The sequence below is a fragment of the Pseudomonas sp. B707 genome (assembly GCF_022496685.1).
Taxonomy (GTDB): Bacteria; Pseudomonadota; Gammaproteobacteria; order Pseudomonadales; family Pseudomonadaceae; genus Aquipseudomonas; species Aquipseudomonas paraglycinae.
The window spans coordinates 1-114,556 of record NZ_WTVE01000015.1; the positions used below are offsets into that span (position 1 = coordinate 1).

Below are 114,556 nucleotides of genomic sequence, written 5' to 3' on the forward strand. Positions count from 1 at the left end.
TCGAACCTGTGACCGCTCGGTTCGTAGCCGAGTACTCTATCCAGCTGAGCTACGAGTGCATTTTGTGTTTTTAGACCAGATCACAACTGGTTGAAACCGAGTCATCTGCATCGCTGCAATTGACTCTTAAATGGTGCACTCGACAGGATTCGAACCTGTGACCGCTCGGTTCGTAGCCGAGTACTCTATCCAGCTGAGCTACGAGTGCATTTGTTGCGCCGCATTATAGCCCGTCTAATCTCTATTCCAACCACTTTTTCTATAAATTTCAATAACTTACAGAAAAAGCCAGATTACAACGTACTAAGCAAATAATGGCGGAGAACGGGGGATTCGAACCCCCGACACCCTTTTGAGGTGTACTCCCTTAGCAGGGGAGCGCCTTCGGCCACTCGGCCAGCTCTCCGCAACACGGGGCGTATATTAACCACCTTCTTCCCCGTTTGCAAACATAAAAATCGATAAAAATTAATGGCTTGGTTCTTCGTCCTTCTCTTTCTTTATACGCAGATAGATTTCTTCACGGTGCACGGCCACCTCTTTCGGGGCGTTGACGCCGATACGCACTTGATTTCCTTTAACGCCGAGCACGGTCACGGTGATTTCGCCATCACCGATAATCAGGCTTTCTGCGCACCGACGAGTCAGAATCAGCATACCTTTCTCCTCACGCGAATCATTTCAGGGACAACAGTCTGCAAAAAAAAGGCACCCGACCTACAACCGGAGCGATCGTAGCCCTACATGCCTGAGTATTGACCAGCGCGAGCAAAAGAACAGTTCAGGGCCCACGCCATTCAAAAAATAAAGGGCGCGGTCAGACCGCGCCCTTCAGACAACGCATCACTCGCCCTGACGGGCCGGAGCGTCGAGTTCGAAAGCCGTGTGCAGGGCGCGCACGGCCAGTTCCAGGTACTTCTCTTCGATCACTACGGAAACCTTGATTTCCGAGGTCGAGATCATCTGGATGTTGATGCTTTCTTTTGCCAGGGATTCAAACATGCGGCTGGCCACGCCTGCGTGGGAACGCATGCCGACGCCGACGATCGAGACCTTGGCAATCTTGGTGTCGCCAACCACTTCACGGGCACCGATCTCGCGAGCGGTGTTTTCCAGCACGGTCTGCGCAGACTGGTAGTCGTTGCGGTGCACGGTGAAGGTGAAGTCGGTGGTGTTATCGTGCGCGACGTTCTGCACGATCATGTCGACTTCGATGTTCGCGGCACTGATCGGGCCGAGAATCTTGAACGCCACGCCCGGGGTGTCTGGCACGCCACGGATGGTCAGCTTGGCTTCATCGCGGTTGAAAGCGATGCCGGAAATGATCGGCTGTTCCATGGTTTCCTCTTCATCAATAGTAATGAGGGTGCCCGGACCCTCCTTGAAGCTGTGCAGTACGCGCAGCGGAACGTTGTACTTGCCGGCGAACTCCACCGCGCGGATCTGCAGAACCTTGGAACCGAGGCTGGCCATTTCCAGCATCTCTTCGAAGGTGATCTTGTCCAGACGCTGAGCAACCGATACCACACGCGGGTCAGTGGTGTAGACACCATCGACGTCGGTGTAGATCTGGCATTCGTCAGCCTTCAGCGCAGCGGCCAGCGCCACACCGGTGGTGTCGGAACCACCACGACCCAGGGTCGTGATGTTGCCGTGCTCGTCGACGCCCTGGAAACCAGCGACCACCACCACGCGACCTGCTTTCAGGTCACCGCGAATCTTCTGGTCATCAATCTGCAAGATACGCGCTTTATTGTGCGCGCTGTCCGTCAGGATCCGCACCTGGTTGCCGGTGTACGACACCGCCGGCACACCGCGCTTGATCAGCGCCATGGCCAACAGGGCGATCGTCACCTGCTCACCGGTGGAAACGATCACGTCCAGTTCACGTGGAACCGGTTGATCTTCGCCACTGATTTGCTTGGCCAGATCGATCAGACGGTTGGTTTCGCCGCTCATTGCAGACAGCACAACCACCAGGTCATCGCCGGCATCGCGGAATTTCTTAACCTTGTCGGCGACCTGCTCGATTCTCTCGACAGTGCCGACCGAGGTGCCTCCAAATTTCTGTACGATCAAAGCCATTTCAAAGCCGCCTCTGCCCATGAAGGGCGCCCAATAATCACTCAAACAGCCGCCGGGCCCGCCACTAGACTGCGGGCCCGACGGGCCGTCTTATAAACCCTGCTCGACAAATGGGACGGTCAGCGCCAGTGCGCCATCCAGTGCGCCGGCGTCGACACCGCCGCCCTGCGCCATGTCCGGACGACCACCGCCCTTCCCGCCCACTGCCGCAGCAGCCTGTTTCATCAAATCACCGGCTTTGAGTTGGCCAGTCAGGTCCTTGGTTACGCCTGCAACCAGTACGACCTTTTCCTCATGGACACTGCCGAGCAGGATCACTGCGCGGCCGAGTTTGTTTTTCAGCTGATCGACCAGCGCCAGCAGCGCCTTGCCGTCCTGACCATCCAGACGCACGGCCAGCACTTTCACGCCCTTGACGTCCACGGCCGAAGCCGACAGATCGTCGCCAGCGGCAGCAGCGGCCTTGGCCTGCAACTGCTCGAGCTGCTTCTCAAGCGCACGGTTGCGCTCCAGCACAGCCGACAGCTTGTCGATCAGGTTGTCGCGGCTGCCCTTGACCAGGCTGGCCGCTTCCTTGAGTTGTTCTTCAGCAGCGTTCAAGTAAGCCAGCGCCGCAGCGCCGGTGACCGCTTCAATACGACGCACACCCGATGCCACACCGCCTTCGCTGATGATTTTCAGCAGGCCGATGTCGCCGGTACGGTTGGCGTGGATACCGCCGCACAGTTCGACGGAGAAATCACCGCCCATGCTCAGCACGCGCACGGTGTCGCCGTACTTCTCGCCAAACAGCGCCATCGCGCCCTTCTGCTTGGCGGTTTCGATGTCGGTTTCTTCGGTTTCAACGGCGGAGTTCTTGCGAATCTCGGCGTTGACGATGTCTTCCAGCGCCTTGATCTGCTCAGGCTTGATCGCTTCAAAGTGGCTGAAGTCGAAACGCAGGCGCTGACTGTCGACCAAAGAACCTTTCTGTTGAACGTGGTCGCCCAGCACTTTGCGCAACGCAGCGTGCAGCAGGTGAGTGGCCGAGTGGTTCAGCGAAGTGGCGTGACGCACGTCAGCTTCGACGTGGGTTTCCACCGGTGCGCCAACGATCAGGCTGCCCGACGCCAGTACGCCGTGGTGCAGGAACGCGCCGCCGGTCTTGGTGGTGTCGCGCACGTCGAAACGGCTGTTGCCGGCCTGCAGGTAACCGCAATCGCCGACCTGGCCACCGGATTCGGCGTAGAACGGGGTCTGGTTCAGCACCACAACGCCTTCCTGCCCTTCACTCAAGACGTCCACGGACTGGCCATCTTTATAGAGAGCAACGACTTTCGCCGAACCGCTGGTGGCGTGATAACCGGTGAACTCGGTATCGACGTCAACCTTGACCAGGCTGTTGTAGTCCAGACCGAACGAGCTGGCGGAACGTGCACGGACGCGCTGGGCTTCCATTTCACGCTCGAAACCGGCTTCGTCGATGGTCAGGCTGCGCTCGCGGGCGATGTCCGCGGTCAGGTCCATCGGGAAACCGTAGGTGTCGTAGAGTTTGAACACCACGTCGCCTGGAACCACGTCGCCTTTGAGCTCGGCCAGATCCTGCTCGAGGATTTTCAGGCCCTGCTCCAGGGTCTTGGCGAACTGCTCTTCTTCGGCTTTCAGTACGCGCTCGATGTGCGCCTGCTGGGATTTCAGCTCCGGGAACGCTTCGCCCATCTCGGCCACGAGTGCGGCAACGATCTGATAGAAGAAGCTGCCCTTGGCGCCCAGCTTGTTGCCGTGACGGCAAGCGCGACGGATGATCCGGCGCAGTACGTAACCGCGACCTTCGTTGGACGGCAACACGCCGTCGGCAATCAGGAAGCCGCAGGAACGAATGTGGTCAGCCACGACTTTCAGCGACGCCTGAGCGTCATTGGTGCAGCCGATGGCCTTGGCCGATGCGGCCAGCAGGCTCTGGAACAGGTCGATTTCATAGTTCGAGTGAACGTGCTGCAGCACGGCACTGATCCGCTCAAGACCCATGCCGGTGTCCACCGACGGGGCTGGCAGCGGGTGCAACACGCCATCGGCGGTGCGGTTGAACTGCATGAATACGTTGTTCCAGATTTCGATGTAACGGTCGCCGTCTTCTTCTGGCGAGCCCGGTGGGCCGCCCCAGATGTCGGCGCCGTGATCGTAGAAAATCTCGGTGCAAGGACCGCACGGGCCGGTATCGCCCATGGTCCAGAAGTTGTCGGAGGCGTATGGCGCGCCCTTGTTGTCGCCGATGCGCACCATGCGCTCGGCCGGCACACCGACTTCCTTGGTCCAGATGTCGTAGGCCTCGTCATCGCTGGCGTAGACGGTGACCCACAGTTTTTCCTTCGGCAGGTTCAGCCACTTCTCGGAGGTCAGGAAGTTCCAGGCGTAGGTGATGGCATCACGCTTGAAGTAGTCGCCGAAGCTGAAGTTACCCAGCATTTCGAAGAAGGTGTGGTGACGGGCGGTGTAACCGACGTTTTCCAAGTCGTTGTGCTTGCCGCCGGCGCGCACGCATTTCTGGCTGGAGACGGCGCGGGTGTACGCGCGCTTTTCCTGGCCCAGGAAGCAGTCCTTGAACTGGTTCATCCCCGCGTTGGTGAACAGCAGGGTTGGGTCGTTGCCCGGAATCAAAGAGCTGGAGGCTACACGGGTGTGGCCTTGCTCTTCGAAGAAGCGAAGGAAGGCTTCACGGATTTCTGCGCTTTTCATTAGGTTCTTCCACGGAGGCTGCGGCCAAAGGCCTGTACGAAACGTCAACAGACGAAACGACGGCAAAGGGCCGCATTATATCGGCCCTGCGCGCGGGGTACAGCGTGTTTATACGATAGAAACGGTCAATTGGGTGGCTAACGCTGTCACTTGCGCGAAAACTCGACGAATGTCGCGATCACTTGCTCGATTTGCGAGCGATTGACGTCCATGTGCGTGACCATCCGCAGGCGGGCGGCAGCGCTCAATTTGATCCCGCGCTCGGCAGCGAAAGCCTTGATCGCCTCGGCACGGTCGCCCATCTGCACGTAAACCATGTTGGTCTGCACCGGCTCGACGCTGAAACCGGCCTCGCGCAGGCCTTCAGCCAGATACTGGGCGTTGGCATGGTCATCCGCCAGACGCTCGACGTTGTGATCCAGCGCGTACAGCCCGGCCGCCGCCAGCAATCCAGCCTGACGCATGCCGCCACCGACCATTTTGCGCAGGCGCCGGGCCTTTGCAATCAACGCCGACGAACCGCACAGCACCGACCCCACAGGCGCGCCGAGGCCTTTGGACAGGCACACCGAGACCGAATCGAAATATTGGGTGATTTCCCGAGCATCGACCCCGAGCTTGACCGCCGCGTTGTACAGCCGCGCGCCGTCCAGATGCAGTTGCAGGCCGTTGTCCCGAGTGAACTGGCGGGCCCGGGCCAGATAGTCCAGCGGCAACACTTTGCCCTGCATGGTGTTTTCCAGCGCCAGCAGGCGCGTACGGGCGAAGTGGAAATCGTCGGGCTTGATCGCCGCGGCCACCTGATCCAGGTCCAGCGAGCCGTCGGCCTGCACTTCCAGCGGCTGTGGTTGAATCGAACCGAGTACCGCTGCGCCGCCGCCCTCGTACTTATAGGTGTGCGCCTGCTGACCGACGATGTATTCGTCACCGCGCTCGCAGTGTGCCATCAGGCCCAGCAGGTTGCTCATGGTCCCGGTCGGGACGAACAGCGCGGCGGCGAAACCCAGCCGTTTTGCCAGTTCGGCTTCCAGACGATTGACCGTCGGATCTTCGCCATACACGTCATCGCCGGTGTCGGCGCGGGTCATCGCGTCAAGCATGGCGGGGGTCGGTTGAGTGACGGTGTCGCTGCGAAGATCGATAACGCTCATGAACCTGGCCTCAAGTCAGCTGGGGAAATCCCTTTACGAAGGTGAATTACTGCGGGCACGGCGCGGATTAATCAACCCTCGCGCAAGGAAAAGTCGTTTCCTGTGCTTCGAAAAATCCGATGGCAATCATCACAAAGGCGCAATGCACAGCCCGGCAATCTGTGTTAAAAACGCTGCGCCGCCCGATAAAGGGCGGCGAAACGTTCTCAGGGCGGGGTGCAATTCCCCACCGGCGGTAATTGCGCGCAATGCGCATAGCCCGCGAGCGCTTGGTGTCAGGCACGGCAAAAACCGTGAGCGGCGGCAAGGTCAGCAGACCCGGTGTGATTCCGGGGCCGACGGTCATAGTCCGGATGAAGAGAGAACGGGATTGACGCCAAAGGGCCGTCCGCCGTGTTCGCGCGAGCGTGCGTACCCTTGAATCCCTTTCGATTCATAACGCCCTGTTTTTCACACAAACAGGAGTCAGAACATGCAACCCACCGCTATCGACAGCAAAAGCAAACACACTCACGGCGAGCGCGTCGCGTTCATCCAGGCCTGCTGGCACAAGGAAATCGTCGACCAGAGCCGTAAGGGTTTCCTCGCCGAAATGATCGCTCAGGGGTATCAGGAATCGGACATCGATTTCTTCGAAGTCGGCGGCGCCTTTGAAATGCCTCTGCACGCCAAGCTGCTGGCCAAGACCGGTCGTTATGCCGGTATCGTTGCCGCCGCCCTGGTGGTGGACGGCGGAATCTACCGTCACGAGTTCGTTGCCCAGTCGGTCGTCAGCGGCCTGATGCAGGTGCAGCTGGAAACCGAAGTGCCGGTGTTCTCGGTGTCGCTGACCCCGCACCACTTCCATGCCGGCGAAGAACACCAGAAGTTCTTCTTCGAGCATTTCGTGCACAAAGGTCAGGAAGCGGCGAAGACCTGCGCCGATACGTTGCAGAAAGTGCGTGCATTGCGCCGCACCGAGCCGCGTGCTGTAGCGGTCTGATGCAATAACGATCTCCCCCGCGCGCGGCGTGGGGGAGGTTCAGTTTCAGGCAAGATTTTCGTCAGTGGTCGGCACGATCAGAATGCCCGCCCGCAGGCCGTTCTTGACCTTGGGGTTGGGGAAGATGATCCGCGCGCCCTGCTCTTCGATGATCCAGCGGGTATTGGCCAGGTCTTCGGCCAGCACATAACCCACATCCAGTTCCGAAAAGTTTTCGATGTCCGCCGGCAGGTTCAGGCGGAACGCATCGCTGTGCTTGATGATTTCCCGTGCCACGCTGAACAGTTGCAGACCGTCCAGGCCCTGCTCTGCCATTTCCGGCTCAGTGCCTTCGATGATCTGCTTCAGGCGGGTTTCCAGCAGTGACACATTGACCCCGGCGTTCTGCCCGAACGGCCGCGCCTTGCCCAGCTCAAGCGTGAAGGACTCGGCCCCCAGCTTGTCATAGGTGTAGGAGCTGAACACGATCGACGGCTTGTTCTGCAACAGCACCGCCTCCATGCCGGCCGCGCGCAGGCGGGCCAGCTCAAGACGGGAATGCTGGCGACCTTCCTTCCACGGATACAAGGCGAACTGCTCGATTTTCGAACCGCGAATTGCGGTGTGCAGGTCGTAGTGCAGGCGCTGACGGTCAGGAAGGCTGAAGAAGCTTGCCGCCAGACGTTCCAGCTCGCAGGCGCGCAGGGCTTCGGAACCGCTGCTTTGTTCGTGACGGCCGTTGAACAGCCGATTGACGTCCTGCTCGACGAAACGTTCGCCCTTGCGAATCGCTTCCGGGTTGCCGAACAGGAACAGAATGCGTGCGCGCGGCTTCAGATCGCCGCGAGCGATGTCATGCAGCAACCGGTCGAGCAATTCGATCGGTGCCGTTTCGTTGCCGTGGATGCCTGCCGACAGCAGCAGGTCCAGACCATTGTCGCGTGCTTCGGGTGGCCGGACTTCCAGCGCACCCTCGCTCAACCAGCGCATGCGCACGCCTTCGACAGTCAGTTGAGTCTTCTCCGCCGGTTCGCGGCCGGCGAGGGTCAGTTCAAGCAGTTTGCCGAGGGCGAGCATAGAGCGGTTTCCTTAGTGGTCGTGATTGCAATCCGGGCCGTGCACGTGGCCGTCATCGTCGCCGAGGTCAGCCGGTTCCATCTCCAGTTGCAGACTTACCAGATTAGTCGCCAATGGGCGCAACAGCAGGTTGGCGTACTCTTCGTCGCCCTCTTCGACGTCCACGCCGATCAACAGTTGGCCGCGGCCGTCCTGCTGGATCCACAGCTCTTTGCCTTGCCACATGACCGCGACGCGGGTGCAGGAAGTTTCCAGTTGCTTGCCGTCGGTGTCTTCAAGGATCAGCCGCAGGGAATCGCTCATGTCTTTTTTACGCTCTGTTGGGGAGACAAGCCGCGCGCCACGTTCAGGCGGCGCGCCGGCCATCAATTGATCTGGAATGGATAAACCGCGCCCAGTTTAAGGATTTGCGTCAGTTCATCCAGTGCCGTCCGGCATTCAAGCAGCAATTGCGGATCCGCCAGATCACTTTCGGTCAGGCGGTCGCGATAGTGCTTTTCAACCCATTCGGTCAACGAACCGTACAACGGGGCGGTCATGATAACCCCTGGGTTGACGGCCGCCAGCTCGGTTTCGTTGAGCGCGACACGCAGACGCAGGCACGCCGGGCCACCGCCGTTCTGCATGCTTTGCTTGAGGTCGAAGACTTTCACTTCACGGATCAGGCCGCCGGAGCTGGTCAGGCCTTGCAGGTAATTCCACACGCGCTCGTTGCCACGGCACTCTTCCGGCACGATCAGCAGCATCGAACCGTCAGGACGCGACAGCAACTGGCTGTTGAACAGGTAGGAACGCACCGCGTCGTCCACGGTGACCGCCGAACGCGGCACGCAGACCGACTGGAAATTGCCGCCAACCTTCGCCAGTTTGGCTTGCAGTTCGGCCAGCATCTGATCGGTGTCGAGGAACGCGTCCTCGTGATAGAACAGCACCTCGCCGTTGCCCACCGCGATCACGTCGTTGTGGAACACGCCCTGATCGATCACCGCAGGATTCTGTTGCGCGTAGACCACGCCGTCGTCACGCAGACCGTGCAAACGAGCGACCGCTTGCGACGCTTCGAGGGTCTGACGCGCCGGGTATTTCTGCGGCGCCGGGTAGCGGGTGTCGAACGCACTGCGACCGAACACGAAGAACTCGACACCGGCCTCGCCGTACTCACGGCAGAATCGCGTGTGGTTGGCCGCGCCTTCGTCACCGAACTGCGCCACCGCCGGCAATGCGGCGTGGTGCGCGAAGTGCTGCTGATTGGCGAACATCGCGCCCAGCACGCGACTGGTGGTCGGGTGCTCGATACTGCGGTGGTATTTGCAGTTCAGGTTGGCGGCGGTGAAGTGCACGCGACCGTCAGCGGTGTCGGCACTCGGGCTGACCGTGGCGGCGTTGGCCACCCACATGCTCGACGCGGAGCAACTGGCGACCAGCAGCGGCATCGCTTCTTTGGCGGCACGCTCGATCACCTGAGCGTCGGTGCCGCTGAAACCCAGACGGCGCAAGGCAGCCACATCCGGACGCTCTTGCGGTGCGAGAACGCCCTGCTGAAAGCCCATTTCCATCAGCGCTTTCATTTTCGCCAGGCCTTGCAGCGCCGCTTCCTTCGGGTTCGAAGACTGCTGGCTGTTGCTCTGGGATGCAACGTTGCCGTAGGACAGACCACCGTAGTTATGGGTCGGCCCCACTAGACCGTCAAAATTGACTTCATAGGATTTCATCAGCGAGGCTCCACGAGAATCTGTTGTTATAGGCTTCAGTAACTATTCTTTGAGACCGCGGCGCGGCCATCGCCAGCAGGCTGGCGATTAGCATCACGCCATCTTCACGCCAGGCGTCAGGGTCGCCGGCAACACCAGACTTGGAGTTTCCAGCGAGGCCACCGGGTACGCGCAGTAATCCGCCGCGTAGTAGGCGCTGGCGCGGTGGTTGCCCGAAGCGCCGACACCGCCGAACGGTGCGCTGCTCGCAGCACCGGTCAGTTGCTTGTTCCAGTTGACGATCCCGGCACGGCTTTCCAGCCAGAACTGCTGGTAGCGCTCTTCGGAATCCGACAGCAGACCTGCGGCCAGGCCAAACGCAGTGTCGTTGGCTTCGGCAATCGCGGCTTCGAAATCGGTGTAGCGAATCACTTGCAGCAACGGGCCGAACAGTTCTTCATCGGAACGCTCGGCAACCGCCGTCACATCCACGATGCCCGGGGTCAGCAGCGCCGACTGCGCCTGCGGCTGCGTCATCGCCAGCAGCGACACCGCGCCGTTGGCCAACAGATGCGCCTGGGCATCCATCAACGCTTTTGCCGCGCCAAGGGAAACCACCGAGCCCATGAACGGCGCCGGCTGCTGATCGAACGCACCGACCTCAATGGTCGAGCTGACTTCCACCAGACGCTTGAGCAGGCTGTCGCCCCACGCGCCTTCCGGCACCAGCAGACGACGGGCGCAGGTGCAACGCTGACCGGCAGAAATGAACGCCGACTGAATGATCGTGTACACCGCGGCGTCGAGGTCGGCGACCTGATCGACCACCAGCGGGTTGTTACCACCCATTTCCAGCGCGAGGATCTTGTCCGGGCGACCGGCGAACTGCTGGTGCAGGTGATTGCCAGTACGGCTTGAACCGGTGAAGAACAGACCGTCGATGCCCGGGTTCGCCGCCAGAGCGATCCCGGTTTCGCGGGCGCCTTGCAGCAGGTTCAGCACGCCGGCCGGCAGACCGGCTTCGATCCAGCACTTGACCGTCAGCTCGGCGACTTTCGGGGTCAGCTCGCTTGGCTTGAACAGCACGCTGTTACCGGCCAGCAGCGCCGGCACGATGTGGCCGTTCGGCAAATGACCTGGGAAGTTGTAAGGGCCGAACACCGCGACCACGCCGTGGGGCTTGTGGCGCAACACGGCGGTGGCGTCGCCCAGCGGGCCGCTCTTCTCGCCGGTACGTTCGCGGTAGCTCTGCACCGAGATCGCAATCTTGTTGACCATGCTGGTGACTTCGGTCGCGGCTTCCCACAGCGGTTTGCCGGTTTCCTCACCGATGGTGCGGGCCAGCTCGTCAGCGTGGTTTTTCAGCGCAGCGGCGAACGCTTCGAGCACGCTGATGCGATCTTCCAGGGTACGACGGGCCCAGCCCGGGAACGCCTGACGCGCAGCCTGCACGGCCGACTCGACCTGAGCGGCAGTGGCGCCCTCCCCCGACCACAGCACTTGCTGGGTCACCGGGTTCAGCGATTGAAAGGCCTCGCCCTGACCGGCCAGCCACTCACCTGCGATGTATAGCGAATTCATTATTTCGACTCCCGGGCAGCAGACAACGCCACGGCGCGAACCTGATCGCCAGCGTTGAGTTGAAGACGTTTGGCGGTCAGCGGATCGACCACCAGCGTGCCGGCGGCCAGACGGGCCGGCGCCGCCGTGATGCGGCAGTCTTCGCGTTTGCGGTTATGGATGATGAACGGCGTGGCGTCGTCGCCCGGCGTGCCGATGGCCAGCACCAGCGCTTCGCTGTCACGCACCGCGCGGATCTTGCTGGTCTCGCACTCGATGGCCGGGCCGGCGTCGAAGATGTCGACGTAACCCTGATAGCTGAAGCCTTCGCTCTTGAGCATCGCCAGCGCCGGCTCGGTGTCCGGGTGCACCTGGCCGATGACGTTGCGCGCGTCCGGCGACAGGAAGCAGGTGTACAGCGGGAATTTCGGCATCAGTTCGGCAATGAACGCCTTGTTGCCGACACCGGTCAGGTAATCGGCCTGGCTGAATTCCATCTTGAAGAAATGACGACCCAGGCTTTCCCAGAACGGCGAGCGGCCGGCGTCATCCGACACGCCGCGCATCTCGGCGATGATCTTGTTGCCGAACAGTTGCGGGAATTCGGCGATGAACAGCATCCGCGCCTTGGACAGCATGCGGCCGTTGAGGCCGGTGCGGTAATCGGCGTGCAGGAACAGCGAGCACAGCTCGGAGTTGCCGGTCAGGTCGTTGGCCAGGAACAGCGTCGGGATCTCGCGGTAGATGTTCAGTTCCTGCGAGGCGCTGACGGTCAGGCCGACACGGAAGTTGTACCAAGGCTCGCGCAGACCGACGGCGCCGGCGATGGCGGAAATCCCCACCACGCGACCGTTGTCGTCTTCGAGCACGAACAGGTAGTCCGCGTCGCCACGGCCGGCTTCACCGCGAAAGGTCTTCTCGGCCCAGCCGACCCGGTGGGTCAGGCGCTCTTCGTTGGCCGGCAAGGTGGTCAGGCCGGTGCCAGTGCTGCGGGCCAGGTCGATCAGAGCGGACAAATCGCTGCTGCGTACGGGACGAACAATCATGCTATCTCCTCAAACGGGCCGCCGTGGCCACCCGTGAAACTCGCTAAGGCGTTAAACCGCCACCAGGCGCACGCTGGCACCTTCACCGACGCCCAGGGCTTCGGCCGCTTCCAGATCCAGGGTCACCGGTTTGCCCGGTGCGTAATCCAGCTCCAGCAATACCGCGCGGTAATCCTGCAACTGGGCGTTGGCCACCAGATACTGGCGACCGGCACCTTTGACCGGCTCACCAATCTTCACCGGCACCACGCGGCTCTGGGCGATCGAACGGATCCCCGAAACACGCGCATGCAGGGTCGGGCCACCGTCGAAGATGTCGATGTAGTGATCGGTCTCGAAGCCTTCGCGCATCAGGATGTCGAAGGTGATCTGCGCACGCGGGTGTACCTGGCCCATCGCTTCCTGAGCGGAGTCCGGCAGCAGCGGCACGTAGATCGGGTAATGCGGCATCAGCTCGGCGAGGAACGTCCGGCTTTTCAGGCCACACAGACGCTCGGCCTCGGCGTAGTTCAGGTCGAAGAAGTTGCGACCGATGGCGTCCCAGAATGGCGAGTCGCCGTTCTCGTCGCTGTAACCGACGATCTCGGTCACCACCGAATCGGCGAACCGCTCAGGATGGCTGGCGACGAACAGCAGACGACCACGGGAGTTGAGCTCGGCCCACGGCGACCCCACCAGCTCGCGCTGCACGTAGAAACTGGTCAGCAAGCTGTTGCCGGTCAGGTCGTGGCACTGCGAAAGCACGTGGATCTTGTTGTGGATCTTCAGCTCGCGGGAAGCGTGCACGAAGGTCTCGTTGCGAAAGCTGTAGAACGGCTCGGAATAACCGGCCGAAGCAACGATTGCCGAGCAGCCCACCAGTTTGCCGGTGGCGGTGTCTTCGAGGACGAAGAAGTAACTCTCTTCGCCGTTGAAGCTCACTTCGGCGGCAAACGAAGCTTCGCTCGCAGCGATCTTGTCGCTCAGGCGTTCAACGTCATCCGGCAAGGAAGTGACACCAATCGGGCTGTCCGCAGCCAGACGCTGTACCTCGCCCAGATCAGCCATTTGCGCGGGGCGCATCACCAGCATGGTGTCACTCCTTTCTCTACTTCAGGTCGGCGAAAGCGCCGACTCGGGAAAAAAATGCCGGGCAGGCCCGGCACAGGAAAATGGTCCCGGCGCCTGTCGATCACGACAGACGCCGGGCGGTCTTGCATGAATCAGGCTTGGGTCAGTTTCGCCGCAGCACGTTCGAAGCGATCCAGACCGGCGTCGATGTCTGCATCTTCCACCACCAGGCTCGGGGCGAAACGGATTACGTCCGGACCAGCCTGCAGAATCATCAGGCCTTCTTGTTCAGCGGCGTTGAAGATGTCCTTGGCCTTGCCTTTCCAGGCATCGCTCAGCACGCAACCGATCAGCAGACCGAGACCGCGCACCTGGGTGAACAGGCCGTACTTCTCGCCGATCTGTTGCAGGCGGGTCTTGAACTTGTCGTGCTTGGCGTTGACGCCGTTCAGCACCTCAGGGGTGTTGATCACGTCGATCACCGCTTCGGCCACGGCGCACGCCAGCGGGTTGCCGCCGTAAGTGGTGCCGTGAGTGCCGACAACCAGATGTTTGGCCAGCGCTTCGGTGGTCAGCATCGCGGCGATCGGGAAACCGCCGCCCAGGCTCTTGGCGCTGGTCAGGATGTCCGGAACCACACCGAAATGCTGGTAGGCGAACAGGTTGCCGGTACGGCCCATGCCGGTCTGCACTTCGTCGAACACCAGCAGCGCGTTGTTCGCGTCGCACAGTTCACGGGCACCTTGCAGGTAAGCCAGCTCGGCCGGCAGCACGCCGCCTTCGCCCTGGATCGGCTCCAGAACGACCGCGCAGGTCTTGTCCGAAACAGCGGCTTTCAGCGCCGCCAGATCGTTGTACGGCACGTGAGTGATGCCGGTGATTTTCGGGCCGAAACCGTCGGAGTACTTCGACTGGCCACCGACGTTCACGGTGAACAGAGTACGGCCGTGGAAGCTGTTGAGCGCGGCGATGATTTCGTACTTCTCGGTGCCGAAACGGTCGAACGCGACACGACGGGCCAGCTTGAAGGCGGCCTCGTTGGCTTCGGCGCCGGAGTTGCAGAAGAACACACGTTCGGCAAAGGTGGCATCGATCAGCTTGTGCGCCATGCGCAGGGCCGGCTCGTTGGTGAACACGTTGGACACGTGCCACAGCTTGTTCGCTTGCTCGGTCAAGGCACCGACCAGCGCCGGGTGCGCATGGCCCAATACGTTGACGGCGATGCCGCCGGCGAAGTCGATCAGCTCGCGGCCGGCCTGATCCCAGACGCGGGAACCGGCGCCACGCACCGGGATGAAAGCGGCAGGCGCGTAGTTGGGAACCATAACCTGGTCGAAATCGGCGCGTTGTACCGCAGCGTGCTCAACGGACATCGGAGTCTCCTGATGAGGGCCACCCGCCTGAAACTGGCGAGCGATGGGGGGATTGTAAGGACAGTTTTGTGCCCGGCCTTGTCGCCAAGCGACAACTTCTTATAGCGCAAACCCCGGTTTTTCCCGGGTTTACGGCAATGCGACATATAGCGTCGCAAAGGCGCAGTTTAAACTGCCGCCAGCCATTTCAGCAGGCCTGCGAGCATATCAATTGCGACGGGATGGCCTGTCATACATATGTACCACCTGACACAAGATGCATTTTGCTCTGCTTGAGCTCTTTTTCGACGCTCAAGGACGCCAACGATGCCATCCACCACCGGGCAATCGCCCGCCAGTTCGCCCACGCCCGGTGCGACCGCACAAAACCCCGCTTCCCACTATGAACCGCTGGTGAACGCGATCCCCGAATGGCTGGGCAAGGCGTCGCCCGCGCGGCGCGCCGCCTTGAAGAACAGCCATCGCGCCCTCCCCGAACCGATCAAGTCAGCACCCGTTGATCAACATCAAGCGCTCAGAAACGCCATAACGCAGCACATGACCGCGCAGAACGCTGTCGATCAAATGCTCGAACGGGTACAGAACGCCAGCACCTTCGCCGAGCCCATCCTCACCGAGGCGCTGAAAACGCGTTTCGACCTCGAGCTGAACGTCAAGGAAACCTTCCTGCAGTTGTACATCCCGGTGAAGGCCGCAGGCATTACCACCGGCGCCCGGACGTGGACAGTGTCGCTGCTGGACGCGGCACTGCATAACTTCGAGGCGGGCGAAACAGAACCCGGGGCCTACGCCAGCGGCTCCTCGTTCATCACCCGCCCGACCGGGACCGGACAATTCGAGACACTGGCGCCACTTAATGCAGAACCCGGCATTCCTGCCTTCAGCCGACTGTGCCGGGAACTGGATATCGGTGCCCGCTACAAAACCTACCTGGAGGAAAGTCTCGCGCTCGCCAACCCGGTGGCAGCTTCGGTGCTGCGGCACAAGGTCAATACCGCGCAGAAAACCGCACTGCGCGCCGCACTGAAGCTGGCGCGGATGAATGGCGAAATCGGAGAAGCGAATCTGCATTCGATTGAAAGTCTGCTGGACGGGACATCCGTGGTTTTGATGAACGGTCAGCCCATGCTGTGCCACGATTTGACGATGATGTCGGTCGCACTGACCGGAATCCTGGTGTTTGCACCTGACCTTGAAAGCGCGAAAACCGCCGTTGCAGTGGTGGCTTACATACCGGACGACCCCGATCATCCGATCAAGGAATACCTCTCCACGGGCGACCTCGCACACGAACTGATCCGACAGCTGCGCGATACGGAGTACCAGCGATTCTTCAGCCGCTTCGTCGCTCACGAACAGCGTGGACAATTTTTCGGCCAGCTCAAGCAACGTCTGAGCAAAGTGCAATGGCACCCACCACAAGCCGGCAGCCAAATGCCGCCGTGGCGCGACACCCTTATCGAAAGGCCCGACCTGCAATTCTCGGCCACCCCCATCGCCGGTGAACTCTGGGAACATCTTTATCAGCGCAAGCTCAACAAAATCCTCAACGATGCCGCAGTGATCGCTGTTCCCACTGCCATGGTCGATCGCAATGCACGCTGGAGGCGCTGGGATTCGTTTGTCAGTGTCGCAACGTCGATCCTGGAAATCGCCGCGTTCGTCGTTCTGCCGTTCGTGCCGTTTCTGGGTGAAATGATGATGGCGTACATCACCTATCAGCTGCTCGACGAGCTTTTCACGTTCTATGTCGATTTGGCCGAAGGCCAAACCACCGAAGCCTGTGCGCACTACTTCGCTGCACTGGAATCACTGATTCAACTGGGTGCTTTCGGGATTGGCACCAGTGTCGCCATGGCCGAACTGCCCAAGGTACTGCCGCCCGAAGTGGTGGCATTCATGGATCGGTTTCAACCCGTGAAACTGCGCAACGGCAAAACCCTGTACTGGAAGCCGGATCTGAGCACCTACGCCCGTGACACCCTGCCAGCGGCAGGCTCCCTGCCCGACGCCCAGGGTCTGCACTGGCATCAGGGCAAAAAACTGCTACCGCTGGATCAGACGCACTACGCGGTCAACGATCACGAGATACCCGGTCAACTGCGAATCGAACACCCCTCACGCACCGACACCTACGAACCTGTCGTGCGGCATAACGGCGAAGGGGCCTTTCACACCGAGCTGGAAAATCCGCTGCGATGGGACACCGCCACGGCGTTGCAGCGAATCGGCCACAGCGTGGAGTCATTTACCCCGGCGCAGCGCGAACGCATTCTGAAAATCAGCGGCTACACCGAAGACGGTTTGCGCAAAATGCACATGAATCAGGAGCGTGTTCCGCCACTGCTGGCCGACACCATTGAGCGTTTCAGGATCGATCGGGACTTGCAGGCGTTCATCGAGCAGATCACCAGCGACGAGCCAACGGTTTATCGCGAGGCAGATTCGCTGATCCAGCTGCAATTGCTGAACGAACAAGGCTTGTGGCCGAAAACCAGAAGGCTGCGCCTGATCGATGCCGAGGGAGCGACGCTCTGGCAATCCTCCGATGATGTACAGCTCCCGCTAACGGACGTTCACGTTAATCGTCTGATCGACGACGACCTGCTCAAGACATTGCTGCGGGCTCTCGATGAAACCGAAATCAGCACCCTGTTCAATGAAGAGTTCGGGCAGAAAATCGCCCTGGATGCACGCGTCCGTCAACTTCGCAGCCGACTCGCGCAGATTGCCAAGCAACAGCGCCCTGCCCTGTTCGAACAACGCTATGAGTCAAGCCAGCATCGCGCTACACCGCTGGTGAAACAGGTGGCGCGGCACGTACCGAACCTGCCTGTCAGGATCACCGAAGAACTCATTCACACCGCCACCGGCACCGAACTGACGCAGCTGAGTGAAGACGTGCTTCCGGAGCGTCAGCAACAGCTCTCTGAAACCGCATTGCACGAGCTACGCATCACCCGGGCTTATGAAGGACTGGAAATCGATTCGGTGCATAACCAGGATTCCGAGACTTTGGCGCTGCACAGCCTGCCGCTGCTGCCAGGCTGGTCGGACACCGTCAGCCTTGAAGTGCGTGACCAATCGTTCGCAGGAAAGCGGCTCGACACCACCGGTCCCATGGGCGCCCCTATCGAAAAAATCCTGGTACGCCGAGCCGATGGCACGTGGCAGCCGTTTGATCAGGCCGGACTGGAATTGCACGGCCCGACGGATTTCTACACCAGCGTGCTGCAAGCCCTGCCCGACGACCGACGTCAGGCGTTGAATCTGCAAATCGGCGAAGGACAAAAGCTCCGCCAGCTCATTCGCGACAATCCTCTGCCACGCGACAGTCTGCGACTCACACTGGCGGTCGAATCCTCTCCCGCCACCGACGTCGACACTTTGCGCCTGCTGGGCACTGACGGTTACTCACGCAATCTGTCACCCGATGGTTCTCCGCCGACCCTGGACATGCGGGTGCGCGATGTTTTCCCCGGGATCACCCAAGAAGGCCTGCAGGCCATGGTGCAACGCCTGCAAAACCATCTGGAGAATCCGATCGCCGAGCTGTCACGACTGCGCCTTGAATACGCCCGCCTGGAAAACGACCTTGATCTATGGCGCCTGAGAGACGTACGGATCGATCCCGCCACCGGACAGGAACTGTCTATCGCCCGACGAGCTGCAGCCGCTCGTGATCGACAGCTTTTCGCCCGAACCCTGCTCAGCTGCTGGCGCCGCGAGACTCCGGAACGCTTTGGCTATCGCATGCGTTTTATCGAACCCTTGCTGGGCGATCTGCCGGTGCTGGCGGCAGACTTCAGCCATGTCAACAGCCTGGAACTGAGCGGCAGCGGAGCATCGGCAGGCATCGAAACATTTATTGAACGCTTCCCTCGTTTATCCCGACTCGACCTGCAGAACTTCGACTTGCACACCCTGCCGCAAAACCTCTCGACCCTGCCCGCCCTGCGCCGGTTAAGGCTGCGCAAGTGTGGAATCATCCTGACCCCGGAAAACCAGACGCTGCTCACTTCACTCAATGAACTGGTTGAACTGGATCTCAAGGACAACCCACTCGGCAGCAGCTTCGATTTAACCTTCCTGCCATCGCTGACCTACCTCAACCTGTCCCGCACCGGGATTGCCGAAGTCCCACCCGGTTTGATCGATCACCCGCAGATCAGGAGCGCCTGGCTGACCGATAACCGGATTACCACGCTGCCTGAAGCGTTGTTCGAACTCTCGCCCGCCGCGGCTGCCGGATACGACTTTTCCGGCAATCCACTCACTGCCGCCGCACGCGAGCGGGTTAAAACCTGCTTCACCCGCACCGGCGTCAATTTTGGCGTTCGTGCTGAACAGACCGATATCACCCGCACCACGGCCCTGTTTCCAGATATCGACGAGGGTCAGGCCAGCGGCCTGATTTATCGTCTGCCCGGCTCACTGGTCCAGGGTCGCTTGCAGCTGACGGCGTGGGAAACCGAGCTGGCCACCCTGAGCGCCGACCTGAATCTTTGGGCCCGAGACATTCCTGACCGTGACCCGATCAGCGGCGCGATGCTGGAGGCCAACGAACGCTTCACCGAACAGGATGCACGCGAGACGTTTGCCGGCAATCTGCTGCGCCTGTGGCGTCACCGCTCGAAAATCCATCCGCACGCCAGGGCCGATGTTTTTACAGCCGAGGCCAAATTCATTGGTGACCTTCCGATACTGAGCGCGGACTTCAATCACATCACTGCGCTGACCATCAACGGGAATAAAGGCTTGCGCGGTGACGCGGCGTTTCTGCGAAGTTTCTCCCGGCTCAAACGGCTGTTCTTTCGCAACGGCCAACTGGATCAACTGAGCGAGACGCTCAAAAACCTGTCGACGCTGGAAGTCCTGGTGCTGGATAGCTGTGGCGTGAGCCTGACCGCCGAATCACTGACAGCGCTGGCCGCAATGCCCAGACTCGAATCACTGGAGTTACCGGGCAATCCGCTGAATCTGGTGCCCGATCTGCAAACCCTGAACTCGCTGACCTACCTCGACCTTTCACGCACGGGCCTGCTGGAAGTCCCGCCTGGCCTGATCGACCATCCGACGCTCAAGACGGCGATCCTCAGTGAAAACCAGATCACCGAATTACCCGAGAGCCTGTTTGAATTATCGGCTCAGGCCGGTGACGGCTACGACCTCTCGAACAATCCACTGAGCGCCAGCACTCGCGAGCGGATCAAACAATACAACCGCGAGACCGGGCAGGATTTCGCCGTACTCGCCGACCTTGCAGATATAGAAACCACCCAGCAGCTGTTTCCCGACCTCGACGCGCAAGACGCCAGCGATGTGTTCTACAGTTTGCCGGGCTCGATTGAACATGGCCGAAGCCAGCTGCGGCACTGGCAGGCAGAAATCCGCCAACTGGATGCCGACCTTGCACGGTGGGCAGCGGCAGGACCGAGTATTCATCCGGACACGGGGCAGGTGCTCAACCCCCGGCAGGTGTTCGTGATGCAGACCAACAGAAAGCTGTTTGCCCAACGAATCGAAGAACTGTGGCGCTTCCGGTTTGCCGAAAAAGCCACGCAAAGGGGCAATGTGCTGATCGCAGAGCTGCCGTTCATTGGCGATTTGCCCGTGCTGTCGGCTGACTTCAGCCACATCGCCGAGTTGACCCTTGACGGCAATCCGGCCCTGAGCGGCATCGATGCTTTTCTTTGGCCTTTCACCGGCCTGCGTCATCTGGAACTGCACGAGTTCAAACTGGAGCAATTGCCCGAAGCTTGCGAACGCATGCCGTTGCTGGAGCGCCTGGTGCTGGAGTACTGCGAGCTGACCCTGACGCCGCCGACTCAGGCCCGCCTGTCGTCCATGAGCCGTCTACAGTTCCTCAATCTGAGCCACAACCCGCTAGGCGCTGCACCAGAGTTGAAGACCTTGCCGGCGCTGACTCACGTGCGCCTGATCGACACCGGGATCTCTCATCTGCCGGAAGGCCTGGTCGAGCACCCGACGCTGATCATGGCCAACTTCGAACACAACCGGATCAGCGAGCTTCCCGACAGCCTGCTCGATCGCCCTGCGCTTTCACCCAACCAATTCATGCTTGGCGAAAACCCGTTTTCACCCGCCACTCGCGAGCGGATCAAGACCCGCTACCAGCACACCCGGCAAGACTTTGGAGTACCGATGCCGACGGCGGACATCGACCGCGTGCGCCTTTTGTTTCCGACCCTCGACGCCGAACAAGCCAATCGAATGTTGTATTTGTTGCCGGGAACCGTCGCTCAGGGTCGACTTCAAATCGCTCAGTGGGAAACGCAATGGCAGCAACTCGATACAACCCTCAACCGTTGGGTCAGTGAGGTTCCCGAGCAACATCCGTCAACCGGTACGCCACTCACAGATGAGGACAAAATCGTTGAACGCACCGGCCGCGATCAATATCGCCGTGACCTGCAAGCGTTCTGGCGCGCACGCTCGACCGCACAACCGGAGATGCGATCAGACAGGCTGATCCTCAATCTCCCTTTCATCGGCGAGCTGCCCTCACTGAGCGCCGACTTCAGCCATGTCACCACATTGTCGATCACCGGCAACGCCCAATTGCGCGCCGGCGATGTTTTCTTCGACGCCTTTTCAGGGCTGGAAACACTGGAGCTGCGCGATCTTGGATTGCAGCAAATACCGGATTCGTTCCGACGTATGCCAGCCCTGGAAAATCTGGTACTGAGCAATTGCGCGGTGACGCTGGATGTCGAGGGCCGTTCCACCCTTGCTTCGCTGACACGATTGAAAAAACTCGACTTGTACAACAACCCTCTGGGACTGGCGCCAGACATCCGCTCCTTGCCGGCGCTGGATTTTCTCGATCTGGCCGGCACCGCGATCAGCGAAATTCCCGACGGAATGATCAACCATCCGCAACTGGAAATCGTCATCCTCAACAACAACCGGCTCAACGAAATTCCTGACGAAGTTTTCAACCTGCCGGCGGAAATCGGTAACGGTTACGACTTTGGCAACAACCCTCTGAGCCCGGCGACGCGAGAGCGGGTCAAGGATTACTTCCGGCGCACCGGGGGTGATCTGGGCGTGCTTGCCGAAGAGGCAGATCGGGCTCGGGTGCAAACGCTTTATCCGGCGCTGGACGATGATCAGGCCAGCACCTTCCTCTATCGCCTGAGTGGCACGTTGGCTGATGGCCGTCAGGAAGTAGCAAGAAGGGAAATGGCGCTGAGCGATCTCACCCGCAGCCTCGCTCATTGGAGCAGCGACATCCCTGTGAGTGCGCCTGACGGCCAACCGCTGCCCGTAACCGAGCGACTACGTCAGGAACAACTGCGTACGCAGTTCGCCGAAGCACTGCTGACCTGCTGGCGCCAGATCCCGATGGAGGACTCGAGTCTCGACAGTTTCGGGTTCAGCCACACTGTGAGTTTCATCGGCGAGTTGCCGACACTCGGCGCCCCATTGCCCTACGTGCCGGACCTGTTCCTGGTGGGTGAAGGCCATTCATCAAGGCTCGGACGCTTCCTTGAAGCTTTTCCCGGCCTGGACAGCCTGGCCATTCGCGAATGCGATCTCGGCGATATTCCCGAGGATATTTTCACCATGAATCAGTTAACCGCCCTGAGCCTGCCGGACTGCAAAATCAGGCTGACACCCGAATCGGCAGCAGCACTGGCGAGCATGGACAAACTCGAGGTACTCAACCTGCGCGACAACCCGCTGGGGCTGACGCCGGACGTCAGCAACCTGCATGGCCTGACCGACCTCGACCTGAGCGATACCGGAATGACCGAAATACCGCGAGGCGTACTGGAAAACCTGCACTGGAACGAGATTGATCTGTCCGGCAATGCGATCACAGACGTGCCGGAAGAAATCATGGATGTGCCCGCGGCAGTCGGCGACCGCTACGACTTGCGCGATAACCCGTTGTCGACCGAGAGCAAGGCAAGAATCCGGGCCTACTATCAGGAGACTGGCAACAACCTGAACGTCGCCGGCATCGACGATGCACCGCGCCCGGCTGAAATGAGGCCTGATCTGGAAATCGAAGACTGACCGATACAGCGCCATGGCAGCCAATGCCATGGCGTGATTGGCGAGGGATCAACCGCGCTCTGGCGGCACCGACGACAGTTCGAAAGGACTGCTGCTGCGCCGCTGGTTGCGGTCTTCCCGCGGCGTGGCGCCGAAGAAGTTGCGATAGGCGCTGGAGAAATGCGGCCCCGAGGAGAAACCGCACGACAGGCCGATCTGGATGATCGACTTGCTGGTCTGCATCAACATCTGCCGGGCCTTGTTCAGGCGCAGCTCGAGGTAGTACTGGCTCGGCACGCGGTTGAGGTATTGCTTGAAGATCCGCTCCAGCTGGCGACGGGACACGCACACATGCTGGGCGATTTCGTCGGTGGTCAGCGGCTCTTCGATGTTGGCTTCCATCAGCAGCACCGCCTGGGTGAGCTTCGGATGGCTGGAGCCGAGGCGGTTCTGCAATGGAATGCGCTGACGCTCGCCGCCTTCGCGGATGCGTTCGACCACCAGTTCTTCAGAGACCGCACCGGCCAGTTCCGCACCATGATCGCGGGCCAGCACCGCCAGCAACAGATCGAGCACCGACATGCCGCCGCACGCCGTCAGGCGATCACGATCCCAGTCGAACAGATGACTGGTGGCGATGACTTTCGGGAAGCGTTCGGCGAAATCGTCCTGCCAGCGCCAGTGCACGGCGGCGCGGTAACCGTCGAGCAGACCGAGTTGCGCCAGCGGGTACACACCGGCCGACAGACCGCCGATTACACAACCGGCACGCACCAGTTGCTTGAGCGCGCTGCTAAGCGCCGGCGCCAACGTGGTCGGTGGCTCATCGGCGAGCAGGAACAGTTTCTGGAAGTTTTCGAGTTTGCCGGCCCAGGGTTCGCCGGGCAGTTGCCATTCACCCTCGGCCGGTGCTTCGGCCTGCAGGAAGGACAACTCGTAAACCACGTCCGGATGCACACGCTGGGCAACACGCAAGGCCTCCTCTGCCAGCGCCAAAGTCAGAGCTTTAGTGCTGGGCCAAATCAGGAAACCAATTCGATGGGCAGTCATGGCGGGCGATCCGAAACGTAAACAGAGGGAAAAACCGAAATCGGCTGCAACCAAATTAGACCATCTGGCGCGCTGCGCAGCATGACCTAATCTGGTGCATAACGGGAGCGATTACTTGAGGCTGCCCGAGAGGAATTGTTGCAAACGTTCCGATTGCGGATTGACCAGCACTTCACGCGGGTTGCCGCTTTCTTCGACGACGCCTTTGTGCAGGAACACCAACTGATTCGACACTTCACGGGCGAAGCCCATTTCGTGGGTCACCACCACCATGGTCCGGCCTTCCTGAGCGAGGGCCTGCATGACTTTCAGCACGTCGCCGACCAGTTCCGGGTCGAGGGCCGAAGTCGGTTCGTCGAACAGCATCACTTCCGGTTCCATCGCCAGCGCACGGGCGATTGCCACGCGCTGCTGCTCGCCACCGGACATGTGCCCCGGGAACGCATCCTTACGATGAGCCACACCCACCTTGTTCAGGTAGTGCTCGGCTTTCTCGCGGGCTTCGGCCTTGGACACACCCAGCACGTGAACCGGCGCTTCCATGATGTTTTCCAGCGCGGTCATGTGCGACCACAGGTTGAAGTGCTGGAACACCATCGACAGGCGCGAACGCATGCGTTGCAGCTGTTTCGGATCAGCGGCTTTCAGCGCGCCGTCCTTGTTCGCTACCAGTTTCAGCTCTTCGTTGTTGAGCAGGATCTTGCCCGCATGCGGCTGCTCGAGCAGGTTGATGCAGCGCAGGAAAGTACTTTTGCCGGAGCCACTGGAGCCGATGATGCTGATCACATCGCCGGCGGCCGCTTTCAGGGAAACGCCCTTGAGCACTTCGTGACTGCCATAGCGTTTATGCAGGTCTTGGACTTCAAGTTTGTACATGCGGTCGGTTCTCACAAAAACAGTCAGTCGTTGAGCAAAGGGCCGTCGCGCAGCGCATCGCGCCCCGCCACTTTGGCCAGCCAGAAACCGGGTTGGGCGTAACGCAGCCGCTCAATGGCAAACAGCACCCCGGACGTACCAGCACACACCGTGCTGACCCGATCCGACAGCGGATCGATCACTTCGAAAATCTTGTCACCGGCTTCAACCCACTCGCCGGGCTTGCGCAGAAAACTCACCACGCCCGGATGCGGCGGCAGGAGCAATTCAGTGCCCTCGAACGGCATGCCTTCGCACGGTTCGTGCGCCGCGCTCGGCCACTCGCCACGGATCAGGCCTTGCTCGGCGAGGAACGCCAGAATGCCTTCTGCCCAGGCTTCGGCCTGCGCCGGCGTGGTGTCAGCCTGACCACCCAGTTCAACGGTGGTCGCCAGGCACGCCAGTGGAATCTGCGCGTCCGGGAACAGACGCGAAAGACGCAGCCACGGCAGAGAACAGGCTTCATCGAACGAGCTGCCGCCGGAATCTTCCGCCAGCAGGCCGACCTTCACGTCCAGGTGCGCGGCGAGCGAACGCCACTGCGGCCAGTGCTGCGGCAAGGCGTACATGTGCAGCGCGGCTTCGCAGTCGCAATGCAAGTCCAGCACCACATCGGCGGTGGCGGCGTGTTGCAGCAGGATGCGCTGCATGCCTTGCAACTGGCTACTCGCCTCAGGCAATTCGGCCAGATGATCGGCCATCGCCTGACGGATCAAACGGATGTTGGCGCGCGGATCATCACCGAGTTGTCCTTCCAGCCTGGCGGCCACGGGGGCGCTGAGCTCGACGAAATCACGGTTGAAATTCTTGCCGCTGCCGGCCTCGAAACGGCCCTGATGGTTGCCTTGCAGCAACTGGCCGAGGCCCAGCGGATTGGCCACCGGCACCAGTTCGATGACGCCGTTGAGCAGGCCCTTGGCTTCGAGCTCGCCGAGGCGTTTTTTCAGTTCCCAGGCGGTGCGCATGCCGGGCAGTTCGTCAGCGTGGAGGCTGGCCTGGATGTAGGCCTTGCGCTCGCCGCTCCCGAAGCGAAATACCGAAATCCGGCGCTCGCTGCCCAGGTGGCTCCACGGCAGAACGTGGTCGATGCGTTCCATATCAGTGCTTCCTCGGGGCCAGATAGCTCAGCCAGCGACGCTCGGCCAGCTTGAACAGGCGCACCAGAATGAAGGTCAGGCACAGGTAGAACACGCCGGCGGTGATGTACGCCTCGAACGGCAGATAGAACTGCGCGTTGACGGTACGGGCCGCGCCGGTGATGTCGATCAGGGTCACGATGGACGCCAGACTGGTGGTCTGCAGCATCATGATCACTTCGTTGCTGTACTGCGGCAGCGCCCGGCGCAGGGCCGATGGCAGCAGGATGCGCTTGTACATCTTGACGCGCGACATACCCATGGCCTTGGCCGCTTCGATCTCGCCGTTCGGCGTGGCCTTCAGGCTGCCGGCGATGATTTCAGCGGTGTAGGCGCTGGTGTTGATCGCGAACGCCAGGCACGCACAGAACGTTGCGCTGGACAGCCACGGCCACAAGAAGCTTTCACGCACCGCTTCGAACTGGGCCAGACCGTAGTAGATCAGGAACAGTTGAACCAGCATCGGCGTGCCGCGAATCACGTAGGTGTAGAGCCAGGCCGCACCGTTGACCACAGCGTTCTTGGACACACGCATCAGGCCCAGCGGCAGGGCCGCGAGCAGACCGAAGAACAGCGACAGCGCGAGCAACTTGAGGGTGGTGACCAGACCGCCGAGGTACAGCGGCAGGGCCTCCCAAATGACGTTGTAGTCGAAGATCATAGATCAGCCGCCCTTACGCCTACCGAGTAGCGCTTCTCAAGGTGACGCAGCGCCAGCAACGAGACACTGGTGATCACCAGGTACATCGCCGCCACTGCGAGGAAGAAGGTGAAAGGCTCGCGGGTGGCGTCGGCCGCCTGCTTGGCCTTGAACATCATGTCTTGCAGACCGACCACGGAAATCAGCGCGGTGGCCTTGGTCAACACCAGCCAGTTGTTGGTGAAGCCCGGAATCGCCAGACGAATCATCTGCGGCACCAGCACCCGGAAGAACACCTGGAAGCTGCTCATGCCGTACGCCATGCCGGCTTCGGCCTGACCTTTGGGGATCGCCATGAACGCGCCGCGGAAGGTTTCCGACAGGTAAGCACCAAAGATGAAGCCGAGGGTGCCGATACCGGCGGCCAGCGGGTTCAGGTCGATGTAGTCGTCATAGCCGAGCATCGGTGCGACGCGGTTGAGCAGGTCCTGACCGCCGTAGAAGATCAGCAGGATCAGCACCAGGTCGGGAATCCCGCGAATCACCGTGGAATACAGATCGCCCAGCCACGCCAGCCAGCGCACCGGCGACAGGCGCAACGCGACGCCGATCAGCCCGAGAACGATGGCCAGGGCCATGGACGACAAGGCGAGCTGAAGCGTCAGCCAAGCGCCATCGAGGATGACAGCCCCGTAGCCTTTCAACATGATTCAGGTCCTCGAAAGTTGGGATGAAAAAATGGCGCAAACCGCAGAGATCCTGTTGCTTGCGCCATTTCGGACGGGTCGAGCGACGTCTTTACTTGCCGTAAATGTCGAAGTCGAAGTACTTGTCCTGGATTGCCTTGTACTTGCCGTTCTCGCGGATGGCCGCGATGGCGGTGTTGATCTTGTCTTTCAGGGCGTCGCCCTTGCGTACCGCGATGCCTACGCCGTCACCGAAGTATTTGACGTCGGTGAACGCCGGGCCCACGAACGCGAAGCCTTTGCCGGCGTCGGTTTTCAGGAAGCCGTCATTCAACAGCGTAGCGTCCGCCACGGAGCCGTCGAGGCGGCCGGCAGCCACGTCGAGGTAGATTTCGTTCTGCGAGCCGTACGGCTTGATCTCGGCACCCAGCGGGGCCAGGACTTCGCGGGCGAAACGCTCGTGGATCGAACCACGCTGCACGCCGATGTTCTTGCCCTTGAGCTCAGCCAGACCTTCGCTGACCTGAGTGCCTTCCTTCATCACGAGGCGGGCCGGGGTGTTGTAGTACTTGTTGGTGAAGTCCACGGACTTCTTGCGGTCGTCAGTGATGGACATGGACGACAGGATCGCGTCGATCTTGCGCACTTTCAGTGCCGGGATCAGACCGTCGAACTCTTGCTCGACCCACTGGCACTTGACCTTCATTTCTTCGCACAGCGCGTTGCCGATGTCGTAGTCGAAACCGACGATGCTGCCGTCCGGCGCTTTGGAGGCGAATGGAGGGTAAGCCGCTTCGATACCGATTTTCAGAGGCTTTTCATCGGCGAATGTCGGCAGGGACAGCACGGACAGTGCCAGGGCGCCAAGCAGCACAAGTTTCTTCATCTTGGGACTCCATCGGTAAAGGGCAAAAACGGCAGAGTGAGCGACAGCCCAATATGCGAATGGGTGTAACGAAATCGGTTGCTGCGTGCGTGGGACATTTCCAGTCAAAACCGCGAAGGCTTCAACGCAAGCCACGACGAGCGAGTGATCGGCATTCTAACGACAGGCCCGAAGCCGATATTTCTTCAATGCGACAACTAATTACAGATGCACCGAGAAACCCGCTTGAGCACATTGACAGCCCTGCAATTTCATGCAAGAGCGAAAGACAGTGAACCGATCTATGCTGCAAATTGCGGGCCTATTATTCGCAAACCCTTCTAATCCGGCAAGCGCGGGGTTATGTCTTATTTTTCACCGGGTGTCTTAAGGTCCTTAAACAGGGCAATGCGTTTCCGGATGCCCCGTTGTGGAGCCGGCGGTTACACATTCGGTTACTTGAAGGTGGACGGGTAACAGCAGGAAGTGCCTGACGGACGAAACCGATAATTATTGGAAAACAAAAAGCCCCGCCCGGCGCGATGCCAGACGGGGCTTTTCAGCCTTCAGACCCGCCGCTTAGGCAACGTTCATGGTCTTGTGCGTATCGATCAGATGCTGCACCACACCCGGATCCGCCAGGGTAGAGATGTCACCCAGGCCTTCGTATTCAGCCGTAGCGATCTTGCGCAGGATGCGACGCATGATCTTGCCCGAACGGGTCTTCGGCAGCCCCGGCGCCCACTGGATCACGTCCGGCGAAGCGATCGGCCCGATCTCCTTGCGCACCCAGTTCTTCAGTTCCAGACGCAATTGCTCGCTCGGCTCTTCGCCATTCTTAAGGGTGACGTAGACATAAATGCCCTGCCCCTTGATGTCGTGCGGCACACCGACCACCGCCGCTTCGGCGACTTTCGGGTGAGCGACCATCGCACTTTCGATCTCGGCAGTGCCCATGCGGTGGCCGGAGACGTTGAGTACGTCGTCCACGCGACCGGTGATCCAGTAGTAACCGTCGGCATCGCGACGTGCGCCGTCACCGGTGAAGTACATGCCACGGAAGGTCTTGAAGTAGGTATCGACGAAACGGTCATGGTCACCGTACAGAGTGCGCGCCTGACCTGGCCACGAATCGAGAATCACCAGATTGCCTTCGGCCTCGCCTTCGATGATGTTGCCGAGGTTGTCCACCAGCGCCGGCACCACACCGAAGAACGGACGTGCGGCCGAACCCGGTTTGAGCGCGTGAGCGCCTGGCAGCGGGCTCATCATGTTGCCGCCGGTTTCGGTCTGCCACCAGGTATCGACGATCGGGCAGCGGGATTTGCCGACGTTCTTGTAGTACCAGTCCCAGGCTTCCGGGTTGATCGGCTCGCCCACCGAACCCAGCAGACGCAGGCTGCTGCCGTCCGCGCCTTCAACAGCGGCGGTGCCGGAGGCCATCATCGCGCGGATCGCGGTCGGCGCGGTGTAGAGGATGTTGACCTTGTGCTTGTCGACGATCTTCGCCACCCGGGTGATGTCCGGATAGTTCGGCACGCCTTCGAACAGCAGCGTGGTCGCGCCGTTGGCCAGCGGGCCGTAGACGATGTAGGAGTGACCGGTGACCCAGCCGACATCGGCGGTGCACCAATAGATTTCGCCCGGACGGTAGTCGAACACGCGCTCGTGGGTCATGGCCGCGTACAACAGATAACCGCCGGTGGTGTGCTGCACGCCCTTCGGCTTGCCGGTGGAGCCGGAGGTATAAAGGATGAACAGCGCTTCTTCGGCGCCCATCTCTTTCGGCGCGCAGACGGTGCCCGCCACTTTCATCAGGTCTTCGTACCAGATGTCGCGATGCTGGTTCCACTTGATGTCGCCGCCGGTGCGCTTGCACACGATGACTTTCTGGATGCTGCTGGTTTCCGGGTTGGTCAGGGCGTCGTCGACGTTGGCCTTGAGGGAAATCTTCTTGCCGGCACGGATGCCTTCGTCCGCGGTGATCACCACTTTCGAGCGGCAGTCGATGATGCGACCGGCCAGGGCTTCCGGCGAGAAACCGCCGAACACCACCGAGTGAATCGCGCCGATTCGGGTGCAGGCCAGCATGGCGACCACGGCTTCGGGGATCATCGGCATGTAAATGGTCACCACGTCGCCGCGGTGCACGTCCTGGCCACGCAGGGCGTTGGCGAGTTTGCACACTTGTTCGTGCAGTTCGCGGTAGGTGATGTTGCGGCTTTCGGAAGGATCGTCGCCTTCCCAGATGATGGCGACCTGATCGCCGCGCTCGGCCAGATGACGGTCGAGGCAGTTGTAGGAAACGTTCAGGGTGCCGTCGGCAAACCACTTGATGTCGACATGGTGATCGTCGAACGAAGTCTGTTTCACCGTGGTGAAAGGCTTGATCCAGTCGAGGCGCTTGGCTTGTTCGCGCCAGAAGCCGTCAGGGTTGACGACCGACTGTTGGTACATGGCTTTGTAGGTCGCCTCGTCGGTCAGCGTATTGGCCAGAACCTCGGGACGAACGGGATACAGGGAAGCCGCACTCATCTTTCCTACCTCGGTGTAATAGTTGTTTTTGTATGACCCTGTTGTAGCCGGGGCGCCCGTATAGAACCATTCGACGATGGTAGTAACAAGCCCCTACAAAACATCCAGAAATGCCCCAAACACCCCTGAAGCAAACCCCGCAACCCCTGTGGGAGCTGGCCTGCCAGCGATTCAGACGACTCGGTTTCCCGGGAAAGCCGCTGCACTGGCAAGAAGATATCCAGCGATTGTTACCAAATCTGCCAAAGGTGTTTATCAAAACCGGGTCTGTTTACCCCTGGCCCGCCTCCCTAAAATTCACCTCGCCGACAAGGCAAAGCGATTAACAACGTTACAGCCCCCACGAAGGCCGTTAATCCAGCTCTGAAGTAACAAACCAAACGATGAAGTTCCACACGCAACCCCAAAAAGGTTGCGTGACCCCACTCGACCTCAAGAAGGTAAATTCAAATGAAAGCTTTATTGGTTCTGGCCCTCAGCAGTCTGTGCGCAACCGCCATGGCAGACGAGGTTCCGACTGATGTCGCACAGCAACAACCGGTTATCGAGGAATACACTTACTCCACTCACCTGGACATCGCCAAAGTTGTTTCCATGAGCGAAGTTCCGAATGTCTGCGAAGTTGTTCCGGCGAAAATGGAGTACGACGACTCCAAGGGTCAGCGTCACATTCTGCGTTACAGCATCATGGGTAACGGCTGCACCAATTGATGCGTTGAGACTGCACCGAATCGGATCACTCAGCGCAACATCGAGGGTCGATTCCAGCCCGGCTTCGGTCGGGCTCAGTTGTGTTTGAAGCGGCGCAAAAGGGTTGCAAAACACAAGATATAGTGAAAAACGCGGTTTTTTGCTCGTTTTTTGAGCAATCAATCACACGCCAAAAAATTAATGAAAAAATTTTCTCCGGGGCCAATCCCGGCGAAAGCCCTGTAAACCCTCGCTCCAATCGAAATCACCCGCGCGCTCGACCGCCCTGCGCTGTTTCGCCCTCCCCCACGCCCGTGTTTTTTTCCCTATAATGCCGCCCTAATCGGGTCAGCAATATTCCCTTACAGGGATCAAAGCCATTCTGAAGCCCCGCAGCAGCGACAACGCTGACCTGCGCCCGTCAGAGGCTCTCGGAAACCCGTAAAAATTTTCTGTTTATTGCCTGCGTAGCACCGCTGCAAAAAACGACATCCAACGCGGCCTGTACGGCCGTGTGAAAAACCAACCAATCAGTTTTCACACGGGCACAGGCCCTCACGCAGGAGACGACACGTCATGCTGAGCTGGGACGAATTCGACAAAGAAGACAGTGAAGTAGCAGCAGTGAAAGGCGCCAACGCCGGCCACGCTAGCGAAGCCAACATGGACCGCCTCGACAGCGCCGGCGGTGCCGCCGCCCTCGAAGCCCGCGCCGTGACCGCCGAAGACTCGGCCGCCGTGGCCCGCGCCAAGGCTGCACTGGATTCCCTCGACGTCGCCGAAGGCCTCGCCGAACTCGAAGGCTCCGCCGCCCGTGTCGCCGTTGACGAAAAGCGCATGATCAACTGCCGCGCCGACCTCAACCAGCTCGTGCCATTCAAGTACGACTGGGCCTGGCAGAAATACCTGGACGGCTGCGCAAACCACTGGATGCCGCAAGAAGTCAACATGACCGCCGACATCGCCCTCTGGAAAAACCCGGAAGGCCTGACCGACGACGAGCGCCGCATCGTGATGCGCAACCTCGGCTTCTTCTCCACCGCCGACTCCCTGGTTGCCAACAACCTGGCCCTGGCCGTGTACCGCCTGATCACCAACCCGGAATGCCGCCAGTACATCCTGCGCCAGGCATTCGAAGAGGCGATCCACACCCACGCCTACCAGTACTGCATCGAATCGCTGGGCATGGATGAAGGCGAGATCTTCAACATGTACCACGAGATCCCGTCGGTCGCGAAAAAAGCCGCCTGGGGCCTGAAATACACCCGCGCCATCTCCGACCCGGAATTCAACACCGGCACCGTCGAAACCGACAAAGAACTGCTGCGCAACCTGATCGCCTACTACTGCGTTCTGGAAGGCATCTTCTTCTACTGCGGTTTCACCCAGATCCTCTCCATGGGCCGCCGCAACAAAATGACCGGCGTCGCCGAGCAGTTCCAGTACATCCTGCGCGACGAATCCATGCACCTGAACTTCGGCATCGACGTGATCAACCAGATCAAAATCGAAAACCCACACCTGTGGGATGCCGAAATGAAGGAAGAAGCTTCGCAGATGATTCTGCAAGGCACTCAACTGGAAATCGAATACGCCCGCGACACGATGCCTCGCGGCGTACTGGGCATGAACGCGGCGATGATGGAGGACTATCTGAAGTTCATCGCTAACCGTCGTCTGTCGCAGATCGGTTTGAAGGAAGAGTACCCAGGGACGACTAACCCGTTCCCTTGGATGAGCGAGATCATGGACTTGAAGAAAGAGAAGAATTTCTTTGAGACTCGGGTTATTGAGTATCAGACTGGTGGGGCGCTTAGCTGGGATTGATTTCTGAGTGCGCAGCCTGAAACATCGACGAGACTGTTAGCCCTTCGTGTTTTTTGTGAATTTGAATTAGGTCAGAACGAAGCCGCTGTAATTACGATTAGCGGCTTCAGTTTGACGTATCGGACAGCGGCTAACCGCTCAGCATTCAGCACAGAAATAGCTACAAGTAGCCTCTCCGTCTGCTTTCGAGAGATTGCGGAAAAAATGAGGGGTAAAAACAAGGAACCCACAGCAACCGTTGGCGCGGATGCTGTGGGTCTTGACCGTACTGGTGAACAAAGCCCACTTGTACGGGCCGTAATCGGGGAAACCCACAATCACGAAAGCATTTGGGAAATGCGGGGCGTGATTATGGACGACCTTTGAGCGGTGTCAACGGCTGATCGTCGGAGATTGGGTTTCGTAAGAAATCTTATTTTCATAGTAAATCGGCAAGCTAGGCAATTTTGCCAAAGCTCAGACATCCACATTGATAGGATTCTTATCATGTCCAAGAAAAATCAGCATGTAGTGCCACATGGAGACGACTGGGCCGTAAAAGGCGCGGGCAACTCGAAGGCTACAAAAGTTGTGAACACGCAAGCAGAGGCTATTCAGCTCGCGCGCGAGATCGCAAAGAACCAAGGCAGCGAAATGTTCATTCACGGACAGAATGGGCAAATTCGAGAGCGCAACACCTACGGCGATGACCCTTACCCTCCCAAGGGCTAATCGCATCGGCTCAAGGAAGAGCCGATTTTTTTGCTACAGAATAAGCAACTCTCTCGAACTCACCCAACGATCTCTGCCCACACCCTCATTAAGCTGACTGGTGTAAAGCGATCACGCGCAATTTCTCAGCCAGCCCCTCCAAAGTATCGGGGTCATTCTTAAGACAGCATTCCCAAACTATCAGAACGTGCCAGCCGGCAGATTCAAGAGCCTCGATATTGGCTAAATCTCTGAATACATTCTTCTGAAATTTTTCTTGCCAGAATTCATGGCGTGTTTTCGGAGTAGTTGCGTAGGCGCAACCCGGATGACGATGCCAGAAGCAACCATGGACGAAAATGCAGACTTTCAGACGGGGAAGCACAAGATCTGGCTTTCCAGGAAGGTCTTTCCGATGGATCCGAAACCGATAGCCTCGCGCATGCAGGAACCTTCTGACCAGCATTTCCGGGGCAGTATTCTTTCCGCGAATGCCGGACATCATTCTGGAGCGAGTTACAGAGTCAACTATGTCCACGCCAATTCCACCTAGAAACCTCGTTGCCAAGCTAGATTAGCCGCGTAGCCTACAGAACTAAACACCTCAGCCATGCATCGAGGAGAGGGGTGAAACGAATATCCCTAGCTCTCCCTCGAAGGTGTCCATGCCTAAGAATGTCAGCGTATACCTTTGGCCTCCACAATAAAGTCATTCAGCGTCAGAAGCTGCCCACGCACTTCATCCGGATATTTTGTATGCAGTGGTTTAGGAACCACTAGTTTGACATTCTCATCCTGCATTTCTGCGAATTGATGAGGAGAAACGCCCTCCTGAAGGGTAAAAAGGTGAATCTGTTCCACTCTTTTGGCTTCATTTAAAACCTGACGCCAGCGGTCTTTGCAGGTTGTCTTGACGGCCAGCATGCGCAGATTCTGCTCTGGGTACGCAGGGTCATGATAGTCAGCACATGAAGGGAAGATAAAATCGGGCCGCTTGTTCCCTTCAGTTCTGCATTGGGAACTAAATTGCTCAAGTCCGAACTGCCTAAATAGATGCTCGAGATGTATCTCCAAAGATCTTCCAGATCTCGATTTACGTCGATTGCTGACCGAATTCGCGACCTGCATAAACTCGTCAACGGAACCGAAGCCCTGCTGAACTCGGTGCAGAATATGAAGCTCTTCAATCTGGCGGAACAGTTTGTACTCGTTGTCACGCCGTTCGATGATGAGATCATCGGGCGTTGTCTTGCCGAAACGAAAAACCGAGGGGAGATAGGCAATAATTTCTTCGCCACTTGGGAACATATCTTCCCAAAGTGGAGGAATCGCAACATGGCTAGGCTCTTTATATGAACCAGCAGCGAAGCCGGCAAACAACCGGTCCCCTCTGTCAAAAAGCGAACTGCCGGGAATCACTTCGCCAATCTTGCTCTCGACGAACTCCTCCTCTTCCAATCCTTTGCAGATCCAGATATCCAAAAACTCGGAATCTCGGCCCAACTGAGGCACATGAAAAGCAAAAATCGCTAACGCACCAGTATTCTCGGGATCTTGGGCAGGACTGTTTCTAAAATCTGTATTCCATCTCGTCAATCGATGCTCGTTGCGTGATCCAGGGCCTTCGAAATGACGATTGTTGTAGTAGATGCCCCTCAGCGTTTGCTCGGGAAGACCATGTGAAGTGATTTGCGCAGTCAGACTGCAATCGGGATTTTGACAGCAGGTGCCTGAAATGGACGGTAGCGCGGTCGCTACAACAGCTTTTGGTATATAAATACCTACGCCGTTCCCCCCTGTAAGACCTGTGTCGTTGGCTGAAAGCCGTTTGATGAATATCCACCATTCATCTTGATTCTTGTCTTCAATCCATTGGGAAAAGCTTGTCATGGGTAAGGTCGCTGAACTATTGAGGAGTCGAAAAGAAAGTATTTCCGACAGATTCGCAGAATTGCCTTTCTGAGAGAAGCCTCAATCGGACGGATAATGTGATGTCGCAAAGCCCCGCAGCTGGTGCAAGGTCTTTGCGCATCAATCATCGAGAGCGAAGGCGGTGCAACTGATTACTCAGGAAGAGCAAACTCCAGCTGCGGGCGCTCCTTGTCAGCAGTTTTTTCCTTCGCCGCCAAAATGCGGTCCTTCATCAACCGAGCCACAGCCTCAAAAACAGGAACCGCCACAGAGTTACCAAACTGTCGATACGCTTGAGTATCGGAGACGGGAATCACAAATTTGCTTTCCCCCGGCTTGTCAAAACCCATCAGACGCGAGCACTCGTGCGGTGTCAGTCGACGAGGGCGATTCAGCTGATTCAATTCACTGTTGAAGTCCAAGGTGTCCACAAACCCACGGTCTACCAGGATTTCCGAACCATCCTTGTGATATCTCGCAGAAAGCGTACGAGCGACATCGTTTGGACGAGTAAGACCAAAGCCAAAACCATTGCCTTTCTCACGATGCTTTTCCGCATACCGGTAGAGGTAGTCCCAAAGCTTTGGAGTAAGGATGTATTTCTCGTCTACATCTTTATCGAGCAGATCACCGAAGCTAGGTCGGTGCTTCGGTATGAGCTTGCTGATGTCGCTCAGAGTGAAACCCTGGTGAACATTCAAGTCACGACGGAAACCGACCAGAACAATTCGCTCACGATGCTGAGGGACAAAGTGCTTGGCATCGATGACCTTCGGGTCTGAGCCTTTTGGTGCATTCACGTCTGCAACCTCATAGCCCAGCTCGTCCAACGCTTCGCAGATGATCCGGAACGTATTGCCCTTGTCATGGCTTTTCAGGTTTTTGACGTTCTCAAGCAAGAATGCAGCCGGGCGTTTCGCGGCAATAATCCGCGCCACGTCAAAGAACAGGGTGCCTTGGGTCTCACACTCGAAACCGTGCTTGCGCCCCAGAGAGTTCTTCTTGGAAACACCCGCAAGCGAGAATGGCTGACATGGGAAACCTGCCAACAGGACGTCGTGATCAGGAATTTCGCGATCAATGTTCTTGTACGCTTCTTCGTCGCTGATTTCAGGCTTGTCCGAAAGCGTGACCGAACGAATATCGAGATTGAAGCGGTGACGAGCCGGATCGCAGTAGTGGTTGGCCTTGTAGGTCTTGACCGCGTACTTGTTCCATTCGGAGGTGAACAGGCACTCGCCGCCGATGGCTTCAAACCCTTTTCTGATACCGCCGATACCGGCAAAGAGATCGATAAAGGTAAATGAAGGTTTGTGGTTCAGACGCTTGGGCAACAGATCCTTGAGGCGGGTGAACTCAATGTGGGAAAGCTTCGGCGAAGCCTTGCCCTTGATCCATCGATTGATGGTTTCACGACACCAGTGACTCGGGCTCACATCGTTGAGAATTTCGGCCAACTGCCCTTGGTCGTAGATCTCCAGCAGCTTGTGCAGTAACGCAAGGTCGGTAACAGGATGGGTATCAGGCTCATAAGAATCCGAGGTCGTTTCGCTCAAGGATTCAAAAGATGCTGTTTCAAAAAGATTCATGAGCCGGAATTTCCTCTGGGTCAAAGCTGTGACGAATGGTCACCATTCTAGCCCTGAAAACTTCAAAGTAAATGAAATTTCCCGTAATCCGTGAGATCAGTCATAGCAACACGGGCTGGGAGAATTGGAAGAACAGTGGCGACCAGATACTGGATATAAACACAGCATAATTTACTCCACGCCATTGTCCAGATTTCGTTTTGCCTCACGATCGGTAGGACAAGTCGCTGGTTGACGACCATCCCTGATCCCCCTACCCTCAGCTCCGAGCCTAAGAAACTCTACAAACCAGAGCGGCCCTCCGCACCCGACAGTCATGCGGCTTTTTTTCGTCTGCGGTTTCTCTACGCCTGCGAAAAATCCCGTTATGTCGGGAGTGGGCGAATACAAGACCCGAAAGGGGAATATGTCCGGCCCGTCTCTGGTGGGTTTCTTAGCTCCCGACACCCATAACGAATGCCCTAAGAAAGCAGCCAGAGGTAAATGGAAATGCCTGACTATCCAACCTTCATGATGAAGGTGAATCGCTGTATCCGTAGAACGCCCTCGTCGCTTCCGACTCCGGAGGTCTCCCATGTCTGAGCCACTTTTACCAACTCGATTCATTCGCAACAAAACACACCTGCATGCGGTTCTGGTGGAGAACCAGGCGTGGTTCTGTGTCCAGGAGCTAGGCCGATTGATGGGCAAACATCTTGATGAGCGCCAGCTGCGAAAACTTGACGCTGATCAGCGGCAGATGATGTGCGTGGAAACCTATGGCGGAGCTGAGGACCACATGATGGTGAGTGAGTCTGGGGTGTATGCACTGCTGATCTATCACTACTGTCCTGAGTATCGGAAGCTTCGTGAATGGCTGACACATCAGGTCGTGCCCACCCTGCGTGATGCTCGTTCGGCGCGCTCGGTTGAGCGCCCGATGTTGAGTGTTTTGAGCTGGCGGCAGATGTCGCTGAGTACATTGCACTGGCAGGGCGAGCCGTGGATTCGGTTGCGGGATATGCCAAGTTTGTTGGCGAAGGACTCTTTCATTCGTCAGGAGTCTTGGTGGAGTAAGGCGTCCCAGCTTGTCCGCCGACTTTGAATGTCAAAGTCATCAAACAATCCGCCGCTTGAGTTTACAAGCAGCGGATTTTTCTGTGCTAAACGGCCGCTCCTGAATCGATCCCTCACAACACTAGACTCTCCCCTTCGCTCGGCACCCGATAACTCAACTCTCGAATGGCGCCCACCTGCTTCATCTCTAAATTGGCCAGCCTTGCCCCCTAAAGCAACGAAAGGCCATTTGCTACTATAGTCATAGTAGTTTTTTAAATAGCAGATGCTACATTCGATAGCTATCGATCGCAGCCGAGTTTCAGACTAGCTTGCGTCTTCGAAGACAAAAAATATTTAAGTTGTGGGATTACCCCAGCTTTTTTGGGCGATTTTTGGGGGGGGAGATATGAAGCATATGAATAATCCTCCTGACGCGTCTGCGCTGATGACCTCAGCGCGTAGCTTTGGGAATTACGATCTGTCGAGTGCTCTCGCCGACATTATCGACAATAGCATCAAGGCAAAAGCCCATAGCATCGATATCAAATGCATCCGGAAGGATGATGGACCCGAAGTCAGGATTCTAGACGACGGATCAGGAATGACGAACGTCGAGCTTCATCGTGCCATGAGACCCGCCAGCACCAATCCTAATGAGGAACGGGCCCATGATGACCTCGGTCGCTTCGGATGGGGGATGAAGTCCGCATCACTTTCACAATGCCGGCATTTGACAGTCGTTACGAGACAGAATGGCCTCCTTACCGGCGCGTCTTGGAATCTGGATGATATCGCTGATTGGAAAATGGGGATTCTTGAATTTGATGAGATTGAAGCCCAAGCCGATCACCGGCTGCTTGAGCGCGACGGGACCGAGATCATATGGAGCACATGCGATCGCCTGTCCGAATATGGTCAAGTTGGCGGCAAGGGATTCAATGATTTAGTCGCGCATGCCCAAAAGCAACTGTCACTGATTTTCCATCGGTATTTGGGTGGCGAGGAAGGCCTTCGGAAACTCAGTATTAATTTCAACGGAAGTGCGCTGAAGCCTACAGATCCCTTTCTGCGCAACCATGATGCGACGCAGGCCCAGCCAAAAGAAACGCTTAATCTCGACGGCCAGTCTATTGAGGTGCAGTCATTCATTCTACCGCACTATTCGAAGTTGACTGCAGGTGAGCACGATCAGCTCAGCGGAGAAGAGGGTTTTGTTCGCAATCAAGGCTTCTATGTCTATCGGCAGCACCGACTTATCATACACGGGACTTGGTTTCGGTTAGTGAGGCACGGGGAGCTGTCGCAACTTGTCAGAATTGCCATCAACATTCCAAACACCCTTGATGCGATGTGGAAGATCACGCTTGACAAGGCAGACGTACAGCTTCCCTCAGGGCTTAAGAGCCGATTGAAGGATATTGTCTGCGGACTCAAGAGGAGATCGGGAAAGGTATTTCAGTCCCGAGGTGGGCGTATCCGCGAAGAAGGGGGTAAAACGTCAGTCTGGGCGAAATACGTTCGAAACGGTGAGGTTCGATACTATGTTAATCGGGAGCATCCGCTGATCGCCGGTATGCTAGAAGACGAGAATAGGGATAGAGCAAAAGCCTTTGCGGCAACACTCGGAGTCATCGAGGACTGCTTCCCGATTGTAAGTATCGGAGAGGACTATTCGTCCCGACCAGAGATGATGAATCAAGGAATACTAGACAAGGACATATTTCTCGACAAACTCGACTCAGCTCTTCCCTCACTGCTGCTCCACTCAGGAGGAGATATGAAAGCGCTGCGTGAACTTCTTGCATCAACTGAACCGTGGGCCAGTCAAGCCGACCTCGTTGTAAAACACCTCAAGGACAAAAGGTGGTAATAAATGTTTCATAGCGAACTTGCGTATTTCCGCTCTGTTATAAATGAGCAATATCGTGAAAACATTGCTCAAGGGCAAGGATTACCTGAAGGTGCGATCTCTACAATAGTTCGCAATGGACCATTTCATCACTTTGATGAACGGACGATCAGTACGATTATCCGTGAACTGGAAGCGAGCTTTATCGTAACTCAGAAGCGCGGGGCGATTATTTCAAAGGACCACCGGCCTTGGCTTACAACAGTACGACCGGGGCTGGATTTCTATTACTGGAACCGCTTACGCAAATATTATCTTGAGACGGGAGCTCTTCCGTCGCCGGTGCTCGCTACCCTCAACACCGACACAGACGAAATTCTCGATCAATGCGGCAACCCGAAAGACGAACGCTACGGCGCAGTTCGCGGCATGGTCATGGGAAATGTCCAGTCGGGTAAGACCACAAACTACTCTGCTCTGATCTGCAAGGCAGCTGACGCAGGCTACCGCGTCATTATCCTACTAGCAGGGATAACCAACTCACTGCGTGCGCAGACGCAAGAACGAATTGACGAGACATTCATTGGCAAAGTATCGATGTTTGGCGCGGCTGCACAGCAGTCGTTGCCGATCCAAAATTATGCAGCGACACGGCGAATCCCCTCCTACGGCACTACTCGGGTAGCCGATTTCTCGAGCGGCACGGATGGAATCTATTTCGGTTTGGCAGGTCATCAGGAACCTATGATCTTCATAACCAAAAAAAATAAATCCATCCTTGAACGTCTCGCACACTGGATAGAGAAACAGGGAGAAACCGGAGGCTATGAGCTGCCACTTCTGCTGATAGACGATGAAGCCGACAATGCATCTATCAATACAGCCGTCGACCCCAAACGTACTAGCGCCATCAATGGTGTAATTCGACAAATTCTGTCGCGATTTCCGCGCTCCGCATATGTCGGCTATACCGCTACACCGTTTGCTAACATTTTCATCGACCCGGAAACGACAGAGGACATGGAAACGGATGACCTTTTTCCAAGGAATTTTATTAAGGCGCTTGATCCACCTACCAATTATGCAGGTTCACATAGAATTTTCCGCGAGGGTGGCAACTTACGCCAAAGCATGGTCAGAGTCATTGATGACTATCGAGCGCAACTGCCGCTGAAGCACAAGAGCGGCGACAATATTACCGAGCTACCCGACAGTTTGCGTCACGCGATTCGTGTATTTTGCATAACAAGGGCCATTAGGGTATTCCAAGAAAAAGGCAAGACTCATTGTTCGATGATGATCAACGTCAGCCGATTCAATGCCATCCAGGAAAAAATTCTAGGGCTCGTTTTCGAATATCTCACGGAGATCAAGGACGCGGTCTCGGTACATGCATCGCTGCCGCTTGATCAGATCAACGATGAGATCATGGATGATCTCGAGAGTAGCTTCACAGTCGAGTTCGGCAAGACTTATCTCAAATGGCGCGATCTGCTGCGTGTCCTAAATGAAGGGGTCCAGTCCATCGATGTCCGCACCGTCAATATGCGGGGTGGCAAGTTAGATTATTCACTGCGCAAGTCAGAAGGTCTGCATGTCATCGCAATCGGCGGGCTGGCGCTTTCACGCGGCCTAACACTAGAAGGCCTGACGGTCTCCTATCTCTTGCGGAACGCTACTGCGAGCGACACACTTATGCAGATGGCGCGCTGGTTCGGCTACCGACCGGGATATGAGGAATATTGCCGCCTCTATCTGCCGCAGGTGTCCTTCGACCATTACGAATTTGTAGACGAGGCGACCGAAGAGTTGAGGAGCGAGATCAAGCGCATGAAGGCCGCAGGCCGCACGCCGCGTGATTTCGGCCTCAAAGTTCGGCAAAGCCCGCTCGCCATTCGGGTAACCGCGGCAAACAAAATGCGGACGGCCGAGAAGCTCAAAATCGCTCAGGACTATTCCGCGCGTCACATTGAAGGCTTTGCACTTCCAAATAATTCAAGCATTGGAAAGAAACATCTCGACGCGGTCGAACAATTTCTCATCGCACTCGGCAGTCCCACTGAAGTAAACAAGGGTTACATTCGATGGGCCGCAGATGGTCGAGAAATACTTGGTCTCATGCTCGAGTTCCAGTTCGCAGATCATCCCGATCTATCGGCAATTTCCGACACCTCTCTTCTCTCGGACTATATTCAGGACCGCGTCACGGACGAACTCGCGAAATGGGACGTTGTGATTCCCATGCGCCAGGCGGGCGACTCTAGTCCATTTGCTGGTCAGAAGATCAATCTGAGGTCTCGGAATCAAGGAACAATTCAGAAAGGCACCTATCGAGTAAATGGTAGCAAGAACCGTGTAGCCGATCCCGGCGACGCGCTGATTGGCCTGTCCGACATACAAATCGCGGCAGCGGATGCTGCCTATCAGGCTGAAACTTATAAGAAGGAACGTGCCGCCTGCTCTGTGCGCGAGCGGCCGATGATGTTAGTGCACTTATTCAGCGCGTCCCTGCGCACCGATCCAGACGAGAGTGACGATAATCTCAAGCTAGACGAGAAAATCGTGACGCTGTCCTTCTGCATGCCTGAGACTTGTAAACCCGCTGAAGAGAGAACATACCAGGTAAATGCTGTCTATCGGCAGCAACTTGAGCAATTTGCCGCAGAGGCAGACGATGACTCCGAGCCTATGATGGAGGCTCAGGATGTTGAGTGAATGGAAGGCAATCGTCACACCGACAGACCCAAGTTTTTATAACATTCGACTTGCTGACAGTAGCCATCCTCTCGACTTCAGGTTCGGCCGCGACTTTCATGGATGTTTTGTCTTCCAGCTTGATGCAGTGTGCGCCGAGCCGGGAATGCTTGTTCTGCCGAAAATGTCGGCCGTGACCTGCGAGGTCCATTCGGTGGACTTTGAGCGCTCAAGATTAGTGCTGAGCTTGAGCGATGTGGCCAATTTCCAAAACTTCGCACTTATGTGCAAGAGTCTAATGCTTGCGACTGACAAGCTTGCACCGACACAGTCAGGAGAGGGGCTGCTGCAAGCCGTTAAGGAAGTCCACCGTTGGCAGGAGATGCTGCGCCATAGAGCCAACCACCTACTGTCAAAAGGTGAACGCATTGGCCTAGTCGGCGAGCTGCTGTTTCTGCGAGATGTTCTTGGTGAACGCATCGGATGGAGTGCCGCCATCAAATGCTGGAATGGCCCTAGCGGTCATGAGCAGGATTTCTTGGTCGCCGGCACCATCTTTGAGGTCAAGACGCAAGTGGCGACTGCCGACCGGCGAATTCGGATTTCTTCTGAAGATCAGCTCGACCCAGTTCAAGGACGCATCCTGCTCTGCAATCAGGGCATAGCTTCGCTACCATCCACCACCCCAACCGCTCGGACTCTCAATACTCTTGTTGCAGAGATCCGAGACACTTTTGCCGGGGCAGGCACAGGGGCGCTGGAGGACTTTGAGATAGCTCTACTAGAAGCAGGATATCAGGAGCAGCCGGAATATGATGAGGAGAGCTGGGCTCTCGTTGATCGCATATTTTATGAGGTGTCCAGTGAGTTTCCTCGTATCGAGCGTAGAGACCTCCGCCATGGGGTAGAGATGGTTAACTACAGCATTCGCGTTAGCGACTGCGCTCCATTCATCGTCAGCCTCGATGATGCCTTTAGGGGAGTCGAATCATGAGCGAGTTGCAGCAAACATTCGAAGCCCTGCGAGAGGATATTCTTTTAGAGGCAGAGGTGCGGGGCGTATTTCAGCAAGAAGCTTTTTTCGAGCTTTATGCGGCAGCGGCTTCTGAGAACGGTGACACAATTGACTTGGAATACACCCACAGTCACAAAGAAGGTGGACGGCGGCCATACCGAATCGACGGTTATGGATTAGATACCGATCGCGGAACTCTTTATCTCGCCATCTGCGATTTCCGAAACGGGATTGAACTGGAACCGCTGCATAGTGACCGTCTGAACTCAGCGTTCAAGCAAGCAATTGCCTTTTTCGAAAACGCCTGTTCCTCGCTTTTTATCAATTCGATTGAGGAAACAAGTCCGGCGTTTGCCGCGGCCTTTCCTATCTACTCAGTACGCGATCTCATAAAGAGAGTTCGCATCATCCTATTTTCCAACGCCCGACTGGCAACCAAACGTCCACCACAACTGGGCGAGCTAGTAAGCGGAGTTCCGATTGTCTTGAGCGTCCTTGACGCGATTCGCTATTTCGAAATCCAGAAAAGCTTTCGAGGTTCAGAATCTATCGAAGTCAATATCGCAGGCATAGCCGGAGCGCCTATTGCCTGCCTCAAAGCCTCGACGAACACCCAAGAGCATCAGTCCTACCTTCTTGCTATCCCTGGCCCTGTGCTTGCAGAAATCTACGGTCTATACGGAGCACGTCTGCTAGAACAGAACGTCCGAACCTATCTCCAAGCTAAGACCAAAGTGAACAAAGGCATTCTGGAAACGATTAAGAACTCACCGGAGATGTTCTTCGCTTACAACAACGGACTTACTGCAACAGCATCGGCGGTGACACTCGAAACACTAGAGGACGGACAACTAGGAGTCGCGACCATTCATAATCTTCAGATCGTGAATGGCGGCCAGACGACGGCGTCTATCCTTTACGCAAAGGATGTCGCGAATTCACCGCTCGAGCGTGTTCATGTCCAAATGAAGCTATCAGTGGTTCCGCCTGCCCACATCGAGCATGTCGTACCAAAAATTTCACGATATGCCAACACTCAGAATCGTATATCAGAAGCTGACTTCTTCTCGAGTCATCCATTCCATCTGCAAATGGAGCGTTACTCTCGGATAACGAGCGCCCCGCCTCAGAACGGTGCGATGACGGGCGACAAATGGTTTTATGAACGTGCACGCGGACAGTACCGTGACGGCATGGCATACGCATCCGTTGCAGAAAAGAGAAAATATCAGTTGGAATATCCAAGACATAAGCTTATCGAAAAGACCGATCTTGCGAAATATGTCCTAAGTTTTGAAAGAAAACCTTACATTGTATCCAGAGGAGCGCAAAAAGCGTTCATGGTCTTCGCGGATCAAACCGCAAAGGCCTGGAAGTCAGTGCCTACCCAATTTAACGAAGTTTGGTATAAAAATGCTTGCGCGATGGGTCTGTTATTCCGCTGGACCGACAAGCATGTTGCTGGCTCGGACTGGTACAAAGCTGACCGTGGCTATAAATCGCAGACAGTTGCCTATACCCTTTCTCATATTGCTGAGCAAATAGAGCAACAAGGAAAAGCAAGCCTTAACTGGGGGCAAATCTGGAATACTCAATCCGTCCCGGAGGAGCTTCAAAAGCATATTGCCTCTCTCGCGCCACAAATTGCTGCAGCGCTTAGAAACACTTCTGCAAATGTTCGAGATGTCGGTGAGTACTGCAAACTTGAAATTTGCTGGCAAAATATCAAGGTATCAGAGTTAAAGGTTGCGACCATACCCAACTATCTGATGCTCAATATGGATGAGATGACGCAAGAAAAAAAGGAAGCTAAGTCATCTGCAAGGATTGATCGTGAAATTGACTTCGATATTTTACTTCACATGCTCGTTCCCAAAGCTGAAGTAATCCGACGGACTGCTGAGCAGCGTAAATTTCTGTCGCCGAAGGCAGATAGAGCACTCCAGAAGCTAGGATCGGGGAATATCAACTTAGCAAGACCAGATAAAAACGCGGTTAAGCTGCTGGTGAAGCGAATGGCAGATGAAGGGATGCCTGTTGAAGATATGTAGTACAGCCGAGGTCCGACATTCTGCCGAGCAGAATGCCGGACCTTTACACTTGGCGAGCAACGGGCGCGACTAACCTCCAGCTATGCCTTGCAACGCAATTTTCCGAGAGCTCGCCATGAGTGGATTGCCCCCTAAGCGCCCATTAGTACGGCGTACACAATCCACTTTAATCAGCGACCATCCTTTGATGGAATTGAGTACCTTTCGATTAGCAGGCCAATACAAGAAAAAATTCAACCGATCGGTTTTCGTGTGCGGAGTTTCTATAACTGTAAGTGTCCGGTGAACTAGCCCAACTGTGTAAAAAAGTTTCTGTCGTATCCCCCCCTTATAAAAGAGATTGATTTCTAAATGACAGAGCCGAATCCAAGATTTAACTGACACAACCAATCGCCAGCAAGCTGGTTACCAAAAATTCCGCCCAATACTGAAAACAATCAGTGCAACCCACCCCACCACCCGCTATTAATACCCCTCCCCCACTCAAGGACCCGAGCCCCACCATGAAATTCGATCTCGCCTACTGCCTCAGCCTCGACGACAAGTTGTCGATCTATGACGTTCGCGATCTCAATTTCGATGAGACGGTGGCGTTCGATTCTGCGAAGGAGCACTTCCAGTGCCCCAACGACGCCTGTCGTTCGGCGTTCGATGCGTCCAACGAGTTGGGCACGTTCAACGCCAAGAACGTGAATTACGTGCGCACGCCGCACTTCAAGAATCTGCCCGGTACGCAGCATGTGGCGGGTTGTCCGTATCTGAGTGTGAAGACGTCGGCGTCGGGGGTTGAGGCGGGGGATGGGGAATTGGATGACGGTCGGGAGGAGCATTTTCCGTCGGAGTTGTTGCTGACGCGTCGTGAGTATATGCGCAAGCCTGCCGCGCCTGCGGGGGCGGCGGATGTGTTGCGGGATGATCCGGTGCGAGTGGCGACTACCCCCTCAAAAGAATCGCCGAGTCGCGAGACGGCGCCGGACAAGACCAGCGTTTTCGCTCACCCCGTGGAGTGTTTTGTGTCGAACTTCGCGGACAAGGATTTGCTCAAGCGCATGCCGTTGAAGATTGGCGAGCATACGGCGCCGTACAGTTCGTTCTTCAAGAAGATCGAATATTTGATGGACAACAAGGGGCTGATTTACTGGGGCCGGATCAAGAAGATCGAGGACTTTCACAGCGCCAGTTTCCGGATCGATTTCGAGGACAAGGTCTGGTTCAAGAAGCCCGAGGACAGCAAGAAGAAGCCGTATCCGGTCAGCGTTTATCTGAACAAGAAGCTGATCGACAACTACCGCAAGCGCAAGGCGTTTCTGGAAGAGATCAAGCACGCGATCGACAGTGATAAGGAGTTGTTCTGCTTCTTCTATGGTGTGACGCCGGAGTTGAAACAGGTGCCGGGCAAGAAGAACCCCGAAAAGCCTTTCGAGGTCTTCAATGCCAATATCGAGAACCTGGATCACTTCATTATTCGTGAAGCGCCGGGTCTGGTGTGATGGTTAGTTCTGGGGCAGTTGCAGTTTGACGGCGCCGGGGTGTTGTTTGATGAGGGAGTACGGCAGGACTGACCAGTCTGGCCTATCGCAAGAGCGTTGTACGCGGGCGAAGTAGGCGCCCAGGTACAAACCTTTCGCGGTGAAGTACCACGGCGAAGAACCCCAAACGCTTTCTTCCGTGAAGTCGCAATCGTCATCTTGCGTCGGTTTCTTCATTTCTGCGGGGTACAGGGCGGTGAATTGCTTGATCAGCCAAGGCACCAGGTCTTTGTTTTCATACTGATAACGCGCGTCACTTTCGGCTTGGCTCAAGGGTTTGTCACCCAGACTGTCTCGTTCGGCATGCAGCAGTGGCTTGCCCTCACCTACCCACAACACATCTTCGAGTGATAACGGATGGCCTGTGCTTACATCAATGTTGAGGGGTGAATCACCGAAGTCCGGATGCGCGCCACCGCAGAAATAGCTGGTCGAGATGTTCAGGCTGACCACGGCTGGCGAAATCATTTTGGGCTCTGCGTCCTGCATGAACTCGACGTATTCCCCGCCCTGCAGTTGGCAACCGTGATAGCGGATGACCTCATTCCACAACCGTCCAAGCAACTGTTGGTTAACCCGTTGCAGATCGTCTTTTGGCAGACCAGACTCTACGCTGAACAGCGAAATCTTTGACTCCGGCTCTGTCCACCATTGCAGGGTGTAACCCATGAAGTCTTGTTTCTTCAGCGGTTTGAGCTTGAGTCCCTGTAGTCGCAAATATTCATACGGCTCGCCGTTTGGCAGCGCGGCGATAAAGGGCAGCGTAGAAGTTGTCGGCGCTGGAAGCCTGGCCTCGGAAAGTTGCACTGAAAGCTTCTTGCCCTTCGGACTTTGCCACTCGCCCTGCCAGCCAGTGGCAGTTTCTTCCAGTTTCAAAGTTGGCAGTGGCTTGTCGTCGCTGTAGCGATTGTTGCCTTCGACCAGCGTCAGAGTGCTGTCCTGCAATGACCCGCTGAGGGGCAGGTCCCGATGGTATTTCTCGTAGAAGTAACGACCGGTCACTTCATCCGGATTCTGGGTATTGATCTCGACCACAATCGGCGTCTTGCCCAGCGTGCCGGTGAACACACGTCTGCCGTCGTCAGCCTGAGCGGTGGAAAGCAGTGAAAACAGCACGGCGGCGTATGGCGCCAGGCGCAACAGTCCCTTGAGCATGGATCGATCCCTGAGTGAGTCGGACGTCGCGCCGGGACGTGAGTGCCGGCGCTGGTGAATGCGGGGCGGATTATGGCGGGGGTGGCTTAAGTAATCGAGTTTTGTCGGTTGTACTCTTCCAGCCAGGCTGCGCGCTCGACTGCTGCTATCTCCCGATACACTTGCATGCGGCGCGTCTTTGCCGCTTGAACTTCGTCCTCATCCAGAGCGCAATAACGACGAAGCCAATGAACGGTCATCTCCTCATCCGGGTAGTAGTAACCCTTGGCGCCCTTGCTGTTTCTCGGGGTGTCGTTCATCTGCGCGTCGAACACCATGGCTGCGACTTCATCAGGCGGTAAACAACCGGCCCCTGCGGCCTTGTCCTGGAAGACCCAGGCAATTTCATCGATGTGTTTCTGTGCGCTGCGATGGCTGCGGCGATAGAACTGCTGCGGTCGACACATCCACTGGAATCGCTCAATCAACGGTTCAATATCAATCCACTCGGAGAGCCCGTGATGGGTTGCATGAAGCATGACACCGTTGAACCAGCGATCAGCGAATTGCCCCACAAATGCATCCAGATCCGCCTTTTTCATGTCGGCGAAAACCATGCAATAGCGAGTCGTGATATGCATGGCGAACAGCACATGCTTTCGTTGCACGGTGATCGCATGCACCAGCCACTGCTCGACAGCACTGTCCATCTCATCATCTTCAATGGTTGATGACGGCGGGTCCAAATCCACCGGGGTGATTTTTTTGCCCTGGTGAACGCGGCTGAAGAATTTGCTGGCAGCTTCGGTGCAGTTGAAGATCAGCATCCTTGATCTCTAATAAATACTGGAAGTGGTCGATTATGGGGCTGTCGATTGACGACTACTTAACCGACATTACCACCATCACAATAACCAACAATCCAATATAAACCCAAGCATGCACCCGATCCGGTATCCGCCCGATCCACCGTGTGGCCAGTCGAATCCCCAGCATCGAGCCCAGCGTCAGCACCGCAAACGCCAGCAGATCCACATACCCGATAAACCATGGCCCGAGGTCTGTATCGCTGAACCCCGCGATCAGCATGTACGTCAGCGTTCCCGCCAGCGCCACCGGCACGCTCAACGGGTTGGCCATCGACGTCGCCTGCGACATGCTCAACCCGCAACGCCGCAATAACGGCACGGTCATGACGCTTCCTCCTACACCGAGAAAGGTTGCGATGGCGCCGATGCCTACACCGCCGCCGGACGATTCCAGCGTTCCCAGTCGCCGTGGGATAACGCCTTCGGATCGAGTAAGAAAGCCGCGTCGCAGCAGGCAGTCGACAATCGTCACGCCGAGGTAGGCGATGAAGGCATAACGAATGACTTCGCCGCTGACCCACACCGCTGCGATTGCGCCGACGACCGCGCCCAACCCGATGAACCCGCCCAAGGGCCACAGGTAATCACGGATGAGGTTGCCGGCGCGGCGATGTTTGCCGGTGGCGACCAAGGCGTTGACGATCATCACGCAGGTCGAGGTGGCGACGGCGATGTGCATGGCGGATTGGCTAATTGGGTCGTCGGCGCCGTGGCTCGCGGTGAGCATGCGATACAGCAGCGGCACGACGACGAAGCCGCCGCCGAAGCCGAAGAGCACGGCGGTGACGCCGGTCAGGCAGCCGAAAAGTGTCAGCAGGAGGTAGAACATGGCGCATCGTCCGTTGTTTGGGAGCGGTCGACGATAGAGCGGCAGCGCTTGGCCTGCTTCAGCAACCGAGCCAATAATGTTTGCGTTTACGCCAATCGCTGGATGCCGCTCGATGCGCAATGTTTCGATCAATCTGCTGGATGACACGCCGCGCCCGGTGGTGGCGATCGGTACGGATTATTCCCACGGCTATCTGTTGCCACGTCATACGCATCGACGGGCGCAATTGCTGTACGGCGCGACCGGGGTGATGCAGGTCAGCACGCATGATGGCAACTGGGTGGTGCCGCCGCAGCGAGCGGTGTGGATTCCGCCGGGTGTGGCGCATGAGGTGTTAATGCTGGGGGTCAGCACGCGCAGTTTGTATATCGAGCCGGGGGCGGTGGATCTGGGCGAGCGTTGTCAGGTGATCAGTGTGTCGCCGCTGATGCGGCACTTGCTGATGGAAGCCGTGGAGCTGCCGCTGACCTATGACCTGACCGGGCGTGATGGCGTGCTGGTCGACTTGTTGTTGCATGAATTGCTGCGCAGTGCACCACTTCCGTTGCATATCCCTCTGCCGTCTGACGGACGACTGCTCGAACTGTGTCAGACCTTTCTGCATCAGCCGAATACCCACCAATCACCCCAGCAATGGGCCGATCAGCTGCACGTAAGCTTACGCACCTTCAACAGACTGTTTCGTCAGCAGACCGGCCTGAGTTTCAGTCAATGGCGCCAGCGCGCCTGCGTGGTATTGGCGCTGGCACGCCTGGCGGCGGGTGAAGCGGTGACGCGGATTGCCTTGGATTTCGGCTATGACAGCCCTGCGGCGTTCTCGACGATGTTCCGTCGCATCCTCGGTCAGGCACCGTCCGTCTGGTTAGAGGCGGCGAACTAGGGGAAATCAAAAAATGCGTTTGATCCCGGCCGAAAACAACTGTACAAAAACACAGTACATTTTCCATCAGCACTCTCGAGCCCGGAGCACACCATGGCCTCTTCAGCGATGAACCTCATCCTCGAACGTATCGCCCTTTTCCAGTTCACCCCGACCCACTGCGCCCAGGCCCGAGGGATGTTGGGCTGGAGCATTGAACAGTTGTCGCGGGAGGCCAAGGTTTCAGTAGAGGACATTCAGCGGTTCGAAGCGCAGCAGGAAGTGGCGGATTCGGCGCGGCTGGCGTTGACCTATCGGTTTGAGGCGCAGGGGCTGGTGTTCTTTCCGGGGTTTGCGCCGGGGCGTTCGACAAGCAATGGTTCGACAGCCGAATCAGTGCGTGGGGATTATGCGATGGCGGAGTGATTCGGTTCGCCTCATCGAGGCGAACCTGCACCGGTGAGTCAGGCTCCTTGCACCACCGCCTCACTCTCCCCTTCAACCACCAACCACCACGCATTCCCCCGTTGCGGCTGTGCCAGGTTGAATGCCTCGCCCATTTGCGGCGTGGTGATGGAAACACTGCGTTCCCAAGCCAGCGCAAGAATGCGGTCAAACGGTTCATGCCACGCATGCATCGCCAGGTCGAACGTGCCGTTGTGGATAGGGAACAGCCAGCGGCCCTTGAGATCGATGTGGGCCTGCAGGGTTTCCTCAGGTTGCATGTGCACGTGGGGCCATTCGACGTTATAGGCGCCAGTCTCCATCAGGGTCACGTCGAACGGGCCGTACTGTTCGCCGATGCGTTTGAAGCCATCGAAGTAGCCGCTGTCGCCGCTGAAGAAGATGCGTTTGTCGCCGTCGATGATGACCCACGAAGCCCACAGGGTCTGGTTGCCATCGAACAGGCCGCGCCCGGAAAAGTGCTGCGACGGTGTGGCGATGAAGCGGATGCCGGCGACTTCTGTGCCCTGCCACCAGTCGAACTGGCGGATTTTGCTGGCATCGATGCCCCACTTGATAAGGGTGTCGCCGACACCCAGCGGGGTCAGGAACACGTTGACCTTGTCCGCCAGTTTCAATACCGCTTCATAGTCGAGGTGGTCGTAGTGGTTATGCGACAGGATCACCGCTTCGATCGACGGCAATTCATCGATGCTGATCGGCGGCTGATGGAAGCGTTTCGGCCCGGCCCATTGCACCGGCGACGCACGCTCGGCGAACACCGGGTCGGTGATCCAGAACTTGTCCTGCAGTTTGAGCAGCAAGGTCGAGTGACCGAGGCGATAGACGCTGTGGTTCGGCGCCGCGATCAGGTCGGCGCGGGTCAGTGGCTGCACTGGAATGGCCGCCGCCGGCCGGGTGTTGCGCGGTTTGTGGAAGATCATGTTCCACATGATCCGCAGCATTTTGCGCACACCTTCGCGCTGCACCGGCGCGTGGTTACGGAAAGTCCCTTCGGCCTGGCGCGAAGCTTCAGGTGCTGGACTAACCGCGGAAGAAATTGATTTGGCCATGACTGAAAGACTCCAGGAAAACCGCACAATTCACGGTTTTCCACGGTGGGACGATAGAGGGCCAAAGCACGCACGCATCAGCCGGACATCTGTTTTTAGGTTGCACCGATTAACCCAGCATTACACTGAACGGTGTAGTTTCTAGGTTGCAACAAACCGGATGACAAGTAAACTGCCGAGTGTAATTTCACCCTTTTTCTGCCGAATCGAATTTATGACAGCTCCAACGCGCCTCACCGACCGCAAACGCGAAGCCATCATCCTCGCGGCCATTTCCGAGTTCCGGGCCAACGGTTTCGAAGTCACCAGCATGGACAAGATTGCGGCCACTGCCGGGGTGTCGAAGCGCACGGTGTATAACCATTTTCCGAGCAAGGAAGAGCTGTTCGCCGAAATTCTCAACCAGTTGTGGGCACGGATCAGCACCGAGCAAGCCGTGTCATATCAGCCCGATCTGCCTTTGCGTGAGCAGTTGCGCCAAATGCTGTTGGCCAAACTGCAAATGATGGCGGACGACAATTTCATGAATCTGGCCCGTGTCGCCATCGCGGCCGCGATCCATTCGCCGGAGCGCGCGCAGAACATGGTGGCGCGTATGGGCGAACGTGAGGAAAGCGTGACGGTGTGGATTCGCGCCGCCCAGGCGGACGGTCGGCTGAAACCGGTCGATCCGGAGTTCGCCGCGCATCAAGTGCAGGGATTGCTGAAGACCTTTGCCTTCTGGCCGCAGATCTCCATGGGCCAGCCCTCCCTCGACAGCACAGCGCAAAATGCCGTGGTCGACTCTGCACTGGACATGTTCCTGGCTTGCTATCAGCTCTAGATTGGGCCTGCGCCACGGTAAATGGCTCACAAGGACACTGAATTTTCCCGCTGGAATAAATGACAATGTCTGTCATTGGCCGATGAACGGTCAGTCTGAAGAATTACACCGCAAAGTGTTTCAGAATGAATCTGGCGCAGAACACCATGGAAAACCAACGCGGCAAAGGCTTGTCATTCGCCAGGCGCATTTACTTGCCAAGGGCCATCGGACTGGGCATCGGTTTCTTCAGTGTCGGCGCCGCGCTGTATCCGTTGAACATGCCGGGCTGGCTCTGGGCGCTGTTGCTGTTCAATGGTTTTCTCTGGCCGCACGTGGCCTATCAATGTTCAACCCGCTCGGCTTTCCCCTATCGCGCCGAACGCCGCAACCTGCTCTATGACTCGGTGTGCGGCGGTTTCTGGACCGCGTGTTTTCAGTTCAATCCGCTGACTACCGTCACCATCCTGTCGATGATGACCATGAACAACGTGGCCGCCGGTGGCGTGCGCCTGTTCTGGCTTGGCGCGCTCGCCCAAGTGATCGGCGTGCTGCTGGGCTGGTCAGTGTTCGGCGTCCATTTCACCCTGACGGCCACGCAGACTCAGGTCTGGGCCTGCCTGCCGATGCTGACGCTTTATCCGCTGGCGCTGGGCATGGTCTGTTACCGGTTGGCGATCAAACTCGCCGAGCACAAACGCAGCTTGAGCGCCCTGAGCCGCACCGACAGCCTGACCGGCCTGCTCAACCACGGCGCCTGGAAAGACTTGCTGCATCTCAAGTTCCAGCAGTGCCGGCAGCACAATTCCCAAGCCATTCTGGCGTTGATCGACATCGATCATTTCAAGTCGATCAACGACAGTTACGGACACATCGTCGGCGATGCGGTGCTGCGGCAATTGAGTCACGAGCTGAAATTCGTACTCGACGAAAGCAAGCTGGCCGGGCGTTACGGTGGCGATGAATTCTGCGTGATCCTGCCCAACCTGCCCCTGAGCAAGGCTGAAGCGCTGATGGAGCAACTGCGTCAGGCACTGGATCGATACCGCCATCCCGACGTTTCCGAGCTGCGGGTCAGCCTGAGTATCGGGCTTGCTCGCTATCAAACCTCTTACGCCGATGCCCTTGAGTGGTTCGAAGAGTCCGACAAGGCGTTGTACACGGCCAAGCACATAGGACGTAACACAATCAGCGTAGCGTTGAGCCGAACACCCGCCTGAAAAACTTGTACAAAATTGAGAAAAATCGATTTCTTGTACAAGTTTATAAAGTTTTGTATAAGTTAATCCGCCAGCCGGGATGCTGGCACACTGCTTCCAGCCATTGATATATCTGGCTGGCTGACGCGGAAACAGGGACCCCACCTTCAGTCCTATTTCCAGAGTGCCATGAACATGATTTTCAACCGCCACAAGACTGCCCTCGTCGATCTCCAAAACACCATCAACCAACAAGCCGGCCTGCTGGAGGCGATCAACCGCTCCATGGCAGTGATCGAATTCGACGTCGACGGTGTGGTTCTGCGCGCCAACGACAACTTCCTGAAAACCATGGGTTACACCCGCGAACAGGTGATCGGCCAGGCCCATCGCCACTTCTGCTCGCCAGAGTTTGCCCGTGGCAATCAGTACACCGAGTTGTGGTCGCGCTTGAAAAGCGGCGAGTTCCAGTCCGGCACCTTTGAACGCATCGACAGCCAGGGCCGTCCGATCTGGCTCGAGGCCAGCTATAACCCGATCAAGGATGACTCGGGCCGCGTGGTGAAAGTGGTCAAGTACGCCATGGATGTCACTGCCAAAGTGCAGCAGGAAAGCGAAGCCAATGCGAAATTGCAGGCGATCGACCGCGCCATGGCGGTGATCGAATTCGATCTCGACGGCAATATCCTCACCGCCAATCAGAATTTTCTGACGCGCATGGGCTACACCCTCGCCGAACTCAAAGGCAAACATCACCGTTTGTTCTGCCCCGCGCAACTGGTCAACAGCAGCGCCTACCAGGATTTCTGGCGCCGGTTGAATCAGGGCGAACTGTTTCAGGGCCAGTTCGAGCGCGTCGACAAACGCGGGCAGACCGTGTGGCTTGAAGCCAACTACAACCCGGTCTACGACGCCGCCGGTCGCTTGTGCAAAGTGGTGAAGTTCGCGTCGGACGTGACCGCTCGGGTCGAGCAACATGAACAGGACGCGCGCAGTGCCAGTGCCGCCTATCACATCTCCGTCGCCACCCGAAAAGTCGCCGAACAAGGCACTCAAGTCATTCAGCAAGCAGCCAGTGAAATGCGCGAAATTGCCGACGACATCGCCGAGTCTTCAACCTTGATCGCGCAGCTCGGCGAACGCTCCGAGCAAATCACCGCCATCGTCAACACCATCCGCGCGATTGCCGATCAGACCAATCTGCTGGCCCTGAACGCCGCCATCGAAGCCGCCCGAGCGGGTGAGCAAGGTCGCGGCTTCGCCGTGGTGGCCGATGAAGTGCGGCAACTGGCAGCGCGCACCAGCGGGTCGACAGCGGAAATTTCCAACATGATCGGTCTGATCCAGTCGGAAACCCGTCAAGCTATCAAAAGCATGGATGGCACCCGAGGGCGAGCAGCGCAAGGTGTTGAGTTGGCGGATCAGGCCGGCACGGTGATTTTGCAGATCCGCGACGGCGCCAGTGAAGCAGTGGAAGCTGTGAGCATGTTCGCCAATGACCGGGCGCCGGGTTAAACACGATCACGGCAATCGCAGCGCCCGCCCCAGTTCGTCGAACAGCGAGACCACCGAGCGCAACGCGCGGCAGTCCGGGCGGGTCAGCAGCCACAGCGCGGTGTCGTAACCGTGCAAGGGTTCGCTCAGGGCCTGCAGCCCTTCGTTTATCAGAAAGTCCGGCAACGCCGCCACGCCAAGCCCGGCGCGCACCAGCTCCGTCACCGACAGCATGCTGTTGCAGCGATAGCCCGGCGTCACGCCAGGCAACTGCTGGCGGCGCCAGGCGACGGTCGGGTGATCGGGCAGAAAGTCGTCCGGGGCGATCCAGGTCAGCGCCGCCAGATCGGCCGCTTCAACATTTTGTAGATAACGCTGGCTGGCACAGACCCGGTAGGAAATCTTCGCCAGCTCCCGTCCGACCAGATGCTCCGGCGGTGTACGTGTCAGGCGCAGGGCGATGTCGGCATCGCGGCGGCTGAGGTTGGCGAAATCGTTGGAAGTGCTCAGCTCGATGGTCAGCGCCGGGTAGTTCGGCATGAACTGCGCCAGCGCCGGCAGCAGCAGACCTTGCAACACCGAGTCGGTACAGGTCAGGCGCACCGTGCCGCTGACTACTTCGCCGCCCTGCTCCACACCAATACGCGCAGCTTCGAGTGCCTGCTCGGCGCGTTCGGCCTGCTCGGCCAGGGTTTGCGCGAGGCTGGTGGGCAGGTAACCGGCGCGGCTTTTTTCGAACAGTTGCTGACCGAGTGACGCTTCCAGTCGGCGCACGGCGCGAAACACCGTCGACACATCAACCCTCAACAGCTGCGCGGCCCGGGCCAGAGAGCCGCCGCGTACTAAAGCGAGGATCAGGGCCAGATCCGGGAAGTCGAGTTGATATTGCGTGGCTGCATTGATCACTTGGGCAAACGCCAATTTAGAGTGCGTGAACGCCAATCTATAGTGAGGTTCATTCCTCAACAAGCACAGCGAGTACTCATGGAATCCAGAGCCCTGCGCATCGCCCTGATCGGTGATTTCGATCCGCAAGTCACCGCCCACCAGGCCATCCCGGTTGCCCTCGGACTGGCGGCGGAACACCTTCGCCATCCGGTCGAATTCGAATGGTTGGCCACCGACCGAATCCTGCCCGAGACGCCGCTGGAACAATTCGACGGCTTCTGGTGTGTCCCGGCCAGCCCCTACAAAAGCGAAGACGGTGCCCTGCGAGCCATCCGCTTTGCCCGCGAGCAGCAGCGCCCTTTCCTCGGCACCTGCGGCGGTTTTCAGCATGCGGTGCTGGAGTTTTCCCGCCACGTGCTGGGCTGGGCCGACGCCGAACATGGCGAAACCTCGCCTGACTCGAGCCGCGCAGTGCTCACACCGCTGACCTGCTCGCTGGTGGAAGCGGTGGACAGCATTCATCTGGTGCCCGGTTCGTTGATTGCCAGCGCGTACGAAACGTCGGAGATTCGTGAAGGCTATCGCTGCCGCTACGGTGTGAATCCGCAGTTCGAACGGGAGTTGCTGACCCATGAATTACACGCTGTTGGTCACGATTCGGCAGGCGATCTGCGCGCCATCGAACTGCAAAACCATGTGTTCTTTGTCGCCACGCTGTTCCAGCCGGAACGCGCAGCGCTCAAGGGGCAATTGCCACCACTGGTGCGGGCATTTGTTGAAGCCTGCTCGGAGCAATGTCGATGAAACCGGACACTGAGTGTTTCGCCGTGATCTTCACTTCGACCCGTACCGGGGGCGACAACGGCTATGCCGAAGCGTCCGAGCGCATGATGCAGTTGGTCGCCGAGCAACCGGGGTTTCTCGGCATCGATTCGATCCGGGGGGCAGACGGGGTGGGAATTACGGTTTCGTACTGGGAGAGTGAGGTGGCGATTCTCGCCTGGCGCGAGCATCCGGAGCATCGGGTGATTCAGGCGCGCGGGCGGGCTGAGTGGTATTCGGCGTTTCAGACGCGGGTGTGTCGGGTGGAGCGGGAGTATCGGTTCGGCCAGTGAGTATTGAGGTGTACTCACTGGCCCTTTCGCGGGCTTGCCCCGGGCGGCGTTCCGACGAAGAGGCCGGAACAGTCGCTGCAGAACCTCAGCCCTTCACCAGACAACGCACCGCCTCAATCTCCGGCACTTCGCGTTTACTCATGTAAACCCGCAACGGCTCGGTGATGTTGATCCGGTCATCAATATTCTGGTCCAGCAGCAACTGGATCAGTTCGCGCTTGAGGGTCATGGTCTGTTCGGTGGTCGGTGCCCAGACGAATTCGCTGCACGGAATGATGCCGTCATCGGCCACGTCCATGCCGAACGAGTCCTCACTGAAGCGCACGATGTACTGTCCGGTCTTGCGGTTGAGGCCGACGAAGCCCTTGAGGTCGTCGGCGGCCTGGCAGATGAGTTGCGATGTGATGCGCATGGTAAACCTCACAAGAGTGATCGAAGGTTTACACGCAGGGCATTGAGGCGCGCCCTCTGCCGGGGCGGTTGCCGTGGCCAAGCGTACTGCAAACGAACGCACAAAAGTGCGCAAATTTTCGCTTTCAGTACGTTTATGTCGGTCTTGCGATAGCACGTTTTCGTTTGAGTTGCTAAAAGGGACATCTTCGAAAATACCTGCGAAAGGACCTCGACATGCCCGCCACCTTCACCAAAAGCGCACTGCTGCTGAGCCTGATACTCGGCCTCGGCCAGGCCCACGCCGCCAGCCAGCCAAACCCGGTTGCGCTCGCTGCCTCCGAGGGCATTCCGCACCCGGCGGTGATCGCCCACCGTGGCGCGTCCTTCGATGCCCCGGAATCCACCGCCGCCTCCTACAAACTGGCGCGCGACCTGGGTGCCGATTACCTGGAAATGGACTTGCAGCGCAGCAAGGACGGCGTGCTGTTCGCCCTGCACGACGACAATCTGCAGCGCACCACCGACGTCGCCAGCAAATTCCCGGAGCGCAAGGACAGCCCGGCCAATGCCTTCACCATGGCCGAACTGAAAACCCTCGACGCCGGCAGCTGGTACAACAAGGCCTACCCGGATCGCGCGCGTCCTTCCTACGTCGGTCTGAAGATTCTGACCCTCGACGAAATCATCGACATCGCCCAGGCCAATCCGAAGCACAAGCCGGGCCTGTACATCGAAACCAAGGAGCCGAAGCTGTTCCCGGGGATCGAACATGACCTGAAGGAAAAACTCCAGGCTCGTGGCTGGCTGGTTCCGGCCGGCGCCAAACCGGCTAAAAACGCCGCCAGCGTCGGCGAAAGCAACGGCAAGGTGATCCTGCAAACCTTCGAGAAGAGCAGCCTGGAAATGCTGCAAAAGGAAATGCCGCAGGTGCCGAAGATCCTGTTGCTGTGGGTCGGCGAAGGCAGCATCGAGCCGAAATCCAAAGTGACCTTTGCCGAATCCGGCGAGAAGGACAAGAACGCGTTCTACGGCAAGCAGGAGCCGAAATCCGAAGCCGAATTCAAGCAGTGGATCGACTACGCCAAGGCACAGGGCGCCATCGGCACCGGCCCTTCGGCGAAGCTGACCCACGGCGGCGATCAGAGCTATTCGGATCTGGTGCAGCCATGGATGAACAAGTACACACACGACAAAGGTCTGCTGGTCCACGTCTATACCGTGGATGAGTCGGTGGACTTCGAGAAAGTCATGGCCTCTGGTGTCGACGGCATCTTCACCAACCGCGCCAGCGAACTGCTGAAGTTCTACAAACGCCCGGCCGCCAGTGTGGATCAGGTGTTGAAGAACAACGGCTTCTGATCTGTAAATCCGCGCGTCAGTCAGTATCGCGAGCAGGCTCGCTCCCTCGGGAGTCCAGCCTGCTCGCTGCGTTTTAAGGGTGAGTTAAGTTGCGGCGATTAACCTGAACTCACTTAAACGAATCACCCAAAGGAATAACCGATGAAAACCCTGACTGCCCTGTTTACTGCTGCCGCCCTGACCCTCACCGCTGGCCTGGCCCAGGCTGACGTTCGCGTTGACCAGATCCCTGAACTGGTCAAGTCCGGCAAGATCAAGTCGCTGGAATCGATGAACGCAGAAGCGCTGAAACTGCATCCGGGTGCGACCATTACCGACACGGATCTGGATAACCACTTCAATGGTTATGAGTATGAAGTTGAGTTGCGTACTGCTGATGGCAAGGAGTTTGATGTGGACTTCGATGCAACGACTGGCAAGGTGCTGAGCGACAAGCAAGATACTTGATTGACTGATAAGACAAAGCCGCACGACTTTTGGGTTGTGCGGCTTTTTTGTGTCTGGCGTTTGACGAAGCTCTTGCTGCGCCTGTGAGATTTACCCCCTCACCCCGGCCCTCTCCCCCAGGGGGGCGAGGGGGAAAGGGAGCCGATCTTCATGCTGTTCAAACCTGAGTTCGACTGAAGACTCTCAACTCGACGTAGCTCAAGTATTAACTCCGACCGAACCCTTCCGATGTAATGGGAAGGCCAGGGTGAAAGGAAAGGGAGCCGATCTCCATAGGTTTCAAAACCTGAGTTCGACACAAGATTTTCAGGTCGATGTATCTCGAACATTCAACTCGATCGGTCCCCTCTCCCTCCGGGAGAGGGCTAGGGTGAGGGGAAAAGGCTTCACGCGGTCGTACTGACCAACGAACCGGAAGTACCGCTATCCGAATCCTGCAAAGCCGCCAACAACGCCGCCGTCGCCGTCTGCAACGAAGCCGACGTCGTCGCAATCTGCGACTGCGCCGCCGCAACATCCGCCGCCTTGGCATCCTGGCTTTCCTGCTTCGCCTGAGCCGCTTGCAGCGCCTTTTGCTCTTCCTGCAACTGCTTCTGCAACTCGGCAATCTGCTTGCGCAGTTCTTTCACGGTATCCGATTCTTCGCTGCTGGAACTGCTGTCCCCCGCCGGCGCCGCGCCACCGCCCGCCGCCACTTTGCTGGTGTCGGCCTTCACGCCGGTGCTGGCTGCCGCGGTGATCGAGGTGTCGTCACCGGTGTCGGCAATCGAGGTTTTGCTGGTGGGCGTGGTGGCGGTCTGATTGATCGAAACAGACGTGATGCTGACCATGGGAAATCTCCAATGCCGGTTATAGATAACCGGGCATCGGCGGCGGTCTGCACCAATTGAGATCGACTGTGTACCGACTCGGTAACCGAACCGGTACACAGTCACTGGCCGGTCAGACGCTCAGGCGAGCGGTGACGTCGTTCAGTTGGCCGGACAGGCCGTGCAGGTTCTGGCTGGCGCTTTCGGTGCGCTGCACGTTGTCGAGGTTGGTGCTGGCGATCGAGGTGATCTCGGTCAGGTTGCGCGAGATGTCTTCGGCGACCGAGGTCTGTTCCTCGGCGGCGGTGGCGATCTGGCGGTTCATGTCGCGAATCGCTTCCACCGCGTGGGTGATGCGCTCGAGCATGGCGCCGGCCTGGGTCACTTGCTCGACGCTTTCATCGCTGCGGGTCTGGCCACTGTCGATGGCCTGGGCCGCGTCCACCGCGCCGGTCTGCACGCTGTGGATGATCTGGTTGATCTCGATGATCGACTCCGCCGTACGCTGCGCGAGGTTGCGTACTTCGTCAGCGACCACCGCAAAACCACGCCCCGCTTCACCGGCACGGGCCGCTTCGATGGCGGCGTTGAGCGCCAGCAGGTTGGTCTGCTCGGCGATCCCGCGAATCACTTCCAGCACCTTGCCGATGCGACCGCTGTCAGCTTCCAGACGACGGATCACGGTGGCGGTGTTGGCGATTTCGCCGCGCATCTGGGTGATGCTGTGAATGGTGCTCTGCATGACCTTCTCGCCCTGTTGCGCGGACTGGTCGGCATCGTCGGCCGCACGCGCCGCATCGGCCGCGTGGCGGGCGACTTCCTGGGCGGTGGCGGACATTTCATTCATTGCCGTGGCCACCTGATCGGTGCGGCTGAACTGCTCGTTGGTGCCGCCGGCCATCACGGTGGCGATGGCGTTCAACTCGCCGCTGGCGCTGTCCAGATCCTTGGCGCTGCGTTGCAGATGATTGAAGGTTTCGGCGAGGAAATCGCGCAACGTGTTGGCCGCTGCGGCCAGGTTACCCAGCTCGTCCTGACGGTCGCTGGACACACGCTCGACCAGACGCCCCTTGCTCAACTGGGTGACGTAGTCGATGAGTTTGCGGATCGGCTCGACCAGGTTGCGGTTGACCAGCCACAGGCTGAGCAGACCGATCAGCAAGCCTGACGCGAGCATCACCAACAGCCCCAGCCACACAGTGCGGTCAGCACTGGCGCTGATCTGCGCCGATTGCTCGGTGCCCTGCTTGCGCAGCTCGGCGACCAGCTCGCTCATCTGGTCGCTGGCGGCACGGTCGACGCCTTTGACGGCGGCGTCCCCCGCAGTCGGATCGGCACCGGCTGCGACGTAGGCATCACGGCCCTTCTGGTACGCAGCACCAAGCAGACGGTGTTCTTCGCGCAGGCGATCAATGCGGGTTTTCAGCGCAGGCTCGAGGCCTTTCTGGTTGGCCAGCTCACCGAGGATGCCCTGCACATCGCGCTGACGGTCTTCGAACTGGCCCCAGTACTTGGCCAGATCCGCCGGTTGCTTTCCGCGCAGCAGAACGTTTTTCCACTCCTGAACCTGCACCTTGAATTGCAGGTTGGCTTCATCGATCAGTTGCGAGGTGTGCAACGGACCTGCGATCAATTGGCTGTAGTTCTGCACGCCGTTGGACAGGAAATGAAAGCAGGCCAGCGCGATCAACAGCATCGCCAGCAGGCTGCCGCTCAGCAGGGCGAGAATTTGCGCTCTCAGGGATTTTTGCAGCATCACAGGTACTCAGGACAGGGATGAGGCACGCCCGGTAAGACGTGAATTGTTGCCGGACATCCGTGTCGGCGGACCTTGGCTCATGGCCGAAGGCGCGCAACCTAACTCATGCGTGATCGGCGTTCCAGCGCCCTTCTTGAGAAAAATCCGACCCTCGGTAACGCGTTGATTTGACGTCATTTTGCTGTCACACAAACGTCATGTGACATTGCGATGATGCGGCTCAGGTGAATCTGCAAATCCCGCGACAGACGCCTCCTCGCAGCGAGCCTTCATGAACCACAGCCTCGATATCAGTCATCGTGATCCTGACCTGTTCGGCCTGCTTTACGGCTTTCGCTTTCGCCCCGGCGAACGCGGGCGCGAGGTGGATTCGGCGACCGCCCTGCGCTGCCTGCAGGACGACAGCGAGGGCGATGAATTTCTCTGGCTGCACCTGAACCTGGCGCACGCCGCGTGCGAGCGCTGGATGAAAAGCCATCTGCAATTGCCCGAAGAGTTTTTCGAAGCGCTGCACGAAGGTTCGCGCTCGACCCGCATCGAGCATGTGGATTCGGCGTTGCTGGCGGTGGTCAACGATGTGGTGTTCAACCTCAGCAGCATGGTGTCATCAGACGTGTCGACGCTGTGGGTCTGCGTGCGCAGCAAACTGATCGTCAGTGCGCGCCTGCAACCGCTGCACTCGGTGGACAAGCTGCGTTCTTCGGTGAAGTCCGGCGAGTGCTTTCGCTCGCCGTCGGAACTGCTGGTGCACCTGCTGCGCGATCAGGGCGAAGTGCTGACGCAGATCGTGCGCAAGACCAGCATGAGTGTCGATCAGGTCGAGGACGAGTTGCTGTCTTCACGACTGTCGACCAACCGCGCCGAACTCGGTGCCAACCGGCGGGTGCTGGTGCGCCTGCAACGGCTGCTGGCGCTGGAACCGGGTTCGCTGCTGCGCCTGCTCAACCGACCACCGCCGTGGTTGCAGAAGGAAGACGTGAAGGAGCTGCGCAAATCCACCGAGGAGTTCGCGCTGATCATCAACGACCTGACCGCCCTCGGCGAGCGGATCAAGCTGTTGCAGGAGGAGATCGCCGCCAACCTCAACGAACAGAGCAACCGCACGCTGTTCACCCTGACCGTGGTCACGGTGCTGGCGCTGCCGATCAACATCATTGCCGGTTTCTTCGGCATGAACGTTGGCGGCGTGCCGCTGGCCACCGATCCGGAAGGGTTCTGGATTCTGGTGGCGCTGGTGGCGACGTTTACCGTGATCGCCGGGCGCTGGGCGTTTCGCAAGCGGCGGGATTACTGACCTTTATTCAGCGCCGCTACAGTCGCAAGCTCGTTCCCACGCTCTGCGTGGGAATGCCGCCCGGGACGCTCCGCGTCCCTGTGACGCGGAGCGTCACCTTATGCATTCCCACGCAGAGCGTGGGAACGATCACCGTCTTCAGTCAGAAGACCAACGGCGCGGCTAATCCGCCAAACACTGATCTGTCGCAGCCTCTCTGTAATATTTAGCAACGATCATGGGCAACACTCCTTCCCCCGCTCAGGATTGTCCTCCCATGGCTACTCCCTCCCTGACCGCCAGCCCGGCCCCCGCTGCCAGTGGCAGGCCGGTCCTCGACATAAAAACCGGCCCGTTCACCTACGTGGTGTTTTTTGCGGTGCTGGCGATGGGGCTGCTGTTCACCGCGTACAGCCTGATGCACGACATGCACGAACTCGGCACGGTGGTCACCACCTGGACCCCGTTCCTGCTGCTCGGTGTGGCGCTGCTGATTGCGCTGGGTTTTGAGTTCGTCAACGGTTTCCACGACACCGCCAACGCCGTGGCGACGGTGATTTACACCCATTCGCTGCCACCACATTTCGCGGTGATCTGGTCGGGCTTCTTCAACTTCTTAGGGGTGCTGCTGTCGAGTGGCGCGGTGGCGTTCGGCATTATCGCGCTGCTGCCGGTGGAGCTGATTCTGCAGGTCGGCTCGTCCGCGGGTTTCGCGATGATTTTCGCCCTGCTGATCGCGGCGATCCTGTGGAACCTCGGCACCTGGTGGCTGGGCCTGCCGGCCTCGTCATCGCACACGCTGATCGGTTCGATCATCGGCGTCGGCGTAGCTAACGCGCTGATGCACGGCCGCGATGGCACCAGCGGTGTGGACTGGGCCCAAGCGACCAAGATCGGTTACGCGCTGCTGCTGTCGCCGCTGGTGGGCTTCGGTTGTGCGGCGCTGTTGCTGCTGGCGCTGCGCGCGTTCGTGAAGAACCGTTCGCTGTACAAGGCGCCGGAAGGCAACACCCCGCCACCGTGGTGGATTCGCGGTCTGCTGATCCTGACCTGCACCGGCGTGTCCTTCGCTCACGGTTCCAACGACGGCCAGAAAGGCATGGGCCTGATCATGTTGATTCTGGTCGGCACCCTGCCGATGGCTTATGCGCTGAACCGCACCATGCCGGAAGAACAGTCGCTGCAGTTCGCCGCCGTCGCCCAAGTGACCCAGCAAGCGCTGGTGAAAAGTGCGCCACTGCCGGCACCGGCCGATCCACGCGCAGTGCTCTCCGATTACGTGCGCAGCAAGGAAGCCACGCCGCAACTGATCCCCGCCCTCGCCTCCCTGACCGGACACATCGGTGAAGAAGTCAAAGGCTACGGCTCGCTGGCGAAAGTCCCGGCCGAGGCCATGGGCAACGTGCGTAACGACATGTACCTGGCCAGCGAAACCATTCGCCTGATGGACAAGAACAAGGTCGGCACCTTCGACGCCGACACCAGCGGCAAGCTGCAACTGTTCAAGCAACAGATCGACAACGCCACGCGGTTTATTCCGCTGTGGGTGAAGATCGCAGTGGCGATTGCTTTGGGGCTGGGCACCATGGTCGGCTGGAAGCGGATCGTGGTCACGGTCGGCGAGAAGATCGGCAAGACTCACCTGACCTACGCCCAGGGCGCCTCGGCGGAAACGGTAGCGATGCTGACCATCGGCGCCGCCGACATGTTCGGCCTGCCGGTGTCGACCACTCATGTGCTGTCCTCGGGCGTGGCCGGGACCATGGTCGCCAACGGTGGCGGTTTGCAGATGAAGACCATCCGCAATCTGCTGATGGCGTGGATGCTGACCTTGCCGGCGGCGATTCTGCTGTCGGGCAGTCTGTATTGGTTGTTTACGCAGATTTTCTGATCCAGCCGAATCCCTGTGAGAGCCGTTGCTCCCACAGGGATTTGCCGCAGGAATCAGAGCGTCAAACGAATCAAATCCCCCAGCCAGTCCATGAACACCCGCACCCGCAACGGCAGATGCCGCTGCCTCGCGTACAACAGTGAAATGCCCATCGCCGGCGCGGTGTATTGCGGCAGCACGGTGACGATCTCGCCGCTGTCCAGATAGGTGTTCATGCCGGTACGCGGCACCTGAATCAGACCAAACCCGCCAAGGCACGCCGACTCGTAGGCATCGGTGCTGTTGACCGTCACACTGCCGGGCATCGGCACCCGGTGGATCTGTCCGTCCTGCTCGTAAACAAACCCTTCCGAACGCGAACCCAGCACACCGACGTAGTGCACCAGTCGATGCTGCGCCAGATCTTCAATGGTCTGCGGCACCCCGAAGCGTTCAAGATACGCGGGGCTGGCGCAGTTGATCATGCTGAAGTCCCCCAAATGCCTCGCCACCACCGACTGATCGGGCTGCGCGCCGATGCGCACCACGCAATCGAAACCTTCGGCGAGCAGGTCGACCCGGCGATCGGTGCTGCTGATTTCCAGCTCCAGATTCGGATGACGGGCCATGAATTCCGGCAGCTTCGGCATGATCAGCCGTCGCGACAGAATGTTCGGCATATCGACCCGGATCCGCCCGGTCAGCGACGCTTCGTCCTGGCGGAACAGGTTCTCGATTTCGTCCATGTGCGACAGCAGATCCTTGCTCCGCTCATACAGCGCGAGGCCGTCCTGAGTCACCTGGACCTTGCGCGTGGTGCGTTGCAGCAGGCGCGTGCCGAGCAGGGTTTCCAGCGCCTGCACCTGCTCGGATACCGTTGAGCGCGGCAGCCCCAAACTCTCCCCCGCCATCGTGAAACTCGACAATTCGCTGACCCGGACGAAGGTGCGCAGCAGTTCCAGTTTGTTCATGGGCCACCCATTGATTGTTCGGACAATCCGACCAGTGATTCCGGTTTCAGTCTGTTTATCACCTCACAGCGGATAAATAAACTGTGCCCCCATCAACCGTCACTGCCATCGAGGAAGACCCATGAACCGCAAAATCGCATTGATCACCGGTGCCAGCCGTGGCCTCGGCAAGAACGCCGCCCTGCACCTCGCCGCGCAAGGCGTGGACATCATCGGCACCTACAACAGCCGCGCCGATGAAGCCCAGGCGCTGGTGCAGGAACTGGAAACCCTCGGCGCCCAAGCCGTGATGCTGCAACTGGATGTCGGGCGCAGCGAAGGTTTTGCCGATTTCGCCGTGCGGGTCGAGCAGGCGCTGCAACAACTTGAACGTCCGCGCTTCGATTTCCTGATCAACAACGCCGGGATTGGCGTGCATGCCTCCTTCGCCGACACCACGCCGGAGCAGTTCGACCTACTGATGAACGTGCAGTTGAAAGGGCCGTTCTTCCTCACTCAGCAACTGCTGCCGCTGATCAACGATGGCGGGCGGATCATCAACATCTCCAGCGGTCTGGCCCGTTTCACCCTGCCGGGTTACGCGGCTTACGCGGCGATGAAAGGCGCGATGGAAGTGCTGACCCGTTATCAGGCCAAGGAGCTGGGGGCGCGGCAGATCGCCGTGAATATCCTGGCACCGGGCGCCATCGAAACCGACTTCGGCGGCGGCGCGGTGCGCGACAATTCGGCGTTGAATGCGATGGTCGCCAGCAACACCGCGCTGGGCCGTGCCGGGCAGCCGGATGACATTGGCGGTGCGCTGGCGCTGTTGCTGTCGCCGGGGGCGCAGTGGATCAATGGTCAGCGGATTGAAGCGTCGGGCGGGATGTTTCTCTAAACCCTGCAAAAATCCCGGACAAAAAAATCGCAGCCCTCACAGGCTGCGATTTTTTGTTTTCAGTTTTGGCAGACGCTGCGCATCACCAGCCGCTCGCGCACCACGTCATAACCCCAGTGGTAGATGTAGGTGTACGGCAGGAAGAACAGCAGCACGCCGATGTCGAGCAGAAACGCCTGCCACAGACTGACCGACAGCCACCAGGCAATCAGCGGCACGCCCATCACGATCAACCCGCCCTCGAACAGCAGCGCGTGCGCCACTCGCACCCAGGCATTGTGAGCGATGTTCCAGCGCTTGAGCATCCGGTCGAAGATGCCGTTGAACACCACGTTCCAGCCCAGGGCCAGCAACGCGATTGCGATGGTGACGGCGCCCATTTCGACCAGCGGTTTGCCCATGATCCACGCCAGCAACGGGGTACAGATCAAGATCGCCAGCAGTTCGAAACCGATGGCCTGGAAGATACGCTCAGTGATGGATTTGTTGGCAGTCATGGCCGAAGTCCTCTGTGAAGATGGTTGCCATGATCCAGCACCACGCCGATACTTCATAACCAATAACCATCGATCAAGGCGATAGTTCATGGCCTCTCAGGAAGTGTTGCTGGCGTTTGTCCAGGCGGCGACTCAAGGTTCGTTTTCGGCGGCGGCGCGCAAACTCGGGCGCAGTCAGTCGACGGTGAGTGCGGCGGTGGCCAGTCTTGAGATCGATCTGGACCTGGTGCTGTTCGACCGCAGCAGCCGCAAGCCGACGCTGACCCCGGCCGGCCACGTGATGCTACAACGGGCCGAGGCGATTCTGTCCGCCACCAGCCGGCTGGAAATGACCGCCCGGCAATTGGCTCAGGGCGTGGAGCCGAAACTCACGGTGGCGATTTCCGACACTTATCAGTCCGACCGTTTCGAAGCGGCACTGGTGGGCTTCGAGCAGCGCTATCCGGATCTGGAGCTGGAATGCCTGATCGCCGAATGCGATGACCTGGTCGAACTGGTGCAGCGCGGTCGGGCGCATCTGGCGTTTGCCGAGATGCAGGACAACTACCCGCCGGACCTGGCAACCGCGACCGTCGCCGAGCGCACTGAAATCGCCTTGTTTGTGGGGCGTGGGCATCCGTTGGCGACTCACGACTCCATCGATCAAACAGTCCTTGAGCAGCATCGCGAACTGCGCCTGGCCACCATCGTCAATCCCTATGACAGTCGCGGCAAAGGCCGGGTGTGGTCGGCACCGAGTTACCTGATGCTGCTGGAAATGGCTGAAAAAGGTTTCGGCTGGGCGCCGCTGCCGCGCTGGCTGGTGGAGCGTTTCGGCAATGACTTGCTGGTGGAACTGAAGGTGCGCGGCTGGCCAAAACCGGTGTTCGTCGATGCGCTGTGGTCGCGGCTGTACCCGCCGGGGCCGGCGGGGAGCTGGTTGCTCAGCAAAATGCTGGAATAGCTCAGGCCGCCTCGATGGCTAGCGGGCGGTTCACCTGAAAATACTCGTGCAACCCGCGCATCGTCGGCAACTCCAGCGCTTGCGCTGCATAGCACAATCCCACCCGCCGGGTCGGCGCCGGCAGGTGCAGCGCCCGCACGACGATGCGTTCATGCCTGCTGACAAGCGACTGCGGCAACATCGCCACACCAACACCCGCCGCCACCATGTGCAACGCCTGTTGCAGTGAACCGGCATGTCCCGCCACCGCTTCCGGCGAGCGTCCGTACAGCGCCATCAACCGCTGATGTGAAGGATGCTGTGGGCAGGTGATCCAGTCCTCAATCGGCGCCCACCCTGCTTGCGCGTTTGCCATCGGATGATCGAGAGGCAGCGCCATCACATAGGACTCTTCCCACAGCGGCAGGAACAGTTCGTCCTCGCAGCACATTTCCTCGACCGCCAATCGACCATCGCCATGACAGCCCTCCTCCAGTGTCAGCAGCAGATTGGGCAACGCCTGATGGGCCATCCGCACGAAGGCTTCAATGTGGCTGGCGGCGATATCGCCCTCGATGCCAAGGGTCAGCGGCGCACGGTTTTCGCGGCCGCGAAACATCCGGCTCAGCGCCTCGGATTCAGCCACCATCCGGCGGGCCTGCGGATAGAGAAGGCGTGCTTCATCGCTGACTTCCACACCACGGGGCTGACGCACGAACAGCGTCGCGCCGAGTTCTTCTTCCAGCTGTTTGATGGTCACCGACAACGTGGGCTGACTGATGAACAGCCGTTGCGCGGCGGCGGTGATGTTGCGTTCCTCGAACACCGCGAGGAAGGCTTTGAGATGACGGATATCCATAGGAGATTCCGATAGCAGACAGAGGAATAAGGCATTTTTCAGCCTCCAGCGGGCTAAATATACTGCGTCACGAATCTGGTTATTTGTTTTTCTTATCTCAGGAGTTCAACCATGAGCCAGCCATTGATCATCATCACCGGCGCCAGCTCGGGCATCGGCGAAGCCACCGCCCGCCGCTTGAGCGCTGCCGGCCATCCGCTGCTGTTGCTGGCCCGGCGCATCGAACGCCTTGAAGCACTGGCACTGCCGAACACCCTCAGCCGCCGCGTCGACATCACCGACCGCGCCGCGCTACTGGCCGCTGTGGCCGAGGCCGAAGCGCAATTTGGCCCGGCCGATGCGCTGATCAACAACGCCGGGGTGATGCTGCTGGGCGAGATGAGCAAACAGGATCCGGCGCAGTGGGACCAGATGCTCGACGTCAACGTGAAGGGCCTGCTCAACGGCGTGCACGCGGTGGTCGCCGGGATGATCGAGCGCAAGCACGGCACCATCATCAACGTCAGCTCGGTGGCCGGGCGCAAGACCTTCCCGAACCATGTGGCGTATGTCGGCACCAAATTTGCGGTGCATGGGTTGTCGGAAAACCTGCGCGAAGAGTTGTCGCCGCACAATGTGCGGGTGACCACAATTGCGCCGGGTGCGGTGGAGACCGAGTTGCTGAGCCACACCACGGATGAGGCGATCAAGACCGGGTATCAGGCGTGGAAGCAGGACATGGGCGGCACGGTGTTGAGTGCCGAGGATGTGGCGACGGCGATTGCTTATGCGTATGGGCAGCCGCAGGGCGTTTGTATTCGCGAGATTGTGATGGCTGCGACTCGGCAGCAGGCCTAAAAGCGAAAGGCGAAAGGCAAAATCAAAAGCGCCCTCACCCTAACCCTCTCCCGGAGGGAGAGGGGACTGACCGAGGTGTCTTACGTCATACATCGACCTGAAAGATCTGGTCGATTATGGATTCACAGCGAACCGTTCAGGTCGGCGTATATCCCCAATATCCCCGGATCGGTCCCCTCTCCCTCCGGGAGAGGGCTAGGGTGAGGGCAAGCGATCCAAAGCCGAAAGCCGCCCCTCGATAAACCGCCGCTCCGGCTCCTGCCGCGTCAACTCCAGTGCCCGTGAATAGGCCACCCGCGCCTCCTCAACCCGCCCCAACTGCCGACAAAACTCCGCCCGCGCCGAATGCGCCAAGTGGTAATCCTGCAATTCCCCACGGTCCAGAATCCCTTCAACCAGGGTCAACCCCGCCAGCGCCCCGTCCCGCTTGGCCACCGCCACCGCCCGGTTCAACTCGATCACCGGCGACGGTACCGCCCGCAGCAACACGTCATACAGCCCGACGATCTGCTCCCAGTCCGTCTCCCCTGCCGTCGGCGCTTCGGCATGCACCGCCGCAATCGCTGCCTGCAGGCAGTACGGCCCGAAGCGCCCCGTGGTCAGCGCTTTTTCCACCAGATCGCAGCCTTCGGCAATCAACTCGGCATTCCACAATCCGCGATCCTGATCATCCAGCAGAATCAGTTCACCATCAGGCGAAGAGCGCGCCGAGCGCCGCGATTCATGCAGCAGCATCAACGCCAGCAACCCCATGACCTCTGGATCCGGCAACAACTCCAGCAGCAATCGCCCGAGACGAATCGCCTCGCGGGTCAGGTCTTCGCGTGTCACCTGGGCGCCGCCGGATGCTGAATAGCCTTCGTTGAACACCAGATAAATCACCCGCAACACACTGTCGAGGCGCTCGGGCAGTTCGCTCAGACTCGGCACTTGATAAGGGATTTTCGCATCGCGGATCTTCGCCTTGGCGCGCACGATGCGCTGGGCAATCGCCGCCGGGGCCGAGAGGAATGCCCGGGCGATTTCTTCAGTGGTGAGGTCGCAGACTTCACGCAGGGTAAGCGGCACTTGCGCGTCCGCCGCCAGCGCCGGGTGGCAGCAGGTGAAGATCAGGCGCAGGCGGTCGTCTTCCACGTCTTCGGCGTCCCATTCGGACTGTTCCAGTTCTTCCAGTTGCGCCAGCAATAACGGCTGCGAGGCCTTGAACCGCGCCCGCCGACGCAACACGTCGATCGCCTTGAAGCGCCCGGTGGACACCAGCCAGGTTCGCGGATTGTCCGGCACGCCGTCGCGCTGCCAGCGTTCGACCGCGACGAAGAACGCCTCGTGCAAGGCTTCTTCGGCGAGGTCGAAATCGCCGAGCAGGCGGATCAGGGTCGCGAGGATCCGCCGCGAGTCTTCGCGATAGACCTGCTCGACCCGGGCCGCGACCTCAGACATTCAACTGGCGCACGGGACGCACTTCGACACTGCCGACCCGGGCCGCCGGAATGTTGCCGGCGACCTGAATCGCTTCGTTGAGATCCCGTGCGTCGATCAGGTAGAAACCGGCCAACTGCTCCTTGGTCTCGGCGAACGGGCCGTCGGTGATCGACAGCTTGCCGTTGCGCATGCGCACCGTGGTGGCGGTCTGCACCGACTCCAGCGCTTCGGCGGCGACCATCCGGCCGCTGCCCTGGATCGACTCGGCGTAGGCCCAGCACTCGGCATCTTCCGGGCTGTCGGGCGACGAATGCAGCAGGCGCTCATCGCTGTAGACCAGGCATAAATACTTCATGGCGTTCTCCTGAATCGGACGGATCAACTATGGCTGAAGATCAGGGTTTCACATCGAACAGGGTCGCGCCGCTCATCGGGTCGAACGGTGCTGACCAGTGTTCGTGGGCGATCTTCCACGCCCCGCCCACCTGCCGGTAGCACGCGGTGACGCGCATCCAGCAACTCTGGGTTTCGCCCTTTTCATTGGTCCCGCCGCAGTTGGCGACCCAGTGGGCGAAGGCGATGTTGTCGGCGGTCTCGATGGCGATTTCGTGGAATTCGAAAATGTGCGGGCCGGGGCACATTTCCATGCAATCCACCCAGTGCGCGCGGTAGGCCGGTTTGCCCTTGAATTGCAGGGCCTTGATCGCATCGAAGGAGACGATGTCGTCGGCGTACAGGGCCATGACTTTTTCCACGTCCTTGGTCATCACCGCCTCGCGGTAGGTGTCGATCAGGCTTTGAATCTGCGCTTGCGTACTCATGGGGTTTCTCCCTGGTTTTTGTTGTGAAGACACCCTTAGTCGTTCGGCGATTTGCCGGATCGACAGTTGAAACAAAAAAATTCCGGAGAAGACAAAATCGCTAGAATCCGAGGCTCATCTTTGTAGGAAAAAGGAAATTCCCGTGTCAGCCAAACTCGTACCGTACGAGAGCCTTAACGCCTTGCAGCGTCAGCAAGTCGAAGCGATTGAAATCCACGCCGAGCAGATCAAGTTCTCCGGCGATATCCACGGCGCCCTGCATACGCTGCTGTCGAAACCCGGTCCTGGCGTGAAGGGTTTTGCCCTGCTGGCAGAAGATGAGCCAGTGGCGTTCCTGCTGCTCAAGCGCCCGCCGGTTCTGCCGGACTGGGCCGATGAACACAGCGCCACCCTGCATGCGTTGCAGGTCGATCACCGCGCCCAGGGCAAGGGTTATGGCAAGGCCTGCCTGCTGGCGTTGCCGGAAGTTGCGCGCCAGGCCTGGCCGGAGATCAAAGGGCTGGAACTGTCGGTGGACGCCGACAATGACACCGCGATTGCGCTGTACGCCAAGTACGGCTTTGTCGACAGCGGCGAAGCGTACAAGGGGCGCATCGGTTACGAGCGGCGGATGGGGCTGTTCTTCTAATTGTCGGGGGAGCAACGATGATCGATTCAATCGAAGCGCTGGAAGCCATCTACGGCTTGCCCCACGAACGGGCGGTGCGCAAGCAGATCGGTTTTCTCAACGAGGACTATCAGGCGATGGTCCGGGTCTCGCCGCTGGTGATTGTCAGCTCGGTGGGTGCCGACGGCATCGACGGTTCTCCGCGCGGCGACGCGCCGGGGTTTGTGCGGATCATCGACGAGCGCACCCTGGCCCTGCCGGATCGCCCCGGCAACAACCGCATCGATACCTTGCGCAACGTGCTGCACGATCCGCGGGTGTCGCTGCTGTTCATCATTCCGGGGATTGGCGAAACGTTGCGGGTCAATGGCACGGCGACCATCAGCGCTGATCCCGAATTGCTGGAAAGCTTCGCGGTGAACGGCAAACCGGCGCGCACGGTGTTGCTGGTGACGGTTGAGGCGGCGTTCTTTCATTGCTCGAAAGCGTTCGTGCGTTCGGATGCGTGGAATCCAGAAACCCACTTGCCGCGCTCGGCGCTGCCGACGGCGGGCGCGTTTCACAAGCGGCTGAATGATGGGCAGTTTGATGCCGAGGCTTATGATCGCGAGGCCCCGACGCGGGTGCGGGACACCCTCTACTGACACCGCCCACCCTCGTTCCCACGCTCTGCGTGGGAACGCATACCGGGACGCTCCGCGTTCCTGCCGCACCGCTGATGCAACGCCTGGCACCGTCATGACGCAGAGCGTCGAAGGCTGCCTTCCCACGCAGAGCGTGGGAACGATCAGGTCAGGGGTTCTTCTTCAGAGCGTCAGGATCATCTCGTGCCACGCCATCCCGCCGTGGTCGGATTCGGACGGTTTGATGTAGGCAAAACCGAACCCGGCGTACAGCGGGATGTGCCGCTCCTTGCACATCAGGTGAATCGTCGCCTTGCCCTGCTCGCGCATGCGATCGATGAATTCGCCCAGCAGACGCTTGGCCAGACCCAGGCCCTGATAGTCCGGGTGCACCACCACCGACATGATCACCACGTTCGGCCCGGCCGGGTCGTGGCCGATCAGTTCCTTGAACGCCTCATCGGACATCTGCACATCAAACGCCGCGCCGGAGTTGATGAACCCTGCCACCTGCCCGTCCACCTCGGCGACGATGAAACCGTCCGGCCAGGTGGCGATGCGCGTGGCGATCTTCTCGCGGGTCGCGGCTTCGTCGCCCTCATAGGCGAGTGTTTCGATGGCGTAGCAGCGGTCCAGGTCGGCGGCGGTGACGTGGCGGATGACGGTGTTCATGGCGGCTCGAAATCAGTGGAAACAAGGTCGCCAAGGATAAAGGAATAAGGTGTTCATATCGATCCGCGCAGGGGGCGTAAAGCCTGCGTATAAGCGCTTTTCTTCGGATTCGGGACGGTCTATTTCTGACGCCTTTCTCTGATCACCCGAGGGGGGAACCGTTTATGAGCAGCGTTGAGATCGGTTTGTTGATGGTGTTGGGCATCAGCTTCTTCGGCTTCATTACCCTGGGCATCGACCTGTTGCGGGCACGACGGATCAAGGGCAAGTAAAGATCGACCGGCAGCGCGAAGCGGGTTCGCGCTGCCGGTTGCCGATCAGGTTTTCTTTTCCACCGGGACGCAGATTTCCAGCTTGCCGGTATTGAGCTTCGGGTTGAAATCGGCGCTGTAGCGTTCCAGCTCCGGGGCGTTGAGCCCTTTGTATTCGGAATTCGGCAGCCAGGTGTTGTAGATGTAGTCAATGGTCTGCGGCAACTGATCCAGCGAACCCTTGTGTTCGAACACCGCGTACTGACGCGGCAGGACTTCGATCCACGGATACTTTTCCTGCGGGAAGTCGTCCAGCTTGCGGATTTCGACCCCGGCCATGTAATCGAAACCGCCGTTGCCGTCGAAATTGCTGCAGACACCGTAGGTCACTTCACCCTTCTGCCCCGGAATATTTCCGATGTGCGGGATCAGTTTTTCCCACAGCGCAGGGATGTCCTGAACGGTCTCTTGAGTGAAGCGATCGCGAAATCCTGCAATCAGCAGGAAGTGTCCATGTTCGAAGCGAGGTTCAGCCACTTCGACGCGTTTTTGCTCATCCATGACTCGACTCCTTGAACGAAAAAAGTGGGTTCGGCTGGGAGTATAGAAGCCAAACCCGATTCGCACATTTACAGCGTATGCAGGGCCTCGGCGGCGCCGGAACCGACGAACTCGTTATAACCGGATACGATCACGTAGACCGCGAAATAGCAGAAGATCGCTGCAGATGCCATGTAGGAATAGCGCAGGAGTTTGTCGCCCAGCAACTTGCCGCCATGGCTCGCGGCGAAGCACAGGCCTGCCGACCACAACAGCCCGGCGCACAGGAAGCCGCCGAGGAACAGCGCCGAGCTCAAAGGACCGCCGCCGCCGGAACGGGCGATCAACGTGCCGCCCACTGCCGCGAACCAGAGGATGGCGCTGGGTGACGACATGGCGAGAAAGATCCCACGGAAGAATTCCTTGCGATGGGAGTTCTGGCCGACCTCGGCGATCGCCGCCAGTTGCGCCTCGTGGTGTATCGCCGAATAGATCATCTTCGCCGCGAAGTAGATCAACAGCGCTGAACCGCCGATCCACAGCACCCAGCGCACGGTTTCGTATTGCAGCAGAACGGTCATTCCGGCCAGCGCCAGCACCGCGTAGATCAGGTCGCCGACGCAGGTGCCGAGGCCCAGCGCGAAGCCTTGAAAATAGCCGCGCTGCATCGCCAGGGTGATCATCGCGATGTTGGCCACGCCAATATCCAGGCACAGCGAAAGGCTCAGCAAGAAGCCGCTGGCAAATTCCATCAACCGGTTTTCCTTGAGAAAAATTTGTTTACAAAGGCTCTGGACAGTATGCCATCGCTGACCTTATCGTCCGCCACAGGTCACCACAGTGACCAGCGTCGCTCGGACGGTTCCGGGCGCTTACGTTATCCGAGGCAACAATGGCTGAACAAGGTTCGCCGCGCCGCTTTGCGCGCATAGATCGACTCCCCCCTTACGTTTTCAACATCACCGCCGAGCTGAAGATGGCCGCCCGACGTCGTGGCGAAGACATCATCGACTTGAGCATGGGCAACCCCGACGGCGCCACGCCGCCGCACATCGTTGAAAAACTGGTGCAGGTTGCACAACGCGAAGACACCCACGGTTACTCCACGTCCAAGGGCATTCCGCGCCTGCGCCGGGCGATTTCCAACTGGTACAAGGAACGCTACGAGGTCGAGATCGACCCGGAAAGCGAAGCCATCGTCACCATCGGTTCCAAGGAAGGCCTGGCGCACTTGATGCTGGCGACCCTGGATCAGGGCGACACGGTACTGGTGCCTAACCCGAGCTACCCGATTCACATCTACGGTGCCGTGATTGCCGGCGCCCAGGTGCGATCGGTGCCGCTGGTGCCGGGCGTGGACTTCTTCGCCGAGCTGGAACGGGCGATTCGCGGCTCGATCCCGAAACCGAAGATGATGATCCTCGGCTTCCCGTCCAACCCGACCGCGCAGTGCGTGGAACTCGATTTCTTCGAGCGGGTGATTGCTCTCGCCAAACAGTACGACGTGCTGGTGGTGCACGACCTGGCTTACGCCGACATCGTCTACGACGGCTGGAAAGCCCCGTCGATCATGCAGGTGCCGGGTGCCAAGGACATCGCGGTGGAGTTCTTCACCCTGTCCAAGAGCTACAACATGGCGGGCTGGCGCATCGGCTTCATGGTCGGCAACCCGGAACTGGTCAGCGCTTTGGCGCGGATCAAGAGCTACCACGACTACGGCACGTTCACCCCGCTGCAGGTGGCCGCGATTGCTGCGCTGGAAGGTGATCAGCAGTGCGTACGCGACATCGCCGAGCAATATCGCCAGCGCCGCAACGTACTGGTCAAAGGCCTGCATGAACTGGGCTGGATGGTCGAGAACCCGAAAGCTTCGATGTACGTCTGGGCGAAGATTCCCGAAGCCTACGCGCACCTCGGCTCGCTGGAATTCGCCAAGAAGCTGCTGGCCGAGGCCAAGGTCTGCGTCTCGCCGGGTGTCGGCTTTGGTGAGTACGGCGACGATCACGTGCGCTTTGCGCTGATCGAAAACCAGGACCGGATTCGCCAGGCAGTACGCGGGATTCGCGGGATGTTCCGCGCGGATGGCCTCGTGACCAAATCCTGAGGTGATGATCGTTCCCACGCTCTGCGTGGGAACGATCCAGGCACAAAAAAACCGCATCGCTGCGGTTTTTTTTGTGTCTGGCGTTCGAGGTTAAACGAACAGCGACAGCAACAGAATAAAGCCCAAACCCACCACCGACAGGATGGTTTCCATCGCCGTCCAGGTCTTGAAGGTCTCGGCCACGGTCATGTTGAAGTACTGCTTCACCAGCCAGAAACCGGCATCGTTGACGTGGGACAGGATCAGCGAGCCAGCACCGGTGGCCAGCACCAGCAACTCACGGTTCACGCCCGGAATCATCCCCACCACCGGCACCACAATGCCCGCTCCCGTGATGGTCGCCACGGTGGCCGAACCGGTCGCGATGCGGATCACCGCTGCCACCAGCCACGCCAGCAGGATCGGCGAGATCTGCGCGCTGACCGCCATGTGGCCGATCACGTCGCCCACACCGCTGGTCACCAGCATCTGCTTGAAGCCGCCGCCGGCACCGATGATCAGGATGATCGCGGCAGTTGGCGCCAGGCTCGCGTCGAGCCATTTGAGCATCTGCTGAGAACCGATGCCCTGCTTGTAGCCGAAGGTGTACAGCGACAGCAGCAATGCCAGCAACAGTGCCGAGATCGGGTGACCGATCATGTCCATCCAGGTGCGGAAGAAATGACCGTCCGGCAGCGCCACGTCGGCGAAGGTTTTCAGCAGCATCAGGAACACCGGCAGCAGCACGGTGACCAGGGTGATGCCGAAGCTTGGCAGATCCTGCGAGTCCGACTCACGGGCCAGTTGATCGACCAGTTCCTGATTTGGCGTACCGGGAATGTGCTTGGCGATGAACGTACCGAAGATCGGACCGGCAATGATGGCGGTCGGCAGCGCGACGATCAGACCGTACAGAATGGTCTTGCCGATGTCGGCACCGAACACGCCGATGGCCAGCAGCGGGCCCGGGTGCGGCGGCACCAGGCCGTGCACGGCGGACAGGCCGGCGAGCAGCGGGATACCGATCTTGATGATCGACACACCGGTGCGGCGAGCCACGATGAACACCAGCGGAATCAGCAGCACGAAGCCGATTTCGAAGAACAGCGGAATGCCCACCAGGAAGGCAGCGAACATCATCGCCCACTGGACCTTGTCCTTGCCGAAGGCGCGGATCAGGGTCTGGGCGATCTGATCGGCACCGCCGGATTCGGCCATCATCTTGCCGAGCATCGTACCCAGCGCAAGGATGATGCCGACGAAACCGAGCACGCCACCGAAGCCGTCCTGGAACGCCTTGATGATGGTGCCGATCGGCATGCCGGACGTCAGGCCGAGGAACGCGGCGGCGATGGTCAGGGCAATGAAGGGATGGAGCTTGAACTTGGTGATCAGGACGATAAGCCCGATCACCGTGACTACTGCATCGAGCAGCAGATAGGCGTCATGGGACATGCCAAACATTGGGGGTGTCTCCTGGTTTGTTGTTGTTATTAAAGCGGGTTAATCAGAAGTCGAAAGGACAGCGCTATCTTCGCAATCACACTCATACCGCCTGTTTCAGGCCATGGGCCTGCCACCAGACGTGGGCTTGCGATGCGAGCTCTTCAACGCTGTGGATCGAAGCATTCAGGGCCAGGGTCAACGGCTCGCCCTTGGGCGATTCGAGGGTGGCGAACTGGCTTTCGATCAAGGTGGCCGGCATGAAGTGGCCCGGACGGTGGGACACACGTTCGGCGGCGACTTCAGGCGTCAATTCGAGGAACACGAAACCCAGGCCCGGCAAGGCGCTGCGCAGCACTTCGCGATAACTGTGTTTGAGGGCCGAGCAAGTCAGCACCGGGCGTTCGCCCAGGGCATCGACGCGACGCAGTTCATCGCACAGGCTGTCGAGCCAGCCGGCACGGTCTTCGTCATTCAGGGGGATCCCCGCGCTCATCTTTTCGATGTTCGCGGCCGGATGGAAAGTATCGCCTTCAATGGCAGTGGCGCCGCTCAATTGGCACAGGGCCTCGCTGACGCACGTCTTGCCGCAACCGGCAACGCCCATGATGACCAGGGCGGTGATGGGATGATTCATGTAACACCTCAGCGCGCAGACAGCGCTACCTTTGCTAGCTATGACTCTAGTGCACAGGCAGAAGTTGCCGACGCCTTCTTGTCGTTTTTTTGGGTTGCAGCAGGTTTTGTCGGTACGCCAAAAAGCGAGGATCAGGCAGGACCTCGCTTACGCATTTGCAGCTGCATAAGGACAGCGCTACCTTAGTGCCTTGATTTTTGTTTGGCAAGCCGCCCGATGACCACCCCTAAAAACGATAAAAACACCCGCACCACCGGCCGTCCCACCCTCAATGAAGTCGCCCGTCTGGCCGGCGTCAGCCCGATTACCGCCTCGCGCGCCCTGCGTGGGGTCAGCACGGTTGCCACCGAACTGGTGGAGAAAGTCCAGAAAGCCGCGCTGGCACTCAACTATGTGGTCAACCCCGCCGCCCGCGCTCTGGCCTCGGCCCAGAGCCATTCGGTGGTGGTTCTGGTGCCTTCGCTGTCCAACCTGTTGTTCATCGACACCCTGGAAGCCATTCATCGGGTACTGACGCCCAAAGGTTTCGAGGTGCTGATCGGCAACTTCCACTATTCCCGCGATGAAGAAGAAAACCTGCTGCGCAACTACATGGCCTATCAGCCACGCGGTTTGCTGCTCACCGGCTTCGACCGCACTGAAAGCTCGCGGCGGATGATCGAGGCCAGCAACATTCCCTGCGTGTACATGATGGAGCTGGACAGCGCGGCCGGGGTGAACTGCGTCGGTTTCTCCCAGCTCAGCGCCGGGGAAACGGCTGCCGAACATTTGCTGTCCCGTGGCCGCAAGCGTCTGGCGTACATCGGCGCGCAGCTCGATCAGCGCACCCTGCTGCGTGGCGAAGGCTTTCGCAAAGCGCTACAGAAGGCCGGTCGCTACGACCCGGATCTGGAAGTGCTGACCCCGCGTTCATCGTCCGTGGGCCTGGGCGGCGAGTTGTTCCTGCAACTGCTGGCGGCGCATCCGGATGTCGATGCGATCTTCTTCGGTAACGACGACCTGGCTCAGGGCGCCCTGCTCGAAGCGCTGCGCAACGGGATCAGGATCCCCGAGCAAGTGGCGATCCTCGGCTTCAACGACCTGCCGATGTCGGAACACATGGTGCCGCGCCTGAGCAGCATCAACACGCCCCGCGAAGCGATCGGCAAACGTGCGGCGGAGCAGATGCTGACGCTGATGGCCGGCAATAGCGTGGCGCGGCCGGTCGAAGACATGGGGTTCGAGCTGAAGATTCGCGAGAGCACCTGACCCCGCACGGCAATAACCTGTTGATCGTGCCCACGCAGAGCGTGGGAACGATCACCGACCGAGTATTTCAACAAGCGCCAGCGCCCCCTTCTGCAACGGCTGGCTCTTGAGCCACACCGCGTGCACCGGCAGCACCAGGCCGTTTTCGATATTGCGGAAGTTCAACCGTTTCAGCCGTCCGCTATCGAGCCACGGCTGCACCACCGACAGCGGAAAATTGCCCCAGCCCAATCCCGCCTCGACCATTTCCAGCGCTGTTTCCAGGTTATCGGTGCGCCAGTGGGACTCGGCCACCAGCGGCCGGGTTTCGCTGATCGGCAAGTCGCGGCTGCCGACGACGATCTGCCGCACATGCACCAGATCCTCGAGAAACAGATCCTGCCCCTGCAACAACGGACTGTCCGCCGCCAGCGTGGCGATCATCCGCTCACTGCCGACAAACTGAAAACGCTCCAGCACATTCACGCTCAACCCGGCGAACGCCAGACACACGCTGACCCGGCCGCGGTGAAGCATCGCCAGCACATCGTCCTGCGGCGCGGTCAGCACTTCGATGTCGAGCAGCGGATGACGCTCGCTGAGATCCTTGATCGCCGTCAGCAACCGTCGGCGATCGATATCCGCCGCCACGCCAATCGACAATTTGCTCTCAAGCCCCAGCGACAACTGCACCGCATGCACCTGCAATTGCTTGAGCTGATCGGCGATCAACCGAGCATGGGGCACCAGCGACAGCGCCATTGCCGTGGGTTGCGGTTCGCGGTGACTGCGATCAAACAGCGAGTAACCGAGTTCCGCCTCCAGATTGCCGATGGCCATGCTCACCGCCGACGGGACTCTGCCCAATGCCCTCGCAGCGGCGGAAAACGAGCCGCGTTCGATCACGGCGAGAAACAGCTCGATGCTTTCACTGTTGAAATTCACTTCGCACACCTATCAATAAAACTGAAAGCTACTGACTTTTTCTGTCATCTATATTGAAGCTATCTTTCGTCGCCTTCGCCAGTCCCATTGGCCACAAGTCGCAAGAAAGAGGCAATTCCCCATGCAAGGCGTCAAACGCAAACTGGTCTATGTGTCGCTCTATGAAGTGATCGGCATGACCTTCTCGGCCCTGGGCCTGGCCCTGTTGTCCGGCACCTCGCCCGGCAGCACCGGCCCGCTGGCGGTGATCATCACCACCATCGCCGTGACCTGGAACTTCATCTACACCTCGCTGTTCGAGCGCTGGGAAAGCCGTCAGGTGTCGCGCACCCGCACGGTAAAACGGCGCATCGCCCACGCCGTCGGCTTCCAGCTGACACTGATCGTGTTTCTGATTCCGCTGATCGCGTGGTGGATGAACATCAGTCTGATGCAGGCCTTTCTGCTGGATCTGGCACTGATCGTGTTCATCCCTTGCTACACCTTCGCGTTCAACTGGCTGTTCGATAAGGTGTTCGGCCTTCCGGCCTCGGCATTGCCGGATCCACAGCCCGCGACATAAATCGTTAATTGGTAAGCGGATATTGCAAGAAATCGGCGGTTTTCCCGTGCCAACCGCCGATATAAACAATCATTGATTTCCGATAGCAGGCTAAGCTTTTCCATCAATAAAAAATGGATCTGCCCATGACTGCACACGCCCCCGCCGCGCAACGCGACGGCATCGACCCGATACGCGCCGCCGAGATTTCTGCACGCATCGACCGCCTCCCGGCAGTCGCCACGATCTGGCGGCTGGTGGCGCTGCTATCGATCGGTGGTTTCTTCGAACTCTACGACCTGTTCCAGACCGCCTACATCAGCCCCGGGCTGATCCACGACGGCATCTTCGCCACCGGCAATCAGGGCGTGTTCGGTTTCTCCGATCAGGCTGCGTTTGCCTCGGCGACGTTCCTCGGCCTGTTTCTCGGCGCCAGCCTGCTCAGCCCGATGGCGGATCGTTTCGGGCGACGGGCGATCTTCACCTTCGCGCTGGTCTGGTACACCGTGGCCACGGTGCTGATGGGCGTGCAGAGTTCGGCGCTGGGGATCATCTGCATGCGTTTTCTGGTGGGCATCGGCCTTGGCATCGAGCTGGTGACCATCGACGCCTATCTCTCGGAACTGGTGCCCAAGCGCATGCGTAGTTCGGCGTTTGCCTTCGCATTTTTCGTGCAGTTCCTGTCGGTACCGGCAGTGGCGTTGATGTCCTGGTGGCTGGTGCCGCAGGCGCCGTTCGGGGTGTCCGGCTGGCGTTGGGTGGTGCTGGCGAGCGCGGTGTTTGCGCTGTTCATCTGGTGGCTGCGCAAGCGTCTGCCGGAGTCGCCGCGCTGGCTGGCCCAGCATGGCCGTTTCGATGAGGCGAACCGGATTCTCGACGGCATCGAGGCGCGCTGCGAAAAGGATCACCACCAGCCACTGGATGCACCGGAAGCGGTAGCCGTCGACGTCGAAGGCAAGGGCCGTTTCGCCGATATCTGACAGCCACCTTACCGGCGTCGCGCGCTGATGCTGATCGTCTTCCACATCTTCCAGGCCATCGGTTTCTTCGGCTTCGGCAACTGGCTGCCGGCGTTGCTCTCCGGTCAGGGTGTCAGCGTCACTCACAGCCTGATGTACGCGTTCATCATCACCCTCGCCTACCCGCTCGGGCCGCTGCTGTTCGTCAAATTCGCCAACCGCTTCGAGAACAAATGGCAGATCGTCGGCTCGGCCCTCGGCGCCATGACCTTCGGCACCTTGTTCGCCCTGCAGACCAGCGCCTTCGGCCTGATCTTCTGCGGTGTGATGATCACCTTCTGCAACGCCTGGCTGAGCTTCAGTTACCACTCCTATCAGAGCGAACTGTTCCCCACCAACATCCGCGCCCGGGCGGTGGGGTTCTGCTATTCGTTCAGTCGTTTGTCGACGGTGTTCAGCAGCCTGTTGATCGGTTTGTTCCTCGACCACTTCGGCACACCGGGCGTGTTGGCGTTCATCGTCGCCAGCATGTTGATCGTGATGCTGACCATCGGCTATTTCGGCCCTCGCACCCGTAACCTGGCGCTGGAAAACATCGCCCATCGCTGACGGACAACGGTCATCCTCTGCCGCCCTCCGGCAAGGGATGACCGCTTTGCCGGTTCACCAAAAACCACAAGCCATTGAAATAAAAGAACTTATTAGATAGGCATGGTAATTGCTCCCTAGGGCTGACAGTCATTACCTACAGGTCCTTTCATCATGTTGGTCAGTGCAAAACAACAGCAAATCATTCACCTGCCCAAGCCGCTGAATGACGATGCAACCGCCACGGCCGCGGCCGGCCTGCAAGGCGGTCTGCATGGCGCGATGCTGCAAACCCTGCAAAACCAGGCCCAGGCGCAAACCGCCGAAGCCACCGCCAAAGTGCGGGAATCGGCCACCCAACTGGCGACCCAGCAAGTCAGCGAAGCCACGCGTATCAGCGACAACGTCGACGAAGCGTTCGCCAAGACCCGTGTCGCCCTGCAAACCTCCGATACTTCGCCGAGCAAATCCTCAGGCTCATCGGCCCTGGACGAGTTCAAGGACTACATGAGCAAAACGCCGGAACAGCGTCTGCGCGACAGTATCCTCAAGGAAATGGGTCTGACCGAAGACGACATCAAAGCCATGCCGCCGGAGAAACAACTGGCCATCGGCAAAGAAATCGCCGAGCGACTGCAGGACAAGATGAAGCTGGCCGAAGCCGAGAAGCAGAACAAGCAAGATGCCAACTCGGCGAAGATCAGCGACGAGTCGGCTGACAAGTTCCTCGCTTCGCTCTGAAAAGCGGTGCAATAAAAAAGGATCCCCACGGGGATCCTTTTTTCAGCCGTGAAACCGTCAGTTCAACTGCAACGTCTCGTTGAACTGACTGATCGCATCCACCACATGCCGCGAGCCCTGCTGAATCTCCCGGATCGCGTCGCCCGCCTCGTTCGCCAGTTCCACCCCGAGCCCGGTGCGGCTCAGGCTCGACTGCATGCTCGACACTGCGCTCAATGACAACTCGTGGTTCTTGCGCACCACGTCGACGATCTCCAGGGTCGCTTGGCTGGTCCGCGCCGCGAGGCTGCGAACCTCGTCCGCCACCACCGCAAAACCACGCCCGTGCTCGCCCGCCCGCGCCGCCTCGATGGCCGCGTTGAGCGCCAGCAGGTTGGTCTGGTCGGCGATCCCGCGAATGGTCTGAACGATGGTGCCGATGATGTCCGACTGCTTGCTGACCGCATCGATGCTCAGCGCCGCTTCGTTGAGGTCGCGGGAAATGTCCTGAATGATCTGCACCGTTTGCTGCACGACCTGTGAGCCTTTTTGCGCGCAGGCGTCGTTTTGTACCGAAGTGCTGTGGGCCGATTCCGCAGCAGTCTGCAAGGTGGTCATCTGGTGGGTGATGTCACTGGCGAACTTCACCACTTTGTACAGCCGGCCCTTGGCGTCGAACAGCGGGTTGTACGACGCTTCCAGGTAAACGGTCTGCCCGGACTTGTTCTTGCGCTCGAAGCGGTGCGAGTGATATTCGCCGCGATTGAGCGACGCCCAGAACGCCTTGTACTGCGCGGACTCGGCCTCGACCCGGTGACAGAAAAGACTGTGGTGATGGCCGACGATTTCGTTGAGCGAGTACTGCATGGTCTTGAGGAAGTTGTCGTTGGCCGTGATCACATTGCCTTCCGGAGTGAACTCGATCACTGCCATCGACCGGCCGATGGCAGCGAGCATGCTTTCTTCTTCCTTTTCCTTGTTCACGCGCGCCGTTATGTCCGACGCCACTTTGATCACACTGCGGACCTGTTTGTCCGGGCCATACACCGGCATGTAACTGGCCTCGAGCCAGATCTCCCGGCCGCTTTTGTTCAAGCGCAGGAAAGTGCCGCTGATGGGTTCGCCCCGGGCCAGGTCACGCCACAACTTGGCGTATTCCTCGCTGCGATAAAATTCTTCTTCACAAAAAATCCGGTGATGTTTGCCACGCACTTCTTCGGCGCTGTAGCCCATGGTCTTGCAGAAGTTGTCATTGGCATCCAGCACGATGCCATCGGGGGTGAATTCGATCATTGCCATCGAACGGCTGATCGCCTCCAACTTGGCGTTGGCTTCGGTCAGGGCACAACTGAAACGTTCGATTTCCTGCAGATCAGCCTTGTGATGTAGGTTGAACATGTCTCGATCACCTTGAGCGCGGTCTTTTGATTTGATGAAAGTTCAGGTCTTTCAGAATCCACCACTACGTTCCACAGAACAGGCACACGCCTTCCTCCACGGGAGGAAGTTGTCAGGTGATAAACGATGATTAATCGGAGAGTCCATGCGACGACGCTCTAATCAAGACATCCTTCTCTTGATAGCCCGCGGGCGGGCCATTCCTAACATGCAGAAGAACTTCCATTTAAAAAACAGCTCCCTGTCGGTCAAGTGTCGGTGCCTTGGATTGCGCACTCTGGCAGCTTTGAGATCGGTAACCACTAGCGGTCGAAACGCATTGGATGGCGTTCGGCATAGTTAGTTATGAATGAGCATAGACAGCGCGAATGCTTGCGCAAGGCCACTAGTCGGCCAGTAATGAGGGAATTCGGACAGGAAGCGGACGAGAAACGGTTCAGCGGCGTGGGCGTTGATTGCCATTGCGACCGACTCGCAATGGCAACTTTTGAAACGACACCAATATCGGAAAAGAACTACAGACTCCCACTAACCTTGTTCGCCACATCATCCGGCACCCAAGGCTTCCACACTTGCGGTTGATCGCGCAGAAACGCTTCGGCGACCTGGCGTGGCTGCTGGCGCTTCTCGCTCATCCCGGCCAGGGTCTGGTTCAGCAGATCGATCGGCAAATCGACTTTCTCAAAGAACGTCACCAGTTCCGGATACTGCGCTTTGAACGGCGCCGAAACGCCAATCGCCAGGCTCGCCGGCATCGAGCGGGTGCCTCTCGGATTGGGGTTGTTGGCATCGGCCAGGGTTTTCCAGGCTTCGGCATCGAACGGCGGCTCTTCCAGCTTCACCAGTTTGAAGCGACCGAGCAGCGGCGTCGGCGACCAGTAGTAGAACAGCACCGGTTTGCCGCGCTTGATCGACGACGCCACCTCGGCATCCAGCGCCGCGCCGGAGCCGGTGCGGAAGTTGACGAAGCTGTCGTTCAGCGCATACGCCTTGAGCTTCTGGCTGTTGACGATTTCCGAGGTCCAGCCGGTCGGGCTGTTGAGGAAACGCCCACGGCTCGGGTCTTCCGGGTCCTTGAACACATCCTTGTAGCGCGGCAGGTCGGCCACCGATTTCAGTTCTGGCGCCAGCGGTTTGATCCCGCGCTCGGGGTCACCCTTGATCACGTATTCCGGCACCCACCAACCTTCGGTGGCGCCTTTTACCGTGTCGCCGAGGCCGAACACTTTGCCCTCGGCGGCAGCCTTGACCCACGCCGGACTGCGCCCGGCCCACTCTTCGCCGATCACCTGAATGTCGTTTTTCGCCAGCGCAGCTTCCAGGCTGACGGTGCTGCCCGGCAGCGTGTCGGTCGGGTAGCCGTAGCCTTTCTCGACAATCACACGCAGCACTTCAGTGATGAAGCTGCCGCTTTCCCAAGTGATGTCGCCGAAGTGGATCGGTGCGGTTTTTTCCGCTGCCACGGCGTGGCCGGCGGTCAGGGTCAGGGCCAGCAGCGAACTGCCGAGCAGGGTTTTGAGCGATCTCATGCGGACCTCTTGTTCTGGGAGGAAATAAGGGTTTGGTTGGCGCTGTGGCGGTTGCACAAGGCCTGGGAGCGGGTCATGTACAGGCTCACCGAACGTTGGGAGATACCCAGTTCGGCGGCGATTTGCGGGTACGTCAGGCCGTCGATGCGCGCCAGCAGAAAGGTCGAGCGCACCTTGCCCGGCAGGCGCCGGAGCGTCCGGTCCAGATGCTTGAGGCTTTGCGACAGGTCGGCGAGTTCTTCGGGAGACGGCGGGTGATCGAGGTCACCCTGTTGCAGCTGGTGCAGATGTCGACGCTCCAGATCGCCCCGCCGCCAGCGCTCGTACAGCAGGCGTTGAGCAATGGTGGTGAGCAACGCGCGGGGTTCGCGGATGGCGGTCAGGCCGGGGGCTTCGAGCAGTTGCGCGAAGGTTTCAGCGGCGATGTCTTCGGCGCTGGCCGCATCATTCGATTGCCGACGCAGACGTGTGCACAACCACGAGTAATGGTCGCGAAACAACGTGTTCACATGATTGCGATGGGATGAGTCGGCGCTGGACATGGGGGCTCCTTGATAAAGGGTCGCTGAATGTCCGGTCGTCCGGTGGCGCGATCCTAGCAAGGTGCCTTATGCGTTAAAAATACTTAAAAAGAATTTTTATATTCCATTAGTGAATTACAAGAAGCCGCTAACGCAAGCGGCCATAACCCAGCTCTTCGGCCTCGCGCTGGTAATCCAGCAGGACGAGGTAATCGCTTTCGCTGGCGGGCAGGACGTCGGGCAAACCGAGGATGCGGGCCACGTCCGGCAGGTCTTGGAGGCTGCGGTTCATGGCCCGGCGCAAATGCCCGATCTGCGCGTCGGTCGTGCTGGCAGCAGTAATGAAGGGCAAGGTCGGGCTGAACGCACTGCGCGCCACCACCCGCAATCCGCTGACCTCTTCGGCGGCGTACTGCGCCAGGTACGCAAAGGTCACGCTGTCGATGGCCGCCAGATCGGCGCGGTCTTCGCGCAACCAGCGCAGGCTCTCGCGGTGACCGCCACTGATGCCGACCGAGGCGAAAAACTGGCCATCCCGATGCAATGGGGCCAGGCGCTGGCGCAACAGGTTCATGCCGCTGTTGGAATCTTCGCTGTTGATCACCCCGCGACTGTCGAAGAACTCCGCCAGATTGCGACGCGGATCATCGGCGCGGGCGAGGATCAGGCTGCAATGATTGCCGGCGCTGGCGTCGGGCAATTCGTAGCGCGGACGGCCGACAATCCTGACCTGCCCACGCAGCGCGGTCATCAACGGATAGCCGCAGGTCTGGGTCAGCAGCAACTCAGGCGAACGCCAGAGTTCGAGCAGCGACAGGCTATCGGCGTCGAGCCGCGAACGGCCGAGGTGTTCGAGGATCCGCACCAGCCACTGCTCGTTCGCCGCGCGGATCGGCTCGGGTGCGATGTACATCAACAGCTCTGCGTAACCTGACGTCATGGTCGCCTCAAATAAACGGATGCTGCGGGCTGTCGATCGGTTTGATGCCGTGCCGGCGCCACAGTTGCCCATAACCTTGCACCAGAAATCCGCCGCTGCGCGCCACCCATTGCTCCCGGCGCATGCGGTAGGCCTCGGGCAAGTCGTACCACGACAGCTTCGGCAAATCGTGGTGCACCAGATGGAAATTCAGGTTCAGGAACAGCCAGCGCCACGGCCATCCGGCTTCGTTGAGTACCGTGCGCTGCTCCGGTTGCGTGTGCGGCCGGTGTTCATAGTAGGAGCGGATCATCGCGATCGACAGCGCCGGCACGCTGATCAAAAACAGGTAATGCCAGATCGGCAACACGCTGTAGCGGGCGATGAAAAACAGCATCAGCACGGTCAGGGCGCCGTGGGTCAGCCACATCAGCCAGGCCTGGCGCTCGCCGTTTTTCAGACGTTGCAATTCTTCACCGGCCAGCGCCAGCAACGCCAGCGGCGCGCCAAGAATGAATCGGCCCAATACGGTTTTGTTCAGCCAGTGCAGGCTGCGTTCGAACAGCGAACTGCCCTGCCAGCGTTCGGCACTCAGGTAACGGCTTTCGGGATCGACGCCGGGAATCGTCAGGTCTTCGTCGCGATGGTGCTGCAAATGGCTGTCGCGATAGAGCGTGTAGGGATACCACACCGCGAATGGCGCGTAGCCGAGGACTTTGTTGACGAAGGTCCAGCGCGTCGGATGACCGTGGAGCAATTCGTGCTGCACCGACAGCCACAGTACCAGCAGCGGAATCAGCAGCAGCGTGCTCCACCAGACGCCGAGCCGTTCGCTGCCCAGCACAATCGCGAACCAGCCGCCGTAGACGCCGATCAGCAGCAGCCAGGTCGGCCACTCGGTGCGGGCGGTGAAGCGCTGGCGCAGGGTTTCGATTTGCTGACGATGCTGATCGTCAAAGTAATGGGCCATGGCGTTGCTCGGAAAAGGAGTCCATTCCTTCTGTGCAACGACAACGGAGATTCTTGCAGATTATTTTTTAAGAGGTAGCGGGAGCCCGAATCCGGGCTCCCGAACGGCGTGATCAGTGGCCAAAGATGTCGACTTTCTTCGCCCTTTTTTCGTGGCGTTTCTCGATGGCGGTCTTGGCCGGTTTCTTCTTCGCGGCTTTCTTCGAATCCATACCTTTGGACATGATGCGTACTCCACTCAGAGGGGATGTGAGATCAGGTATACACCTATCCCGGCGGGCACGTTGTTTTATAATCCGCGGCTTTTGCACCGGCAGTCCGATTCATGACCGACATCCGTTACAGCCAGCTCGACGACCTGTCCTGGCCCTTGATTAACAAGTTCTACCGCCAGCATCAATCGTCGATGAAAGCGGTGCGCGAGGCGCAATTGTGGGTGGCGCGGCGAGAGGAAATCGTGGCGGCGTTGTGTTTGCGGCCGGTGTTCGGCGGGCATTGGCTGACCGGGCTGTTTGTTGATCCGGCGTGCCGAGAGCAAGGCATCGCTGCGCAGTTGATTGCCGAAGCGGTGAAGGACGTCGAGGCCCCGGTGTGGTTGTTCTGCCACCCGGACTTGCGCGGTTTCTACGAGCGGCGCGGCTTCACCTTCGACCCCGCCCTGCCCCAGGCCATGGCCGAGCGCTTGAGCCGTTATGCGCGGAGCAAGCCGATGATTGCCATGGAGCTGGCACCGCGCGCGGACTAGTCAGTCATCGGCGTTGGGATCGAGGTCCGGAAACATCACTTCGGTGAAACCGAACTTGCTGAAATCGGTAATGCGCGACGGGTACAGGCGCCCGATCAGGTGATCGCATTCATGCTGCACCACCCGCGCATGGAACCCCGAGGCCACACGCACAATCGGCTCGCCCTTGGGGTCGACGCCTTCGTAACGGATCTGCTGATAACGATCCACCGCGCCCCGCAGGCCGGGCACCGACAGGCAACCCTCAAAACCCTCTTCCATCAACGGACTGAGCGGCGTGATCAGCGGGTTGATCAGGATCGTCTGCGGCACCGCTTCGGCGTCCGGGTAACGCTCGCTGTGCTCGAAACCGAAGATCACCAGTTGCAGGTCGACGCCAATCTGCGGTGCAGCCAGGCCAACCCCGCCGACGCTTTCCATGGTCTGGAACATGTCGTCGATCAGTTGCCACAACTCCGGACTGTCGAGCATTTCGGCGGGCACTGGCGGGGCGATGCGCAGCAGGCGTTCGTCGCCCATCTTCAGAATTCCACGGATCATGGTCAGGCTTCGTCAGTGTTCGGCTTGAGCGAATGATCGCGCCCGAGGCCGGAAACGTGTTGTTTGGGATGTTCATCGAGTTCGCCGGGGACTTTCTCGCCCGAATCCTTGCCCTCGCTGGACATATGTTCAATTACCGCATTCATCTCCGCGCCGAGCAGCAACACGGCGGCGGAAATGTAGAAATACAGCAACAGCACGATGATCGCACCGATGCTGCCATACATGGCGTTGTAGTTGGCGAAGGTCTTGACGTAAAACGCGAAACCCAATGACGCGATGATCCACACCACCACCGCCAGCACCGAACCCGGCGTGATGAAGCGGAACTCCTGTTTGACGTCGGGCATTACGTAGTAGATCAGCGCCACGGCCACCATCATCAGGATCACGATCACCGGCCAGCGGGCGATGGTCCACAGGGTGACGATGACTTCTTCCAGCCCGACCTGCGCGGCGATCCAGCCCATCACCTGCGGGCCGAGCACCATCAGCGCCGCAGCCACCAGCAACATGCCGGCGATGCCGACGGTGTAGATGATCGACAGCGGGAAGCGCTTCCACAGGGGCCGGCCCTCGACCACGTCGTAGGCGGCGTTCATCGCGCTCATCATCAGGCGCACGCCGGCGGACGCGGTGTACAGGGCGATGACGATACCTACCGAAAGCAGGCCGCCCTTGGATTGCTGCAGTTGATCGATCACCGGGTTGACCTGCTCCAGCGCCTGGGGCGGCAACACCAGCTCCGATTGCAGGCGCAACCAGGAGAAGAAGTCCGGCAGGTGCAGGAAACCGATCAGGGCAATCAGGAACAGAATGAACGGGAACAGCGAGAACAGCATCTGGTAGGCCAGTGCCGAGGCATAGGTCGACATCTCGTCGTCGACAAATTCAGTGACCGTGCGCACCATCACCCGGTGCAGGGGCAGACCTTTCATGTCCGGAAAAATCATTCGCGTCTCCTTTCGCCGCAAAACAGGTTGAAGTCGTGGCGACTCAGGGGCCGTTTTTCTCTCATCAAAGTAGCTTACTTGGCGACTTTGAAACACTGTGATCCGTGACCGCATATGAACGGGACACGAAAACGGCCATCCTTGGATGGCCGCTTCGTTGTTTCGTTCAAGGCTCTATCAAGCCTTGTCGACGCCTTTCTTGACCGCGTCCTTGGCTTTGCCCACCGCTTGCTGGGCCTCGCCTTTCTTCTCTTGCACTTTACCTTCGGCCTGCAGTTTGGTGTTGTCGGTGGCTTTGCCGACACCTTGCTTGACGTTGCCGACCGCTTCGTTGGCCATGCCTTTCACTTTATCGCTCGTGCTACCCATGGTGATTCTCCTTGGAACATTAACGGGGAAAGTCAGTACGTAATGATTGACTGGCCCGGTTTGCGCCAAGTTTCATTTATTTTCACGGCTTCATTTCGTCGCGGCGTGCAGGTTGGGCTTTATGTTTGCGAGCGTACCCCCGAGAATGCCCACCATAAGGGCGCCATGCGCCACAGAACCGATCCCGCAGGAATGTTATGAAACTCGATAAAAAGCAGGCCATCGCCCGTCGCAACCAGGAACTGGGCGGTGCCGTGCTCGGCACCAACAACTGCCACTTCGCCGAACTGAACCGCAACCGCAACATCTGGTGGTTCGACTTGCCGGTGTCGCGCCTGGCCATCGGTCAGTACGAGTGGATTCACCTGTTGATGCACACCCCGGCCACCGACGAACTGCTGCACCTGAAAGTGCCGACCGTGTTCCTGCGCGAGAAACTCGAAGGCCTGGTGATCCGCAACGAAGGCAAGCGCAAGGCCGCCCTGAGCCTGGAACTGAGCGCCGACAAGGACTCGTACCTGCAGGACATGCGCCCGGCGGGCACCAATGTGAACTTCGCGCCATTCCGCCAGTAAGATTCGGGGGCCCCTCCCCCTCACCCTAGCCCTCTCCCAGAGGGAGAGGGGACCGACCGAGGTGATTGGACAAGGTACGTCGACCTGAGATATCGAGCCGAACTCGGGTTTTGAACAGCCTCCCGATCGGCTCCCTCTCCCTCGGGAGAGGGCTGGGGTGAGGGGCAGGTTCACCGCATAATCCAGGCCCTGCTCTGCACCAACAAAAAGCCCCGCATCTGCGGGGCTTTCTGTTTTATGCGGCGCTCTTCGCCTTGATCTTCTTCAGCTCTTCGTCGCGCAACTCGCGACGCAGGATTTTGCCGACGTTGGTGGTCGGCAACGCATCGCGGAACTCAACGGAACGCGGCACCTTGTAGCCGGTGACATTGGCGCGCATGTGCTCCATCACCTGTTCCTTGGTCAGCGTGACACCCGGTTTGGCGACGATGAAGATCTTGATCGCCTCGCCGGATTTCTCGTCCGGAACGCCGATGGCTGCGCACTGCAACACGCCCGGCAGGGCCGCCAGCACGTCTTCGAGTTCGTTCGGATACACGTTGAAACCGGACACCAGAATCATGTCTTTCTTGCGATCGACGATGCGCATGTAGCCGTCCGGCTGGATCAGCGCGATGTCACCGGTCTTCAGCCAGCCTTCGCTGTCGAGCATTTCATCGGTAGCTTCCTGACGCTGCCAGTAACCCTTCATCACTTGCGGGCCCTTGACGCACAGCTCGCCGATTTCGCCCAGCGGTTGCTCGACACCGGCATCGTCGATGACTTTGCACAGGGTCGACGGCACCGGAATGCCGATGGTGCCGATCTGGATGTTCTGGATCGGGTTGACCGTGGCCACCGGGCTGGTTTCGGTCATGCCGTAACCTTCGCAGATCGGGCAACCGGTGACCGCTTTCCAGCGCTCGGCCGCGGCCAGTTGCAGGGCCATGCCGCCGGAAAGGGTGACTTTCAGCGCCGAGAAATCCAGCTTGCGGAAACCTTCGTTGTTGCACAGGGCCACGAACAGCGTGTTGAGGCCAACGAAGCCACTGAACTTCCACTTCGACAGTTCCTTGACCATCGCCGGCAGGTCGCGCGGGTTGCTGATCAGGATGTTGTGGTTGCCGATCAGCATCATCGCCATGCAATGAAAGGTGAACGCATAGATGTGGTACAGCGGCAGCGGGGTGATCAGGATCTCGCAACCTTCATTGAGGTTGGAGCCCATCAGCGCCTTGCACTGCAGCATGTTGGCGACGAGGTTGCGATGGGTGAGCATCGCGCCCTTGGCCACGCCGGTGGTGCCGCCGGTGTATTGCAGCACCGCGACGTCGCCGCTGTCCGGGTTGGCTTCGGCGACCGGCTGGCCCTGGCCCTTGCTCAGCACGTCGTTGAACTTGACGGCTTTTGGCAGGTGATAGGCCGGAACCATTTTCTTCACGTACTTGATGACGCTGTTGATCAGCAGGCGCTTGATCGGCGGCAGCAGGTCGGCGACTTCGGTGACGATGACGTGTTTGACGCCGGTTTTCGGCACCACGGCTTCGGCCAGGTGCGCCATGTTCGCCAGGCACACCAGCGCCTTGGCACCGGAGTCGTTGAATTGGTGTTCCATTTCCCGCGCGGTGTACAGCGGGTTGGTGTTGACCACGATCAGCCCGGCGCGAATGGCACCGAAGACGGCGACCGGGTACTGCAACACGTTGGGCAGTTGCACGGCGATTCGATCACCGGGCTGCAAATCGGTATGCTGTTGCAGATAAGCGGCAAACGCACCGGACAATTCGTACAGTTCACCGTAGGTGATGGTCTTGCCCAGGTTGCTGAACGCCGGTTTGTCGGCGAAGCGTTGGCAGGATTGCTTCAACACTGCCTGAATATTCGGGTACTCGTCTGGATTGATGTCGGCAGCAATTCCAGCGGGGTACTTATCCTTCCAAAAGTCTTCGATCATGGAAGCCCACTCCTCAGCAACGCGAATTCAGCACCGCATTTGATGCGATTATTATTGGTGTTTGTTTATTGGTGAGTCTGGCTTTTTACAAGGCCGAGAAGTCACAAAGCGCGCCGAGAGTAGCAGCTTTGCCAAGGGTCGACTAGAGCCAAAAGCGGCCCCTACAGTCATTTTAATGACTCAAGAACTACTGGCAGTCATTTTAGAGCAAAAATCCTATAACACCTTGAAAGTCCCGGTTTTCGGGGACAACGTCGCGGATAGAAAACAAAAATCGCAGCCTCCCGCAGCTTGAGGTAGCCGCCAGAGACTGCGATCTTTCGTACTCAACGGGTACGCATCACCGATCAGGCGATATCGCGCAACTCCCTCCGCAGGATTTTCCCGACAGGCGTCATCGGCAACGACTCACGCAGCACGATGTGTTTCGGCACCTTGTACGCCGTGAAATTCTCTTTGCAGTAGGCCTTCAGCTCTTCCAGGCTCACCCCGGTTTCCCGCGCCACCACAAACAGCTTCACCGCCTCACCGGAACGCTCATCCGGCACGCCGATCACTGCGCAGTTGGCGACTTTCGGGTGAGCCATCACCACGTCTTCGATTTCGTTCGGGTACACGTTGAAACCCGAGACGATGATCATGTCCTTCTTGCGGTCGACGATGCGCACGAAACCGTCCGGGTCGATTACCGCGATGTCGCCGGACTTGAACCAGCCCTCGGCATCCAGCACTTCGGCGGTGGCTTCGGGTTTCTGCCAATAACCCTTCATGATCTGCGGGCCCTTGATGCACAGCTCGCCGCGCTCGCCCAAAGGCTGCTCGACGCCGTCGTCATTGATGACTTTCAATCGGGTGCCCGGCACCGGCAGGCCGACCGTGCCGATCCGCGACAGCTCGCCGTACGGGTTGGTGCAGGCCACCGGCGAGGTTTCTGTCAGACCGTAGCCTTCGGTGATCCGGCAACCGGTGATCTGCTCCCAGCGCTCGGCGGTGGCCTTGACCAGCGCGGTGCCGCCGGAGTTGGTGAGCTTGAGGGTGGAGAAGTCCAGTGTCTTGAAGTCCGGATGATCCATCAGCGCGACAAACAGCGTGTTCAGCCCCAGCAGCGCCGAGAACTTCCAGTTCTTCAGCTCCTTGATGAAGCCGCCGATGTCACGCGGGTTGGTGATCAGTACGTTGTGATTGCCCGACACCATCATGCACATGCAATTCGCGGTGAACGCATAGATGTGGTACAGCGGCAACGGCGCGATCATCACCTCCTGCCCTTCGCGCAACAACGGCTGGCCGTCGCTGCCGAACTGACCGAGACAGGCACGCACCTGCTGCATGTTCGCCACCAGATTGCCGTGGGTGAGCATCGCGCCCTTGGCCAGGCCGGTGGTGCCGCCGGTGTATTGCAGAACGGCGATGTCATCCAGGCCGACCTTCAACGGCTTGATGCCCAGGCCCCGGCCCATGCGCAACGCGCTCTTGAAGGAAATCGCCTGGGGCAGCGAATACGCCGGGACCATTTTCTTCACTTTGCTGACCACGGTGTTGACCAGCCAGCCCTTGGCGGTGGGCATCAGGTCGCCCATCTTCGCTTCGATCAGGTACTGAATGTCGGTGTCCGGCAGCACTTCCTGAACCTTCTGACCGAACATGTTCAGGTACACCAGCGCCCGGGCGCCGGAGTCCTTGAACTGGTGACGCATCTCCCGCGCGGTGTACAGCGGGTTGGTGTTGACGACGATCAGCCCGGCACGCAAGGCCCCGAACACGGCAATCGGATAATGCAGGACGTTGGGCATCTGCACCGCAATGCGATCCCCCGGCGCCAGGTCGGTGTGGGCTTGCAGATAACCGGCGAACGCGGCGCTCTGGCGCTCCAGCTCGGCATAGGTCAGGGTCACGCCCATGTTGCTGAACGCCGGGCGATCAGCGAATTTCTTGCAGGAACGCTCGAACACCTCGATCACCGACTTGAACTCACCCGCGTCGATGTCCAGGGGTACGCCCGCCGGGCGTTTGTCATTCCAGAAATCAGGTTGCATTGTTCTTGTCCTCTTTACCTGAGCCGATCCGGGGCCGCTTCGCTGTCATTTCTTTCTGTCCCTGAAAAAGTCGAGAGCAAAAAGCGGGGCTTCACGGACACTAGCAGCTATGGTCAATCAGGCAAATATGGGCAAGGTCGTCATTGATCGTGTGAATCTTCCTGCCGTGGCGTGAGCTGATCGGACGCGCTATACAATGCAACCTCTGCAAGACGCTTGAGCAAAAACAGGCCGCAAAAGGAATCGCCATGATCCACGACACCTTCTGGCTGGACGCGAGTGACCGCAGCCGCCTCTTCGTCAACCTGTGGCTGCCGAACGCGCCGCTGAAGGCGGTGATCCTGCTGGCTCACGGCATGGCGGAACACAGTGCCCGCTATGCAAGGCTGGCAGAAGCATTCTGTGCTGAAGGCTACGGCGTGTACGCGCCCGACCAGCGCGGCCATGGCAAAACCGCCGATCATGGGACGCTGGGGCATTTCGCCGATGACGATGGCTGGTGCAAGGTGGTCGGTGATCTCGCGAGCCTCAACCAGTTCCTCGGCCAGCGCCATCCGGGGGTGCCGATCGTGCTGCTCGGGCACAGCATGGGCAGTTACATCGCTCAGGCTTATCTACTGCATCACAGCGCCAGCCTGCATGGCGCGATTCTCAGCGGCTCGAATTTCCAGCCGGTCGCGCTGTATCGCGCGGCCCGGCAGATCGCCCGGTTTGAAAAGCTGCGCCAGGGCGCCAAGGGTCGCAGCGCGCTGATCGAATGGCTGTCGTTCGGCTCGTTCAACAATAAATTCAAACCGGCGCGCACCGCGTTTGACTGGCTGAGTCGCGACCCGGCCGAGGTCGACAAGTACGCCACCGACCCGCTGTGTGGCTTTCGCTGCACAAATCAACTGTGGATCGACTTGCTCGGCGGGTTGCAGCAAATCAGCAAAGCGTCCAATCTCGCCCAGATCGATCCGGGCCTGCCGCTGCTGGTGATCGGCGGCGAATGTGATCCGGTGAGCGAAGGCAAGCGTCTGACTGATCTGGCCAACGCCTTGCGCGCGGCCGGCAGCCAGAACCTGCAACTCAAGATCTACCCGCAGGCGCGGCACGAATTGTTCAACGAGAGCAACCGCGACGAAGTGACCGCCGATGTGCTGGTCTGGATCGACCAGGCCCTGAGCCATCGCCGGCCGCACCGCAGCGAATAATTTTTTGTGGATTCATTTCATCCGTCACAGGAATTCAGACCCATGACCCAGGTTACCAATATCCCTTACGAAGCCCTCGAAGTGGGCCAGACCGCGAGCTACAGCAAGACTGTCGAGGAACGCGACATTCAGCTGTTCGCCGCGATGTCCGGCGACCACAACCCGGTGCACCTGGACGCCGAGTTCGCCGCCGCCAGCATGTTCAAGGAACGCATCGCCCACGGCATGTTCAGCGGCGCGCTGATCAGTGCGGCAGTGGCTTGCGAGCTGCCAGGACCGGGCACCATTTATATCGGCCAGCAGATGAGCTTCCAGAAGCCGGTGAAGATCGGCGACACCCTGACCGTACGCCTGGAAATCCTCGAGAAACTGCCGAAGTTCCGCGTGCGCATCGCCACTCGCGTATTCAACCAGCGCGATGAGCTGGTAGTAGATGGCGAGGCCGAAATTCTGGCGCCGCGCAAGCAGCAGACTGTTACCCTGCCGACGTTGCCGGCCATCAGCATCGGCTGATCGTCCTCGGTTAAATCCGGACACAAAAAAACGCCAGACCAGCTGGCGTTTTTTGTGGGCTTCGAACGCTTACGAGCGTGCGCGAGCCTGGTTACGCAGCGCCTTCACCTGATCGTGATTGCGTTGCACACCGTGGTACTGGCGTTCGACCAGATCACGAATGCCGACCAGGTTGTGCTTGTTGATCTTCTCGATCGCTTCACGATAAGCCTTCAGGGCGTGATCTTCACCGCGCTCGGCTTCGTTGAGCACCGCTTCTTCGTCCTTGCCGGTGAACATCGCTTTGACGTCGACCCAGCGACGGTGCAAATCACCGCTGACACTGGTCGAGGTTTCCGGATCGCCACCCATCGAACGCACCGCGGCTTGCAGCTCGGCCGCAGCCGTTGCGCAATCGGCGGAGCGTTTCACGAACAGGGTTTTCAGCTCTGGGTGCTTGATGTCTTCAGCGCAGGTCTTGAACCCTTCCTGACCGTCCTTGCTGGTTTCGATCAGGTCGTTGAGGACGGAGATGGCTTCTTTATTCATGTCAGTCATTTTTTCAATTCCTTGCGTGGGTGAAAGATGCAAGGAGTATTGCAGTGGTCATGCCAGCTTTTCGAAAAGAAATTAATCGTTAATTTTCAATAACTTATAAATAAAACGAAAATCTGCATGCCTGTTATTTGCATGATCTGTCATTTGGCCTGCATGCAGAATGCCTGTATTTTCCGAAGTGTTTTCAAAGCCAGACGATTCCAACGATGAACCCTGAAAAGCTCGAACTGCTGATCACCCGCGAAATGCCCTTCGGCAAATACAAGGGCCGGATCATTGCCGACCTGCCGGGCCCCTACCTGAACTGGTTTGCCCGGGAAGGATTTCCCCATGGCGAACTGGGCGGGCTGTTGGCATTGATGCAGGAAATCGATCACAACGGCCTGTCGGAACTGCTCGAACCGCTGCGCGCCAAACACGGCAAACCTGCCCCACGCCACTAAGGCGTCACCCTGATCCGAGTCGAGTCGACCATGCCCGATAACACCCGCCGCGCCCGAGACGAAGCCTTCTGGCAAACCTTCGCCGACCGTTACGACCGCCACCCCGGCCCGGTGAATCTGGAGAATGGCTACTTCGGGCGCATGTCGCGCACGGTGGTCGAGGAGTACCAGCGCAACATCGAGCTGATCAACAACAGCAACTCGATCTACGTGCGCCAGCGTTTCGAACAGCACGACAGCCTCGACATCCGCGCGCAACTGGCAGAGCTGATCGGCGTCCGCGCGCAAAGCGTGGCGTTCACCCACAACGCCACTGCCGGCCTGCAATCGCTGATCCGCAACTACAACCGTCTGCAGTTTGGCGACCAGGTGCTGATCTGCGATCTGGAGTACGACACGGTCAAGGGCGCCATGCGCTGGCTGGCAAAGCATCGCGGGGTCGAGGTGATCGAGATCGAGCACGCCCACCCCGCCACCTTCGACAGCCTGCTGGCGACTTACCGCGAAGCCTTCATCCGCTATCCGAAGCTCAAGCTGATGGCGCTGACCCACGTCACCCACCGCACCGGGCTCGTGATGCCGGTGCAGGCCATTGCCGCGCTGGCCAAGGAATACGGCGTCGATATCATCCTCGATGGTGCCCATGCCCTTGGTCAGATCGAGTTCGACCTGGAAGCGCTCGGCATCGCCTTCGCCGGGTACAACCTGCACAAGTGGATCGGCTCGCCGCTGACCCTCGGCTTTATCTACATCGCTCCACAGCGCCTGGCCGACATCGATCCGGACATGGGCGAGATGCATTTTTCGGCTGGCGACATCCGTTCGCGCACGCCTTACAGCACGCCGAACATTCCGGCGCTGATGACCTTGCCACTGGTGCTCGAGGAACACCGCGCACTGGGTGGCGCGGCCGCCAAAGGCGCGCGGGTGAATTACCTGCGCAACCTGTGGGTGAGCGCCGTGCGCAATCTGCCGGGCATCGAAGTCACGACCCCGGACGATCCGCGCCTGTACTGCGGCATCACCTCTCTGCGCTTTACCCGTCATGCCGACCAGCAGGCGATGGTCGAACGCCTGCTCAACGACTACAACCTGTTCACCGTGGTGCGCAACGGCGCAGCCTGCGGGCCGTGCATCCGTGTCACGCCGTCGCTGACCACCACGGCGGCGGAGATTCAGTCGCTGATTCAGGCGCTGAACGAACTGCGTTAAACCGTGTACTTGTCGAAGTCCTCGGGCTTGATCTGCGACGACACCGCAAAGGTGTCGATGCCGATCGTGAGGTGGCCGAAGTAACCGTCCTCGTGCGAATCGCGGCTGATCGGCCACACCGTCAGGGTCGACTCTTCACCGCCCATGTTGGCGTAATAGGCATCGTCGGTGTTGCACACCGGCAGCGAGCTGCGCCCGCGATAGGCCTTGGCATTGAGCACGCCACGGGACACCATCTCCGGAAAATAAAGCTGCCCGACCCAGGCCACGTTGCGCTCCTCGAGGTACTCATTGCCGGCAACGATGCGTACCGCCACGTGAATGTGCAGCGCTCGCCCGGCATAGAAACCCGGATAGATCGTGGTGAAGCGCACCCTGCCCTTGTGGTCGCTGAACTGGCCGCCGCGCAGATAGGTGTCGTCGTCCGTTCGCGGGATCGCGCCAATGTCCTCGACGTCGACTTCCAGATCCGGGTTCACCCGACTCCAGCCGGAATACGCGCCGCGTGCGTTGCAGTGCCAGATATCCACCAGCGCACCGCTGACCGGCTCGGCGGTCATGGCATCGACGATGGTCAGGCGCAGCAACAGCGGCAGGCCTTCGGCGCCTTCACTGATGTTGCGGCGCAGCAATTTGGGATTGCGGAAATACGGCCCGGCGACTTGCTCGGGGGCCAGTTGATAAACCGATGGAGCTGAAGGCTGGTTATCCATGACGCGTTCTCTCTTCCTTAAGATGAACGCAGGTTAACGCCACGCGCGCAGCCAGGTGCGGTAACTATGTATCTCAAGATAACGAAGTTTTTTACGGGCAAAAAAAAACGGTGCACCGACCAAGCGCACCGTAAAGCCGTAGAACACACAACGAAGTGTCGGGTGAAGCGATCAGTCCAGCAGCGCCAAAGCCTCAGCGGTGCATTCCTGAATACGGGCCCAGTCGCCGTTCTTGATCCACTCAGGATCGAGCATCCAGCTACCGCCCACGCACATGACGTTTTTCAGCGCCATGTAGCTCTTGATGTTGGCAGGGCCGACGCCGCCGGTCGGGCAGAATTTCACTTCGCCGAACGGGCCGCCGAGTGCCTTGATTGCAGCCACGCCGCCGCTGACTTCCGCCGGGAACAGCTTGAAGCGGCGATAACCCAGGCCATAACCTTCCATGATGCCGGAGGCATTGCTGATGCCCGGCAGCAGCGGGATCGGGCTCTCGACGCTGGCTTCCAGCAGGTCACGGGTGATGCCCGGGGTGACGATGAACTGCGAACCGGCGGCTTCGGCCGCGGCCAGCATATTGCGGTCGAGCACGGTGCCGGCACCGGTCACCAGTTCCGGGCGCTGTTCGCGCAGGATCTGGATCGCCTTGAGGCCGAACTGCGAACGCAGGGTCACTTCCAGCGCGGTCAGACCACCGGCGGCCAGGGCGTCGGCCAGCGGCAGCACGTCCTGTTCACGGGCGATGGTAATCACCGGCAGGATCCGCGCCTTGGCGCAGAGGCTGTCGATCAGGGCAACTTTGTCCGCCATGGAAACGGTCGGGGATGGGGTTTTCATAGCGGCTGTTCCTTGGCTCATGGGCACCAGTAAATCTCTAACGTAGGTTGCAGAAACGCGCGAACCGGCATGGCGGCGACGTCGTTGGATGCCAGTGCGGCATTCAGGGTGGTCAGTTTCGACTGACCGGAAATCGACAGAATCTTGTGCCGGGCCGAGGCCAGCAGTGCGCGGCTCATGGTCAGGCGCTGACGCGGCACGCTTGGCGCGAGCATCGACCAGCAGCGACGGGTGCCGTTGGCTTGCAGGGCTTCGGCCAGGTTCGGGCTGTCCGGGAACAGCGACGCGGTGTGACCGTCATCGCCCATGCCCAACACCAGCACGTCGATGGGCGGCAACTCGGCGAGCAAACGATCGGCCTGCTCCGCAGCCTGCTCGACGTTGGCCGCCGCACTGTAAAGGCTGAGGAACTGCGCCTTGGCCGCCGGGCCCTTGAGCAGATACTGCTTGAGCAGACCGGCGTTGCTGTCGGCGTGTTCGACCGGCACCCAGCGCTCGTCGGCGAGGGTCACGACGACCTTCGACCAGTCCAGTTCTTGCTTGGCCAGGTGCTGGAAAAACGCCACCGGGCTACGACCGCCGGACACCACCAACACGGCGTTGCCACGTGCCGCCAGCGCTTCGCTCAATTGCTTGGCGACATTCAGCGCCAGGCCTTCGGCGAGCAGCACCGGGCTCTTGAATTCGCGGGCATTCACGCCCTCGGGCAATTTCACATCAGATATCGCCATACCACGACCTCCCGTCCCGCGTGATCAATGCAATGGAGCTCATCGGCCCCCACGACCCGGCCGCATACGGCTTGGGCGCGTCACCGGATTTTTTCCACCCGGCGATCAGCTGGTCACACCATTTCCACGCGGCTTCGATTTCATCTTTACGGACAAACAGGTTCTGATTGCCGTTCATCACTTCCAGCAACAACCGCTCGTAGGCATCGGGGATCCGAGCGCTGCGCCAGGTGTCGGAAAAATTCAGTTGCAGCGGGCCGCTGCGCAGTTGCATGCCCTTGTCCAGGCCTTGCTCTTTGGTCATCACGCGCAAGGAAATGCCTTCGTCCGGTTGCAGGCGGATGATCAGTTTGTTGCTAATCTGCAGGCGCTGCTCGGGGGCGAAGATGTAGTGCGACGGTTCCTTGAAGTGGATGACGATCTGCGACAGTTTTTGCGGCATGCGCTTACCGGTACGCAGGTAGAACGGCACGCCGGCCCAGCGCCAGTTGCGGATGTCGGCACGCAGGGCAACGAAGGTTTCGGTATCGCTCTGGGCGTTGGAATTCGGCTCTTCAAGGTAGCCCGGCACGGACTTGCCTTCGCTGTGCCCGGCGATGTACTGGCCGCGCACCACTTGCGTGGTCAGGCCTTCCGGACTGATCGGCGCCAGGGCTTTGAGCACTTTCACTTTTTCATCACGGATGCTGTCGGCGGACAGGTCGGCCGGCGGGTCCATGGCGATCAGGCAGAGCAGTTGCAGCAGGTGGTTCTGGATCATGTCCCGCAGCTGACCGGCCTTGTCGAAGTAACCCCAGCGGCCTTCGATGCCGACCTTCTCGGCCACGGTGATTTCCACGTGGGAGATGTAGTTCTGGTTCCACTGGGTTTCGAACAGGCTGTTGGCGAAACGCAGGGCGATCAGGTTCTGAACGGTTTCTTTGCCCAGGTAGTGGTCGATGCGGTAGGTGCGGTTCTCCGGGAAGAACTGCGCCACGGCGTCGTTGACCTTGCGCGAGGATTCCAGGTCGGAACCGATCGGCTTTTCCAGCACCACGCGGGTGTTTTCCGCCAGACCGACGTTCGCCAGGTTCTCGCAGATCGCGCCGTACACCGCCGCCGGGGTGGCGAAGTAGGCAATCATGCGTTGCGTGCTGCCGGCCAGTTCGGCCAGCGCCACATAATCTTCAGCCTTGAGGAAGTCGACGTGCAGGTAGGTCAGACGCGCCAGAAAGCGCTCGGCCACGGCCTCGTCCAGTTCCTTGCCCACGTAACGGCGCAACTCGGCGGCGATGAACGCCAGGTGCTGCTGCTCGGTGCCCGCCTCACGGGCCAGTGCGATAATGCGCGTGTCCTCGTGCAGCAGGCCGGCGCCATCAAGGTGATAAAGGGCAGGAAACAGCTTGCGCAGGGCCAGATCGCCCAAGGCGCCGAACAAGGCGAAGGTGCACGGTTCAACCGTAATCGAAGGCATGATGTTTGTTCTTTTATCAAGTTAAGCTACAAATACCTTTTTTCAAGGCATCACTCAAGGGAAAATGTAGTAATAACCACAACATTTTCGCAAAATACAGATTCCGAGTGGTGGTCGGTCGGAGCCATCAGTAGGATAGGCCACCGTCACGGGCCACATCAAAGGCCCAATTTGCATAGCCGCGCGCTTATCGGCGCCGGTGAATCTAGGAATTTTTATGGACCGCGTGCGAAATTTACTGGAACAGATCCAGAGTCGCCTTGAAGAGCTGAACAAGGCCGAACGCAAAGTCGCCGAAGTGATCCTGCTCAACCCACAGCAGGCCACCCGCTTCAGCATCGCCGCCCTCGCCCAGGCGGCGTCGGTCAGTGAACCGACGGTCAACCGTTTCTGCCGTTCGTTCGGCGTCAGCGGCTACCCCGAACTCAAGCTGCAACTGGCCCAGAGCCTGGCCAGCGGCGCGGCATATGTCAGCCGCGCAGTAGAAGCTGACGACAACCCCGAGGCCTACACGCAGAAGATTTTCGGCAGTGCGATCGCGTCGTTGGACAGCGCTTGCCAGGCGCTGGACCCGAACCTGATCAGCCGCGCCGTCGACCTGTTGATCCAGGCCCGGCAGATCCACTTCTTCGGCCTCGGCGCTTCGGCGCCGGTGGCGCTGGATGCGCAGCACAAGTTCTTTCGCTTCAACCTGGCGGTGACTGCCCACGCCGATGTGCTGATGCAACGGATGATTGCTTCGGTGGCGCACACTGGCGAGCTGTTCGTGATCATTTCCTACACCGGCCGCACCCGCGAACTGGTGGAAGTGGCGCGCATTGCCCGCGAGAACGGCGCTTCGGTGCTGGGCCTGACGGCAGAGAATTCGCCACTGGCCAAGGCCAGTACGCTGAGCCTGAATATTCCGCTGCCGGAAGACACTGACATCTACATGCCGATGACTTCGCGGATCATTCAGTTGACCGTGCTGGATGTGTTGGCGACGGGGATGACGCTGCGTCGCGGGGTGGATTTCCAGCCGCATTTGCGCAAGATCAAAGAGAGTTTGAATGCGAGCCGGTATCCGGTGGGTGACGAGTTCAACTGAAGATCAAAAGCCCCTCACCCTAACCCTCTCCCGGAGGGAGAGGGGACTGACCGAAGTGTCTTGCGCTATACATCGACTTGAAAGATTGGGTCGATTATGGATTCAAAGACATTCGTTCAATTCGGTGAATCTCTTGAATATCCCCCAATCGGTCCTCCCCCTGGGAGAGGGTTAGGGTGAGGGCAGCGGTCGAACTGACACACTCAAGCCCCAGCCCAAGCCTGCAAACTCAAATGCGCCTTCTCCCCCGGCGCCAGATGCAGGCTGTCAGTCCCGCCCGCCGCCGCTTCAACACAGACAAATTCCGAGATCTCATCCCAGCTCACACCCAGCAACGGCCGCGCCCCCGGGTGCCACACCACCGTGTCCGCGCTGTCACCCGTATCGATGCACAACTCGCGCTGCCAGGCGTGATCCTTGAGCTGTAATTCGCCGTCATGCTGAAACACCCGCTGACAGCCGCCATCAACCCGCAACTCGCCTTCCTGCTGACAAACCTCACGGTTCAACTGGTCGTAACCCTGCGCCCCTTCGAGCCCAGACAGCGCTATCTCACTCACATCGCCAATACGCCAGTAAGCGTGCAAAGCCTGGCTCAACTGGCACGGCATGTCGTCCTGATGCTCGGTGCTCAGGCGCAATTCCATGCGTTCACCGAGGTGCGCGTGCAGGTCCACCTGCCAGTCGCACAACTGCAATTGCCAATGCAGGCGCACGCCGTCATCGCCGGTGCTGCTGTCGAGCAGTTTCCAGTCCAGCAGTCGCGCCCAGCCATGGGACGGCCACGCGTTTTCGCTCGGGTGACGGCCATACCACGGCCAGCATACCGGCACGCCGCCGCGAATCGCGCCGACATGCGGCCATTTCGCCGCGCACCATAACCACGGCTTTTGCCCGCGCGGCTGAAAATGCAGCAATTGCGCGCCCTGGCGACTGAACACCGCCTGACACAGCGGATGATCGATCACCAGCACATCGCGCATCTGATAGCGCTCCCAGGCGAACACCGGACGTTCGCGCAAGGATTTGAAGAAGCGTTGCAGCGGATGCTCATGCATGGGCCACGGTTCCAGATTCAACTTTCATGGGCTGCGACACCCCTGTCCAAAAAAAAGCGGACAGCCTTGGCTGTCCGCAAATATGCGCACATAGAGAGGAGCTTATCGCAGACGCGTCAGAACGTAGACTGAATTTTCAGGCCAGCGACCAAAGCGTTATCCACTTCATCCACACCGCCCGGATGAGTGATGTATTGCAGGTTCGGGCGTACGGTCAGCCAGTTGGTCACGTGGAAGCCGTAGTTGATCTCGTAGTTGTATTCGGTTTCACGAATCGGCGAGAACACCGGATTGTCGTAGTCCGAAACACCGTTGGCGACGTTGAGCAGTTCGGCGTTTTTCTTCACGTCATTGTTGACGTGAATACGTGCCGCACCGATACCGACGTCATCTTTCGGACGTGCGTCGAACGGGCCTTTGTACACAAACATCAAGGACTGGTAGTTGTCGATGAAGTTGGTGTCCTTGTCATGGAACGTGGCGTTGGCAGCGATGTTCAGACCACGGCTCTTGTCACCGTTGTGGCTGGTGAGTTGTTGCTGTGCAACGAACCAGTAACCGTGCTTGCTGCTGTGGGTGCGGTAGGCGTCACCAGTGGTCGCCGCGTCGAAACCGTTGACGTCTTCGCGAACGTCGTCGGCATCGGCCGTGCTCTTGTAGTAACCGACACGGTATTCGCCCGGCAGGCCGTTCGGGTTAGGCAACCAGACCAGCTCCACTGGCAACACGGTGCCTTTGGTGCCGCTGCCGCTCAACTTGAAGCCGTTGCCGTGCTCCAGTTGCGACGGGTTCTGGTTGTACGCACCAATCTGCGCGTAGAGCTCGTCGTTGATGTTGTATTTGACGCGAATGGCCGCCTGGCTGACCGGCCAGTTGTACCAGATGTTGGTCGCCCAGTTACCCACTTGCGAACCGCAGAACGCCAGGTTCTGGAACTCGCACGGGAAGGTGTTGAAGTCTTCGCCTTCGCCGAAGTAACCGGCCTTGATGTCGAGTTTGTTGTCGAAGAACTGATGTTTGATCCACAACTGGGTCAGACGCACCATGTGGCCACGACCGTAGACTTCCTGCGAGGAGCTCAGGGTGCCGGCACGCGGATCGCCAACGCGATCGTTGGAAATGTTGTAGCCGTTACGGTTGGTGAACTGGATCTTGGCCTGGGTGTTGTCCCAGCCCCACAGTTTTTGCAGATCCAGCGCCACGCCCAGACCGAACTGGTCGGCGTAACGCGCTGTCTTGTCGTCGTTGAAACCGCCGTGAAGGTTGCCGCCCACTTCACCGACGTAGTCCATCTTGATGTCGATACCCTGCTCGATCAGCTTGGTACGTTCGCCACCCCAGTCCCCGGTCATCCACTCCGAATCGGAGCTGAACGCGTCAGCCGCGTGGACGCTACCGGCCAGCATCATTGCCGCAACTGCTGACAACTGGCCGATTCGCTGAGCGTTGTTGTTCTTCTTCATCCCTACATCCTCGTTTTATTGTTATTAACTGTTCTTCTTATTTAACGCGGTTTACATCTGATGCGGCGCGCGACAGGCCACGCACCGCGTGCTCCCTGCAGGAACGGGCGAACCCGCTCCCGCATTGGTTGATCAGCGACCCTTGAACTGGGCCACGTTGGCGCTGTGCGATTCGGTTTTCGGCAGGCCTGCACCCCCCAGGCGCTCACCGGATTTGGCGTCGAACAGCAGCACTTTCGACGGATCGAATTGCAGGGTCAGGGTTTCGCCCACCTGCGGCGCCACGTCCGGCGCCAGACGGCAGCAGACCTTGGTGTCGTTGAGGTTGACGAACACCAGGGTGTCCGGACCGGTCGGCTCGGTGACCTGCACTTCAGCCTTGATGCTCGGCAGGCCATTGCCCTCGCCGTAGGCCAGAGCAATCTGCTCCGGGCGCAGGCCGAGGATCACTTCACGGTCTTCAAGACCGGCGTCCTGCATTGCCATCGGCAATTCGCAACGGGCCTGGCCGCTGTCGAGCAGCGCCACCAGACGGCCGTCCTTGCGTTGCAGACGCAGCGGGATGAAGTTCATCGGCGGCGAACCGATGAAGCTCGCGACGAACAGGTTGGCCGGGTCGTTGTAGATCTCTTTCGGCGTACCGAACTGCTGGATGATCCCGTCCTTCATCACCGCCACTTTGTCGCCCAGGGTCATCGCCTCGATCTGGTCGTGGGTCACGTAGACCGTGGTGGTTTTCAGGCGCTGGTGCATCAGTTTCATTTCGGTGCGCATCTCGACACGCAGCTTGGCGTCGAGGTTGGACAGCGGTTCGTCGAACAGATAGATCTTCGGCCGACGCGCCAGGGCACGGCCCATCGCCACGCGCTGTTGCTGGCCGCCGGAGAGCTGACCCGGCTTGCGATTGAGCAGGTGCTCGATCTGCAGCAGCTTGGCCACGCGGGCAACTTCTTCGTCGATCGCCGACTGGCTCATCTTGCGGATCTTCAGACCGAACTCGATGTTCTCGCGCACGCTCATGGTCGGATACAGCGCGTAGGACTGGAACACCATGGCGATGTCGCGATCTTTCGGGCTCATGCCGCTGACATCCTGGTCACCGATCATGATCGCGCCGCCGGTGATGGTTTCCAGGCCGGCGATGCAGTTCATCAGGGTCGACTTGCCGCAGCCCGAGGGCCCGACGAGGATCAGGAACTCACCGTCCTTGATCGACAGTTCGATGTTCTTCAGGGTGTCCGGCAGGCCGGTACCGTAGGTCTTGTTTACATTGCGAAGTTCGAGCGTAGCCATGATTACCCCTTGACTGCGCCGGCCGTCAGCCCGCGCACGAAATACTTGCCTGCGACCACATAGACCAGCAGGGTCGGCAGCCCGGCGATCATCGCCGCCGCCATATCCACGTTGTATTCCTTGGCCCCGGTGCTGGTGTTGACCAGGTTGTTCAGCGCCACCGTGATCGGTTGCGAATCACCGCTGGAGAACACCACGCCGAACAGGAAGTCGTTCCAGATCTGGGTGAACTGCCAGATCAGGCAGACCATGATGATCGGAGTGGACATCGGCAGGATGATCTGGCGGAAGATCGTGAAGAACCCCGCGCCATCGAGACGCGCGGCCTTGATCAGCGCATCCGGAATGCTCACGTAGTAGTTACGGAAGAACAGCGTGGTGAACGCCAGACCGTAGACCACATGGATGAACACCAGGCCGGTAGTGGTGCTCGCCAGGCCCATCTTGCCGAGGGTGAACGACGCCGGCAGCAGCACGGTCTGGAACGGCAGGAAGCAGCCGAACAACAGCAGGCCGAAGAACAGCTGCGAACCGCGGAAGCGCCAGAACGACAGCACATAACCGTTCAACGCACCGATGGCGGTGGAGATGATCACGGCCGGAACGGTGATCTTGATCGAGTTCCAGAAGTAGCCGTCAACGGTGGCCCAGGCTTTCACCCAGCCGATGCCGCTGACCACGGTCGGCCAGCTCAGCAGGTTGCCGGTGGAGATGTCTTCCGGGGTCTTGAAGCTGGTCAGCAGCATGACCACCAGCGGTACCAGATACAGCAGGACCGCAAGGATCAGCACCGCGTAGATCGCGATGCGACTCAGGCTGATGGCCGGTTTGGAGGCGAGACTAGTCATGACGCTTGGTCCTCAGCTCGGAGTACAGGTAAGGCACGATGATCGCGAGGATCGCACCGAGCATCAGGATTGCACTGGCCGAGCCCATGCCCATCTGTCCACGGCTGAAGGTGAACGAGTACATGAACATCGCCGGCAAATCGGAGGAATAACCCGGGCCGCCGGCCGTCATGGCCGCCACCAGGTCGAAGCTCTTGATCGCGATGTGCGCCAGGATCATCACCGCACTGAAGAACACCGGACGCAGGCTTGGCAGCACAACCTTCCAGTAGATGCGCGGCATGCTCGCGCCGTCGATCTGGGCGGCACGAATGATCGATTGATCGACGCCACGCAGACCGGCGAGGAACATCGCCATGATGAAGCCCGAAGCCTGCCAGACCGCCGCGATCACCAGGCAATACACCACGCGATCCGGGTCGATCAGCCAGTCGAGACGGAAGCCTTCCCAGCCCCAGTCCCGCAGCAATTTGTCCAGGCCCATGCCCGGGTTGAGCAGCCATTTCCACGCAGTACCGGTGACGATCATCGAGAGCGCCATCGGGTACAGGTAAATGGTGCGGATAAAGCCTTCGCGACGGATTTTCTGGTCGAGGAAAATCGCCAGTGTCACGCCGATTACGAGGGTGATGCCGATGAACATGCCGCCGAACACGGCCAGGTTCTTGCTCGCCACCCACCAACGGTCGTTGTCGAACAGACGCTCGTATTGCGCCAGGCCTGCCCACTTGTAGTTCGGCAGGAAGGTCGACGTGGTGAACGACAGGACAAACGTCCAGAGGATATAGCCATAGAAGCCCACCAGAACGATGAACATGCTCGGCGCCAGCACCAGTTTCGGTAGCCAGCGCTGCAATGCGTCGAACGGCGAGGCCTTGCTGAACACAGCAACAGAACTCATGGGAAGATCCAATAAAAAAAGAGAAGAGCAGCTACGAGTTGAGAGCTGCAAGACCAGCAGAGCAGCGCTCTTGTCTCGCAGCTTGTAGCTCGCAGCTCGTCGCTACCGCTTACTTGGCAGCCTTGATGGCAGTGCCGAGTTTTTTGGCAGCGTCGGCCGGGTCGGCTTTCGGGTCGTTGATGTAGTTGGTCACGACATCAAAGAACGCACCCTGCACGGCCAGCGTGGTCGCCATGTTGTGCGCCATGCTCGGTTGCAGGCCGCCGTTCTTGGCGTCTGCCAGGAAGTCCTTGGCAGCGGTCTGGGCGCAGGAGTCGAAACCGTACTTGCCCATGTCGGCGAGCATGTCGTTACGCACCGGGATCGAGCCCTTGTTGATGCTGAAGACTTTCTGGAAGTTTTCACCCAGCACGACTTTGGCGATGTCCTGCTGACCGGCCGCGGTGCCCGCGTCCTTCTGCTTGAACACGGCCAGCGAGTCGATGTTGTAGGTGAACGCCTTGTCGGTGCCCGGGAACGCTACGCACTCGTAGTCCTTGCCGGCGACTTTCTTGGCGGCGGTCCATTCGGACTTGGCCCAGTCACCCATGATCTGCATGCCGGCCTTGCCGTTGATGACCTTGGCCGCTTCCAGGTTCCAGTCCTGGCCTTTGCCGTCCTGGTCCATGTAGGTCGCGACTTTCTTCAGCTCGGTCAGGGCCTTGACCATTTCCGGGCCGGTCAGGGCAGCGTTGTCCAGGTCGACCAGGGCTTTCTTGTAACCATCAACGCCCATCACCGACAGCACGACCGCTTCGAACACGGTGCTGTCCTGCCATGGCTGGCCGCCGTGAGCCAGCGGGATGAAGCCCGCCGCTTTCAGCTTGTCGCCGGCGGCGTAGAATTCTTCGAGGGTGGTCGGGGCTTTTTCGATACCGGCTTTCTTGAAGACTTCCGGGTTGATCCACAGCCAGTTCACGCGGTGAATGTTCACCGGTACGGCCACGTAATCACCTTCGAACTTCACGGTGTCGGAGACTTTCTTGTCGAGCAGGCTGTCCCACTTCTCGGACTTGGAAACGTCTTTCAGGACGTCAGTGTCGAGCAGACCGGTCGACGCCCATTCCTGGATGTCCGGGCCTTTGATCTGGGCAACGCCCGGCGGGTTGCCGGCTACCGCACGGCTTTTCAGCACGGTCATGGCAGTCGCACCGCCACCACCGGCGACAGCGCCGTCTTTCCAGGTGAAACCGTCTTTCTCGACTTGTGCCTTGAGCACATCGACGGCAGCTTTTTCGCCACCGGACGTCCACCAATGCACGACTTCCACCGAACCTTTGGATTCGGCAGCGGAAACACTCAGGGGCAGCACAGCGAGCGGGAACAGGGAGGCGACAGAAATGACAGTAGCGAGGCGAGAAATCGCATTCATCTGAGATGTACCTTTCTTGTTGTTATGCATGCAAGTCTGGTGCTTGCGCTGCACACGAGTTTAAACAGAGCGTTTCCCCTCGCAGGTAACGAAGGGACGCGCGAATGTCACCACATGGTTACACAGGAACGCTTCGGGAAAGCTGTGCCAGAGCACTGGCCATGCTCGGCGCCAGCGGCAGACGCGGAATCAGCACGGCCTGCCAGGCGTGGTACAGATCCGGTTTGCCCGCCCAGATATCGGCACTTGGGCGGTTCTGCGGATCGAGTTCGTGGTGCCAGCTGCCGTCGCAGCGGTCGATGAAATGCGTTTCGCAAAATTCCCAGAACAGGCGATACCAGGTTTCGTACTGCGCATCGCCGGTGCGTTTGAGCAAGGCACTGGCGGCAGCGCTGGCTTCGGCGTGAGTCCAGTGCAGGCGATGACGCACCACCGCTTTGTTGTTCCAGTCGAGGGTGTAGACGATGCCTGGCGCGCCATCGACGTCCCAGCCATGACGGCAGTTGTTCTCGAACAGCTTTTGCGCGTCAGTGGCCAGCCAGCCGGGCGTGAGCATGCCGGCCTGAACCCGCGCGGCTTCGAGGTGCAGCAACAGCCGCGCCCACTCGAAACCGTGGCCCGGCGTGGTGCCGTAGGGACGGAAACCGTCGGCGGGATTGTCATGGTTGTATTCACGCAGCGGCTGCCAGTCGCGGTCGAAATGCTCGATCACCAGGTAATCGTTGGCGGCAGCGTGACCGTGAATCACCCGCTCGACGATGCGTTGCGCACGCACCAGCCAGCGCGGGTCTTCGGTGACATCGGCCAGCGCAAGGAAGGCTTCGGTGGCGTGCATGTTGCTGTTGGCACCGCGGTAGGCTTCTTCTTCGCGCCAGTCGCGATTGAAGAATTCGCGCATGGCGCCCTCTTCTTCGCTCCAGAAATAGGTGTCGATGATGTCGACGGCGTCATCCAGCAATGCCTGCGCACCGGGGCGTTGCGCGACCACCGCGGAACTGGCCGCCAGCGCGACGAAAGCATGCAGATAAGCGTTCTTGCCGGTGTTGCCGTCACGGTGCTCGGCGACAGCGAACCAACCGCCGTGCAGCGCATCACGCAACGGGCCGCGCAGGGCCGCGATGCCGTGATCGATCAGCTCGGCGAATCCCGGCAGGCCCTGAATGTGGGCCATGGCGAAGCTGTGGGTCATGCGCGCGGTATTCATGGTTTCGGCTTGCGCGCCGGCCTGAAGCTGGCCGCGCTCATCGAGATTGCCGAAGCCTTCGGGCAACCGT

General features: G+C 59.1%; 101 protein-coding genes, 2 tRNA genes, 1 pseudogene and 1 riboswitch (1 of these 105 cut by a window edge). Of the genes and pseudogenes, 39 read left to right on the forward strand and 65 right to left on the reverse strand.

Annotation, left to right across the window (positions count from 1 at the left end; genetic code table 11):
- Window positions 1–131: 131 nt before the first annotated feature.
- From GQX66_RS05605 to ltaE, 6 genes are all read right to left on the reverse strand, one after another.
- Window positions 132–208, reverse strand: a tRNA-Arg gene (locus GQX66_RS05605).
- 107 nt (window positions 209–315) lie between these two features.
- A tRNA-Ser gene (locus GQX66_RS05610) sits at window positions 316–406 on the reverse strand.
- 62 nt (window positions 407–468) lie between these two features.
- Entirely contained in the window at window positions 469–657 is a 189-nt protein-coding gene (gene csrA, locus GQX66_RS05615) for a carbon storage regulator CsrA (protein ID WP_002554426.1), read from the reverse strand.
- A gap of 186 nt (window positions 658–843) precedes the next feature.
- Window positions 844–2,085, reverse strand: a complete 1,242-nt coding sequence (locus GQX66_RS05620) for an aspartate kinase (RefSeq protein WP_007951048.1) — start codon at window positions 2,083–2,085, stop codon at window positions 844–846.
- Between the two features lie 90 nt (window positions 2,086–2,175).
- Window positions 2,176–4,800 carry an alanine--tRNA ligase gene (alaS, locus tag GQX66_RS05625; RefSeq protein ID WP_240867366.1) on the reverse strand — a complete coding sequence of 875 codons (2,625 nt, stop codon included), beginning with the start codon at window positions 4,798–4,800 and terminating at the stop codon, window positions 2,176–2,178.
- Between the two features lie 146 nt (window positions 4,801–4,946).
- Window positions 4,947–5,951, reverse strand: coding sequence for a low-specificity L-threonine aldolase (gene ltaE / locus GQX66_RS05630; RefSeq protein WP_085745127.1), 1,005 nt, complete (start codon window positions 5,949–5,951; stop codon window positions 4,947–4,949).
- Window positions 5,952–6,149: 198 nt separating this feature from the next.
- Window positions 6,150–6,321, forward strand: a riboswitch (FMN riboswitch).
- 102 nt (window positions 6,322–6,423) lie between these two features.
- Between ltaE and GQX66_RS05635 the strand changes: the two genes are divergently transcribed.
- A complete protein-coding gene (locus tag GQX66_RS05635; RefSeq protein ID WP_011335530.1) occupies window positions 6,424–6,933 on the forward strand; it encodes a 6,7-dimethyl-8-ribityllumazine synthase in 510 nt (169 codons plus the stop codon).
- Between the two features lie 45 nt (window positions 6,934–6,978).
- On the opposite strand, the gene astE is transcribed toward GQX66_RS05635, so the two are convergent.
- From astE to GQX66_RS05670, 7 genes are all read right to left on the reverse strand, one after another.
- Window positions 6,979–7,989, reverse strand: coding sequence for a succinylglutamate desuccinylase (gene astE / locus GQX66_RS05640; RefSeq protein WP_007951052.1), 1,011 nt, complete (start codon window positions 7,987–7,989; stop codon window positions 6,979–6,981).
- A gap of 12 nt (window positions 7,990–8,001) precedes the next feature.
- Entirely contained in the window at window positions 8,002–8,292 is a 291-nt protein-coding gene (locus GQX66_RS05645; protein WP_064598799.1) for a hypothetical protein, read from the reverse strand.
- A 62-nt stretch (window positions 8,293–8,354) separates the two neighbouring features.
- A complete protein-coding gene (astB, locus tag GQX66_RS05650) occupies window positions 8,355–9,701 on the reverse strand; it encodes an N-succinylarginine dihydrolase (RefSeq protein ID WP_102688616.1) in 1,347 nt (448 codons plus the stop codon).
- Between the two features lie 93 nt (window positions 9,702–9,794).
- A complete protein-coding gene (astD, locus tag GQX66_RS05655; RefSeq protein ID WP_240867960.1) occupies window positions 9,795–11,264 on the reverse strand; it encodes a succinylglutamate-semialdehyde dehydrogenase in 1,470 nt (489 codons plus the stop codon).
- Window positions 11,261–12,286, reverse strand: coding sequence for an arginine N-succinyltransferase (gene astA / locus GQX66_RS05660; protein ID WP_064598805.1), 1,026 nt, complete (start codon window positions 12,284–12,286; stop codon window positions 11,261–11,263). The genes astD and astA overlap by 4 nt, the downstream gene beginning before the upstream one ends.
- 51 nt (window positions 12,287–12,337) lie before the next feature.
- A complete protein-coding gene (aruF, locus tag GQX66_RS05665; protein ID WP_025112905.1) occupies window positions 12,338–13,357 on the reverse strand; it encodes an arginine/ornithine succinyltransferase subunit alpha in 1,020 nt (339 codons plus the stop codon).
- A gap of 131 nt (window positions 13,358–13,488) precedes the next feature.
- Entirely contained in the window at window positions 13,489–14,709 is a 1,221-nt protein-coding gene (locus GQX66_RS05670; protein ID WP_240867371.1) for an aspartate aminotransferase family protein, read from the reverse strand.
- Window positions 14,710–15,015: 306 nt separating this feature from the next.
- Here GQX66_RS05670 and GQX66_RS05675 point away from each other — a divergent pair, with 306 nt between their 5' ends.
- Window positions 15,016–22,755, forward strand: coding sequence for a DUF6543 domain-containing protein (locus tag GQX66_RS05675; protein WP_240867384.1), 7,740 nt, complete (start codon window positions 15,016–15,018; stop codon window positions 22,753–22,755).
- 48 nt (window positions 22,756–22,803) lie between these two features.
- On the opposite strand, the gene argR is transcribed toward GQX66_RS05675, so the two are convergent.
- From argR to acs, 7 genes are all read right to left on the reverse strand, one after another.
- Window positions 22,804–23,784 (reverse strand): transcriptional regulator ArgR, encoded by a 981-nt coding sequence (gene argR / locus GQX66_RS05680; protein ID WP_011335538.1) that lies wholly within the window; start codon window positions 23,782–23,784, stop codon window positions 22,804–22,806.
- Window positions 23,785–23,895: 111 nt separating this feature from the next.
- On the reverse strand, window positions 23,896–24,660 hold the full coding sequence (locus GQX66_RS05685) for an ATP-binding cassette domain-containing protein (protein WP_003227281.1): 765 nt from the start codon (window positions 24,658–24,660) through the stop codon (window positions 23,896–23,898).
- Window positions 24,661–24,683: 23 nt separating this feature from the next.
- Window positions 24,684–25,796 (reverse strand): succinylglutamate desuccinylase/aspartoacylase family protein, encoded by a 1,113-nt coding sequence (locus GQX66_RS05690; RefSeq protein WP_102688620.1) that lies wholly within the window; start codon window positions 25,794–25,796, stop codon window positions 24,684–24,686.
- Window position 25,797: 1 nt separating this feature from the next.
- Window positions 25,798–26,496 carry an ABC transporter permease gene (locus GQX66_RS05695; RefSeq protein WP_085697085.1) on the reverse strand — a complete coding sequence of 233 codons (699 nt, stop codon included), beginning with the start codon at window positions 26,494–26,496 and terminating at the stop codon, window positions 25,798–25,800.
- Entirely contained in the window at window positions 26,493–27,182 is a 690-nt protein-coding gene (locus GQX66_RS05700; protein ID WP_007951063.1) for an ABC transporter permease, read from the reverse strand. The genes GQX66_RS05695 and GQX66_RS05700 overlap by 4 nt, the downstream gene beginning before the upstream one ends.
- Before the next feature lie 91 nt (window positions 27,183–27,273).
- On the reverse strand, window positions 27,274–28,047 hold the full coding sequence (locus GQX66_RS05705) for an ABC transporter substrate-binding protein (RefSeq protein ID WP_240867385.1): 774 nt from the start codon (window positions 28,045–28,047) through the stop codon (window positions 27,274–27,276).
- 558 nt (window positions 28,048–28,605) lie between these two features.
- Window positions 28,606–30,561: an acetate--CoA ligase gene (gene acs, locus GQX66_RS05710; protein ID WP_007951065.1), complete on the reverse strand. Its 1,956-nt coding sequence runs from the start codon at window positions 30,559–30,561 to the stop codon at window positions 28,606–28,608.
- Between the two features lie 450 nt (window positions 30,562–31,011).
- Here acs and GQX66_RS05715 point away from each other — a divergent pair, with 450 nt between their 5' ends.
- The 3 genes from GQX66_RS05715 (at window position 31,012) to GQX66_RS05725 (ending at window position 33,789) form a co-directional block, all read left to right on the forward strand.
- Window positions 31,012–31,272: a DUF2790 domain-containing protein gene (locus GQX66_RS05715; protein WP_007912695.1), complete on the forward strand. Its 261-nt coding sequence runs from the start codon at window positions 31,012–31,014 to the stop codon at window positions 31,270–31,272.
- A gap of 555 nt (window positions 31,273–31,827) precedes the next feature.
- On the forward strand, window positions 31,828–33,078 hold the full coding sequence (locus tag GQX66_RS05720) for a ribonucleotide-diphosphate reductase subunit beta (protein WP_007951068.1): 1,251 nt from the start codon (window positions 31,828–31,830) through the stop codon (window positions 33,076–33,078).
- Between the two features lie 486 nt (window positions 33,079–33,564).
- Window positions 33,565–33,789, forward strand: a complete 225-nt coding sequence (locus GQX66_RS05725; protein ID WP_240867388.1) for a DUF2188 domain-containing protein — start codon at window positions 33,565–33,567, stop codon at window positions 33,787–33,789.
- 88 nt (window positions 33,790–33,877) lie between these two features.
- Here the strand turns inward: GQX66_RS05725 and GQX66_RS05730 are convergent, their stop codons facing one another.
- From GQX66_RS05730 to dcm, 3 genes are all read right to left on the reverse strand, one after another.
- Window positions 33,878–34,306, reverse strand: a complete 429-nt coding sequence (locus tag GQX66_RS05730) for a very short patch repair endonuclease (protein ID WP_240867391.1) — start codon at window positions 34,304–34,306, stop codon at window positions 33,878–33,880.
- A gap of 140 nt (window positions 34,307–34,446) precedes the next feature.
- Window positions 34,447–35,658 carry a type II restriction endonuclease gene (locus GQX66_RS05735; RefSeq protein WP_240867393.1) on the reverse strand — a complete coding sequence of 404 codons (1,212 nt, stop codon included), beginning with the start codon at window positions 35,656–35,658 and terminating at the stop codon, window positions 34,447–34,449.
- Between the two features lie 173 nt (window positions 35,659–35,831).
- Window positions 35,832–37,268 (reverse strand): DNA (cytosine-5-)-methyltransferase, encoded by a 1,437-nt coding sequence (gene dcm / locus GQX66_RS05740; protein ID WP_240867403.1) that lies wholly within the window; start codon window positions 37,266–37,268, stop codon window positions 35,832–35,834.
- A 574-nt stretch (window positions 37,269–37,842) separates the two neighbouring features.
- Here dcm and GQX66_RS05745 point away from each other — a divergent pair.
- The 6 genes from GQX66_RS05745 to GQX66_RS05770 all read left to right on the forward strand — a co-directional run bounded on the left by GQX66_RS05745 (window position 37,843) and on the right by GQX66_RS05770 (window position 47,405).
- Entirely contained in the window at window positions 37,843–38,352 is a 510-nt protein-coding gene (locus GQX66_RS05745) for a Bro-N domain-containing protein (RefSeq protein WP_240867407.1), read from the forward strand.
- A gap of 369 nt (window positions 38,353–38,721) precedes the next feature.
- A complete protein-coding gene (locus GQX66_RS05750) occupies window positions 38,722–40,176 on the forward strand; it encodes an ATP-binding protein (RefSeq protein WP_240867410.1) in 1,455 nt (484 codons plus the stop codon).
- 3 nt (window positions 40,177–40,179) lie between these two features.
- Complete coding sequence (locus GQX66_RS05755; RefSeq protein ID WP_240867412.1) at window positions 40,180–42,870, forward strand: Z1 domain-containing protein; 2,691 nt, start codon at window positions 40,180–40,182, stop codon at window positions 42,868–42,870.
- The gene (locus GQX66_RS05760) at window positions 42,860–43,843 is read left to right on the forward strand and encodes a PD-(D/E)XK motif protein (protein ID WP_240867415.1); all 984 of its coding nucleotides are present in this window, start codon (window positions 42,860–42,862) and stop codon (window positions 43,841–43,843) included. Before GQX66_RS05755 ends, GQX66_RS05760 begins: the two co-directional genes overlap by 11 nt.
- Entirely contained in the window at window positions 43,840–45,915 is a 2,076-nt protein-coding gene (locus GQX66_RS05765) for an AIPR family protein (protein WP_240867418.1), read from the forward strand. Before GQX66_RS05760 ends, GQX66_RS05765 begins: the two co-directional genes overlap by 4 nt.
- A gap of 503 nt (window positions 45,916–46,418) precedes the next feature.
- The gene (locus tag GQX66_RS05770; protein ID WP_240867421.1) at window positions 46,419–47,405 is read left to right on the forward strand and encodes a hypothetical protein; all 987 of its coding nucleotides are present in this window, start codon (window positions 46,419–46,421) and stop codon (window positions 47,403–47,405) included.
- 3 nt (window positions 47,406–47,408) lie between these two features.
- On the opposite strand, the gene GQX66_RS05775 is transcribed toward GQX66_RS05770, so the two are convergent.
- From GQX66_RS05775 to GQX66_RS05785, 3 genes are all read right to left on the reverse strand, one after another.
- Window positions 47,409–48,599 (reverse strand): hypothetical protein, encoded by a 1,191-nt coding sequence (locus GQX66_RS05775; protein ID WP_240867423.1) that lies wholly within the window; start codon window positions 48,597–48,599, stop codon window positions 47,409–47,411.
- Between the two features lie 86 nt (window positions 48,600–48,685).
- Window positions 48,686–49,405, reverse strand: a complete 720-nt coding sequence (locus tag GQX66_RS05780) for a hypothetical protein (RefSeq protein WP_240867426.1) — start codon at window positions 49,403–49,405, stop codon at window positions 48,686–48,688.
- A gap of 55 nt (window positions 49,406–49,460) precedes the next feature.
- Window positions 49,461–50,276 carry a sulfite exporter TauE/SafE family protein gene (locus tag GQX66_RS05785; RefSeq protein ID WP_240867428.1) on the reverse strand — a complete coding sequence of 272 codons (816 nt, stop codon included), beginning with the start codon at window positions 50,274–50,276 and terminating at the stop codon, window positions 49,461–49,463.
- Between the two features lie 112 nt (window positions 50,277–50,388).
- Here GQX66_RS05785 and GQX66_RS05790 point away from each other — a divergent pair, with 112 nt between their 5' ends.
- Complete coding sequence (locus GQX66_RS05790; protein ID WP_085745141.1) at window positions 50,389–51,156, forward strand: helix-turn-helix transcriptional regulator; 768 nt, start codon at window positions 50,389–50,391, stop codon at window positions 51,154–51,156.
- A 93-nt stretch (window positions 51,157–51,249) separates the two neighbouring features.
- Window positions 51,250–51,561: a hypothetical protein gene (locus GQX66_RS05795; protein WP_085745142.1), complete on the forward strand. Its 312-nt coding sequence runs from the start codon at window positions 51,250–51,252 to the stop codon at window positions 51,559–51,561.
- Between the two features lie 38 nt (window positions 51,562–51,599).
- Here GQX66_RS05795 and GQX66_RS05800 read toward each other — a convergent pair whose 3' ends face one another.
- Entirely contained in the window at window positions 51,600–52,652 is a 1,053-nt protein-coding gene (locus GQX66_RS05800; RefSeq protein WP_240867431.1) for an MBL fold metallo-hydrolase, read from the reverse strand.
- Window positions 52,653–52,866: 214 nt separating this feature from the next.
- Between GQX66_RS05800 and GQX66_RS05805 the strand changes: the two genes are divergently transcribed.
- From GQX66_RS05805 to GQX66_RS05815, 3 genes are all read left to right on the forward strand, one after another.
- Window positions 52,867–53,475, forward strand: coding sequence for a TetR/AcrR family transcriptional regulator (locus GQX66_RS05805; protein WP_085745144.1), 609 nt, complete (start codon window positions 52,867–52,869; stop codon window positions 53,473–53,475).
- 146 nt (window positions 53,476–53,621) lie between these two features.
- Window positions 53,622–54,674, forward strand: coding sequence for a diguanylate cyclase (locus GQX66_RS05810; RefSeq protein WP_240867970.1), 1,053 nt, complete (start codon window positions 53,622–53,624; stop codon window positions 54,672–54,674).
- A gap of 174 nt (window positions 54,675–54,848) precedes the next feature.
- On the forward strand, window positions 54,849–56,168 hold the full coding sequence (locus GQX66_RS05815; RefSeq protein WP_085745424.1) for a PAS domain-containing methyl-accepting chemotaxis protein: 1,320 nt from the start codon (window positions 54,849–54,851) through the stop codon (window positions 56,166–56,168).
- Between the two features lie 6 nt (window positions 56,169–56,174).
- Here the strand turns inward: GQX66_RS05815 and GQX66_RS05820 are convergent, their stop codons facing one another.
- Entirely contained in the window at window positions 56,175–57,089 is a 915-nt protein-coding gene (locus GQX66_RS05820) for a LysR family transcriptional regulator (RefSeq protein WP_178082643.1), read from the reverse strand.
- 42 nt (window positions 57,090–57,131) lie between these two features.
- Between GQX66_RS05820 and GQX66_RS05825 the strand changes: the two genes are divergently transcribed.
- Window positions 57,132–57,839 carry a CTP synthase gene (locus tag GQX66_RS05825; protein WP_129974255.1) on the forward strand — a complete coding sequence of 236 codons (708 nt, stop codon included), beginning with the start codon at window positions 57,132–57,134 and terminating at the stop codon, window positions 57,837–57,839.
- Window positions 57,836–58,150, forward strand: a complete 315-nt coding sequence (locus GQX66_RS05830) for an antibiotic biosynthesis monooxygenase (RefSeq protein WP_240867433.1) — start codon at window positions 57,836–57,838, stop codon at window positions 58,148–58,150. Before GQX66_RS05825 ends, GQX66_RS05830 begins: the two co-directional genes overlap by 4 nt.
- An 85-nt stretch (window positions 58,151–58,235) precedes the next feature.
- Here GQX66_RS05830 and GQX66_RS05835 read toward each other — a convergent pair whose 3' ends face one another.
- Window positions 58,236–58,562: a DUF2025 family protein gene (locus GQX66_RS05835; RefSeq protein WP_085745148.1), complete on the reverse strand. Its 327-nt coding sequence runs from the start codon at window positions 58,560–58,562 to the stop codon at window positions 58,236–58,238.
- A 215-nt stretch (window positions 58,563–58,777) separates the two neighbouring features.
- Here GQX66_RS05835 and GQX66_RS05840 point away from each other — a divergent pair, with 215 nt between their 5' ends.
- Together GQX66_RS05840 and GQX66_RS05845 are read left to right on the forward strand one after the other, a co-directional pair.
- Window positions 58,778–59,902 carry a glycerophosphodiester phosphodiesterase gene (locus GQX66_RS05840; protein WP_240867435.1) on the forward strand — a complete coding sequence of 375 codons (1,125 nt, stop codon included), beginning with the start codon at window positions 58,778–58,780 and terminating at the stop codon, window positions 59,900–59,902.
- Between the two features lie 141 nt (window positions 59,903–60,043).
- The gene (locus tag GQX66_RS05845; protein ID WP_102687293.1) at window positions 60,044–60,349 is read left to right on the forward strand and encodes a PepSY domain-containing protein; all 306 of its coding nucleotides are present in this window, start codon (window positions 60,044–60,046) and stop codon (window positions 60,347–60,349) included.
- A gap of 386 nt (window positions 60,350–60,735) precedes the next feature.
- Here the strand turns inward: GQX66_RS05845 and GQX66_RS05850 are convergent, their stop codons facing one another.
- Both GQX66_RS05850 and GQX66_RS05855 read right to left on the reverse strand, forming a co-directional pair.
- The gene (locus GQX66_RS05850; RefSeq protein ID WP_240867440.1) at window positions 60,736–61,179 is read right to left on the reverse strand and encodes a hypothetical protein; all 444 of its coding nucleotides are present in this window, start codon (window positions 61,177–61,179) and stop codon (window positions 60,736–60,738) included.
- Between the two features lie 112 nt (window positions 61,180–61,291).
- The gene (locus GQX66_RS05855) at window positions 61,292–62,917 is read right to left on the reverse strand and encodes a methyl-accepting chemotaxis protein (protein WP_176240463.1); all 1,626 of its coding nucleotides are present in this window, start codon (window positions 62,915–62,917) and stop codon (window positions 61,292–61,294) included.
- 271 nt (window positions 62,918–63,188) lie between these two features.
- On the opposite strand from GQX66_RS05855, the gene GQX66_RS05860 reads away from it, so the two are divergent.
- Window positions 63,189–64,211: a transporter gene (locus GQX66_RS05860; protein ID WP_240867443.1), complete on the forward strand. Its 1,023-nt coding sequence runs from the start codon at window positions 63,189–63,191 to the stop codon at window positions 64,209–64,211.
- Between the two features lie 256 nt (window positions 64,212–64,467).
- Window positions 64,468–66,081 (forward strand): inorganic phosphate transporter, encoded by a 1,614-nt coding sequence (locus GQX66_RS05865; RefSeq protein WP_240867455.1) that lies wholly within the window; start codon window positions 64,468–64,470, stop codon window positions 66,079–66,081.
- Window positions 66,082–66,134: 53 nt separating this feature from the next.
- Here GQX66_RS05865 and GQX66_RS05870 read toward each other — a convergent pair whose 3' ends face one another.
- Entirely contained in the window at window positions 66,135–67,031 is an 897-nt protein-coding gene (locus GQX66_RS05870) for a LysR family transcriptional regulator (RefSeq protein ID WP_240867458.1), read from the reverse strand.
- Between the two features lie 121 nt (window positions 67,032–67,152).
- Here GQX66_RS05870 and GQX66_RS05875 point away from each other — a divergent pair, with 121 nt between their 5' ends.
- A complete protein-coding gene (locus tag GQX66_RS05875; RefSeq protein WP_102687288.1) occupies window positions 67,153–67,908 on the forward strand; it encodes an SDR family oxidoreductase in 756 nt (251 codons plus the stop codon).
- 59 nt (window positions 67,909–67,967) lie between these two features.
- Here the strand turns inward: GQX66_RS05875 and GQX66_RS05880 are convergent, their stop codons facing one another.
- Window positions 67,968–68,405 (reverse strand): multidrug/biocide efflux PACE transporter, encoded by a 438-nt coding sequence (locus tag GQX66_RS05880; RefSeq protein ID WP_240867469.1) that lies wholly within the window; start codon window positions 68,403–68,405, stop codon window positions 67,968–67,970.
- A gap of 88 nt (window positions 68,406–68,493) precedes the next feature.
- On the opposite strand from GQX66_RS05880, the gene GQX66_RS05885 reads away from it, so the two are divergent.
- On the forward strand, window positions 68,494–69,348 hold the full coding sequence (locus GQX66_RS05885) for a LysR family transcriptional regulator (protein WP_240867474.1): 855 nt from the start codon (window positions 68,494–68,496) through the stop codon (window positions 69,346–69,348).
- Between the two features lies 1 nt (window position 69,349).
- Here GQX66_RS05885 and GQX66_RS05890 read toward each other — a convergent pair whose 3' ends face one another.
- Entirely contained in the window at window positions 69,350–70,186 is an 837-nt protein-coding gene (locus GQX66_RS05890) for a LysR family transcriptional regulator (RefSeq protein WP_129974172.1), read from the reverse strand.
- A 111-nt stretch (window positions 70,187–70,297) separates the two neighbouring features.
- On the opposite strand from GQX66_RS05890, the gene GQX66_RS05895 reads away from it, so the two are divergent.
- Entirely contained in the window at window positions 70,298–71,023 is a 726-nt protein-coding gene (locus GQX66_RS05895; RefSeq protein ID WP_240867477.1) for an SDR family oxidoreductase, read from the forward strand.
- Between the two features lie 195 nt (window positions 71,024–71,218).
- Here the strand turns inward: GQX66_RS05895 and GQX66_RS05900 are convergent, their stop codons facing one another.
- From GQX66_RS05900 to GQX66_RS05910, 3 genes are read right to left on the reverse strand one after another with little or no spacing between them, the layout of a single operon-like run.
- Window positions 71,219–72,463 (reverse strand): RNA polymerase sigma factor, encoded by a 1,245-nt coding sequence (locus GQX66_RS05900; RefSeq protein WP_085745159.1) that lies wholly within the window; start codon window positions 72,461–72,463, stop codon window positions 71,219–71,221.
- Window positions 72,456–72,800 carry a YciI family protein gene (locus GQX66_RS05905; RefSeq protein ID WP_007951101.1) on the reverse strand — a complete coding sequence of 115 codons (345 nt, stop codon included), beginning with the start codon at window positions 72,798–72,800 and terminating at the stop codon, window positions 72,456–72,458. The genes GQX66_RS05900 and GQX66_RS05905 overlap by 8 nt, the downstream gene beginning before the upstream one ends.
- A gap of 40 nt (window positions 72,801–72,840) precedes the next feature.
- Window positions 72,841–73,266 carry a nuclear transport factor 2 family protein gene (locus GQX66_RS05910; RefSeq protein ID WP_085606525.1) on the reverse strand — a complete coding sequence of 142 codons (426 nt, stop codon included), beginning with the start codon at window positions 73,264–73,266 and terminating at the stop codon, window positions 72,841–72,843.
- 142 nt (window positions 73,267–73,408) lie between these two features.
- On the opposite strand from GQX66_RS05910, the gene GQX66_RS05915 reads away from it, so the two are divergent.
- Together GQX66_RS05915 and GQX66_RS05920 are read left to right on the forward strand one after the other, a co-directional pair.
- Window positions 73,409–73,894, forward strand: coding sequence for a GNAT family N-acetyltransferase (locus GQX66_RS05915; RefSeq protein ID WP_240867480.1), 486 nt, complete (start codon window positions 73,409–73,411; stop codon window positions 73,892–73,894).
- A gap of 17 nt (window positions 73,895–73,911) precedes the next feature.
- Window positions 73,912–74,517, forward strand: a complete 606-nt coding sequence (locus GQX66_RS05920) for a pyridoxamine 5'-phosphate oxidase family protein (RefSeq protein ID WP_102687284.1) — start codon at window positions 73,912–73,914, stop codon at window positions 74,515–74,517.
- A gap of 162 nt (window positions 74,518–74,679) precedes the next feature.
- Here the strand turns inward: GQX66_RS05920 and GQX66_RS05925 are convergent, their stop codons facing one another.
- The 3 genes from GQX66_RS05925 to GQX66_RS05935 form a co-directional block, all read right to left on the reverse strand.
- The gene (locus GQX66_RS05925; RefSeq protein WP_011335577.1) at window positions 74,680–75,168 is read right to left on the reverse strand and encodes a GNAT family N-acetyltransferase; all 489 of its coding nucleotides are present in this window, start codon (window positions 75,166–75,168) and stop codon (window positions 74,680–74,682) included.
- A 317-nt stretch (window positions 75,169–75,485) separates the two neighbouring features.
- Entirely contained in the window at window positions 75,486–75,980 is a 495-nt protein-coding gene (locus tag GQX66_RS05930; protein ID WP_085745162.1) for a GyrI-like domain-containing protein, read from the reverse strand.
- A gap of 68 nt (window positions 75,981–76,048) precedes the next feature.
- Complete coding sequence (locus GQX66_RS05935) at window positions 76,049–76,711, reverse strand: LysE family translocator (protein ID WP_240867483.1); 663 nt, start codon at window positions 76,709–76,711, stop codon at window positions 76,049–76,051.
- Window positions 76,712–76,851: 140 nt separating this feature from the next.
- Between GQX66_RS05935 and alaC the strand changes: the two genes are divergently transcribed.
- A complete protein-coding gene (gene alaC / locus GQX66_RS05940; protein ID WP_085606535.1) occupies window positions 76,852–78,063 on the forward strand; it encodes an alanine transaminase in 1,212 nt (403 codons plus the stop codon).
- Window positions 78,064–78,153: 90 nt separating this feature from the next.
- On the opposite strand, the gene GQX66_RS05945 is transcribed toward alaC, so the two are convergent.
- Together GQX66_RS05945 and GQX66_RS05950 are read right to left on the reverse strand one after the other, a co-directional pair.
- Window positions 78,154–79,506 (reverse strand): GntP family permease, encoded by a 1,353-nt coding sequence (locus tag GQX66_RS05945; RefSeq protein ID WP_102717287.1) that lies wholly within the window; start codon window positions 79,504–79,506, stop codon window positions 78,154–78,156.
- Between the two features lie 82 nt (window positions 79,507–79,588).
- On the reverse strand, window positions 79,589–80,122 hold the full coding sequence (locus tag GQX66_RS05950; protein WP_064598881.1) for a gluconokinase: 534 nt from the start codon (window positions 80,120–80,122) through the stop codon (window positions 79,589–79,591).
- Window positions 80,123–80,338: 216 nt separating this feature from the next.
- On the opposite strand from GQX66_RS05950, the gene GQX66_RS05955 reads away from it, so the two are divergent.
- Window positions 80,339–81,370, forward strand: a complete 1,032-nt coding sequence (locus GQX66_RS05955) for a LacI family DNA-binding transcriptional regulator (RefSeq protein ID WP_240867486.1) — start codon at window positions 80,339–80,341, stop codon at window positions 81,368–81,370.
- Window positions 81,371–81,421: 51 nt separating this feature from the next.
- On the opposite strand, the gene GQX66_RS05960 is transcribed toward GQX66_RS05955, so the two are convergent.
- The gene (locus GQX66_RS05960; protein WP_085745165.1) at window positions 81,422–82,294 is read right to left on the reverse strand and encodes a LysR family transcriptional regulator; all 873 of its coding nucleotides are present in this window, start codon (window positions 82,292–82,294) and stop codon (window positions 81,422–81,424) included.
- Window positions 82,295–82,415: 121 nt separating this feature from the next.
- On the opposite strand from GQX66_RS05960, the gene GQX66_RS05965 reads away from it, so the two are divergent.
- From GQX66_RS05965 to GQX66_RS05975, 3 genes and pseudogenes are all read left to right on the forward strand, one after another.
- Entirely contained in the window at window positions 82,416–82,856 is a 441-nt protein-coding gene (locus GQX66_RS05965) for a PACE efflux transporter (RefSeq protein ID WP_085745166.1), read from the forward strand.
- Window positions 82,857–82,981: 125 nt separating this feature from the next.
- Window positions 82,982–84,403: pseudogene (locus GQX66_RS05970) on the forward strand (MFS transporter).
- Window positions 84,404–84,556: 153 nt separating this feature from the next.
- Window positions 84,557–85,123 carry a hypothetical protein gene (locus tag GQX66_RS05975; protein WP_085745168.1) on the forward strand — a complete coding sequence of 189 codons (567 nt, stop codon included), beginning with the start codon at window positions 84,557–84,559 and terminating at the stop codon, window positions 85,121–85,123.
- A gap of 57 nt (window positions 85,124–85,180) precedes the next feature.
- Here the strand turns inward: GQX66_RS05975 and GQX66_RS05980 are convergent, their stop codons facing one another.
- The 5 genes from GQX66_RS05980 to GQX66_RS06000 all read right to left on the reverse strand — a co-directional run bounded on the left by GQX66_RS05980 (window position 85,181) and on the right by GQX66_RS06000 (window position 90,439).
- A complete protein-coding gene (locus GQX66_RS05980) occupies window positions 85,181–86,500 on the reverse strand; it encodes a PAS domain-containing methyl-accepting chemotaxis protein (protein ID WP_085745169.1) in 1,320 nt (439 codons plus the stop codon).
- A gap of 515 nt (window positions 86,501–87,015) precedes the next feature.
- Complete coding sequence (locus GQX66_RS05985; protein WP_240867489.1) at window positions 87,016–88,029, reverse strand: ABC transporter substrate-binding protein; 1,014 nt, start codon at window positions 88,027–88,029, stop codon at window positions 87,016–87,018.
- The gene (locus tag GQX66_RS05990) at window positions 88,026–88,571 is read right to left on the reverse strand and encodes a sigma-70 family RNA polymerase sigma factor (protein WP_240867491.1); all 546 of its coding nucleotides are present in this window, start codon (window positions 88,569–88,571) and stop codon (window positions 88,026–88,028) included. Before GQX66_RS05990 ends, GQX66_RS05985 begins: the two co-directional genes overlap by 4 nt.
- Before the next feature lie 127 nt (window positions 88,572–88,698).
- Complete coding sequence (locus tag GQX66_RS05995) at window positions 88,699–89,490, reverse strand: PhnD/SsuA/transferrin family substrate-binding protein (protein WP_240867494.1); 792 nt, start codon at window positions 89,488–89,490, stop codon at window positions 88,699–88,701.
- 7 nt (window positions 89,491–89,497) lie between these two features.
- A complete protein-coding gene (locus GQX66_RS06000) occupies window positions 89,498–90,439 on the reverse strand; it encodes a fatty acid desaturase (RefSeq protein WP_240867496.1) in 942 nt (313 codons plus the stop codon).
- A gap of 324 nt (window positions 90,440–90,763) precedes the next feature.
- On the opposite strand from GQX66_RS06000, the gene GQX66_RS06005 reads away from it, so the two are divergent.
- The gene (locus GQX66_RS06005) at window positions 90,764–91,183 is read left to right on the forward strand and encodes a GNAT family N-acetyltransferase (RefSeq protein WP_240867499.1); all 420 of its coding nucleotides are present in this window, start codon (window positions 90,764–90,766) and stop codon (window positions 91,181–91,183) included.
- On the opposite strand, the gene def is transcribed toward GQX66_RS06005, so the two are convergent.
- From def to GQX66_RS06020, 3 genes are all read right to left on the reverse strand, one after another.
- Window positions 91,184–91,723 (reverse strand): peptide deformylase, encoded by a 540-nt coding sequence (gene def, locus GQX66_RS06010; RefSeq protein ID WP_240867501.1) that lies wholly within the window; start codon window positions 91,721–91,723, stop codon window positions 91,184–91,186. It abuts the gene before it with no gap.
- Between the two features lie 2 nt (window positions 91,724–91,725).
- The gene (locus GQX66_RS06015; RefSeq protein WP_039766115.1) at window positions 91,726–92,676 is read right to left on the reverse strand and encodes a YihY/virulence factor BrkB family protein; all 951 of its coding nucleotides are present in this window, start codon (window positions 92,674–92,676) and stop codon (window positions 91,726–91,728) included.
- Between the two features lie 177 nt (window positions 92,677–92,853).
- Window positions 92,854–93,045, reverse strand: coding sequence for a CsbD family protein (locus GQX66_RS06020; protein ID WP_064598911.1), 192 nt, complete (start codon window positions 93,043–93,045; stop codon window positions 92,854–92,856).
- Window positions 93,046–93,242: 197 nt separating this feature from the next.
- Between GQX66_RS06020 and GQX66_RS06025 the strand changes: the two genes are divergently transcribed.
- Window positions 93,243–93,620: a hypothetical protein gene (locus GQX66_RS06025; RefSeq protein ID WP_007951149.1), complete on the forward strand. Its 378-nt coding sequence runs from the start codon at window positions 93,243–93,245 to the stop codon at window positions 93,618–93,620.
- Window positions 93,621–93,855: 235 nt separating this feature from the next.
- Here the strand turns inward: GQX66_RS06025 and fadD1 are convergent, their stop codons facing one another.
- Both fadD1 and fadD2 read right to left on the reverse strand, forming a co-directional pair.
- Window positions 93,856–95,553, reverse strand: a complete 1,698-nt coding sequence (fadD1, locus tag GQX66_RS06030; RefSeq protein ID WP_064598913.1) for a long-chain-fatty-acid--CoA ligase FadD1 — start codon at window positions 95,551–95,553, stop codon at window positions 93,856–93,858.
- Between the two features lie 347 nt (window positions 95,554–95,900).
- The gene (fadD2, locus tag GQX66_RS06035; protein ID WP_085745177.1) at window positions 95,901–97,589 is read right to left on the reverse strand and encodes a long-chain-fatty-acid--CoA ligase FadD2; all 1,689 of its coding nucleotides are present in this window, start codon (window positions 97,587–97,589) and stop codon (window positions 95,901–95,903) included.
- A gap of 248 nt (window positions 97,590–97,837) precedes the next feature.
- Between fadD2 and GQX66_RS06040 the strand changes: the two genes are divergently transcribed.
- Together GQX66_RS06040 and GQX66_RS06045 are read left to right on the forward strand one after the other, a co-directional pair.
- Window positions 97,838–98,782, forward strand: a complete 945-nt coding sequence (locus GQX66_RS06040) for an alpha/beta hydrolase (protein WP_102717279.1) — start codon at window positions 97,838–97,840, stop codon at window positions 98,780–98,782.
- Between the two features lie 42 nt (window positions 98,783–98,824).
- Entirely contained in the window at window positions 98,825–99,295 is a 471-nt protein-coding gene (locus GQX66_RS06045) for a MaoC family dehydratase (RefSeq protein WP_003227420.1), read from the forward strand.
- A 69-nt stretch (window positions 99,296–99,364) separates the two neighbouring features.
- On the opposite strand, the gene GQX66_RS06050 is transcribed toward GQX66_RS06045, so the two are convergent.
- Window positions 99,365–99,832, reverse strand: coding sequence for a PA2169 family four-helix-bundle protein (locus tag GQX66_RS06050; protein WP_007951153.1), 468 nt, complete (start codon window positions 99,830–99,832; stop codon window positions 99,365–99,367).
- Between the two features lie 206 nt (window positions 99,833–100,038).
- Here GQX66_RS06050 and GQX66_RS06055 point away from each other — a divergent pair, with 206 nt between their 5' ends.
- Window positions 100,039–100,275, forward strand: coding sequence for a DUF3820 family protein (locus GQX66_RS06055; protein ID WP_003213031.1), 237 nt, complete (start codon window positions 100,039–100,041; stop codon window positions 100,273–100,275).
- A 30-nt stretch (window positions 100,276–100,305) separates the two neighbouring features.
- Window positions 100,306–101,487, forward strand: coding sequence for an aminotransferase class V-fold PLP-dependent enzyme (locus GQX66_RS06060; protein WP_102687271.1), 1,182 nt, complete (start codon window positions 100,306–100,308; stop codon window positions 101,485–101,487).
- Here the strand turns inward: GQX66_RS06060 and GQX66_RS06065 are convergent.
- The 4 genes from GQX66_RS06065 to zwf all read right to left on the reverse strand — a co-directional run bounded on the left by GQX66_RS06065 (window position 101,484) and on the right by zwf (window position 105,221).
- Window positions 101,484–102,200 carry an intradiol ring-cleavage dioxygenase gene (locus GQX66_RS06065; RefSeq protein WP_085745180.1) on the reverse strand — a complete coding sequence of 239 codons (717 nt, stop codon included), beginning with the start codon at window positions 102,198–102,200 and terminating at the stop codon, window positions 101,484–101,486. The genes GQX66_RS06060 and GQX66_RS06065 overlap by 4 nt on opposite strands.
- 171 nt (window positions 102,201–102,371) lie before the next feature.
- Complete coding sequence (locus GQX66_RS06070; RefSeq protein ID WP_064383724.1) at window positions 102,372–103,037, reverse strand: bifunctional 4-hydroxy-2-oxoglutarate aldolase/2-dehydro-3-deoxy-phosphogluconate aldolase; 666 nt, start codon at window positions 103,035–103,037, stop codon at window positions 102,372–102,374.
- A gap of 17 nt (window positions 103,038–103,054) precedes the next feature.
- Window positions 103,055–103,768, reverse strand: a complete 714-nt coding sequence (gene pgl, locus GQX66_RS06075) for a 6-phosphogluconolactonase (protein ID WP_240867513.1) — start codon at window positions 103,766–103,768, stop codon at window positions 103,055–103,057.
- Window positions 103,755–105,221 (reverse strand): glucose-6-phosphate dehydrogenase, encoded by a 1,467-nt coding sequence (gene zwf / locus GQX66_RS06080; protein ID WP_011335604.1) that lies wholly within the window; start codon window positions 105,219–105,221, stop codon window positions 103,755–103,757. The genes pgl and zwf overlap by 14 nt, the downstream gene beginning before the upstream one ends.
- 226 nt (window positions 105,222–105,447) lie before the next feature.
- Here zwf and GQX66_RS06085 point away from each other — a divergent pair, with 226 nt between their 5' ends.
- Entirely contained in the window at window positions 105,448–106,308 is an 861-nt protein-coding gene (locus GQX66_RS06085) for a MurR/RpiR family transcriptional regulator (RefSeq protein WP_169842436.1), read from the forward strand.
- 203 nt (window positions 106,309–106,511) lie between these two features.
- Here the strand turns inward: GQX66_RS06085 and GQX66_RS06090 are convergent, their stop codons facing one another.
- From GQX66_RS06090 to GQX66_RS06120, 7 genes are all read right to left on the reverse strand, one after another.
- On the reverse strand, window positions 106,512–107,366 hold the full coding sequence (locus GQX66_RS06090; RefSeq protein ID WP_102717276.1) for a D-hexose-6-phosphate mutarotase: 855 nt from the start codon (window positions 107,364–107,366) through the stop codon (window positions 106,512–106,514).
- A 116-nt stretch (window positions 107,367–107,482) separates the two neighbouring features.
- Entirely contained in the window at window positions 107,483–108,829 is a 1,347-nt protein-coding gene (locus GQX66_RS06095; RefSeq protein WP_085745182.1) for a carbohydrate porin, read from the reverse strand.
- A 132-nt stretch (window positions 108,830–108,961) separates the two neighbouring features.
- Window positions 108,962–110,122, reverse strand: a complete 1,161-nt coding sequence (gene ugpC / locus GQX66_RS06100; RefSeq protein ID WP_085745183.1) for a sn-glycerol-3-phosphate ABC transporter ATP-binding protein UgpC — start codon at window positions 110,120–110,122, stop codon at window positions 108,962–108,964.
- A 2-nt stretch (window positions 110,123–110,124) separates the two neighbouring features.
- Entirely contained in the window at window positions 110,125–110,970 is an 846-nt protein-coding gene (locus GQX66_RS06105) for a carbohydrate ABC transporter permease (protein WP_007951164.1), read from the reverse strand.
- Window positions 110,963–111,871: a sugar ABC transporter permease gene (locus tag GQX66_RS06110; protein ID WP_007951166.1), complete on the reverse strand. Its 909-nt coding sequence runs from the start codon at window positions 111,869–111,871 to the stop codon at window positions 110,963–110,965. Before GQX66_RS06110 ends, GQX66_RS06105 begins: the two co-directional genes overlap by 8 nt.
- A gap of 109 nt (window positions 111,872–111,980) precedes the next feature.
- Entirely contained in the window at window positions 111,981–113,282 is a 1,302-nt protein-coding gene (locus GQX66_RS06115; protein ID WP_007951167.1) for an ABC transporter substrate-binding protein, read from the reverse strand.
- Window positions 113,283–113,400: 118 nt separating this feature from the next.
- Window positions 113,401–114,556: the 3' portion of an AGE family epimerase/isomerase gene (locus GQX66_RS06120; protein WP_102717275.1), read on the reverse strand. Its footprint extends 104 nt past the window's final position; 1,156 of the gene's 1,260 nt are visible here — the last part of the coding sequence; its start codon lies off the right edge, out of view — the gene reads right to left on this strand; it ends in the stop codon at window positions 113,401–113,403.

What these genes read in the sequence shown, in the direction of transcription:
- csrA (WP_002554426.1), bottom strand. Translation starts at nt 657, where the DNA reads ATGCTGATTCTGACTCGTCGGTGCGCAGAAAGCCTGATTATCGGTGAT.
- GQX66_RS05620 (WP_007951048.1), bottom strand. Translation starts at nt 2,085, where the DNA reads ATGGCTTTGATCGTACAGAAATTTGGAGGCACCTCGGTCGGCACTGTC.
- alaS (WP_240867366.1), bottom strand. Translation starts at nt 4,800, where the DNA reads ATGAAAAGCGCAGAAATCCGTGAAGCCTTCCTTCGCTTCTTCGAAGAG.
- ltaE (WP_085745127.1), bottom strand. Translation starts at nt 5,951, where the DNA reads ATGAGCGTTATCGATCTTCGCAGCGACACCGTCACTCAACCGACCCCC.
- GQX66_RS05635 (WP_011335530.1), top strand. Translation starts at nt 6,424, where the DNA reads ATGCAACCCACCGCTATCGACAGCAAAAGCAAACACACTCACGGCGAG.
- astE (WP_007951052.1), bottom strand. Translation starts at nt 7,989, where the DNA reads ATGCTCGCCCTCGGCAAACTGCTTGAACTGACCCTCGCCGGCCGCGAA.
- GQX66_RS05645 (WP_064598799.1), bottom strand. Translation starts at nt 8,292, where the DNA reads ATGAGCGATTCCCTGCGGCTGATCCTTGAAGACACCGACGGCAAGCAA.
- astB (WP_102688616.1), bottom strand. Translation starts at nt 9,701, where the DNA reads ATGAAATCCTATGAAGTCAATTTTGACGGTCTAGTGGGGCCGACCCAT.
- astA (WP_064598805.1), bottom strand. Translation starts at nt 12,286, where the DNA reads ATGATTGTTCGTCCCGTACGCAGCAGCGATTTGTCCGCTCTGATCGAC.
- aruF (WP_025112905.1), bottom strand. Translation starts at nt 13,357, where the DNA reads ATGCTGGTGATGCGCCCCGCGCAAATGGCTGATCTGGGCGAGGTACAG.
- GQX66_RS05670 (WP_240867371.1), bottom strand. Translation starts at nt 14,709, where the DNA reads ATGTCCGTTGAGCACGCTGCGGTACAACGCGCCGATTTCGACCAGGTT.
- GQX66_RS05675 (WP_240867384.1), top strand. Translation starts at nt 15,016, where the DNA reads ATGCCATCCACCACCGGGCAATCGCCCGCCAGTTCGCCCACGCCCGGT.
- argR (WP_011335538.1), bottom strand. Translation starts at nt 23,784, where the DNA reads ATGACTGCCCATCGAATTGGTTTCCTGATTTGGCCCAGCACTAAAGCT.
- GQX66_RS05685 (WP_003227281.1), bottom strand. Translation starts at nt 24,660, where the DNA reads ATGTACAAACTTGAAGTCCAAGACCTGCATAAACGCTATGGCAGTCAC.
- GQX66_RS05690 (WP_102688620.1), bottom strand. Translation starts at nt 25,796, where the DNA reads ATGGAACGCATCGACCACGTTCTGCCGTGGAGCCACCTGGGCAGCGAG.
- GQX66_RS05695 (WP_085697085.1), bottom strand. Translation starts at nt 26,496, where the DNA reads ATGATCTTCGACTACAACGTCATTTGGGAGGCCCTGCCGCTGTACCTC.
- GQX66_RS05700 (WP_007951063.1), bottom strand. Translation starts at nt 27,182, where the DNA reads ATGTTGAAAGGCTACGGGGCTGTCATCCTCGATGGCGCTTGGCTGACG.
- GQX66_RS05705 (WP_240867385.1), bottom strand. Translation starts at nt 28,047, where the DNA reads ATGAAGAAACTTGTGCTGCTTGGCGCCCTGGCACTGTCCGTGCTGTCC.
- acs (WP_007951065.1), bottom strand. Translation starts at nt 30,561, where the DNA reads ATGAGTGCGGCTTCCCTGTATCCCGTTCGTCCCGAGGTTCTGGCCAAT.
- GQX66_RS05715 (WP_007912695.1), top strand. Translation starts at nt 31,012, where the DNA reads ATGAAAGCTTTATTGGTTCTGGCCCTCAGCAGTCTGTGCGCAACCGCC.
- GQX66_RS05720 (WP_007951068.1), top strand. Translation starts at nt 31,828, where the DNA reads ATGCTGAGCTGGGACGAATTCGACAAAGAAGACAGTGAAGTAGCAGCA.
- GQX66_RS05725 (WP_240867388.1), top strand. Translation starts at nt 33,565, where the DNA reads ATGTCCAAGAAAAATCAGCATGTAGTGCCACATGGAGACGACTGGGCC.
- GQX66_RS05735 (WP_240867393.1), bottom strand. Translation starts at nt 35,658, where the DNA reads ATGACAAGCTTTTCCCAATGGATTGAAGACAAGAATCAAGATGAATGG.
- dcm (WP_240867403.1), bottom strand. Translation starts at nt 37,268, where the DNA reads ATGAATCTTTTTGAAACAGCATCTTTTGAATCCTTGAGCGAAACGACC.
- GQX66_RS05745 (WP_240867407.1), top strand. Translation starts at nt 37,843, where the DNA reads ATGTCTGAGCCACTTTTACCAACTCGATTCATTCGCAACAAAACACAC.
- GQX66_RS05750 (WP_240867410.1), top strand. Translation starts at nt 38,722, where the DNA reads ATGAATAATCCTCCTGACGCGTCTGCGCTGATGACCTCAGCGCGTAGC.
- GQX66_RS05755 (WP_240867412.1), top strand. Translation starts at nt 40,180, where the DNA reads ATGTTTCATAGCGAACTTGCGTATTTCCGCTCTGTTATAAATGAGCAA.
- GQX66_RS05760 (WP_240867415.1), top strand. Translation starts at nt 42,860, where the DNA reads ATGTTGAGTGAATGGAAGGCAATCGTCACACCGACAGACCCAAGTTTT.
- GQX66_RS05765 (WP_240867418.1), top strand. Translation starts at nt 43,840, where the DNA reads ATGAGCGAGTTGCAGCAAACATTCGAAGCCCTGCGAGAGGATATTCTT.
- GQX66_RS05770 (WP_240867421.1), top strand. Translation starts at nt 46,419, where the DNA reads ATGAAATTCGATCTCGCCTACTGCCTCAGCCTCGACGACAAGTTGTCG.
- GQX66_RS05775 (WP_240867423.1), bottom strand. Translation starts at nt 48,599, where the DNA reads ATGCTCAAGGGACTGTTGCGCCTGGCGCCATACGCCGCCGTGCTGTTT.
- GQX66_RS05780 (WP_240867426.1), bottom strand. Translation starts at nt 49,405, where the DNA reads ATGCTGATCTTCAACTGCACCGAAGCTGCCAGCAAATTCTTCAGCCGC.
- GQX66_RS05785 (WP_240867428.1), bottom strand. Translation starts at nt 50,276, where the DNA reads ATGTTCTACCTCCTGCTGACACTTTTCGGCTGCCTGACCGGCGTCACC.
- GQX66_RS05790 (WP_085745141.1), top strand. Translation starts at nt 50,389, where the DNA reads ATGCGCAATGTTTCGATCAATCTGCTGGATGACACGCCGCGCCCGGTG.
- GQX66_RS05795 (WP_085745142.1), top strand. Translation starts at nt 51,250, where the DNA reads ATGGCCTCTTCAGCGATGAACCTCATCCTCGAACGTATCGCCCTTTTC.
- GQX66_RS05800 (WP_240867431.1), bottom strand. Translation starts at nt 52,652, where the DNA reads ATGGCCAAATCAATTTCTTCCGCGGTTAGTCCAGCACCTGAAGCTTCG.
- GQX66_RS05805 (WP_085745144.1), top strand. Translation starts at nt 52,867, where the DNA reads ATGACAGCTCCAACGCGCCTCACCGACCGCAAACGCGAAGCCATCATC.
- GQX66_RS05810 (WP_240867970.1), top strand. Translation starts at nt 53,622, where the DNA reads ATGGAAAACCAACGCGGCAAAGGCTTGTCATTCGCCAGGCGCATTTAC.
- GQX66_RS05815 (WP_085745424.1), top strand. Translation starts at nt 54,849, where the DNA reads ATGATTTTCAACCGCCACAAGACTGCCCTCGTCGATCTCCAAAACACC.
- GQX66_RS05825 (WP_129974255.1), top strand. Translation starts at nt 57,132, where the DNA reads ATGGAATCCAGAGCCCTGCGCATCGCCCTGATCGGTGATTTCGATCCG.
- GQX66_RS05830 (WP_240867433.1), top strand. Translation starts at nt 57,836, where the DNA reads ATGAAACCGGACACTGAGTGTTTCGCCGTGATCTTCACTTCGACCCGT.
- GQX66_RS05835 (WP_085745148.1), bottom strand. Translation starts at nt 58,562, where the DNA reads ATGCGCATCACATCGCAACTCATCTGCCAGGCCGCCGACGACCTCAAG.
- GQX66_RS05840 (WP_240867435.1), top strand. Translation starts at nt 58,778, where the DNA reads ATGCCCGCCACCTTCACCAAAAGCGCACTGCTGCTGAGCCTGATACTC.
- GQX66_RS05845 (WP_102687293.1), top strand. Translation starts at nt 60,044, where the DNA reads ATGAAAACCCTGACTGCCCTGTTTACTGCTGCCGCCCTGACCCTCACC.
- GQX66_RS05850 (WP_240867440.1), bottom strand. Translation starts at nt 61,179, where the DNA reads ATGGTCAGCATCACGTCTGTTTCGATCAATCAGACCGCCACCACGCCC.
- GQX66_RS05860 (WP_240867443.1), top strand. Translation starts at nt 63,189, where the DNA reads ATGAACCACAGCCTCGATATCAGTCATCGTGATCCTGACCTGTTCGGC.
- GQX66_RS05865 (WP_240867455.1), top strand. Translation starts at nt 64,468, where the DNA reads ATGGCTACTCCCTCCCTGACCGCCAGCCCGGCCCCCGCTGCCAGTGGC.
- GQX66_RS05870 (WP_240867458.1), bottom strand. Translation starts at nt 67,031, where the DNA reads ATGAACAAACTGGAACTGCTGCGCACCTTCGTCCGGGTCAGCGAATTG.
- GQX66_RS05875 (WP_102687288.1), top strand. Translation starts at nt 67,153, where the DNA reads ATGAACCGCAAAATCGCATTGATCACCGGTGCCAGCCGTGGCCTCGGC.
- GQX66_RS05880 (WP_240867469.1), bottom strand. Translation starts at nt 68,405, where the DNA reads ATGACTGCCAACAAATCCATCACTGAGCGTATCTTCCAGGCCATCGGT.
- GQX66_RS05885 (WP_240867474.1), top strand. Translation starts at nt 68,494, where the DNA reads ATGGCCTCTCAGGAAGTGTTGCTGGCGTTTGTCCAGGCGGCGACTCAA.
- GQX66_RS05890 (WP_129974172.1), bottom strand. Translation starts at nt 70,186, where the DNA reads ATGGATATCCGTCATCTCAAAGCCTTCCTCGCGGTGTTCGAGGAACGC.
- GQX66_RS05895 (WP_240867477.1), top strand. Translation starts at nt 70,298, where the DNA reads ATGAGCCAGCCATTGATCATCATCACCGGCGCCAGCTCGGGCATCGGC.
- GQX66_RS05900 (WP_085745159.1), bottom strand. Translation starts at nt 72,463, where the DNA reads ATGTCTGAGGTCGCGGCCCGGGTCGAGCAGGTCTATCGCGAAGACTCG.
- GQX66_RS05905 (WP_007951101.1), bottom strand. Translation starts at nt 72,800, where the DNA reads ATGAAGTATTTATGCCTGGTCTACAGCGATGAGCGCCTGCTGCATTCG.
- GQX66_RS05910 (WP_085606525.1), bottom strand. Translation starts at nt 73,266, where the DNA reads ATGAGTACGCAAGCGCAGATTCAAAGCCTGATCGACACCTACCGCGAG.
- GQX66_RS05920 (WP_102687284.1), top strand. Translation starts at nt 73,912, where the DNA reads ATGATCGATTCAATCGAAGCGCTGGAAGCCATCTACGGCTTGCCCCAC.
- GQX66_RS05925 (WP_011335577.1), bottom strand. Translation starts at nt 75,168, where the DNA reads ATGAACACCGTCATCCGCCACGTCACCGCCGCCGACCTGGACCGCTGC.
- GQX66_RS05930 (WP_085745162.1), bottom strand. Translation starts at nt 75,980, where the DNA reads ATGGATGAGCAAAAACGCGTCGAAGTGGCTGAACCTCGCTTCGAACAT.
- GQX66_RS05935 (WP_240867483.1), bottom strand. Translation starts at nt 76,711, where the DNA reads ATGGAATTTGCCAGCGGCTTCTTGCTGAGCCTTTCGCTGTGCCTGGAT.
- alaC (WP_085606535.1), top strand. Translation starts at nt 76,852, where the DNA reads ATGGCTGAACAAGGTTCGCCGCGCCGCTTTGCGCGCATAGATCGACTC.
- GQX66_RS05945 (WP_102717287.1), bottom strand. Translation starts at nt 79,506, where the DNA reads ATGTTTGGCATGTCCCATGACGCCTATCTGCTGCTCGATGCAGTAGTC.
- GQX66_RS05950 (WP_064598881.1), bottom strand. Translation starts at nt 80,122, where the DNA reads ATGAATCATCCCATCACCGCCCTGGTCATCATGGGCGTTGCCGGTTGC.
- GQX66_RS05955 (WP_240867486.1), top strand. Translation starts at nt 80,339, where the DNA reads ATGACCACCCCTAAAAACGATAAAAACACCCGCACCACCGGCCGTCCC.
- GQX66_RS05965 (WP_085745166.1), top strand. Translation starts at nt 82,416, where the DNA reads ATGCAAGGCGTCAAACGCAAACTGGTCTATGTGTCGCTCTATGAAGTG.
- GQX66_RS05975 (WP_085745168.1), top strand. Translation starts at nt 84,557, where the DNA reads ATGTTGGTCAGTGCAAAACAACAGCAAATCATTCACCTGCCCAAGCCG.
- GQX66_RS05980 (WP_085745169.1), bottom strand. Translation starts at nt 86,500, where the DNA reads ATGTTCAACCTACATCACAAGGCTGATCTGCAGGAAATCGAACGTTTC.
- GQX66_RS05985 (WP_240867489.1), bottom strand. Translation starts at nt 88,029, where the DNA reads ATGAGATCGCTCAAAACCCTGCTCGGCAGTTCGCTGCTGGCCCTGACC.
- GQX66_RS05990 (WP_240867491.1), bottom strand. Translation starts at nt 88,571, where the DNA reads ATGTCCAGCGCCGACTCATCCCATCGCAATCATGTGAACACGTTGTTT.
- GQX66_RS05995 (WP_240867494.1), bottom strand. Translation starts at nt 89,490, where the DNA reads ATGACGTCAGGTTACGCAGAGCTGTTGATGTACATCGCACCCGAGCCG.
- GQX66_RS06000 (WP_240867496.1), bottom strand. Translation starts at nt 90,439, where the DNA reads ATGGCCCATTACTTTGACGATCAGCATCGTCAGCAAATCGAAACCCTG.
- GQX66_RS06005 (WP_240867499.1), top strand. Translation starts at nt 90,764, where the DNA reads ATGACCGACATCCGTTACAGCCAGCTCGACGACCTGTCCTGGCCCTTG.
- def (WP_240867501.1), bottom strand. Translation starts at nt 91,723, where the DNA reads ATGATCCGTGGAATTCTGAAGATGGGCGACGAACGCCTGCTGCGCATC.
- GQX66_RS06015 (WP_039766115.1), bottom strand. Translation starts at nt 92,676, where the DNA reads ATGATTTTTCCGGACATGAAAGGTCTGCCCCTGCACCGGGTGATGGTG.
- GQX66_RS06020 (WP_064598911.1), bottom strand. Translation starts at nt 93,045, where the DNA reads ATGGGTAGCACGAGCGATAAAGTGAAAGGCATGGCCAACGAAGCGGTC.
- GQX66_RS06025 (WP_007951149.1), top strand. Translation starts at nt 93,243, where the DNA reads ATGAAACTCGATAAAAAGCAGGCCATCGCCCGTCGCAACCAGGAACTG.
- fadD1 (WP_064598913.1), bottom strand. Translation starts at nt 95,553, where the DNA reads ATGATCGAAGACTTTTGGAAGGATAAGTACCCCGCTGGAATTGCTGCC.
- fadD2 (WP_085745177.1), bottom strand. Translation starts at nt 97,589, where the DNA reads ATGCAACCTGATTTCTGGAATGACAAACGCCCGGCGGGCGTACCCCTG.
- GQX66_RS06040 (WP_102717279.1), top strand. Translation starts at nt 97,838, where the DNA reads ATGATCCACGACACCTTCTGGCTGGACGCGAGTGACCGCAGCCGCCTC.
- GQX66_RS06045 (WP_003227420.1), top strand. Translation starts at nt 98,825, where the DNA reads ATGACCCAGGTTACCAATATCCCTTACGAAGCCCTCGAAGTGGGCCAG.
- GQX66_RS06050 (WP_007951153.1), bottom strand. Translation starts at nt 99,832, where the DNA reads ATGACTGACATGAATAAAGAAGCCATCTCCGTCCTCAACGACCTGATC.
- GQX66_RS06055 (WP_003213031.1), top strand. Translation starts at nt 100,039, where the DNA reads ATGAACCCTGAAAAGCTCGAACTGCTGATCACCCGCGAAATGCCCTTC.
- GQX66_RS06060 (WP_102687271.1), top strand. Translation starts at nt 100,306, where the DNA reads ATGCCCGATAACACCCGCCGCGCCCGAGACGAAGCCTTCTGGCAAACC.
- GQX66_RS06065 (WP_085745180.1), bottom strand. Translation starts at nt 102,200, where the DNA reads ATGGATAACCAGCCTTCAGCTCCATCGGTTTATCAACTGGCCCCCGAG.
- GQX66_RS06070 (WP_064383724.1), bottom strand. Translation starts at nt 103,037, where the DNA reads ATGAAAACCCCATCCCCGACCGTTTCCATGGCGGACAAAGTTGCCCTG.
- pgl (WP_240867513.1), bottom strand. Translation starts at nt 103,768, where the DNA reads ATGGCGATATCTGATGTGAAATTGCCCGAGGGCGTGAATGCCCGCGAA.
- zwf (WP_011335604.1), bottom strand. Translation starts at nt 105,221, where the DNA reads ATGCCTTCGATTACGGTTGAACCGTGCACCTTCGCCTTGTTCGGCGCC.
- GQX66_RS06090 (WP_102717276.1), bottom strand. Translation starts at nt 107,366, where the DNA reads ATGCATGAGCATCCGCTGCAACGCTTCTTCAAATCCTTGCGCGAACGT.
- GQX66_RS06095 (WP_085745182.1), bottom strand. Translation starts at nt 108,829, where the DNA reads ATGAAGAAGAACAACAACGCTCAGCGAATCGGCCAGTTGTCAGCAGTT.
- ugpC (WP_085745183.1), bottom strand. Translation starts at nt 110,122, where the DNA reads ATGGCTACGCTCGAACTTCGCAATGTAAACAAGACCTACGGTACCGGC.
- GQX66_RS06105 (WP_007951164.1), bottom strand. Translation starts at nt 110,970, where the DNA reads ATGACTAGTCTCGCCTCCAAACCGGCCATCAGCCTGAGTCGCATCGCG.
- GQX66_RS06110 (WP_007951166.1), bottom strand. Translation starts at nt 111,871, where the DNA reads ATGAGTTCTGTTGCTGTGTTCAGCAAGGCCTCGCCGTTCGACGCATTG.
- GQX66_RS06115 (WP_007951167.1), bottom strand. Translation starts at nt 113,282, where the DNA reads ATGAATGCGATTTCTCGCCTCGCTACTGTCATTTCTGTCGCCTCCCTG.